This is a genomic window from Secundilactobacillus angelensis, assembly GCF_012641075.1.
GTDB lineage: Bacteria > Bacillota > Bacilli > Lactobacillales > Lactobacillaceae > Secundilactobacillus > Secundilactobacillus angelensis.
This window is the reverse complement of record NZ_JAAXLJ010000006.1, coordinates 1-115,343: the sequence shown is the minus strand read 5'-3', so window position 1 is coordinate 115,343 and position 115,343 is coordinate 1. Positions and strand designations below refer to the sequence as shown.

The following is a 115,343-nucleotide window of genomic DNA, read 5'->3' as shown; positions in this document are numbered from 1 at the left end:
CGCCGTGGTACCAGCTGGTTATCAACTGGCGAAGGATCAAGCTGGTTCCGGCGAGGTGACCATTGGCACTGGTACGGACGCTACCGTGGTGGTTCATTTGGTCAAAGAAGCTACTAATCCGGGTGGTGGTGATACTGGTGGCACGCCAACCACACCTGAGAATGGCGGTTCAACCGATACCCCAGAAGGTGGCAGTACCACGGAAACACCTAGTGGGGACACGACCACGCAACCGACTGAGGATAACACTACCAGCACCGATGCTGGCGGCGATACCGTTAAGAATGGTAATGGTGGACAGTCCACAGGCACCAATACGCCAGGCCAGAGTCCGCAAACCGGACAGTCTGCTGGCACTTCTGACGAAGTGAACAGTAGCGAACCAGCCAAAGCATTGGCGGCCACTACGAAGACGGATACATCAGCTACTCAAACTAAGTTGCCGCAAACCAACGAAACGGACGAATCCGCGGCTGCTGGTCTAGGATTACTCAGCATGAGCGTATTGCTGGGCGCACTAGGATTGAAGAAGCGCAAACGTGATTAAATTTTAACGGGTTAGATTAAAGACTATAAATTGGCAAATATCGCTGATTTATAGCCTTTTTATGATGGTCATTTACAGCTGTAATCCTTCGATATTTACTGAGCAATCTCACCAGATTAAATTGACTTTTTACTCGTAGAATGGGACTATTGGTATGTTTATGAGTTATACAGCATAACATCATTGGGGGGACCAACATGTTAAATGGTATGGAGAGAACAATGCGTTACAAAATGTATAAAGCAAAGAAACAATGGCTGTTTGCAGGGATGGGTACTTTGATGCTCACCGGCGTTTTGCTGGCGGGTGGGAGTGTCACTGCTCAAGCGGATACTGTGACTGCGGTAGATACAACACAGCAGAGTGAGGCTGCAGCGCCAACAACCGGTGCGGCTGATAGTTCAGCCACCACTGATCCTGATACTGCGCAGCAGGCGTTGACAATTTATTTGGACGCTAAGAATGGCGCCTATACTCAGGCTGTCAATGATTATCAGCAAGCCGCCAGCTCAGTTGATGCGGCCAAAACGGCTTATGATACGAAAAAGGCTGATTACGAAACTGATTTAAGTAACTATAAAACCGAAGCTGCAACACAAGCGCCGACGTATGAAACCGTCGATCCAGCCACTAGTACGGCGTTGAAAACTGACTATGATAAGGTTGATGCTGAATACACTGATTTGGTTGGTCAGCAAGCGACAATTGCTACCGCGGCGACAACCGCCAATGATCATTTACAGTCAGCCGAAGATCAACTGACGACCTTGCACGACGCGTTGCCAGACAGTGTAAAAACCGCTGGCGATGACGTTAACGCGTACAATGCTACCACCAACACGGTAGCTGCTCAGTTGGTTGCTGATTCCACTACCGCTGCCTACGCCGCGGCGTTGACGGCAAGTCCGGCTGGGTTGACCACGATGATCAAGGATGCAACTACTTTGGCCGATCAATCCTCCGCTAAGGTATTGGTGACACCGGATACCACCACAGATGGGACGGTTGCCGCGACGTTATATGGGAAGACCTATACCGATCAAAACGGTGATGGTCAGATTACCTTTGAAGATGATATTTTGCCCGTGGCTAAGGCGGATTTAACGGCGGATCTGAATAAGGCTCAAAGCGGTCAAACCGACTTTTCCGGCTCATATCCAGAAGTGGTTGCGTTATTTAATTATATGAAACAAGTGGGTGACACAGCGCTGCCATACCAGGATGATGGCACCGTTGGCCGGATTGAATCCGCGCTGGCTAATACTGCCTCTGGTTACCTGAGTCCGAATGGCTCGGCAGTGGCTAAAACGGTGAGTTCAACCTATGCTGCCAAATTATTAAGCACCATTGAGGGAACTAAGACTCAGGTGGAAAATACCGTCAAGACGATTTACGCTGGTACCGGCGTGCCATTTGACCAAACAACCTTCGATGCCGCTTTTAATCAGACACTCAAAGAGCAAGCGCAACAGATTTATCAATCGCAAACCGACCAACTGCTGAGTATTGGTCAGACGCTGCTGGACGCATTCAAAGCGGCAGACGCAGCCAACGACGTGGTTTGGCAGACGTCTCCTGGTGTTTACTATGCCACGAAGGATCTCAGCGGTCGTTTGCAGACCGTTATGGATTCAGTTCAGCAACAAGTCACTGAGGGCACGACCGCACTGGCTAACGTGCCGGCGACGGATCATTTCTTAACCATGGCTTATCAAAATGGTGACCCGACCACCGGCTTCACCCAGACGATTAATAGTCTCTGGAAGACGCTGTACGATCAGATCGACAGTTATGGTATGTCGCTGTCACCGTTGATGAAAACATCCATGACTTCGGCGGCTCAAAGTGATCCCAATACCCAAAAGGACGCTGCTGGCAATACGGTTTATTCGCCTAAATTCATTCAAGAGCACGCGGCAATCTTCAACGCTGCCACGGCTTTGGCGAACGCCGTGACGACCTTGGATCAACAATCCGCTGTCATCACAAATGATTTCCAGGGTGTTTTGCAAAAATTACTGACGATTCCAGGGAACTTTGATTCGACGTTGCTGGACTTCAGTCAACTCACACCAATTACGCCGTTGACGCCAGAAGAAAGTCAGTTAGAAGCACCGACACCAGTGACTTTAACGGATGTGCAGGTCATCTTGACTTACGTTGACGATGACAATGATGGTGCAACGGTAATGACCACGACGGAATCGATTACCGGTAACGCTGATGGTTCCGTCACGTGGACGGCTACGCAGCCGGGCGGATACGATTTCGCAACTGACCAGAAAACTTCTGGTAGCGTTGAAATTGTCGGCGAGAAGCCGATTGAGGTCACAATTCACGTGGTTCACCGGATAGTGACGACCAAGAAGGTCCAGAAAGTTACCGTGAAATTTGTACCAGCCACCACAGACGTTGATATTTCGCAATTGCCAGAAAAGGATGTTCAGACGATTAACTGGACGCTCAACCACGATTTGGTAACTGATACTTGGACTGCCACACCAAATAAGGCAGCTACCAAGGAAGTGGACGCACCGATTATTCAAGGCACTCGAATGGGTGATAGCGGCGACGACGTTTTCTTCTATGTGCCGGATAAGACGTCTGTTGCCGGAGTGAATGCTGCAGCAACAGCGGGTAAGACTGATCCAACAGATACCATTCAAAACGTTACGCGGGCGATTACCTATTATCAGGCGAAAGTTGCACCTGGAATGACATCCGCAACTAAGACATCCGTTCCTAATACCGCACCTAGTGCAGAAATCTATCCCGTTGAATATATCGATGTGGATACCGGTGAAGTGGTTGGTCACGGTGCGGTTACCGGGAATTTAGGCAACATTGTTAAGGGCACGGCACCCGCTGGTTATGTTCTGGTGGGCAATGCACCCGTGACCCAAACGATTACTAAGAATACTGGTGTAATCGTCTTTCCAGTGACTGCGAAGAATGCTGGTGGCAGTGAAGTATCGACACCATTGAATACGGAAACTAGTGACTTGCCAACTGTAACAGCAGGTGGTGGCAAAGATGTATCCATGGCGACGGATGATAGTCAAGCGACTGCTGACGCTAGTACCACGAGCGATGATCGTTCAGTTGGTAGTAACAGTGAAGACCGTGACGGACAAGCCGTTGAAGCTGATCCTTCAGCTGAAACCACCAATGTTGATAGCAGTGACAGCCATGTTGTTGCACCCGTAAATGGTGATACAACGACTCACGGTACCGCTCATGCGACTGGCGTTGATGGCAACGATCAAAATCATGTGCAAGATGGTCATGTGGCGCAAACGACATTGCCGCAGACCAACGAAACGGATGAATCCGCAGCTGTTGGTCTTGGCGTACTCAGTTTAAGTATGCTGCTGGGTGCACTGGGGCTGAAGAAGCGGAAACAAGATTAGTAGTGACAGCAAAAAGCATCCCAATCAAATCGGATTGGGATGCTTTTTGCTGTCAGTTCTCAAACAATATATTTAAAGGCATTAGAATCTTTGTGAAAGGATACAATTGTTGTTGAAATCACTAGAGTTGTCAGGTATTATTAATATTCAATGCAAATTTATACTAATATAATAGCGTCTTATATATGACTATGTAGAGCTTTGTGGGATGGGTGCTATGTACTTTGTGATGTATTGAATTAGAAGGAGTCAATTTTTATTGTGAATTCAAACTTAAAAGGCAGTATATCAACTTTTCAAAGGATGTCATTTAGGGGTAGTCCAAATACTGATCGACGATAAAAGCTGAATAATTTGGGAGTGTTTCAGGTGGTAAAAAAGATTCAAGGTGCAGATGGGAAAATATATAGGCAGGTGAGTACACCTTCTGAGGTTGGATTAGGACGGAAAAGAACACCCGAGTTAATTTTAGGTATTATTGGCTTAGTTTTATCTGTCATTTCGCTGGTTTCAGGTTTTGGCATAGCTTCAGTAGCTGATTCTTTAGGCGGTGGTGGATCTTATACAATCGAGATTTTATTTGGCATTTTAATTTCGATTGTAGATTTCATTCTATTATTCTTTATTAACAAACAGCATAACGTAATTAGTATCGCAATAATCGTTCTTGGTGTCGTGCTCTTATTCTCATGTGGTAATTTTGGAATTATTGGTGGTATTTTCTTTATCATTACCGGAATTGTTGCTCTAATCAGAAAGTAGGAAAATTTAATGGCTAAAAAACAATTTGTCGATAAAGACGGTAATAAGTTCGTAGAAGTAACTCCTTGGTATAAAAAATGGTGGATTTGGGTCCTTGCAGTTGTTGTTATTTTGCTCATGATTGGATTTTTGGGTGGCTCCAACAATAATTCAGCCTCAAAATCTGATCGTGCACCGAAAGCAACAGCACATAATACGACTGATAACGAAAAAGGTAGCAATGAACAAGCTGCTAGTGACAAAGCAACTGCTTCATCAGTGACAGTTGATGATGAACAATATTCTATTTCGGGTAAGAAAGTTTATAGTGTAGATTATTCCAATTCAAGTTGGTCTCCAGCCAAAGTCACCGTAGATAAAGTAACGGTTTATAAGTTGACTAAACCACATAAATATGAATCTGCTAATGATGGGACCTTTAAGACTAACGGATATGTTCGTTTGCACTTTATCATCTCACCTACGAGAGATATTGATGTTTATCCAACACAGGGGACCGCAATTTATGATAATGGCGAACAACATGGAGCTGACTCTATGGAAAGCTGGGATGGTGAAGTTGCAAAAGGTGTCACTAAGTCTGGCAATGTAACCTTGCCTATTCAGAAATTAGAAAATGCAAATTCATTGAAGTCAGTAAGATTTAAATTTGATGCTGATTATGATACCGATGATGATGAAGATGAAAATTCTGATCACACATATGATTTCACTATCAACCTACAAAATTAATTCAGGCATATAAAAGGACATCTCAATCACAGCTGATTGAGATGTCCTTTTGTCGTATTAACGGTAGTAAGTGCCGCTGGCAACGCCATTGGTATAATCTTTAACGTAGATTTTATGTGAGCTAGGACGAGTGACTTTGTACTTCCAAGCCAAACCGCCCTTAGGAGCATTATTATAGACACGGCCGGTAATGTAGTAGGCGTGATGGCCGATGTACTTGTATTTCAGCTTGTAGGTCGTTTGCGCGCCGGGACCGATTGCGGGTGCGTAATATAGTGACTTCGTTCTGAAACTAAGCTTGGCATGTGCCCGCACACCAGAAAGCTTGACTGTTTTAGCACTATGCCATTTAGTATGCCTCAAAATTGGTGGCAAACCACTGCGATATTTCGCGGCGCTGGCAGACGTGCTAGACAACCCCAGAGCGCCAACCAGACTGGCGCTGAAGGCAAGTGTGAGTAGAATTGATTTTTTCATAAATGATACCTCCCCTGATAATATTTATCGTACACCAACCTTATTTAAGGATAAAGTCATTATTAATCAGGAATGGTAAAATACCGAGGTAAAAAATATATATAGTTTACATGTACATGGGCATCAGGTATAATATAAATTAAAATAGTCCAAAAGGGTAAAATATGATTAGAAGTTTTGCGGATAAAGAAACAGATAGAGTGTATCACCAGCGGTTCTCAAAAAAATTACCACAATCAATTCAAAGAGTTGCTCTGCGTAAGCTAATGATGATAGATAGTGCAGAAAATATTAATGATTTACGTATTCCACCTGCGAACCATTTGGAGCAGCTGATTGGAGATAGGCGCGGCGAGTATAGCATCAAGATTAATTCACAGTATCGGATCATCTTTGAAGTAGAAAACCAAAACGATTTTATAAACGTTGAAATTATAGATTACCATTAAAGTTTGGAGGAAGATAACATGACAAAAATTCCAACTCCTAAGATGAGCGAAATTTTACAAGAAGAATTCATGACGCCACTTAAACTATCTGCGTATGCCTTGGCAAAACACATCAATGTACCAACTTCGCGGATTCAGGATATTTTACATGACCGGCGTGAAATTACCGTCGATACATCAGTAAGGCTTGGTCGTTTTTTCGGAGTGTCAGATCGCTATTTCTTAAATCTACAAAATGATATCGATCTTCGTAATGCTGTTCAAAAGAAAGAGCAGGAGTATGGGAAGATCGAGCGTTATCAGGTAAATTAAGATTTCATTTCAAAAGAACTGGCTGTTAGCAAGCAAATCTAACGGCCGGTTTTTGTTTATAAATAACTCAGACGGAAGACTTTCGCAGGTCGACCTGGATGATTTTCAGCCGCGGTGCCAACAACTTCAAAAATATGACGATGATTTTTTTTGAAATTAGAGTTATCGATATCTTCCAATTTGATATGTTTGAAGATTGCAAATACCTGGCGAGCCTGTTTCAACGTAAAAGTTGCGCCTAAAATCAGCAGGATGTTCGGTTGATAATCCAGCTTGTTGGTAATGCGATCACACGCTGTTTTGAGAATCCAGTTGTGATCGAATGCCAGTGTGGATTTGGGATCCGTCATGTGTTCGGGTAACGTTGCGTAGTAGTCGGTTTCTTGATTAATTGTTGTGGTTAGAAACTTAAACTTACCGTTAGTGAAGGCACTCTGCTCACCAGCCGAGCGCATGCTAAACCAGCGGGCATCAGTAGCACCATATCCCGGTGTTAAATCAGGCATTTCAGGTAAGAAAGTCATGTAGGCCAGCGACAGTGTTCGTTTTCCCGGTGTTCGTTCAGGGTGGGTGAAGGTGGCTAATTGTTCCGTATGAAAGCTGGATAACTTCAAACCGATTTTTTCGCGAACTAAACGTAGGGCGGCTTCATCAGCACTTTCTTCGCTGCGCATAACCGTTTCTGGAAGCGCCCAAAAATGCGAGAAGGGCTGCTCCGACCGTCTGACAAGCAATAAATTAACTTGGTGGTTATCACGGTCGAAACTCCAAATAATGTTAGTGATGTTAATTTCAAATTGAGTTGCCATTTTGAGCCCCTTTCGCATGATGCTGTTACTTATATTTTACTGTAAACGGGAACGAAATGCAGTATTAAACAGAAATTAGGAATGGTAACCATTTCGGAACTGGCTGGCACCATGCTTTTCGCAATGAAATCAGATGCCTTTTTGATAGTATCTATTAATTGTTAAACGCTACCATTCGCGGTAAAATAATAGCCGTTAATCACTAGGTAGCTCTTTGAGTTACACGAGGAGGGGAACATTATTAATACGCAAAGTCGAGCTTACCGCATTTCAATTTTATCCTTGTTTCTTGCAATCGTTTTTATTCAGAACGTGGTGCCTTTTTTAGGCTACATTCCGGTGGGGCCGTTTAGTATCGTGATCATTCAGGTGACCGTGGTGATTGCTGCTGTCTTACTTGGACCAAAGAATGGTGCCTGGGTGGGCTTGACCTGGGGCTTGATCAACTGGATTCGAGCCTTTGTTTGGCCAACTAGTCCAATGGCCATTTACGTTCTAGTCAACCCGTTAGTTTCCGTGCTACCAAGGCTCTTGGTGGGCCTTATCAGCGGCTGGGTGTTGCTGAAGCTGGTCCGAGATGTGCATGACGCTAAAGTTTGGCAACTGTCACTTGCAGGGATCGTCGGTTCACTCGTCAATACTGTTTTGGTGCTAGGCTTCATGGCCGGTATGTACTACATGGGCTGGCTGCCATTGGATAAGCTGAATGTATCAGCCTTCATGCCGTGGCTGCTTGGAATCATGGCAACCAACGGGATTCCGGAAGCCATCATGTCCGCTGTGCTGGTACCCCTGATCAGCAAACCACTACTAAGATATGTAAAATAATAATTCAATGAGACCGTTTACCCAAATCTAGCCCCCGTAATTCATTTCTGCTATACTTAAGGTTCTAAGAAAGAAGCGGAGGAAAAAATTATGAAGATCGTGGTATTAGCGGGTGGTCGCTCAACGGAACGCAACGTGTCCCTGTCTTCTAGTGCTAAAGTAGCTAATGCACTGCGGCGTAAGGGTTATGAAGTTGCGCTTGTCGATCTATTTTTAGGTTTGCCAAACGCCGACGAACAGTCGATGGCAAACTTGTTTACGAGTCAGGAACAGGATATTGATCTCAACATTTCCGATGAGATTATGACCGATGATGTGATCAATGCTTTGCGGCCTGATGGGTCGACACAGTTGTTTGGTCCTAATGTGCTCAATATTTTAGCGATGGCAGATATTGTTTGGATTGGCCTGCATGGTGGTGATGGCGAGAATGGTAAGGTTCAAGCCGTTCTGGACCTAAACAACATACCGTATACCGGTAGTGGTGCTTTGGCTTCCGGAATCACCATGGATAAGAGTGTCTCTAAGGAAATCATGCTCTATAACGGTATTCAGACTGCTAAATTCGTGAATATACGTAAGGAAGATTCTGGCACGGTGGTGTTACCTTTTGGCTTTCCGGTAGTGATTAAACCAGCTAATGGCGGCTCAAGTGTTGGCATGTACATTGCGAAGAATGATGACGAATTTAAGCAGGATCTTAAGCAAGCCTTCGAATTTGACGATGAAATCTTAGTTGAGGAATACATCGACGGTCGCGAGTTTTCCATGGCAGTGGTCAATGGCAAGGCGCTCTCAGCGATTGAGATCATTGTGACGGATGGCTGGTATGATTTTGAACACAAGTTTGTCACGGGTAATACGACTAAGTTTGTGACACCACCAGATATTCCAGACGATGTTCATGAAGAGATGAAGTCAATTGCGTTGAAGACTTTCAAAGCGTTGGGCTTAAGCAATTATGGCCGGATCGATTTCTTCTGGAACGAAAACGGAGTATACGTGATTGAAGCAAACTCATTACCTGGTATGACGCCACTTTCACTGATGCCTCAAGAGGCTGAAGCAGACGGCGTGCGGTATGATGACTTGTGTGATCAGATTGTCCAAGGTCAGGTCAAGCATTTAGGCATACAAGCATAAAATAAAAAAACCAGTTGGTAGCTAATCGAGCTACCAACTGGTTTTTGTTTTTATCTACCCGCAATCGTTTGGCCTTCCAAAGTGACGCGGTCACGGCCACGTTCCTTAGAGAGGTACAAACTACGATCTGCTAATTTATAAATATCATGAGCGTTGTATTGATCCTTATTACTGTTGGCTTGACCTACCGAGACGGTAACCTTGATCAAGCCGTTGCCTACCTTGAAACTCAGCTGGCTGACACGACGACGAACTTCATTGGCCAAATCTGATGCGAATTCATGGTTTGAACAGTCTGCTTGTACAATTAAGCAGAACTCTTCACCACCGATTCGGTAGGCGGTAGTTTGGTAGGGTGTGTTAGCAGCAAAATGCGCCAATTCTTGGGCTACTGACTTCAACACGGTGTTACCCACTAGGTGGCCAAAGTGATCATTTACCTGCTTGAAACGGTCGATATCGAATTCGAAAACCGCGTAAGGATCACCATTGACTTGAAAATGTTGATAGGCTTGAGTTAAATCTTCGTCGAACTTACTAAAATTGTTTAGTTGCGTCAAGCCGTCCATTTTTGCTAATTTGGCAGTTGCTCTGGTTCTTGTTAATAGCCGGTTGGACGACAACGTGTATTCAATGCCAACGACACTGAGGATAGCTAACGCCGTAATTTGTCGGATCCAGAAATAAGGATCCGTGGGCATCCCAAAGATGCTGACAATCAAACCGATGGACACCAACCCCATGAGTTCTATTCCCATGTACATCAAAACGGGATGCTTGATCCACTTGTATCCCCTGTGGTAACTGACAAAGATGACACTTACAAAAGCAATCGCCCAGATAATGGTGTACGTGGAAAGGTTAAGCGTGTCATAACTGAAAACGTAAGCCAGCATCATGACAACTTGCATCATGGCTTGCCAGCGTAATTTGAAATAGACGTTGAGCAAAAACGAGTTAACGATGAGCATGTTTAGAAATGCCCAGTGGAAACCAAAAGCGCTTGGCGCCACTGCGGAATTAAGCCAGGATTCACCCCAGAGGTAGGCAAAATATACGGTACACAGGACGGTTTCAACTGCCGGTCGGAAACGATTGATCCATGAGTTAGACAGCTGTTCTAGCCACATCAGGAACGAGATTGAGCCACTTAACACGATCACGTTTGTAAGCATGGATAGGATAAATGATGCCCAAATAACGGATGACTTCATGGCTATTGCTCCTTTTTAGATAACTTATAGATAAGTTACTTCCATAATAACAGAACTGCTCACCGTTTCAAATATCACAGTGGTTACCCCGATAGTTGTAAAGATAATGATGAGTACCAGGAGTTTCAATGGCACTAAAAAACACCTGACGCTGCTGAAATAGCTATGGTCAGGTGCTTTTAGATGATTTGCGATTAAACTTCGTCATTATCGGATTCAGGATCCGTTTCTGGTGCAGCTTTGATTAATTTCAACTTTTTCTTATTGATCACAACACGGTCATGATACTTATCCAAGATTTCCGTATCATCGCTCTTAAAAGTGATCATAAAGGAATTTTGGTACGCTTTATCGATGAACCCGGTAAAGTCTTGGCCTTCCAGTGTAAAACTAACTTGATCGCCAATTTTCATTGAACTCATCTCCCAAAATTAAACATTCATATAAGTTACTCGAAATTTGCTGATTTGTCAATGAAATCAGCTCCTTTTAATGGAAAATTTCAATTTAGTTCCTTTTTGTAAGGGTTTACTATTGAAGATTCGCTTATCAGTCGATATAATAAGGTTTGTAGCATAGGACTATTTTATTTGAGTTATCGGTGGGTGTTCTTTTTCCGGTAGCTCGCTAGACTGTATGTTTATGTGCATTTCATAACGAGTCTAGTCATCAAAGTCAGGGGGGGTATCATGTTAAATGCTGGTTTAACCGTGTTAGGTTTATCGCGGTTTCAGTTTGCCATGACGACAGTTTTTCACTTTTTCTTCGTACCATTTTCAATTGGTTTAGCATTTGTTGTCGCTGTCATGGAAACGATTTACGTCGTCAAGAAAGACGACACTTACAAGAAGATGGCTCAATTTTGGGGTAAAATCTTCCTGTACAGTTTTGCTGTTGGTGTCGTGACTGGTATCATTCAGGAATTCCAATTCGGGATGAACTGGTCTGAGTATTCACGGTTTATGGGTGATATCTTTGGTGCACCATTAGCCATTGAAGCGTTAGCTGCCTTCTTCTTGGAGTCAACGTTTATTGGCCTTTGGATGTTTACCTGGGAACGCTTCAAGCCTTGGGTACATGCACTGTTTATTTGGTTGGTTATGATTGGGTCGTCGCTTTCAGCGGTTTGGATCCTTGCTGCCAACAGTTTCATGCAAAATCCCGTGGGCTTCGCTATTAATAAGTCCACTGGTCGGGTGGTCATGACCAGCTTTAGTGCCGTTGTCACAAACCCACAGTTGTGGTTGGAATTACCGCACGTTTTGATGGGTGCCGGCATTACCGCTTCATTTGTTGTTGCCGGTTGTGCAGCATGGCGTCTATTAAAGAAGGATCATGTGGACTTCTACCGGAAGTCATTAAATGTTGCCTTAGTGATTGGTTTAATCGCCAGTCTAGGCTCCATTGCTTCTGGTGACTTCCAGACCCGTTACTTGATTCACCAGCAACCAATGAAGTTTGCTGCAATGGAAGGTCTGTACAAGAATTCCACTGATAAGGGTAATTGGGCAGTCTTTAGCTCTTTCAATACTAAGCAGCACAAGACCACGTCATCATTAGAAGTGCCATACGTTTTGAACATCTTAAGCTACCACAAGTTATCTGGTACGGTTAAGGGTCAAAACGCAATTAATAAAGAAATGCACGCAACATATGATAAGAAATTTGGTCAAAACATGAATTACTATGTTCCAACTAAGACTCTGTTCTGGAGCTTCCGTCTAATGGCTGTCTCTGGTGGATTGTTCGCCTTAGTTGCCATCGTCGGTTTGTTCTTCAACCGGAAGAAGTCTGAACAAATTATGAAGCAACGCTGGTTCCTCTACATCATGGGACTAATGCTGTGGCTACCATTCTTGGCCAACACAGCTGGTTGGTTCATTACTGAATTTGGTCGATATCCATGGGTCGTTTATGGTTTGCTCACCATCGCTGATGCCGTTTCACCAACGTCTACTGTGGGTGGGTTGATCTTTACGAATATCGTTTATTTCTTGCTGTTTGCGGGATTAGGACTTGTCATGATCGTGTTATCGCACCGAACCTTAAAGGGCGGTCCAGATGCTGTTCAAATGAACGGGTACTCATCTGAGGATGATACCGGCAAAGTCGAAGATCCTTATGGAACGGAGGCGTTTAACCATGACTAGTGCTCAAATTCTCTGGTTTTTACTGATTGGTGTACTGTTCAGTGGTTTCTTCTTCCTTGAAGGCTTTGACTTCGGGATCGGAATGGCCGTTAGATTCTTCGGTCGCAATGCTGCTGAACGTGATACGATTATTCAAACAATTGGACCTCACTGGGATGGCAATGAAGTTTGGCTGATTACTGCCGGCGGTGCCATGTTCGCATCGTTCCCAATGTGGTATGCATCTTTATTTTCAGGTTATTACATCGTGTTATTCCTGATATTGGTTGCCTTGATTTTCCGTGGTGTCTCATTTGAATTCCGGGCTAACATGAAGACGGAAACCTGGCGTCATTTCTGGGAATGGGCATCTTCAATTGGCAGTTTCTGCGCCGCATTCTTGTTTGGTATGATGTTTACCAGCATGATTGAAGGGGTACCAATGGATGCCAAGGGTAATATCTTTGGTTCCTTCACCACTTACGTCAACTGGTTCTCATTAGTCGGCGGTGTTGCAGTTTCACTTATGTGCCTGATTCACGGTTTGAACTTCTTACAGCTCAAGACATCAGGGACTTTACGTGATCGTGCACAGTCATGGAACAAGATTTTATACCCCGTTTTGATTGTGGGTGAAGTTTTGTTTGTTGTACTGCTGTACATCAGTACTGATTTCTTTGCGAAGAAACCAGTTGCCACTTGGTCAATTTTAATTGTGTTAGTGCTGTTAACACTGATTGCATGGTGGGGTGTTTTGAAAGCCCATAACTGGACTGCCTTCATCTCCAGTGGCCTGTCATTGATCAGCATCGTGGTTTTGATCTTCAACGGGTTATTCCCACGGGTCATGATTGCCACAAACAGTGCGCACTCAATTCTGATCAAAGATGCTTCAAGTTCGCCATATACGTTACACATTATGACAATTGTTGCTTTCTCAATCTTGCCAATCGTTCTGGTATACTTCATTTGGAGTTACTGGGTCTTCTACAAACGGCTTAAGAGTCCTAAAGCAGCTTAATTGATGAACTGAATACGCAGATCCCCGAGATCAATTAAGGTCTTGGGGATTTTATTTTCGAAAAAATTAGCTTTCACGCAATTAATTCACTTACAAATTGTAGTACCTGAAAGCGGTTAATGCTAAACTATACTTTGTATAGTATTGGAGGGAGTAATTTGATAGATAGGCGTTTATTTAAAATTCCGGGGATTACACCCCGAGTGATTTTGATCGCGGTTCTGACCCTGATCCAAGCTGTCATGATCGTGATTCAAGCACGGGCACTCTCAATTGCTGTGGTTCGATTGTGGGAATTAAAACCACTGGCGACTATTGTGATGCCGACCGTCGTGTTTGCAGTGAGCTTTTTATGCCGTCATTTGTTGACTGTGGCACAGAACCGATCGTTTTATCCGTTTGTTGAAAAAACGACGGGCGACATGCGCGAACAGCTGATGGATAAACTTTTTCGGCTTGGACCCAGTCTGGTTGAACAGACCGGTACGGGTAACATTGTGACCATGGCCCTTGAAGGCATCGACAAGGTTCAGACGTACCTGATGTTGATCATCATTAAAATTATGGACATGGGGATCACACCATGGATTATTTTGCTCTACATTGCTTTCATGCAATGGAAAGAAGCCGTCTTTTTGCTGATCATTTATCCGGTTATTATTTTATTCATGATCATTCTCGGCCTGGCGGCTCAGAGCAAGGCTGACCGACAGTATGCTGGCTATCAGCGGTTATCTAACAACTTCGTGGATACGCTGCGTGGATTGGGAACGTTAAAGCAGCTCGGCTTATCAAAGCGTTATGCTAACAACGTTTATTCCGTCAGTGAAGATTACCGAAAAGAGACCATGGCAACGTTACGGATCGCCATGACGTCAACTTTTGCGCTAGACTTCTTTACGACACTTTCCGTGGCCGTTGTTGCCGTTTTTCTCGGGTTTGATTTAATGGACGGTAAAATCATGTTGCTGCCGGCACTGACCATTTTGACACTGGCTCCGGACTACTTTTTGCCAGTGCGTAATTTTGCAAATGATTATCATGCGACTTTGAACGGGAAAAATGCCTTACAATCGGTTTTAGATGTGCTGGAGACACCGGAAACTAAGGACCGCAACGAAGTGAAACAACTTTCGTGGCAGGCTGATTCTTCAATTCAATTTGACGATGTTTCCTTAACTTATCCAGACGTTGATCAACCGACGCTGTCTCATATCTCGTTTGACGTTCACGGTTATCAAAAGGTGGGGATCATCGGGGCGTCGGGTTCCGGAAAATCGACCTTGATCAACTTGATTGGTGGCTTTTTAACCCCAGATGAACCCGGACACGTGAGCTTGAACGGCAAAATTCTGCCACACCTGAGTCAAGAGGCTTGGCAGCATAACAGTTTCTATATTCCGCAATCACCATACTTGTTTCATGCAACACTTCGCGAGAATGTTTGCTTTTACCAACCAGATGCTGATGATCAAACCATTAAGGCGGCTTGCGATAAGGCTGGTTTATCTGATTGGATCGCTGAGATGCCCGATGGTCTAGACACAATGATTGGTGAAGGCTCTCGTGGTGTCAGTGGTGGTCAAGCTCAGCGGATTGCTTTAGCTCGGGCTTTTCTTGATGATAGCCGGAAGGTATTACTGTTTGATGAACCCACGGCGCATCTGGATATCGAAACCGAAGCTGCGTTGAAAGAAGATATGCTGCCCGTGTTTGATAACCGATTGGTGTTCTTTGCAACTCACCGTTTGCACTGGATCAACCAAATGGATTATGTCTTAGTGATGGATCATGGTCAGCTGGTTGAACAGGGGACACCTGCAGAATTAGCCAAGCACGACGGCCCATACAGTAAGCTACGTGCGGAAATGGGGGGATTACATGCACTCGATTAAAGAGACTTTTGCTCACGATACCTGGGTCATGCCATACCTGCGTAAGTATAAGTGGCTGTTAACGCTGGTTCTGTTTCTTGGGATGATGACGTTTCTTTCTGCCGCGGCTTTGATGTTTAACTCTGGTTACTTGATCAGTGAGGCGGCTCGTCGACCTGATTCAATTATCTATATTTACGTGCCAGTGGTTTTGGCGCGGGGCTTTGGGATTGCCCGACCCGTGTTCCGTTATTCTGAACGGTTAACGTCGCATAACTGGGTCTTACGGATTGTTTCCGACTTTCGTAAGAAGTTATACCAGGCCGTTGAGGTAAAGGCTTCAGCGATTAAGCAAACCCACCAAACAGGTGATATTTTAAGTATTTTAGCAGAAGATATCGATCACATTGAAAATCTGTATCTGCGAACGGTTTTCCCAATTGTTATCGGCTGGCTGCTTTACCTGCTGATCATCATTGGAGTCGGGGTGTTTAGCTGGCCAGTTGCGTTGTTAATGGCGCTTCTGCTGGGAATGATCGTCATGGTCATGCCAATGCTTTCCGTGGCGGTTAATGGCGCTCGAGAATTTAAACAAAAGCAGATTCAGTCAAATTCCTACACCAATTTAACGGATGAAGTTCTCGGACTCACAGATTGGGTGGTTTCTGGTCGTTATGATGACTTTATGACCTTACAGACAAAGCCAATCAAGAGTATTGCGGCACTGCGGAAAAAGGACCACTTTTTCCAGTGGTGGCGAGGATTTGGTATTCAGATCTTCTTCTTACTAGCAGTTGTGACGCTATTAATTTGGTCCGGTGTAACCTTTACCGCCACTAAGGGGATGGCCAACTGGATCGCGGCTTTTGCGTTAACCCTCTTTCCAATTGTTGAGCCATTCTTGGAAGTCAGCCAAGGTGCTAGTGAGTGGCCAATCTATCGTCAATCCATCGACCGGGTCAATCAGCTGTCTAATGATCAGCCAAAAGAGACTGCTCAGTCAGCATTGACGGCGCCAGTTTCTGAAATTAACGTTGATCACGTCACCTTCAGCTATCCGGGTGATGACAAAGTGATCTTGAAAGATTTGTCACTGAACATCAAGCGGGGAGAAAAAATTGCGCTGTTAGGGCCCAGTGGTACCGGTAAGAGCACGTTGCTCAAATTGTTGTTAGGTGATCAAACACCAACTGTGGGATCAGTGACCATCAATGGCACTCCCGTTAGCGAATTGCAAAAACAGCGGGCACAAATTTTTGGTGTGCTGGATCAACAGCCGTACTTGTTTGACACCAGTGTGATGAATAACATTCGGTTGGGTAATTTGGACGCTACGGATGACCAAGTGAAAGCCGCTGTTGAAGCTGTCGAACTGAAACCATTGATTGAATCATTACCAGATGGGTACGATACTGAAGTACAAGAATCAGGGACGCGTTTCTCTGGTGGTGAACGGCAACGGCTGTCACTGGCGCGAATCCTGTTGCAGGATGCACCTGTGATCGTACTGGATGAGCCAACGGTCAGTTTGGATCCGATTACTGAACGTCAGTTGCTCGACACGGTGTTCAAGGTGCTTCATGACAAGACGATTATCTGGGTCACTCACCATTTGGCCGGCATCGACCACGTGGATCAAGTTCGTTTCTTGGAAGATGGCGTCTTTGATATGCAGGGGACACCACAGGCACTCTACCGAGATGAACCAAGGTTTAGAAAATTGTATGCACTGGACGCAGGGGAAAATAACTAGTGTGTCACGTAAATAACGCCAATTCCGGCAAACTTTTGTCGGAATTGGCGTTATTTACGTTTGTTTTACAAGAGCTGGTCAATAAATTGACGCAGTTGATCACTTGCATGACCAGTTGGGAAACCAGTTAAGAGCCCGTCAACGTGTGCTTTTAGTTGAATGAAATGGTTATCACTCTCTTTACGGGAGAGTTGTTGTTGGAGTGATTTGACATCATTAACCGTCACCTGTTGGCGTTTTTCCAACAGCAGTTGGACCTCTGAATCCCCCAACGCCATGATGACGGGTAACGGGTACTCGCCGTTTTGTAAACTAGTTAGTAGCTGTTTGGGCTGGTTAAAAGTGAGTTCGACGTCTTGTTTAACTTGATAAGCCATACCGATAGCGGCACCCAATTCTGCACTGAGATTAATCAGGTTAGCGTCCGCACCGGCAGCTTTAGCACCCTGCTGAGCACTGAAGCGAAAAGCCTCGGCGGTTCGCTGATTGGCCTCGTCGAAGTAATCAGAAACCGTTTCGGTGAAATCAAAGTGGTGCTGGACTTGGGATAGATGACCAGACAAAATACGTTGCATGGCGTTTAAGTGGTCCGAAAATTCGGTGGCCGACGGATTAGTCTTCAGAATCTCTTCAAAGTACTGAGTCAGTAGATAATCGCCAGCATAGATGGCGTTGCGCTGCGGTTTTTCGTGGTCGATATGAGCAACTTTCAGCTTATCGTCAGAAACTTGACCGTGAAATTTTACGGCCAGATGCAATAATTCTTGAGCGCTGGCACCGGCTAACAGCAGGTCGGAATCGTAGTGCGGATCTAGCTGGGCAAAAAGATAGAAGGTTCCTGGTCGGAGAAACTTGCCACCCGACTGAAGAAGTTTTAGTATTTTAATATGTATGGGCTGATTAGGCAAGTCAATGGTCTTAAGCAGGTACTGTTGCAGTTGTTTGAGTTCTGCTTGGACGTCGGGAACTGCTGCCCAAAATGATAAATTCATCGGTGTACTCCTTTTAAAAGCATTAATCTAAAGATACAAATCTCACGCTGCAATGTCAATTCTAGTGTCATTATTTTTTGGAGGTCGTTATGTCAGTTAAAGTTTTTTTGGAACTTGTGGAGGCTAAAGCAAAGATCGCTTCAGTATGGCCGTTTTTCATGGGGCTCTTCTTTTCGTACTACGTTTTCGGTCAGGTCAACTGGCCCTTGGCGATTACTTTTTTCGTGGCCATGCTGCTGTTTAATATGTCAGTGGACGCACATGATAACTACTCAGATTACCGTCGCGCCACGGATGAAGCGGCTGAGTGGAAGAAAAAGACCAATATTATTGGTGTCCATCATTTATCGGTCAAACTGATTCGTAACCTGATCATCTTAATGGCTGGCAGCGCGACTATTTTAGGTATCCTGCTGGTGATTGAAACCAGTTGGCCGCTGTTGTTGATGGGGATGTTTTGTTTCTTGGTCGGCTATTGTTACTCGGCTGGTCCGCGGCCGATTTCTACGACACCTTTTGGGGAAGCTGCTTCAGGGCTGACCATGGGCTTTGTGATTACGCTCATTTCAGTCTATATCAACACGTATCCCGTTCAGCCACTGACTTGGTCTCTAGGCCTCAAAGTGTTACTGATTTCAGGTATTGCGGTATTTGCGATTGCCAACATTATGCTGGCAAACAATCTCTGCGATGCTGAAGAAGACAAAACTCTCAACCGGAAAACTATTGTGTACTACTTTGGCAAGCCAGTTATGCTGAAGGTGTTCGTGGGTGATTACGTGGCGGGTTACCTCTGCTTGATTGTTAGCGTCATTCTGGGTTACTTACCAATTATGAGCCTGCTGGTCCTGCTGAGTATGCCGCTTGTTTCACGCAACACCAAAGCCTTTCTAGTGAAGCAAGTCAAAAAAGAAACCTTCAAATACGCCGTTCAAAATTCGTTAATGATGGCATTATTCTGCATCATTTTTATTGGGATCGGCACAATTTTAGGCTGGTAAAACTGCTTTGATATTGGCAAAACAGTGATTTATCGGGTACACTAATCATAAGTTAAAAATCGTGATCTGGACGTTATTTAGGAGGAAGTTATCGTGAAGCTACTTGAAGATCGAATCAAACGCGACGGCACTGTCTTACCTGGTGAAGTGTTGAAAGTGGATAACTTTTTGAACCATCAAGTTGATCCCAAACTCATGTATGAGATTGGTGCAGAATTTAAACGGCTGTTTGAAGATGCTGGCGTTACTCGCATTCTGACTGTTGAATCATCTGGTATTGCACCGGCGCTGATGGCTGGCCTGCAGTTGAACGTGCCAGTCGTGTTTGCCCGCAAACACCGATCGTTGACGCTGACTGATAATTTATATACTGCAACGGTTTATTCATATACTAAGCAAGTTAATAACGATATTAGTATTGATAAGCGCTTCATTGATTCGGACGATAAAATCTTGATTATCGACGACTTTCTTGCGAACGGTCAGGCCGTCCAGGGCATGTTGGAAATCTGTAAAGCTGCTCAAGTGAAAGTTGCCGGCGTTGGCGTCGTGATTGAAAAACGGTTCCAGAAGGGTCATCAGATGGTTCTTGATCAGGGGATTCATTTGGAGGCGCTGGCAAGTATTGCGTCACTGGATAATAATCAAGTCAGCTTTGCGGATTCCGAGACAAACTAAGTTAATCGACTGTTATTGATTGTCACTGTGCGATTGGAGGCGAGGCCATGATTTGGACCCTGGTTATCATTTTTGTCATTAGCTTCGTATATATTACGTTGAACACGCTCCGATTCATGCTCACCATGAAGGGTTATCGTAACTTGGCACCGATATTAAGTGTGGTTGAAATTACCGTCTACGTTTTAGGTTTGGCGATGGTTTTGAATCGACTGGATAACGTGCTGAACATTATCGCTTATGCCTTGGGCTATGGTGTTGGTGTTCGGGTGGGAATCATCATTGAAGATAAGCTGGCACTGGGCTACATTATGGCCACCGTCATTTTACCCAGCACGGATAGTGAATTGCCTAAGATTCTGCGGTCAAGTGGTTTTGGTGTGACTCAAAGCCATGCAGAAGGGCTAGAGGGTGACCGATTGGTTTTAGATATTTTAACGCCAAGAAATCAGGAACGGAAACTCTATGGCATCGTTAACGACCGTGAACCCAAGGCATTCATCATCACTTACGAACCCAAATATATTTCTGGTGGTTTCTGGGTCAAACGGGTCCGACGCCGTTTTCGGCAGTAACCGGAGAACTAAGTATTTTTAAAGATTCGTCAAATGACTAGTACAATATGTAACTAAAGCTATAATAAAATTAAAAGAGAAACTTTTATCGATAAGAAGGTAGTGAACAAATTTGGACAATCATGTTTTGTATCCAGGAGGTACCATTGGCGTTATTGGTGATAGTACCGATGGCCCAATGATCGTGTCAGCAGCACGTCAAGCCGGTTTTAAGGTGGGCGCATTTGGCCCCGATGAAACCAGTGAAATGCTGCAACTAGCTGATTTTAAGATTGTCGGTGACCTTTCCGACCACGCCCGTTTGACTGATTTTGCTGAACGGTGTGATCTGGTCACCTACGATTCTCAACATCTTAGTCCGGACGTCCTATCCGTTATTCAAGAATCAACCGCTTTACCACAGGGCTCAGACTTTCAAACAATGATGCAAGACCGACTACTGGAGCGCGCGTTCTATGAACAACTGAACGTCAACATCCCACCATACGCTACCATTGTTAGCCTTGATGACGTCTATCAATCGATCAACTCGATTGGCTATCCAAGTATTTTGAAGCCGATTCAAAAAGATTTGGTTCACGGTGAAGAGATGACCATTCGCACTCAGACTGATATCGCGCAAGCAGCTGGTTTGATGGATTGGGGAACTTACATCCTTGAATCCACCGTTGATTACTCCCGGGAGTTTACCGTGACCGTTGTTCGAGGCGCAACTGGTGAGACTAGTCTGTTCCCAGCCGTTGAGATCAAACGGCAAAACGGTCAGATGACGTGGGCGTATCTGCCAGTTGCGATTGATCCTGCCGTTCAGACTGAGATGGACCGGATTTGCAACGAAATTGTCGCTAACGTCAAGTACGTGGGCGTGTTTGAAGTTGATTTTATGATCAATGATAACGGTTCGATCTACGTTAAGCAGATCGTGCCAACCTTTGGTGAGGCTGGCCGGATTTTTGATCGGGCAACTACTGTCAGTCAATTTGAACAACATATTCGGGCAATTGCCGGGATGCCGTTAAGCGATGTGCAAATCCTGAAACCGACTGTTATGGCGGCTTTCACACAGAATCAGGCAAACGCGATTCGGACTCAATGGACCCTGAAGCCCAACTGGCACTTTTCTTTCTATCGTCAGGGCCATCAAGACGTTGATAAGCAGAAATTGGCGGGGCACATTCTCGTTCAGGGCGATGATGTCAACAAGTTGATGGAGCAGTTAGAAGATACTGAAATCTGGACACCAGGTTCAGAAGTTGAATAACAAGTGGGTACTCTAACCAGGGTACCTTTTTTAATGCGAACGTATGTTTAAATTTTCGCATAAAAGTATTGCTTTATGAATCAAGATAGGCGACAATTTTAATAGTGATTTTTATACGAAACGTTCCGGGCTGAGTCATTAGTACGGATAGCAAGGGTTAATAGGAGAGGAATAATAACGTGGCTGAATCTGCATTGTTAGCAAAACTGAATAAGGAACAACGAGAAGCTGTTGAGCATACTGAGGGGCCGCTGTTGATTATGGCTGGTGCCGGTAGTGGTAAGACACGGGTACTGACTCACCGAATCGCCTACCTGATTGAAAAGGGTATCATGCCCTGGCACGTTCTGGCAATCACCTTCACCAATAAGGCGGCCAAAGAAATGCGTGAACGAATCGTGAACTTGTTGGGACCAGAAGGCAACGATGTCTGGGCCTCGACTTTCCATGCACTGTGTGTGCGAATTTTACGCCGTCACGCGGATAAGATTGGTTATAATCGGGCGTTTACCATTGCGGATACTGGTGACCAACGAACATTAATGAAGCGGGTTTTAGCTGACATGAACGTGGATACAAAACAGTTCGATCCACGAGCAATTTTGGGCAAAATCTCTAACGCTAAAAACGAACTCAAAACGCCTAAACAACTCGCTCAAGAAGCTGGCAATCCCATGGATGAGGTGACCGCTAGAGCCTACGATGCTTATCAAAACGGTTTGCAGCGTAATCAGGCCATGGATTTTGACGATTTGATCATGTTGACGATTGAACTATTTAAACAGCATAAGGACGTGCTGGCGGAATATCAAAAGAAGTTCCAATATATTCACGTGGACGAATATCAAGATACTAATGACGCTCAATACACGCTGGTCAACTTACTTGCCAAGGAACATCACAATCTCTGTGTGGTGGGTGATTCCGACCAAAGTATTTACGGTTGGCGTGGTGCTAACATCGAAAATATCATGAATTTTGAAAAGGATTATCCGGATGCCCACGTGGTCATGCTGGAGCAGAATTACCGCTCTACCAAGACAATTCTGGATGCTGCCAATCAAGTCATCAAAAACAACGGTTATCGAAAGGACAAGAACCTTTGGACCGAAAATAATCAGGGTGAGAAGATCCATTATTACCGTGGTCAAAGCGAAAACGATGAGGCGCGGTATGTCGTTTCACAGATTCAAGATCTCATGCATGAACAGCATTACCAATATGGTGATTTTGCCATTTTGTACCGGACTAACGCGCAGTCACGGGTAATGGAAGAGACGCTGGTTAAGGCTAACGTACCGTACACCATTGTTGGTGGGCATAAGTTCTACGATCGAAAAGAGATTAAGGACATGCTGGCTTATTTAACGCTGGTTGCTAACGGCGCTGATACCATCAGTTTGGAACGGGTAATCAACGAGCCCAAGCGTGGGATTGGTACTGGCTCACTGAATAAGTTGCGAACCTTTGCTCAAGACAACGGTTGGTCCGAATTGGAAGCGGCAATGAACGTTGATGTTGCCAATGATATTTCGAGCCGTGCCCGCGGTGCAATTGGTGGCTTTGCAACTACCATTCAAAAATTACAGGCCGTTGCTGCCGACAGTACGGTGACAGAATTGACCGAACAAATTTTAGATACTACCGGCTATAAAGCAGCCCTCCAAGCTTCAAGAAGTTTGGAGTCTGAAACCCGTTTAGAAAACATCCAAGAATTTCTTTCAGTTACGCAGAAGTTTGATGAGTCGTACGATGCTGAAGATAGTGATTCCGGTGATCGAATCGTGGACTTTTTGGCGGATCTAGCACTGGTTTCTGACCAAGATGATGTGGAAGAGGAACCCGCTCAAGTGACGTTGATGACCTTGCATGCTGCTAAGGGACTGGAATTTCCAGTGGTCTTTCTGATTGGTATGGAAGAAGGTATTTTCCCACTAAGTCGTGCAATGGAGGATCATGATCAGCTGGAAGAAGAACGCCGGCTAGCTTACGTGGGCATTACCCGTGCTAAGCAGCGACTGTTTATCACCAACGCGTTTTCACGGATGCTGTATGGTCGACCACAACGGAACCCTCAATCGCGGTTCATTGAAGAAGTCGAACCGGAACTGCTGCAAATGGATAATCAAACCACACCTGGTGAAAGTAGTGCGACTTCATTACGGACACCGTTTGATCGTCGTACCGCTTCAGCAGTCACACCGACTTATCATCAGAAGAAATCTAGCGCGGTTTCCATTAACAGTGGAACCGGTGCTGATAAACAAGCCTGGCGCACCGGTGATAAGGTCACGCATAAAAAGTGGGGAACTGGTACCGTAGTGAAGATCAACGGTACTGGCGAAGATATGGAACTAGATATTGCTTTCCCACAAGAAGGTGTCAAACGGCTATTAGCTGCCTTTGCACCAATTAAAAAGGTTGAAGAATAACGGGGTGTTGAAATGGAACCATCAGTTGATTCGCTAACAAAAGCAGAAGCGGAAGCGTTAGCTGCTCAGCTTCGTCCACAGTTACGTGCGTGGGGAGAAGCCTACTACAGTGAGGACGCACCAACCGTAGAGGACTCAGTTTATGATCAAAAATACGCGCAGCTAGTTGCCATTGAAACCAAGTATCCGGATTTAGTAACCCCAGATTCACCAACTCAAAATGTTGGTGGGGCGGTTTCTACCGAATTCACCAAAGTAACGCACGACATTCCCATGTTGTCTTTAGGTGACGTTTTTTCAAAAGAAGAATTAGCGGATTTCGTGACTCACATTACCGAAAACGCAGCGGGGACTTACAACTGCGAGTTAAAAATTGACGGGTTGGCAATCTCATTGCGCTACGTTGACGGTAAGCTAGTTCAGGGTTCAACACGGGGAAATGGTCAAATTGGCGAGGATATTACTGCCAATTTAAAGACGATTCCTTCAATTCCCACTGAGCTGACACGGCCACTCACGATTGAAGTCCGTGGGGAATGTTACATGCCGAAGCAGTCCTTTATCGAGCTGAATCAACGACGAGACGCGGAAGGCAAGTCGGTTTTTGCTAATCCCCGCAACGCGGCTGCAGGTAGTCTGCGACAGCAAAATACCAAGGTGACTGCTGAACGAAAACTGAGTACCTTTATGTATAATGTTGCGGATTACGAACCATTGAAGACCCGTACGCAAAGTGGCTTGATCGATGAATTAGCTGAACTTGGTTTTACCACCAACCCGAATTACCGGGTGGCCAGCAACATGGATGAGATTGACGCCTACATTGATGAATACACGCAGCAGCGTGACAATTTATCATATGGCATTGATGGTATTGTGGTAAAGGTTAACGCGTTACCTGTTCAGCGAGCTATGGGTGCCACTGTTAAAGTCCCACGGTGGGCAATCGCCTATAAGTTTCCGCCTGAAGAGGCCCAAACCGTCGTCCGCGATATTGAGTGGACAGTTGGCCGAACTGGTGTGGTGACACCAACGGCAATCATGGACCCCGTACAATTGGCGGGTACCACTGTTGCCCGAGCCACACTGCATAATCCTGATTATCTGCAAGAAAAAGACATTCGTATTAACGATACGGTGATGCTGCATAAAGCGGGCGACATCATTCCGGAAATTTCCAATTACATCTCTAGCAAGCGCCTTGCTGATAGTGAACCGTACGTTATTCCGACACAGTGTCCTTCGTGTGGCTCGACGCTGGTGCATTTGGATGACGAGGTGGCACTACGCTGCATTAACCCACGCTGTCCAAAACAATTAACTGAGCAGATGACTCATTTTGCATCACGGAACGCCATGAATATTGACGGCCTTGGTCCACGGATCATCAGTCAGCTATTTGATAAGAAATACGTCTCAGATGTTGCTGATTTATACGGTCTGACTTTCGATCAGTTAGTCACTTTGGATAAATTTGGGGAAAAATCTGCTAATAATTTATTAAATGCACTGGATAACAGTCGCAATAATTCGCTAGAACGCTTATTATTTGGATTAGGGATTCGTCACGTGGGTAATAAAGCGGCTCGTTTGATCGCTGCTCACTTCAGTACCATGGCCAACGTCATGGCAGCCAGCCAAGAAGAAATTGCTCAAATTGACTCGGTTGGTGATACGATTGCAGACAGTTTGGTGACGTACTTCAGCAATGATGGCGCCATTGAGTTGATTCATGAATTAGAAGAACGCGGCGTCAATATGACCTACACTTCGGGCAATGACCAAGAGGTAGCCGCTAATGGTTTCTTCGCTGGTAAACGAGTTGTTTTAACCGGCAAGTTAACCAGCATGACTCGGGGCGAAGCAGGTGATTGGCTGGAGGCTCAGGGCGCTGATGTGACCAGTAGCGTGTCAAAAAAGACGGATCTTGTAATCGCGGGAACGGATGCTGGTAGTAAGTTAACCAAGGCTGAAGCTCTCGACGTACCAGTTTGGAACGAGGAACGGTTTGCAGCCGAGATGGCGTCTCAAACTGAAGATGGAGGAAAGAAGTAATGAAACGATTTAAAGCCTTATTTGTGATGGCAATTTGCGGACTCTTCTTAAGTGCCTGCGGTAATTTAGGCAGTTCTAGTGGAACTAGCGGTGGTAGTACTAGCAGCAATAAGGGGACCCAACTGACTGGTGAAGCAGCTGCTGGCGATTACCAAAGCGTCATTAAAAACGGTCGTTACGTCACCAGTAAGTCTCGTGGCGTCAACGTCTCTCAAAATGATAACCAGTTTAACCTGAAGAGTTTTGAAAGTGGCTTGTTAACCGTTTCGAAGAAGGTTTATTCGCCAAGTAAGTACATTTTTGAAGAGGGTCAATACTTGAACACGAGTACCGTCCAAAAGTGGCTGGGCCGAAAATCCAAGGCCAACCCAGACGGCTTGAACCCTGTTAATAATGGTAAAACTGCTCCAAATACCCGGAACCCAATTTATTTGCAGCAAATGGAAGAACAGGATTTCATGAAGCAAAGTGGTAAGAAGTTAACCTTGTCTGGTATTACGATCGGTCTTGGGCTGAATTCCGTTGATTCTTACCAGAAGAAGAATTTCGGTTCCACTTACGAAACCAAGATTAGTAAAGCCGAAGCCAGTCGTGAAGGCCGGATTATTGCTAACCAAGTGTTAGCACGGATGCGTCAGAAACCTGGTTTGAAAAACGTGCCCATCACGATTGCACTTTATCGCCAAGCACCCAGTGACAGTCTAGTCGGCGGTACTTTCTTCTCCTACTCAAGTAATAAGGGTGGGGTGACCAAAGTCAATTCCTGGAAGTCAATTAGTGAACAAAATTACGTGTACCCAGCTACGACTTCAAACGCTTCCAGTGGTAATTCTGGGAGTGGCAACTCTAATGATGAAAGTTCCTTTGAAAACTTTAAGAACCAAATTCAAAACTACTTTCCTAATTTGAGTGGTGTCACTGCTCAGGCACATTACACCAACAAGCAGTTGACTGGAATGAACGTTAGCATCACCACGCAATTCTATAGTGAAACTGAAATTATCAGCTTTACGCAGTATCTGCAACAAGCCGCTCAGAAATACTTACCGTCTAATGCGCCAATTGACATTACGGTCAGTTCCACGGAAGGGGTTCAGAGTTTCTTGAGCCGTGATAATGGGGCAAAGAAGTTTACTTCACACGTCTTTAACAGTTATTGATATAATTAAGTCTCAACTCCAAATAGCACTGGTTTGAACTCAGAAAACCAGTGCTATTTTAGGTTAGATTGTGGTAGTATATTTGTTGTGTAGCGTAAATTACGCAGAATTCTTGTGAAAGAGGGAAACTTGATGGCAAGTCGAATTGATCAAGACCAGGTACAACACGTTGCCTCGTTAGCAAAGTTAAGTTTGAATGACGACCAACTGAAGTACTTTACCACCCAATTAGATGAAATTATTGGGTTATTTGAAACCTTAAACGAAGTCGATACTGACGGCATTGAACCAACTTCAAGCGTTAGTGATCAGATCAACGTCATGAGAGAAGACGTTGCCGACAATTGGGGCCAGCGTGATGCTTTATTAGCTAACGCTCCTGAATCTGAAAAGGGCTATATTAGAGTACCAACGATTATTGATGAAAGTGAGGATGAGTAGAAACGATGAACTATTTCGAAAAAGATCTCACATCACTGCATGATGATTTGGTTGCTAAGCGAATCAGCGTAACTGATTTGGTTCAGGCAACCTTTGATAACATTGCAGCTACTGACCCTGATTTAAACGCCTTTTTGGCCTTGAATAAGGATGCAGCATTGAAGAAAGCTGCCGAAATGGATGAAAAGGGCATTGATGCTGATAACATCCTGGCTGGTATTCCACTGGCAATTAAGGACAACATTGTCACGAAGGGGTTGACCACAACAGCAGCTTCCAAGATGCTAGAAAACTTCGTCCCAATTTATGATGCTACTGTTGTTAGCACTTTGAACGAAAAGGGCATTATTAACGTTGGAAAAACCAACATGGATGAATTTGCCATGGGTGGTTCAACTGAAAATTCTGCTTTAAAAACCACTAAAAACGCTTGGGACTACACCCGCGTACCCGGTGGTTCATCAGGTGGTTCCGCTGCAGCCGTTGCTTCTGGCGAAGTAATTGCCGCATTTGGTTCTGATACTGGTGGTTCGATTCGTCAACCATCTTCATTTAACGGCATCGTTGGAATGAAACCAACGTATGGTCGAATTTCTCGTTGGGGCCTGATTGCTTTCGCATCAAGCCTTGATGAAATTGGCCCAATGACTCGGACAGTTAAGGATAACGCCATTTTGCTATCCGCTGTTGCCGGTCATGACGACCATGATCTGACGACTTCAACTAAAGAAGTGCCCGATTTTGCTGCTGAACTGAATGATCAGACTAGTGTTAAGGGCATGAAAATCGGTTTACCTAAGGAATTCTTAGGTGAAGGTGTTGATTCAGAAGTTAAGGACGCGATTCTAGCTGCTGCTGATAAGTACCGTGAACTGGGTGCAACGGTTGACGAAGTCTCTCTGCCGCATAACAAGTACGGCGTTGCCGCTTACTATATTATTGCTAGTTCAGAAGCTTCATCTAACTTGCAACGGTTTGATGGCATTCGCTACGGTCACCGTTCTGATGACGTTAAGAATCTTGAAGATGTATACGTGAACTCCCGTACTGAAGGCTTTGGTGACGAAGTTAAGCGTCGGATCATGCTGGGGACATTCTCATTGTCTGCTGGTTTCTACGATGCGTACTTCAAGAAGGCTGCGCAAGTTCGGACGTTGATCATTAACGACTTCCAAGCTGTGTTGAAGGATCATGACTTTATCATGGGACCAGTTGCCCCAACACCAGCTTTCAAGATTGGTGAAGAGATTTCTAACCCAATGACGATGTATATGAACGATATTTTGACGATCCCTGTTAACCTTGCTGGATTGCCAGGAATGTCGATTCCAGCTGGTTTTGCTAAGGGCATGCCGGTTGGGATGCAATTAATTGGCCGACCATTTGACGAATCAACGCTTTATAAAGCCGGTTACGTCTTTGAACAAGCCACTGATTTTCATAAACAAACACCTAAGCAAGGGGGCAAAAACTAATGAATTTTAAAACAACTATCGGGCTTGAAGTCCACGTTGAATTAAAAACCAATTCCAAGATTTTTAGTCCGTCTCCCGTTGAGTTTGGTGACGATCCTAACGCTAATACCAACGTGATTGATTGGGGCTATCCTGGAGTTTTGCCAACCACCAACAAGGGTGTTGTGAAGTCCGGTATTATGGCCGCTTTAGCGCTCCATGCGCAAGTTGAACCACATACTCACTTCGACCGGAAGAACTACTTCTATCCTGATAATCCTAAAGCTTACCAAATTACCCAATCTGATAAGCCAATTGCTCATGATGGTTGGATTGAAATTGATGTTGACGGTGAAAAGAAGCGGATTGGGATTGCAGAAATGCATATCGAAGAAGATGCCGGTAAGAACACCCATGAACGTGACTATTCATACGTTGACTTGAACCGTCAAGGAACCCCGTTGATTGAAATTGTGTCAAAACCTGAAATTGCATCTCCTGATGAGGCTTATGCCTATTTGGAAGCATTGCGTCAACGGATTCAATTTACCGGGATTTCTGACGTGAAAATGGAAGAAGGTTCCATGCGTGTCGATGTCAACATCTCCATTCGGCCAGAGGGTCAAAAGAAATTTGGGACAAAGACTGAGCTGAAGAACTTAAACTCGTTTAACTATGTCCGTAAGGGCCTGGCATTCGAGGAACAACGCCAACAACGCGTTTTGATGTCTGGTGGTCAGATTCAACAAGAGACGCGTCGTTTCGATGAGACCACTGGCCAAACTATCTTGATGCGTGTCAAGGAAGGATCCGATGATTATCGTTACTTCCCTGAACCAGATTTGCCAGCGCTGAACATCAGTGATGAGTGGGTTAATGAGATTGGTGCTGAAATGCCTGAGATGCCTGGGAGCCGTCGTTTGCGTTACGTCAACGAACTTGGCTTAACGGATTACGATGCCATGGTTGTGACTCAAACCAAGGAAATGGCTGATTTCTTCGACGAAACGGTTAAGCTGGGTGCTGATCCTAAGTCGGCTGCCAATTATCTTCAAGGAGACGTTAACGCCTTCTTGAACGAACAGCACGCTGATTTGCAGGATACTCAGCTGACCCCAGCTAACTTAGCTGGTATGATCAACTTGATCACGGATGGCACCATCTCATCTAAGATGGCGAAGAAAGTCTTCAAAGCAATCACTCAAGGTAAAGAACCAAAGGCTTTCGTTGAAGAAAAGGGTCTGGTTCAACTATCTGATCCAGCTCAATTACAACCAATCATTGATGCTGTATTGGCTGACAATCAACAATCAGTTGATGACTTCAACAACGGTAAAGACCGTGCAGTGGGTTACTTAGTTGGCCAAATTATGAAGCAGACACACGGTAAGGCTAACCCTCAAGTGGTTAACAAGTTGCTGATTGCTTCGCTTAAAAAGTAAACGTGAGTTGCTTAATATTGGAGGGAAACACTTATGCGGAAACGTGCGCGAGTGATATATAATCCTTCTTCGGGTCGAGAGGCTTTAAAGAAGGATATGATCGATATTTTAGGAGTTTTTGAACAAGCGGGGTACGAAACTAGCGCATTTGCTACTACTCCAGCTCCTAATTCGGCACGTGATGAAGCCGAACGAGTCAGTCGTGAAGGCTTTGATCTAGTTGTGGCAGCTGGTGGCGATGGTACGATTAACGAGGTTGTCAACGGTATTGCTGGTCTGAAGAAACGCCCGAAAATGGCCATCATTCCAGCAGGAACTACTAACGATTACGCTCGTGCACTGCGTATTCCGCGTGAGGATCCTCTAGCGGCTGCTAAGGTCGTGTTGAAGGACCAAACCATTAAGATGGACATCGGCTTGGCAGGGGAGAAATACTTTGTTAACATTGCCGGCGGTGGTCGTTTAACTGAGTTAACCTACGAAGTGCCGTCCAATTTAAAAACTTTATTTGGTTACTTGGCCTATATCGTCAAGGGTGCGGAGTTGCTTCCACGGATCCGGCCGTTCAAGGTAGATCTAAAATACGACGGCGAAGAATACGATGGCGAAGCTTCCATGTTCTTCTTAGCATTGACCAATTCTGTTGGCGGCTTTGAACAAATCGTTCCCGATGCGTCGCTAAACGACGGTAAGTTCACCATGATCATCGTCAAAACCAGTAACTTAGCCGAAATTTTGTACCTGTTGACCTTAGTGTTAAACGGGGGCAAGCACATCAATGATCCGCGGATCATTTATCGTAAAGTGCGCAAGGTTGAAGCTAAACCCAAAGGTGATTCTAAAATCATGATCAACTTGGATGGCGAATATGGCGGTGATGCGCCAATGACTTTCGTTAACTTAAAGCAACACATCGAAACCTATGCTAATCTGGATGATATTCCGGATGCTCAGGTTGAGACTGAAACCCCTGAAGTACTTGAAGCTGAGCGTAAATTCTTGGCGGGTGTTCAAGAACTGCCGGCGGATGAAGAACCAAAGAAATAGTGATTTAGGTATGAATTGGGAGGGTTTTGCTGTATGATACATAAGGCAGCAAAACCTTTCTTTTGGTTAAAACAAGGAGATTTTAATGAAAATACAAGCACCAGTAGCAAAAAATGAAACGTATACGGGCACGGTTATGGACCTGACCTATGAAGGTAACGGCGTGGTTAAAATCGACAACTATTCGTTGTTTATCGCCAATGCATTACCAGGTGAAGAAATTAAATTTGTTGTGACGAAAGTCGGAAAAAGCTTTGGCTTTGGTCGGGTTTTGGAACACGTAACGACTTCACCAGACCGGGCTGAAATCGATGCGAAGGACCGCAAACTCGCACAAGCGGGGATTGCACCTTTACAGCACATGGTTTACCCGGCTCAGCTGCGTTTTAAGCAGCACCAAATCGAATCATTATTGGCCAAGAATAAGCTTGACCTGAGTGTTTCTGAAACCATTGGCATGGAGACCCCATATCACTATCGTAACAAGGCTCAAATCCCAGTCCGAATGGTAAACGGCCAACTGGAAACTGGTTTTTATCGCCAACATTCCCATGACTTAGTGCCACTGACTGATTTCTATATTCAAGATCCTAGAATTGATAAAGCAATCGTGATTGTTCGGGATATTTTGCGGGCTGAAGGGATTCCGGCTTATGACGAACGCACCCATAAAGGGATCATCCGTAACGTGATGGTTCGTCAAAGTTATTACGAAAAAGAAATGATGGTTGGTTTGATCACCAACAGTCATACCCTACCTCGTTCAAAGGAAATCGTGGCGCAAATTTCAGAGCAACTCCCTGAGGTTACCAGTATTATTCAAAACGTGAACAACCGGCCAACCAACGTGATTCTTGGACCAATCACCAATGTCTTATATGGTGAGCCAGTGATTCATGATTCCCTATTAGGCAACCGGTTTGAAATTTCGGCTCAGTCCTTCTACCAAGTTAACCCGGTACAAACTGAAAAGTTGTATCAGTTAGCTATTGATCGGGCAGGCTTAACTGGCCAGGAAACTGTGATTGATGCCTACTGTGGTATCGGGACGATTTCCTTAGCTATGGCACGCCACGCTAAAGAAGTATACGGCGTTGAAGTGGTTTCAACCGCTGTTGAGGATGCCAAGAAGAATGCCAAGCTGAATGAATTGACTAACTTGCATTTCGAAACCAATAAAGCCGAATACCAGATGGCAGAGTGGCAAAAGCAGGGCTTAAAGCCCGATGTCATCGTTGTTGATCCACCACGTAAGGGCTTAGATGAAACGTTGATTCACAGTGCTGCAGCAATGCAGCCTAAGAAAGTGGTTTACGTGAGTTGCAACCCGTCTACCTTGGTACGTGATATTCAGCGTTTTGCTGAAGAGGGTTACCACGTGACTGAACCAATCCAGCCAGTAGACCAATTTCCACAGACGCCACATATCGAGTCTGTCACTTTACTGGAAAAAGATTAAAATTTATTTAATATTGAAAGAACCAACCAAGATTAGTCTTAGTTGGTTCTTTTTCTTATGGACAGAACTTGATTACTCACCATGTTTTAATCTATAATCAATTCAACGTTACCACACACAAACGGGGGATCTCGGATGTTAGACAATCTATTGAACGTTATTAAAACTGAAGGCGTCAGTGAGCAGCTGTATCATGGCCTGGTCGGGCTAGAAATTGAAGAAAACCGGGTGGATAAAACGGGACAGTTGAGTCGTGAACCGCATCCTCGAATGTTGGGTTCACGAAGTTTTCATCCTTATTTACAGACGGATTTCGCTGAATCTCAGGCAGAATTAATTACCGATCCTAATCCTAATATTGGTGGTGTCTTGGATCAATTAGACACATTGCAGACCGTTTTTTATCGTTCCCTACAAGGTGGCGATCGAATCTGGCCTTTGAGTATGCCACCAAGAATTACGGCGGAAGATGCAGCTTTTATTCAGTCTCATTTTGAGCGACCCGCCTATGCTGACTACCGTGATTATCTGACTAACAAGTACGGTGTTTCCCCAAAAATTATGACGGGTGTGCATCTGAACTATAGTATCCCAGACCCGGTCATCAACCGACTATATGCCCATTATGAGAATGAGTATGATCAGGTGATTGATTTCCGAAATGCTTTGTATTTCCGAACGGCGCAAAATCTGGTGTTGAATCGCTGGCTAATGACGTATCTATTTGGGGCGTCACCGGTTGCCGAAGCAGGCTTTTTTGACCAGCAGCCGGAAAGCTTGTTACATCCGGTCAGAAGTATTCGGAATAGTCATTATGGGTATGGTAATTTACCAGAGGATGGCATTGATGCCACCATTTATCAATCGTTGCCATACTTTGTGACGCGTTTGAATAAATTAATTAAAGATAAAAAATTATACAGTCAAGCGGAGTTTTATGGTCCTGTTCGGTTGCGCGGTGTTGATGAATTGAATGAATTAAAAACCAAGGGTGTTCGGTATCTTGAATTTCGTTGTCTCGATTCAACACCATTTCGGTCAAATGGTATTAGCCGTCACGCACTATATTTGATGAAACTATTATTTATCTATGCACTGGTAACACCCGTGGATGATGACCAAATCGTGGACCGGTTAAGACAGGCTGACTTGGATAATGAACGAGTGGCGCTGGAAGAACCTTCTCAAGCGACCTTTAAGGCCGCTGAGGGACAGGCGTTCTTTAATCAATTACATCAGTTAGCGGTTGAGCTGAAAGCCCACACTGAGCTAATCAACGCTGTCGACGATTTTGCTGAAATCGTCAGTCACCCCGAATTGACACCATCTGCCAAATTGGAGAAACATTTAGATGACAATGGCAGTTTAATGTCCTTTGGTATTCAGCGAGCCTCAGAATGGAAAGCACAGCGGGTCGGCACTGACCAATTACTGCCAAGAATGTCGCGGTTGAACGTCCATGCGCAGGAGCTCATTTTTCGAGCAATTCAGCTGGGTATTCGTTACTACGCCGTTCGTGATGAAAATGGTGCCATCATGTTGATGTTGACGTTTAACTCTATTACACAGGTGGTGGAAGCTGATCGCGTACCTGATGAACCAGCAACGGAATATTTGAAGCGGATGTTCCCAGACCTGCCGATTCCGGAAACTGATCATGATGAAGCAATTTAGATATTCAAATTTAAGAGGATGAAGAAGCTAACTGGCTTCCTCATCCTCTTTGGTTTAGTCGCTAATTATTCTCAACACGTGACAAGGGTTTCCCACCGCTACCACGTGATCAGGGATATCCTTAGTCACCACGCTACCGGCACCGATTACCGTCCCTTCACCAATCGTCACGCCAGGTAAAATAATGACGCCTCCGCCAATCCAGCACCCGTGCTTGATGTGAACGGGCAGGGACCGAGTGCGGACAAAATGCTGTTCGGGATGTTCATCCCATTGGTCATTTAGGCGTTGTGACAGTGGCACTGGATGAGTACCCGTGTAAATTTGGACGTTGGGTGCAATCATGGTTTCACCATCAAGCGTAATCGTGCCAGAATCCATGAATGAGCAATTCATATTAATGGAGATTTTATCACCCAAATGAATGTTGCGCGCAAAGTCACACAGAAAAGGTGTTCCCACCGTCACTTGCTTACCAATGCTGCCAAGTGACTGTTCCAGCAGTTGCCGTCGCTTGTCCGCTGCATCGTACGGTGTTTGGTTATAAGCCATCAAGAAATGATTTGCCTCATCCTTGTATTGCTTAAAAATCGGATCATGTGCATCGTATAGTTCACCATTTTGCTGTTTTTCCAATTCAGTTGCCATTATCATCACATCTGCCAATCGTTAAATCAAATTTATAAACCGCTTTCAGTTTAGCACTGACCAAAATCGTTCTCAACCTTCTGGATCAACCCAAAATAAAAGCCCTCATATCGAGGGCTTTGCAGATTATTTATTCCGTTTTATTACGCTTGCGTTGGTGATAATAGTAAACTGGAATACCGATTCCCGTTAGGATAAGTCCAGTAACCGCCAATCCCGTTTGTGTCCAAATCGTAATGATCAAAATGAACAGCCCGCCAAGAATGGCAATGATTGGAATAATCGGATACCCAGGCACGCGGTAGGGCCGACGCAATTTAGGTTCTCGTTTACGTAGAATGAATAATGCGATGAACAAGAGAATGTTAAAAATCCACATGACAAAGACCAGCATATCGGTCAGGGTATCAAATGAGCCCATGAACATCATGATGATTGCAATCCCTAGCTCAGCTAAGCCAGCGAAGTAGGGCACGTATGTCTTGCGTGAGATTTTACGTAATTGCTTGCTAAAGGGCAGTGAATCTTCAGCAGCCATTGCAAGCGGTACGCGCATCCCCGTTAAGGTGTAGCCATTGATTGCACCATAGACGGAAACTAAGATTCCCATGGTAACCAGTTTACCGCCGAAGGGTCCAAAAATCATTTCAGCTGATTCTGATGCCGTGTTAAGGTTACCCGCGATTTGGCTAACTGGCATGCTCTTCAGGAAGACGAAGTTGATCAAGGCGTAAATGATGGTAATGAAGACGAGTCCTAAAACGATTGCCCGTGGCAAATCTTTTTCTGGATGTTTCATTTCTCCAGCGACGTTACCAATACTGATCCAGCCGTCATAAGCAAACATGGTAGCGAGCAAGCCACTGCTAAACGCTGTCCAAAAGTTAAGGTGAGGACCAGCGGTAATGGGGACTAGCGAAACCGCGACATGAGCCTTCGAGAATAATCCAAAGATTGCGATGATAAAAATTGGAATCAGTTTAAAAATTAGCGTAATTGATTGAAGTGCGCCACCGACTCGAGCACCTAAAAAGTTGATGAGAGTGATACTTAGACCACATGCAATGGCAATCGGTAGGTGCCAAACTAGTGGTAAGCTGAATAGATTGAGAACCTGTGTGGAAAAGATAATCGACAGCGCGGCAATATTAGCGGGGTAGTATACCAAGATTAACGCCCAGCCCATCAAAAAGCCAGGCAGTTTACCATAGGTGTATTCAATATATTTGATTGCGCCACCAGTTCGTGGAATCGCCGCGGCTAATTCCGCAACGGTAAGTCCAGCACAGATGGTAAGTAAGCCACCTAATATCCAGGCAGCCAAGGTCATACTGGCTGATCCGGTGACTTCGACAACACTCGCGACTTTGAAGAAGACACCGGCACCAATAACTGTTCCCATCACAGTTGATAGGGCGGTAAATAAACCGATCTCACGTTTTAATTTTGGTTCACTCAAGATAATTTCCGTCCTTCCCAATTCAATAGCAATCAATTATAGCAAAGAAAAACCCCGGTGACAACGCACCGGGGAAGGGTTTCACATTAGAAATTAATGATAATTATTAGTGGAAAAACATGTTAAGAATCATAACCATGCAAATCCCGACAACTGAGATAACCGTTTCAAGCACCGTCCAAATCGAAAGTGTTTGCTTAACGGTCAAATCAAAGTATTCTCGGAACATCCAGAACCCAGCATCGTTAACGTGTGAAGCGGCTAATGAACCGGCACCAATGGCAAGAACCATCAAAGCAGGGTCCACGCCCGCTGCAGACATCAGTGGTGCAACGATCCCAGCAGCTGTTAAAGCGGCAACGGTAGCTGAACCTAAAGCAACACGTAGGACAACGGCAACTAACCAACCAAGGATCAGAGGACTGATACTTGAGTTAGTAAAGATCTTGGCAACTTCATTACCAACACCACCGTCGATCAAGACTTGCTTGAAGGCACCACCACCACCGATAACTAACAGCAGCATAGCAATTGACTTAACGGCGTTTTCAACGGTTTCCATGATGTCTTTGGTTGCTCGTTTACGAGCCCAGCCCATTGACCACATTGCAAACAGCAATGAAATCAACATTGCGATAGCTGGGTCACCGATGAAGGCAACGATTTGATCTAGCATCGTTGGGTTCTTAGTCGGAGTGGCACCGCCGTCAACGGTCATCTTATAGATGGTCGTGATCGCCATCAAGATAACAGGGAATAGTGAAGTCAAAACGGATACACCAAAGCTTGGTTCTTCATCCGGCGCCATTTCTTTAACTTCACCCAAAGAACTTAAGTTACCTTTTTGCTTGAAAGCAGATGGCGCAAACTTCTCGGCTAACTTCGTGAAAAGCGGACCCGCAATGTATGCAGCGGGAACAGCAACAATAATACCGAAGAGTAAGACTTTAACCATCACTGGCACCCAAAGCTGCGGCAATGGCAGTTGGTGCTGGGTGAGGTGGCAGAAATCCGTGGGTAACTGACAATGCAGCTGCCATTGGAATCCCAAGGTACAAAATTGGCACTTCGGCTTCAACGGCAATTGCAAATACGATAGGAACCAACAGAACCATACCAACTTCGAAGAATAACGCAATCCCAATAATGAATGACGCGAGCATAATAGCTAATTGAAGTCGTTTTCTACCAAATTTGTTGATTAAAGTCGTAGCAATCTTGTGGGCACCACCGGCATCGGCGACTAACCGGCCTAACATGGCCCCAAAGCCAAATACCAAGGATAACTCACCCAATTGACTGCCAATACCAGTTTCAATACTGGTGGCAATCTTAGTGAGTGGCATGCCAAGGAGAATGGCGGTTAAAACAGAAGTTAAAATTAGGGAGACGAAAGTGTTCATTTTGAATTGAATGATCAAAACTAACAGGAATAGAATCCCAATTACTAACGCTAGTATTTCCATAGTTAGAAAACCCTTTCAGAATAATCTAAGAAGCGTCAACGAGAGACGTTTCACAGTGACGGACAATTGGAAACCCTTTTTAAATTTTTAAAGTTGGATCCCATTAATTAAAGCTCGTTGTCAGACTTTGCTTTCTTAGCATCCTGACTACGTTGGAAATCAGCAATGGCCTTGTATTCGGTTTGTAATTGCCGACTTAAACGGATGTAAATTGGTACCAGTGCCCGATAAGCTTCAAAAGTATCTGGGTTAGGGTGGTGAACATTAGTGACACCAACGAATTGCTTGACCTCGCTAAGGTCATCGATTAAACCTAAGCTGTACATCCCAAGGACAGCAGCACCTAAAGCGGTACCCTCAACACTTTCAGGAATCGTGACATCCTGCTCGAAAATATCGGCTAGCATCTGGCGCCAAAGCGCTGATCGCGCGAAGCCACCGGTTGCTTGAATGCTGACGGGCTTACCAACGACTTCTTCTAGTGCAATCAGCACGGTGTAGAGGTTGTAAACAATCCCTTCCAGAGCAGCGCGAACCATGTGAGCACGGGTGTGATTCCGGGTCAAACCGAAGAATGAACCACGAGCGTTGGCATCCCAGATAGGTGCCCGTTCGCCCCCAAGGAATGGGTGGAAAATCAAGCCGTCTGAACCGGCAGGAATCTTTGAAGCAATTTCCGTCAGTAAATCGTAGCTGTCGATTTTCATTTGTTCCGCAGTGATCTTTTCGGGTGCGAATAACTGATCACGTACCCAGCGAAAGACGATACCACCGTTATTGACTGGCCCGCCAACAACCCACTTGTTTGGTGCGAGGTAGTAACAAAATACCCGGCCTTTAGGGTCAATCTTAGGCTTATCGGTAACTACCCGAACAGCACCAGAAGTACCAATGGTAACGGCTACGACACCAGGATCAATGGCGTTGACCCCAAGGTTAGCCAGAGGGCCATCCGAAGCACCCATGACAAACGGGGTATTAGGGTCGATGCCAATCACTCTGGCGTAGTCTTCATTCATGCCCGTAACAGTATCAGTTGTATCAACCAATTCTGGTAGTTGGTCACGTGTTACGCCAGCAAGTTCAAGTGCTTGGTCGTCCCAATCCATCTTGAAGATGTTGAACATCCCAGTAGCGTTAGCAATGGAATAGTCTTCCTTTAAAACCCCGAATAACTTATAGATGACGTATTCCTTGATTCCGACGAACCAGCGAGCTTTGTTAAATAAGTCCTGGTGGTCATTGCGAAGCCAGATAAGCTTCGTGAAGGGAGTCATTGGGTGAATGGGGGTCCCAGTCTTTTCGTAGATCTGCTTGCCAACACCGTTTTCTCGTAACTGGTCCGCGTACTTGACAGCCCGATTATCCGCCCAAGTAATGGCACGGGTCATTGGCTTATGATTTTCGTCTAATAGAATCAAACTATGCATGGCAGCTGAGAAGGAGACACCCTTCAGTTCGCCAGCACTTAAGTTTGCCTTGCGTAAAACCGTCGTTAAACCATCCACAATTGCTGAAAAGATCTCATCCGGATCTTCTTCCGCCATATCGGGAACGTCTTGGTAAAGCGGATACAAATTGTTGGAGTAGCCTTGTACCTTGCCGACATTGTCGAACAGCACAGTTTTGACGCTGGTTGTTCCTATATCAACACCGATCATATAGTCCATTTTTCTATGACTCCCTTTCTGATTAGAACTTGCAATGTGAGTGTAAATGACTTTTAAACCGTTTACAAGAATAAGCATCTCGAATAAGTTCTTTTTAAATGAATCAACTCGTCTATTATATGAAAAAAGATTTCACAATTCAAGGGATGATTAGAAAATTATTTACAAATCAGATAGTAATGGCTAGAATACATGGTGTATAGTGTACGAGAAGGCCGTACCAATTCGCGATATGAGATGGTAAAATAAGTTTAAAGACTAGTGAATGCAGGTTTAGGCTGTATAACGTATAAGCGTTGTCATATCAGTGATAAAGAATAATTTAAATGGTAGATTTGCACCTAGGAGGCAGTCAATTTGGCACAATCAGCGATCAGCAGCATCAGATCCTACTATCCCAATTTAAGTAAACTACATCAAAAAATTGCGGATTATATTTTTGCACAGCCGCAATTAGTAAGTGATTTAACCATCAATGAATTGGCTGAAAAAGTTGGGGTCTCCACCGCCTCAATTTCCCGCTTTGCAAAGGCGGTAGGTTATTCTAGTTTCCGTGAATTCAGTCTTGACCTAGCTAACGTTTCGTCGGATGTTAACCAGAGCAGTATGTTTAAAAAAGTTAAGCCGGATGACACACCAAAGGTCATGGCTGAAAAAACCTTTCAGGCAATGATCGACGCGTTGATTTCCACCCGGTCATTACTTCATGATGATGAGTTGGAAGAGATTACGGATCATATTCTAAAGTGCCATCAGTTAGCGTTCTTTGGGCTGGGCGGTTCGTCGGTTGCTGCATTAGATGGATACCATAAATTTTTAAGAACTTCTATTAATAGTGAGTATTATCCTGATTTCGACGTTCAGCTCATGCAAGCCGCCAAAATGAATGAAAACGATTGTGCCATCATGATTTCACATTCGGGCGAGAACCAGCAGACGCTGACCGTTTTAAAACAACTTCATAACAATCACGTGCCAGTGGTTGCCATTACTAGCTACGGTCGTTCTTCTTTGGCGCAGCGAGCAGATATGGTGCTACTGTCTTTGGCTGACCAAATGTCGACTACATCCGATAGCATGTACACACTGATTGCCCAGTTGGCTATGATTGATAGTTTATTTACAATTGTTGCGGTTAAGCTGTCCAATAAGACGGAGGCCGTCATGAGTCGGGTTAAAGAAGCCATTGATCAGACGAGAACTTGAGTTTTGGTAATGATGTCTGCGATTTTCCAAAAGCATGGTAAAATAAGTGTGACTAAGGGACAAGGGATGAGCAGGCGTGAGACGACGACAGATTGAACCAATTTATACCAATACTTATAAGCAGCTGCGCAACCGTTCTCGGCGATTACGCTTTTTTGGGATCTTATTCATCCTGATCCTAGTCATTGGTGGCTGGGTTGGCTATCAGCATTATCGGGATCAGCAACTGAGTAAGTACCCGGTACGTGGTGTTTCACTCAGTCAGGCCAACGGTTTCGTAGACTTTCAGCAGCTGCATCATCAAGGCTATCAGTTTGCCTATTTAAGGGCGACTTCTGGTGCGACTTACGCGGATGATCAATTCCAGAGCAACTATGATCGGTCGCAGGGAAGTGATCTGGAAATCGGTGTTTATCACGTTTATAGCTATACCACGTCTCCCAGTGCTCAGCTGAAAAATTTTGATCAAACGGTGAACCAACGGAAAGGGCAGCTGCCGATTGCAGTTCAAGTGACAACTTACGGGAATTACGACACCGGGTACCTGAAGCAATCTGGACCACAACAAAAACTGCAACGCTTTATTTCACTACTGCATCAGAGGTATGGTAAACAAGTTATTATTTGGTGTTCACCAACCGTGTGGCGGGCGATTGCACAATCGTCATTGGAGCGGTACGATACCTGGTTGCAAACTTCAAATGTCAGTCACCAGGATGATCGAGTCGCGTTTATTGAGTACAACCAGAAAGCAACGGTCAAATTAAACGGCCAGTCGCAAACGGTTGGCGGGTCCGTTTATAATGGTTCACAGCATCAGTGGAATTCGTGGATCACGCGTTAGTTAAAAATAAAACCAGTCTGATTACCCATTCATATTGGATAGTCAGACTGGTTTTTAACTTAGTTATTCGCGTTAGCAACGATGTAGTAAATCACATCATCAGCTTCGTCAAATAGTTTAACTGGTGTATCACCATCCGCTGTAATAGTGATGTGATACCCATAATGGTCTAATAAGACCAACGTATCCGCCGTTAACGAAACGACTTTGCAAGGAATCGTGCGATGATCGATACTGATGGTTAAATCGGGACCGATGACCAGTGAATGAGTGCGGGCCGTTTCTGAATGGCGCAGTTTCCAAGAGCCAATGAAAATCATTGGTGAATGATCAGCCTTTGCAGCCGAACGCTTAGTTGTTCGTTGAGAAGACCGTAGAAAACTGTGCAATTTTGTTCGGCTTGATTGGATAAAGTCTTTTGCATTCATGACGTGGCCTCCTCACTCTTATTCTGACCTAATTTTAACATGTATATTAACTAATTCCTTGTTCTTTAACTTAATTTTAAAAATAAACTAGTCTGTGCATTATCATTTGAGTTAGGAACTGCTATCATGGAGTTAAAGCAGAAAGAGAGGCGTTTTTAATGATAAACTTTGGGATTATCGGTACTAACTGGGTGACTCAACAATTCGTGGAGGCAGCTCAAACTTCTGGATTGTACCAGCTAACCGGAGTCTATTCGAGACACCAGGACACTGCAACCGAGTTTAGTCAAAAAAATGGTAGCGCTGCAACGTATACCGACCTTAAAACGTTCTTTAACCAGGGTGATTTTACTACAGTCTACATTGCATCACCAAACAGTTTGCACTTTGAACAGGCCCAACAAGCCATTCAAGCGGGCAAGAATATTATCGTTGAAAAGCCAGCTTTTGAAAATCAAGCTCAAATGGAACGGATTCAAGAATTGCTGAAGCAGCACCCAGAGCTGCATTACTTCGAGGCTGCCAGAAACATTCATACACCGAACTTTCACGCCATTGAAGCGCAGGTAAAGAAAATGCCAGTGATTCAGGGTGCCAATTTAACTTACATGAAGTACAGTTCACGCTATGATCAAGTCCTCCAGGGTAAGGAACCAAACGTCTTCTCATTGAAGTTTGCGGGTGGTGCTTTGCAGGATTTAGGAGTTTACCCACTGTATGATGCCATCACGTTATTTGGGATGCCTAGCGAATTCAACTATTTCCCCGAATTTATTCAGACCGGGGTGGATGGTAAGGGTGTAGCAATTTTACAGTATGGTGAATTCAACGTCACACTGAACTTTGGTAAAACTACCAATTCGTATATGTCATCTGAGGTTTATGGCTTGAAAGATACCATCGAGATCGATGATGCCGGAGAAATCGGTGAGGTCAACTACTTTGATGCGGATGGTCATAAAAATTTACTTAGCCAACCCGTCACCGAAAACCCAATGTTGCCTGAAGTGCGTGATTTTGCGCGGGTACTCAACCACCCAGATAATGCACAGAATCAAGCGGACTATGACCGTTGGCTGAATTTGAGTGTTCTGGTGAATAAAATGCTGTTTAATTTACGCCAGTCAGGAAAAATTGTCTTTTACGATGAACGTGACAACTAATCAGAAATGGGGCAGTTCAATATGATTCCACAATTTAAAAATCAATTCGAAAAATTAGGTTTTGATGAATTATCGCCAATTCAATCAGCCGTATATGAACCCTTAAAAAACGGTGATAGTGTCCTTGGATTGGCGCCAACTGGCTCTGGAAAGACTTTGGGATTTGTTGTCCCAGTTTTGGAACGATTGGCAGCTGGTCAGGGCATTCAAGCCATGATTGTTGCACCATCACAAGAATTAGCAATGCAGCTGACTCATGTCACCCGCAGTTTTGCGACGTTGCTTAATATGCAAGTTACCTCAATTACGGGCGGTGCTAACGTTAAGCGACAATTGGAACAGTTAAAAAAGCATCCTGAGATCGTGATTGGAACTCCCGGACGGATTCTTAACCTGATTGAAGACCGCAAGTTGAAGACTCACGATGTGCAGACGGTCATTGTCGACGAAGCTGACGACCTCCTTGAAGGGGAGACCTTTGATACGGTCAGAACGATTCTGCAAAACGTCCCATCAGAAGTTCAATTAGGCTTCTTCTCTGCTACTGAAACCCCAATCTTATCAGAATTAGAGAAGTGGTTTGGTATACCCGTTACCCGGGTGGATGTTCGAGATATTGACCATACCCAGGGTGAGGTTCGCCATGGTTTACTAGAGGTCTCTAACTTAAAAAAGGCTGGCATGTTGGGTAAGCTGACATCGGTTAAGCAGTTTAAAGCGTTGGTCTTCTTTAACCACGTTGGGGCATTGCAACAGACCAAGAGTTGGCTGACCCATCACCACGTACCCGTGGCCACATTGTCGGCTAATCAACGCCAGACTGAGCGACAAAAGGCACTGACCGATTTTCGGTTGGGACGAGTTAAACTGCTCTTGTCGACGGATGTGGCTGCCCGTGGCTTAGATATCGCTAAGTTACCAGCAGTGGTTAATTTTGATTTGCCGGACACAGCGACGATCTATACCCACCGAGTTGGCAGAACGGGTCGAATGGGTGAACCCGGACAAGTGGTCAACTTTGGTGACGACCACGATTTAAGGGACTTAAAACGGACTTTAAAAGATACCGACTACGAGTTAGTGCCAGTGTATTACCAGGATCATCGGCTTGGAACTAAGCGGCCAGAGCAACTTGAACAACAGTCCGTGGACGCGGATCAAGTTTTTGAACCAGAAGCTAAGGTTGCTGGTGAAGTTCGGACGGATCCAACAGCGATCCAGCCGGCGAGTCGCAAGCCAAGAGTTAAGGCTTCGCTGCCAGAACCAACGAAGAAAAAGAAGGGGCACAACAAACATTCTAAACGCAAGGGTATGCGGCATAAGCGTGAGGAATAAGCGGATTAGGTTATATAAAAATAGTCTGATTTTCAGTCGTTTTGATTGAAAATCAGACTATTTTATTTTACCGATTTGGTTCGTTAACGCCGTATGACCTCACTTAGAATATTTAGCTAGCTTAAACGTTGGTGTAATGATGGTTTAAAATGTGTTAGAAACAATTTCGGTATATTATTGGGTTTTATTTTAGAATCCATGATGGCAAGTACCACTCAGCTTTTTCAGTCTCAATTATTTCTAATTTTCTATTATGTGAGAGTAATATTTGAGCATAATCGGGTAGTTAATATCAGCCAAATGAGATGAGAGGTAATGTAGTGACTTCATTTCAAAAATTTAATAAGATGCACATGTATGATGCGAACTATGAACTTCGGCTTTAATTCGAGCGTTGACCTTTTCTAATCAATTAGAACTGTTGACGCTCAGTTCTGTTAAGATCGTTGAGGGGGATATAGGCTAAGTCTGTAGATACTGGCAACTTAGCTAACCATTACTTCTTATTTTGTAAAACTCGCAATTTTAATTATTCTGTCAAATTTTACCTAGACAAGTTAAATTAGTTGGTATAGTTGTGCGTCACCCGTGTTTGTATTTTTACATGCACATTGACATGGCTGATTTGCTTTTTATTTGGATCTAGCCAATATCTCTTGTGTACGTTTTAAACGGATTTCAAAATTCCTTTTTGCATCTCCTGGATTTGATATATATATTTGCGCCTGTATTCCGAGTTTCAGTATGCGGATTTCGTCCTCGTATCTTTTTTGACTATGATAGAGGACAGCCATCCGAGAGAATACCACAGGAAATTTATCACCGCGTGTAATCATCGACTCACCCAATGTAATTGCATCCTTAATTTTTCGTTCTGACCAGAGCATATCTAATTCTTTCTGTAACGGGGTGAATGCATCATACATTTTATCAAAATCATCAGATTGGTTTAACTGATTTGAGTTATCTATATTTCTTCTCAATAAAGATTTAATCAAGTTTGTTAGATTCATGATTATTGTACATAATCTTTAATTACAGCGTATGTGTTGAAGGATTTGTCAGTCATAATTTCGAATTGATTGGTTTGTCCTTTAGACCAATTATCAGTGTAAGCAGCAATTGTATCAACTACAGTCCCATTACTAGCTTTGAGTTGCACCTTAATACCAAATGATTTGAATGAATAATTAGTATTATTTTTAACGTCAGCATCATATGTTTTAAAGCCGCCATCGTCTTTAGTTTTTTTAAACTTAATAGTTTTAATCAAGCCATCTATTGCCTGCTGTTTAGCGTTGTTTGACATAACTTTGTCACCATTACGAGTGAGTTCAGCCAAACTTTCCTCATGTTCTTGATCAACTTTTAGCTTATATTGCTTGTTAATTTTTAGAATGGCTTCAGTTCGTTTATCATAGGCTTTATTCCATTTTGTGACGAAGCTGTTGTCATTATAATATTTAAGTGTATTTTTTTGTTCTTTTACAGCGTTAATGTAGGCAAGTGCCTCTTCATGTAACTTATCATTCTTGAAGTTTTTGTTTTTATAAGATTTTACTGTGTCATATTCTTTAGTTAGTGCTTCGCTATATTCTTCCTTCGTTGGATTATTTGGATCCTTTGCCCGGTCTGTGGTTGTCCACCGGCTGTCGAGTCCATTTTCCATAGAATTGATAAAATCTTTGTCATAGGTTTTATCTTCTGAACTTTTACTCCCACAAGCCGAAAGAGTAAGAACTGCCAAAAGAGTCACTCCTACGGTGGCTACTTTTCTCATAATGTTATCCTCCCCAAAAGGGTATATTCCAGCTTTTTACGTCTTCAGTATCTGGACGATATCTTAAACTACGATTTTGGTTCAGGTAATGTTTTGTCTCTGAATTAAATGGACGTCAAGTTGAAAATTGACACGTCGTCGTTTAATATTTTTGTTATCAAAAAAAACGAGACTAACTTGTGAATTTGCTGAAATAACCAGCTATCATTTTGAATACGGTGTTTTTTATAGTGATTATCCGAACAAATGCGAGAGAATTTTTTATGTTTTTCATCGTTTTAAGCCAAAAATAAAAATCCTTCTATATCAACGATTAAGAAGGATTCAGAGTGAGTCGGATATTGAAAATATGACCCCACCCGGACTCGAACCGGGATCAGCCGCTTAGGAGGCGGGTGCCCTATCCAGTTGTGCTATGGGGCCAAAAAAGCACACTAGATATTTTCTCATGGATTGCAGACGTTGTAAAGACTAACCGTTAGTCGGTTCAGCAATAACCAGCACGTTGGTTAAAGCGTTACGAACAACCGCAGCAGTTGTTGAACCAACCAGCAGCCGGTCGATGGCATCGGTACCAGATTTACCCATCACAATCAGGTCAACATCATGCGTTCCGGGGTACTCAACGCCAATGACTTGTTTAGGACTGCCGTGAAGAACTTCTGTTTTGGCTGTTATGCCAGCATCTTCAGCAATCTTTTTGCCTTCTTCTAAGATGGCTGTTGCGCGATCATTCAGCTCTTTATAATACCCGCCAGTGTTAGCAATACCAGTGCCAGTGACGGTGTAAATTAGTCGTTTATCATCGGCAACATTGACAATGGTTAATTCAGCATTGAACTGTTTAACCAGTTTTAGGGCTTCAGACAGCGCTAATTTTGAATTATGACTGCCATCAAGTGGCACAACGATGTGATTATACATATTATCAGCTCTCTTCCAATTAGTATTCGCTCACCACCATTGTGAAACATTTTGAAAGTGGTTTCAAGTATTTTATATGATTGCAAAAAAACGTATCTTAGCGCAATGGTACAGTGTCATATCACCATGTAAAAAGGGTGTCAGATTGAATGAAGTTGGCGTCAAACCGCTTTCTCAGTCTTCTGATTTGTGATATAGTTTTTTTGACAGAAAAACGAGGGATATATATTGGATAAATTAGACTTTTTTAAACACCACATCGAAAATCCACTGATTGATATCATGAATACGCGGGCTCAGGATAATAATTTTGAGCGGCAATGGCTTCAATTGTATATTCCCAACCGGGATTTACAGTATGCCATTTCCCAATTATCAACACTGAGTTTAAAGTTATTGCAGCAGGTTGTTGCTTTAGCACCAGTTTCCGAGGACCAATTAGTGGAAGCGATGGATTTGAGTTTTGGCGTCATCGCTAAGAATATGAACAAGCTTTCACGGTTAGGGTTTGTGTCGAAGTCAGCTCCAGAACAACGCAAGGCCGTTTATCAGCCAACCAAGATTGGCATTAAGGCAGTGAATGTTCAAAATCAGCTGAGTGAATTGTTAGATAAGCAGCACGCAGAGTTGGTTGAGCGCTATACACCTGAACAGTTACAGTTGATTGCGACATTTTTACAGGATTTAAAGCATAGTCATTAAGGGTAAACAAAAACAACCTTCAAGATCAGTTTTAAGCTGATTTTGAAGGTTGTTTTTGTTGATGTAAAGTCATTTTTTGAAAATAATCCATTTGGAAAAGAAATAATTGATGACCACGACAACAACGTTATCAATAATCTTAACGATCAGTGCGTTGCCGGAGAGCAGTGAAACACCAACAAACATGATTAATTCATCGACACCCAATGATAATAGTCGAAAGAAGAAAAAGGTTAAAGTTTCCCAGAAAAAGACTTTCCAGGCCATTGACTTGGAGTTGAAGACCCAAAGCTTATTAGTAATGAACGCAAAAATGACGGAGATTAACCAAGCTAGCGCGGTGGCTAACTGGTAGTTCATATACAGGTTTAGCCAGGCAAAAGCCCCGATGTTGATTAGGGTGGTCAGACCGCCAAAGAATAAGTAGCTGATGACGGCTTGGTATTTTTTAAATAAGTTCCATAGGGTATGCATATTAAATTCCTTGCTCTACTTTTTTTCTTGGACAATGTATTTTGGCCGATGCTTGGTTTCTAGGTAAATCTTACCAATGTACTCACCTAAAATACCAAGGCTAAACAGCTGAATACCGCCAAGAAAGAGAATAATTGAAACGATTGAAGCCCAGCCAGCAACTGCATGGCCCACCGTTAAAGCGCGGACGATGACAAAAATAAAACCGCAGATTGCAACCATGCAGGAAAGGCCACCAATCCACGTGGCGATTTTCAGTGGTGCATCTGAAAAGTCTACGATCCCATCAATCGCATAGTTGAGCAGTTGCATGAATGACCAGTGCGATTTACCGGCCGCCCGGGGCTGACTTTCGTACTTAAGGTAGGTGGTTTTGTAGCCAACCCAAGCAAAGATGCCCTTTGAAAAACGGTTATATTCAGGCAAAGAGGTGATTGTATCGACCATTTTGCGGGTCATTAAACGATAGTCTCGGGCGTTAGGTTCGATTCGAACTTGTGATACGGCATCAATCACGTTATAGAAACGGGCTGATAAGAAGGCGCGAATCCGGCCTTGACCGCGGCGTTGCTTTTGAATAGTGCCAACGCAGTCATAGCCGTCATTTTCAATCAAATCAATCATTTTCGGTAATAATTCTGGTGGATCTTGTAAGTCAACGTCCATGACGGCAACCAGATCACCAGTTGAGGCGTCTAGTCCGCAGGCAAGGGCGGATTCTTTACCGAAGTTACGGGAAAACGAGAGGTAGTGAACGGTTTCGGGATGCTGCTCTTGTAAATCCTTTAATATTGACAATGTTTTATCGCTGGAGCCGTCGTCAACGAACAGGTATTCCGGCTGATAGCGTTCAGTTTTTTTGTTAATTGAATCAAATACTTTTACTACAGCATCATAAAAAATATTGATCGATTCTTCCTCATTGTAACAAGGTACGATCAGGCTGAGGGTACGCATAAATAGATAACCTTCCCTTCTTAGGCTTAAGTCCTATAATAGGACAAATAGAATTAAGAACAAAGTTAAAATTGATTAAGTTTTGTAAACGGTTTGTTTCAAAAGTGAAAAATTAATCAGAATTGTATCTCCTGAACAAGGGTTCTGGTACAATTATAGGCGTTGATTCATTATCAGATTAATCGCAAAGAAATGACAATTCATAACCTGGGAGTATTTAAAATGACTAAACCAATTAAAGTAATGACAGTGTTCGGTACCCGGCCAGAAGCCATTAAAATGGCACCGATCGTCTTAAGAATGCAACGCGATACAGACCATTTTACACCTATTACAGTTGTGACGGCCCAGCACCGGGAAATGTTGGACCAAGTTTTAGACATTTTTAAAATTAAACCGGATTATGACCTGAATATTATGAAACCCAACCAAACATTGGCACAGATCACTAGTCGGGTATTGATTCACTTGGATAGCGTGATCGACGAAGCTCAGCCTGATATTATCCTGGTTCACGGCGACACCACTACGACTTTTGCCGCCAGTGTTAGTGCCTTTTACCACCAAATTCCACTGGGACACGTGGAAGCAGGACTACGGACCTGGGACAAGTATTCGCCATATCCAGAGGAAATGAACCGTCAGCTCACCGATATCTTAAGTGATTACTACTTTGCGCCAACATCTCTGAGCCGGGAAAACTTGCTCAAGCAGAACCATCCCGACGAACGGATTTTTATTACTGGCAATACCGCAATTGACGCGCTTCAACAAACGGTGGATAAAAATTACCACCACGCTGTTTTGGATCAAATCGACGATCAGCACCGGATCATTTTGCTGACCATGCACCGCCGTGAAAACCAAGGCGAGCCCATGAAACGAGTGTTTGATGCCATTCGCAAAGTTGTTGCCGCACACTCCGACGTTGAACTCGTTTACCCGGTGCACCTGAGCCCAGCAGTACAAAAGGTTGCTCAGGCTGAACTTGGTGATGTCGACCGAATCCACTTAATTGAACCGCTGGACGTGGTTGACTTCCATAATTTAGCTGCTCGCAGCTATCTGATCATGACGGATTCCGGCGGGGTACAAGAAGAAGCACCTTCATTGGGTAAGCCCGTACTGGTATTAAGAGACGAAACTGAACGGCCAGAAGGCGTTAAGGCTGGGACGTTAAAACTAGTGGGGACGGACCCAACGGTGGTGACGGAGGCAATGGAAACGCTGCTGACGGATGAACAGGCATACCGTCGAATGGCTGATGCCAAAAATCCATACGGTGATGGTCATGCTTCAGAACGTATTTTAAAGGCGATTCAAGACCACCAATCGCAACTGTGAGGTTAAATCATGCAAACTGGATTTAAAGAATTTGTCAAGCAGCTTATTCATCGTTTTTCCCAAGCCAATATCAATGATTCGGCGGCGGTACTGTCGTACTATATGCTGCTTGCTATTTTCCCCATCATGCTGATTGCCGGGAACTTGATTTCGTTTTTGCACTTTGATACGAACGGGGTATTGAGGTATATTGAGCCGGTTTTACCGGACGCTGTCTACCAAACATTGGCGCCGATTATTCGTTCCTTTTTGGAGCAGGGGAGTACTGGAACCCTGTCGTTAGGAATCATTGTGACTATTTGGTCGGCCGGTCGTGCCGTTTCAGCCTTTCAGCGCAGTATTAACTTAGCCTATGGTATCGAACAGCCAAACGCGATTATTAGCCGTTTCTTTTCGTTTATTTTGATTATTCTCGTGATTATTTCAATCATAGCGATTGCCGTTCTGTTTAGTTTAAGCGAATGGCTAGGGAGATATCTTAAACCATGGCTGAATATCTCCAATCAGTTTACTGACTTCATTGGCAGCTTAAGATGGCCGATTTCGTTTCTGATTATCTTCTTACTAAGTGGTCTGTTGTACATGGTAGTGCCCTCAGCCAAGGTCAAGTTCCGCTACGTCTGGATCGGCGCTTTTGTCACCACAGTTGGCTGGTTAGTGCTTGCCCAGGGATTTTCGATTTATATTCGCTATTTTACCCGGAACATTACCGGTTATCAGACTCTGGGAACGTTCATCATTTTATTGATTTGGATGAATATTTCTGGTTTCATTCTGTTGGCGGGTGGGGTTATCAACGCTACCGTTCAAGAATGGCGTCAGGGTGAGATTGAAGAGTTAGATATCATGCAAAACATTGTCAATCAAGCAAAGGTGACTCACCAAAAAAGGCAAACAAAAAGAAGGTCGGCTTCCGCTGGGAAAAAGAAGCGACCTTCAAGTAAGAAGCACTAATTATTTAGCTTTATCAACTAACTTTTGGGCGAATTCATCTAACGTTTTGATGTCGTCGTCTTCGGGTTCCAAGTTAATTTTGACATTGTCAGCACCCTGAGTTGCGCCAGCAGCTGCGAGCTTTTTACCGTATGCATCTACCGCAACACAGAAGTCGTCACCGTAGAAGGTGTCACCAGAACCGGCAACGCCATAGACTTTCCCAGAAAGGTCAACGTCCTCCAAGTCATCGTAAAAGTCCATGCCTTCTTCAGGCAGTTCGCCTTCGTCGTAGGTGTACGGACAAACCACGCAGATGTCGACATCTTCAAAAGAATCAGCGTCTGTTTGAGAAATTTCAGACTCCGTGACATCAACGCCTAGTTGTTCTAATTTTTCAGTAATAATATCGGCAATATCTTCGTTATTTCCAGTGATGGTTGCAAACACAACACGTGCAGTTGCCATTCAAGTCGCCCCTATTCTTAAAATATGAATTACCTTCAGTATAGCAAACCAGCGAGAGAGTGTGAAATATCATGGCAGAAGATTCTTCAAAAAAATTACAAATTACTAAGATTGAAGCTCAGAAACGAGCAGGCCGTTATAACATCTATGTGAACGGTCATTACGCCTTTCCTGTCAGCGAGGATGTGCTCATTCGCTACCGATTATTGAAGGGGACAGAACTGACAGAAGATATGGTTGCTACGCTGCAATCGGCAGATAATGTCTCAAAAGCCTATGAGCTGGCACTAAATTACTTATCGTATCAGCAACGTACGGAGAAAGAACTCAGTGATTATTTAGTCAAAAAGGAGCTTCCTGAAACCACGATTGCACCCGTAATGGCAAGGTTGATCGATGAAAAACTACTCGACGATGAGCATTACTCTCATAGCTATGTCCGGACAATGAAACGGACTAGTGATAAGGGTCCCAGTGTGATCCGCCGTCAGTTAAAACAGCGCGGCGTTAAGGATGAACTGATTGACAACGCACTGGCTGAAGATTACCAACCAGACGAGCAGCTTGAACGATTGAATGAGTTAGTCGAGAAGTTGAAGCGGCAATATCAACGCCTAACGCCGAAGATTCAACGTCAAAAAGTACAGCAACGTCTGGTTGAAAAGGGGTTCTCTTTTGATTTAGTTGGCCAAGTGCTAGCTGAATTTACTTTTGAAATGGATAGTGACACTGAGTTGGACTTACTGGCAACTCAAGCTGAAAAACTGTGGCGACGTTATCATGCTAAACCAGCTAGAGAACGGCAGTTGAAAATTCGGCAGGCACTATACCGAAAAGGGTTCGATGGCGATTTAATTTCAAAGTGGCTGGAACAAAAGATGGAAGAAGACGGTTAATAGGTTAACCATTGTTTTGCGTAATCGGGTTTGCTATAATGAAAGGCGAATTTAATTATCATACCCGACACTTTGGAAAGTAGGGTTTAATATGGCGCGCGAAGCTAGAGGACCTAAGGAAGGCGACTTCATTACGATCAAAAGCTATAAGCACGACGGCAGTTTGCATCGAACTTGGCGCGATACGATGGTACTTAAGACAAGCGAAAATGCCCTGATTGGCTGCAATGACCACACACTGGTGATTGAAGACGATGGGCGGCGATGGGTCACTCGTGAACCAGCAATTGTTTACTTTCATAAACACTATTGGTTTAATGTTGTCGCAATGATTCGGGATAATGGGGTCTCATACTACTGCAACCTGGCGACACCCTATGTCTTAGACAAAGAAGCATTAAAGTATATAGATTATGATTTGGACGTCAAGGTTTTTCCTGATGGTGAAAAACGATTGCTTGATATTGACGAGTACGAGGCTTTTAGTCGTCGTTGGCAGTATCCGCCTGAAATTGACAAAATCTTGAAGGCGAATGTTTTGATTTTGGTCGACTGGATCAATAATCGCAAGGGTCCGTTCTCGAAGGAATATGTTGATCTATGGTACTCACGCTATCTCGAGCTTTCCCGTCACAAGTAATGGGGTTGCTTAAATAAAAGCGAGGTTGGCAATATGAGCCGACCTCGCTTTTTGCGTGATAGAATAATGATAAATAATATAGAAGAAAGGGGGCAATGGCATGTTCAATCAAATGCAGCGGTCAAAATTATTTTTCTGGTCACTAGAAATTCTGGTTGTGGCGACGCTGATCTGGGTCTGCACCAAGTTGGGTTTTCTCTTTGCTCCCATTGGCACCTTTTTTCGGACGGTTTTCATGCCGATCCTATTAGCTGGGATCCTCTTTTATATGCTCAATCCAATCGTTAAGCTACTGCAAAAGGTGAGGATTGGGCATTTCCGCTTGAACCGGACCTGGTCGACGGCGGTTGTATTTCTTGCGCTATTTGGCATTTTAGCTGGTGGCTTATTCTGGTTGGTGCCGAGACTGATTCAACAGGTGGCGACCTTGGTTAACAATGTGCCTCACATTGTGCGCATGGTTCAGGGCATGCTGAATGATTTTAACCAGCATCTCAGTCATTATGAATGGTTGAAAAACGTTGATTTTCAGTCCTACGCTTCTCAGCTGGAGCATGGGCTTTCTAATTATGCCAAGACCTTTATGACGGGTCTGACCAACAGTGTGGGTACCGTGATCGGCATGGCCACAAGTGTGACGATAGTCGCGGTAACGGTCCCAGTCATGTTATTTTACATGTTGAAAGATGGTCAAAAGCTAATGCCAGCACTGCGACGGATGTTGCCTCCCAAACACGCTGATCAGACCATGGATATTCTGGCACAGATGAGCGCGACGCTATCACATTACATCGGTGGACAGGTGATTGAGTGTTTGTTTGTTATGACCTTTACTTCGATTGGTTTTACCTTGGTGGGATTAAAATATGGCTTACTACTAGGCATTTTTGCTGGGATGTGCAACATCATCCCATACGTGGGACCCTATATTGGCGTTTTACCAGCTGTGATCGTTGCCATTGGAACTGGCTTAGTAGAAGTGATTTCAGTATTGATCGTGACCGTCGTTGTTCAGCAGATCGATGGTAACTTCGTCTATCCTAACGTGATTGGACGGACACTTAAGATTCACCCGTTGACGATCATTGTTATTTTGATGGTTGCCGGTAATATTTCCGGGCTGATGGGGATGATTTTAGGCGTCCCACTCTACGCCGTGGTCAAGGTGATCGTGGAGAATATTTACCATATTTGGCAGCTGCAATCTGAGCAGCGAGAAGAAAAGCAATCCAAGCCACCATCACAAACGTGAAGGATTAATTAAATCAGGCAATAATTCGCTATTGGGCGGTTTTGTTGTGTTAGAATTTATGATATTATAGTCGAGTTAGGAAACAGTGGCTTTAAATTAAAAGTTAAGCAGGAGATTTAAATGAAAAAAGTAATTACGTACGGCACCTTTGATTTATTACACAAGGGACACGTCCGACTCTTGAAGCGGGCAGCAGCTCTCGGTGATCATTTAACCGTTTGTTTATCATCAGATGAATTTAACGCAATCAAGGGTAAAAAGGCCTATACATCATATGAAGATCGTAAATATATTCTAGAAGCTATCCGGTACGTGGATGAAGTGATTCCCGAAAAGAACTGGGATCAAAAAATCAAAGATGTTCAAGAAAACAACATTGATATCTTTGTCATGGGCGATGACTGGAAGGGTAAGTTTGATTTCTTAAAGGATTATTGCGAAGTCATCTACTTGCCTCGGACAGAGGGTATTTCAACCACTAAGATCAAGGAAGATTTAGGCCTTAAAGCCGGACTTGACTGGAAAGAATAATCAGTTGAATGTAACGACAAATATCCCCAGTTGCGACTAGGGATATTTTATTGCAATTTAAAGTGAGGTTAAATCGTCATGAAACAAGCAATTTTTTGGGTCACTTCTCTGGCCGGTTTAAGAAAGCTGACCTTTAAACAAAAGGTGAAATCGTTGATGAACGACCAGATTCAAATCACAATTGTGTTAGCAATGGTTCATTTTGATCAGTACGCTAGTGCTCAGCGCATACTGCAGGGCTTATTTCAACGAAGCCGGTTGGATCAACTTAACGTTGTGTCGTTGGCAGATTTGGTGGCTGACAAATCAGGTATCGAAGTCGCTGCTGGTGAACAATTTAGCGCCGATTTTGAATCGCTTCCTACACACCGTTTTGATTCAGAAGAGACCACGGTTCGCTATATTAATGATGGTGAAATTGTGGCGGAAGTCAGTGAGGATGTTAACCAAAATCCACTGCTGAAAACCCGTTTCGTCAACCAACAGCCCGTTCAATCAGCTGCTTACCAGGCCGGTGAACAATTTGGTATCTTGAGCTATGCTGACGGTCAATTATCACAGGCATTGCTTTTGAACCAGCAGGGACAGTTAGTGACCCGGTTTATTCGGCATACTCAGCCTGTTAACTTGGCGTACACCATGGGACGGACATCCAAATTAACCTTTACTGATATGGTTTCTGAAACTGATACGGACCAACACGTGATTTATCAGAGTTCAGAGGTTCAATCCTATTACGAAGTGATCAGCTACCAAAACTACGATCGTTTCGATAGTGTCTATTCCTACTACGCAAGTTTGTTGGAGAATGTGGTGACTGCTGATTCCGGTTTGTTTATTGATCTCAATGATAATCCGAGATTAACGCCATACCTGCCACAGCAGTTGATCTTTAATTACTAAGGAGAGTCGGTACTTGTGCGTGCAATATTATCAGGGTTACACCAAAAAAAGAAAAAACAAGAACTAGAATTTGAATTAATCGATGTTCCCGGCTCTTTTGACAATTTAAGAGTCATGTTTCTGGAAAAAAGTAGTTTAGCTTCGGTAACGGTACCCGTTCAAAAAGTGTTTGATAACAACTTGCTTCGGATTCAAATCGATCCTGATCAGCTACAGTTTGAAGCTTTTGGGCAAAGTGAGTTTGCTTGGCAATTGTTCTTGGCCTTTAGTACGGCAGATGAACAGGTGATTTTACAGGTTGAATCCGAGTACTTAAGTGACCGACACCAATTATCATTGACCAGTTACTACCAAGTCAATTCCGATGCTGAAGGGATGGCTGTCTTTAACATTCATACCCAGCAGCCAAAAGACGAGTTTACGATCAACTCTGTCAACTTAACGGATAACGCGCTCAGCATTACGGGATACAACCGCATTAATGGACAGGCCATTAAGAATCAAAAAATCATTTTAAAAACCAGAGAATCTGGTGGTAAATTAGCCTACCCAACTTCGGCCGGCACACTCAAGACCTTGTTCACTGCGAATATTCCGCTGACTGATTTACCCACTAACTCTATCGAAGACATTTTTGTTCAGTATATGGTGGGGACTCATGAAGTTGAACAGCGTATCATTTTGACCCGCTCACTTGAAGGCCAGATGACACAAGCTGTTTTACCCGGCGGTCGCATGGTGTTGATTGAAAAGAACATCAATAACGGGATTGTGATCAAAGAGTTCCCAGCGCCTTCATTGGGCGAAAAGATTGCCGCTTTGCCACAGAAGCTGCAGACAGTGGTCAACCTTGGGCGAACAGTTCAAGATAAAGTCAATTTGCAACGGATGCGTTGGTTATTCAAGTCCGGTCATCGACCTTACGAACAGCCGACAATCGTCTTTGAAAGCTTTGGCGGCCGCCAAGTGAGCGATAGTCCATACGCTATTTATCGACTATTCACCGAGCTTTACCCAGGGTTTACGTTTGTCTGGTCCATCGACCGGTCATTAAAGAAGTTCTGTAAGCAAAACCAAATTCCGTTTGTGGTTCGTCGGACTGCTAAATGGGTTCGAACGCTAGAAAAGAGTTCTTACTGGATTAGTAACGCCCGTTTCCCTGCCTGGGTCAAAAAGCCGTCTTACGTGACTTATATTCAAACTTGGCATGGGACGCCATTGAAGAAACTCGGTTTGGACATTGAAAATGTGTCCATGCCAGGGACCACCACGACTAAGTATCACGACAACTTCGTGAAGGAAGCAAATCGTTGGGATGCTTTGATTTCGCCTAACGATTATTCAACCCAGATTTTCCGTTCTGCTTTCGGGTTTAACAACCAGATTTTAAAGGTTGGGTATCCCCGTAATGATGAATTGATCAATACTAATCCCGATGATATCAAGGCTTTGAAGGAACAAATGGGAATTCCAACGGATAAGAAAGTTGTCTTGTATGCGCCAACGTACCGGGATAATCAGTTTGCGGAAAAGGGTAAGTACACGTTTGAGTTACCATTTAGTTTGGATGATTTTAAGAAGCAGTTTGGTGAAGACACCGTACTGATTTTGCGGATGCACTACTTAATTGCTAACGCCATGGATATTAGTGACTACACGGACTTTGTCTACGATTTCTCCAGTCATCCTAACATTTCTGACCTGTACTTGGTTTCAGATATGCTGATTACTGATTATTCTTCGGTGTTCTTCGATTACGCTTACCTAAAGCGGCCAATTCTCTTCTACCCGTATGATTATCATTTGTATAAAGACGAACTTCGTGGTTTCTACCTCGATTACGAGAAGGATCTTCCCGGACAAATTGCTAATAACGAGAGTGAGTTACTCTCCGGTATTGCCGATTGTCTCAAACATCCCGACATGAGTGACGACACCAAGTTTATGAAATTCTATAACCGCTTTTGTTCGATTGATGACGGCTTAAGTTCTCTGAAAGTTGTTAACTACGTTGTTCATCAGATTGAAAAGAACGGTTAATGTCAATTCTGGAAAGGAATAGTGCTATGACATTATCACAAGACGTCGCAAACCGACGCACGTTTGCCATCATCTCTCACCCCGATGCGGGTAAGACGACCATTACTGAGCAGCTCTTGTTGTTTGGTGGTGTTGTACGTCAAGCTGGGACGGTCAAGGCTAAGAAGAGCGGCAGTTTTGCTAAGTCTGACTGGATGGAGATCGAACAAAAACGTGGTATCTCCGTTACGAGTTCTGTGATGCAGTTTGACTATGAGGGCAAGCGCATCAACATTTTGGATACCCCTGGACACGAAGACTTTTCTGAAGATACGTACCGGACATTGATGGCGGTGGATTCTGCGGTCATGGTGATTGATTCTGCCAAGGGGATCGAACCCCAAACTAAAAAACTGTTCAAGATTTGTAAAATGCGGGGAATTCCAATTTTTACCTTTATGAACAAGTTAGATCGTGATTCTCGCGACCCAATGGATTTGATCTCTGAGCTAGAAGAAGTCCTTGGTATTGAAGGCTACCCAATGAACTGGCCGATTGGGATGGGTAAAGAATTAAAGGGCCTGTATGACCGTTTTGATAACCGGGTGGCTTTATTTCACCCGAAAGAAGACGGCACCACTTATTTGCCACTTGATGAAGACGGTGATATTGACGATGCTGAACCATTGAAATCCAATTCTTGGTATGAAGATGCCCGGGAAAATATGGAATTGATTGAGGATGCTGGTAATCAGTTTGACGAAGCCAAAATTGCCAGTGGTGATCAGACACCGGTGTTCTTCGGTTCAGCCTTAGCTAATTTCGGGGTAAAAACCTTCCTGGAAACTTACCTGAAGTTTGCCCCTCAACCAGCTGCACATCGAACTGAAGAAGGCGACGACGTGGAGCCAACTGATGACAAATTTTCAGGCTTCGTTTTTAAGATTCAAGCTAATATGGATCCTAAACATCGTGATCGAATTGCTTTCGTGCGAATTTGCTCAGGCTTGTTCCAACGGGGAATGGACGTGACGCTTGGTCGCACTGGCAAAACAATGCGTCTTTCAAACGTGACACAGTTCATGGCTGATACCCGTGAAAACGTCGAAACAGCGGTAGCCGGCGATATCATTGGGCTTTACGATACTGGTAACTACCAAATCGGTGATACGGTTTATACTGGCAAGAAACAACTGCAGTTTGAAAAATTACCACAGTTTACCCCGGAACTGTTTGTGCGTGTCACGGCTAAAAACGTGATGAAGCAAAAATCCTTCCACAAAGGTATTCAACAACTGGTTCAAGAGGGTGCCATTCAGCTGTATACCTCGTACACAACTGGTGACTACATTTTGGGTGCAGTTGGTCAACTTCAGTTTGAAGTGTTCCAGTTTCGAATGAAGAACGAATATAATTCTGACGTTGTGATGGAACCGATGGGCCATAAGATTGCCCGTTGGATTGATCCAGAACAATTGGATGAACACATGTCATCTAGTCGGAACCTACTGGTGAAAGATTTGGCCGGAGAGCCGTTGTTCTTATTCGAAAATCAATTTGCTGAACGCTGGTTTGCTGACAAATATCCAGACGTTAAATTGACTTCGAAGCTGTAACAATAAACTGAATAAATTGAAAAATCCTGATAACCGGTCGATTGACTGGTTATCAGGATTTTTTGGTTACATGATCTGAATAGTTAAGCTTTTACCGTAGTTAATTTTTCCTGTGCCGCTTGACCAAGAATGTTCAAGTAATTGAACGGACGATCGAAGTTAGGTTGGAATAGCATATCAACCATGGCGAGATCGTCGATGGTGTTGTGGTTTTGGATGCAAACGGACAATAAGTTCGCAGATTGTGAAATATCGTATTTGCTCATCAACGCGCCTCCGAGAATCTCACGGGTGTCAGGGTTGAAGACTAAAGACATGGTAACAGGGAGGGTCGTTGGCATGAATTCAGGTCGATAATTATCCGTGATGATGACTTGTTCAGCACTAATTCCTTGTTCCTTGGCTGCCTCGTATGTTAGCCCAGTTGAGCAAAGCGAGATGTCATAGAGGGCTAAACCAGATGATGATTGGGTGCCCATGTATTTTACGGTTGGTTTAGCGATGTTCTTACCAACTAAGATCCCTTGGCGCACAGCGTTGGTTGCTAAGGGGATGTAGGCGTTCTTACCAGTTGGGTTGTAGTGCACAGCTGCGCTATCGCCAGCAGCAAAAATATCTGGATCACTGGTTTGCATGTAGTCATTAGTAATGATGGCGCCATTCTTAGCCATCTCAACTTTACCAGCTAATAAATCCGTATTAGGTCTGAACCCAATGCACAACACAGCTAAATCAACGTTGATGGCTTCTTTATCAGTTGTGATTGTGACGCCATCATCAGTAGTTTCGAAACTTTCAACTTTTTGGTTGAGTGCCAGTTGAACGTTGTGGGCGCGGTATTCGTCTTCGATTTTATCCGTAAAAGCACTATCAAAATATTTTGGCATCACGCGGTCTTGCGCATCAATCAAAGTTACCTCATGACCCTTGAGGGAGTAGGCTTCAGCTAATTCAGCACCAATGTAGCCGGCACCGATGACGGCGATTCGCTTGGCGTTTCCCGCGCGGTGGAATAGTTCTTGAGCGTGGGCCCAGTTCTTGCATAGCAGGACTTTATCACTATTAATACCTGGAATTGGTGGGATAACGGGCCATGATCCTGAAGTCATCACTAATTTATCATAACTAGTAGTCGTGATGTCATGGTTTTCTAGGTCTTCGACGGTAATCGTATGTGCTTGGTTATCGATTGCTGTAACGTTATGTTTCATCAAAACTGTTGCCCCGAGTTTTGATAATTCGTCTGGACTTGAGTAGAAAAGTCCTTGTGGATCTTTCACATTACCGCCTAAATAAAGCGCGATTCCACAAGATAGAAATGAAATGACGTCGTTTTTTTCGTAGACCGTTACCTCAGCATCAGGGTTTTCAGCCAAAATTTGTTTCGTTGCAAAAGTACCTGCATGGGTACATCCAATCACTGCGACCTTCATAAAAACGTCCTCCTAGGTTAAAAACATTTAATTAAGTATAATTGTTCACAACTGTATTTTACACGAGTTAAACCGATTGTCAATAGATTCACAAACAAAAAGAAATCGCTTACAGTATTTTCGAATGTTAAAATTGCGATATACTAATAGCAGACAAAAATTAAAGGAGAAATTCAATGACACATCTTTCAGCTTGTACTTCAGTTTTAGTCGGTAAAAACGCGTCAATTGACGGTTCTGTGATGATTGCTCGTAATGACGATACGTTTTTGCCATTGACCCCACAGCGATTTTACATGCATCAGCCAACGGAGAATAAGGGTAAAATTTTACGTTCCACTCAAAATGGTTTTGAGGCACCACTTCCTGATAACGCCGTTCGTTATCAAGCGACTCCAAATGTCGAGGTGGAGAAAGTTGGTCTCTACGAAGAAAGTGGCATTAACGCTTACAACGTTGCCATGAGTGCCACTGAAAGTGTGTATGGCAATCCTAACGCCCTAGCTTATGATCCGTTAGTCGCTGACGGCATGGCGGAAGACACCATGCAGACGATGGTTCTACCAGTGATTACCAGCGCTCGCAATGGTGTCAAAGTACTAGGTGACTTGGTGAAACAATATGGTTCACCAGAGGGTAATGGCGTCTTGTTTGCCGATAAGGATGAAGCTTGGTATATGGAAATTGTGACCGGTCATCATTGGGTCGCCCAACGAATCCCGGATGATGCATTCGTCATCACCGCTAATCAAGTGGCCATTCAATCAGTGGATTTTGATGATCCGGATAATTTTATGTATTCTGAGGGAATTCAAGATTTCGTGACTGAACATCATTTAAACCCAGATCAATCCGGCTGGAACTTCCGTCATATTTTTGGAACCAGTACGGAAAAAGACCGCCACTACAACACGCCACGGGTTTGGTATGGTCAACGTTATCTGATGCCAGACGTTGAACAATCACCAACATCTTCAGAACTACCATTTATTTGCCACGCTAAACGAAAAATCAGCGTTGCCGACATTAGTTTTATTCTTGGGTCACATTACAATGAAACTGACTATGATCCATTAGGCAATGGGCCAGCAGATTTGAAGACGAAATTCCGGCCAATCTCCATGAACCGGACACAAAACTCTCACGTTTTACAACTGAGAAATAACGTTCCAGAAGCCCAGTCAGCTATCATGTGGCTGTGCTTTGGCGTGCCGGCTTTCAGTCCTTACGTACCATTCTTCGCTAATGCCACTGACACCGATCCTTCCTACGTGAACACACCGGTACACGCTGACCAAGAGAGTGCCTACTGGATGTACCGTAAGTTGTCAGTATTGGTCGAATCACGGTATTCAGAGTTCGTTCAGGATGACCGCGATTATCTGACGGCCAGCCAGGAATTATTCATGCGACACTTAGCCAAAACCGATGAAGTTGCAGCTAAGCTTACAGGTGAAGAACTCACCACTTACTTGACACAACAAAACTATCTGATTGTTTCGGAAATGAAATCTAGAACAACTAAGCTCATGAACGATTTGTTTGAGCATGGTTTGGAATTATCTAAGCTGACGTTTAATATGGACGTTAATTTGTAAAGCAACAATCTAAACACCTCTTCTACATTAAGGGAAGGGGTGTTTTTGTCAGCAAACTCACGAAAAATTCTAATACTAATCATAATTAATTCATGGTATCTCTGTGGGGCTTTCGATACACTAAAGATAGGGTAAAACGGGTAGCTCCCACAGAAAGGACTGCTGACTATGACAATGACGAATGCTGAGCGGAACCGTCAGCAATTGGAAACGGTTCTTAAAACCAATTTAACCAGCGGACTCACGACTGCCGAGGTGAAACGACGGCAAGCTGAAGGCCGGAACGTCTTGCAGGAGGAAAAACCGCCAACTTTACTTCAAAAAATCTGGCGGCATTTGTCTGATGTGGCCTCACTTGTGCTGTTATTTGCCGTGGCGTTATCCACTTATCTCGCCATTTGGGCTAATGGCGGCTGGACAAAGACCGTGGTAATCGGCAGTATTTTGATCATCAACGTTCTCATTGGGATGTACCAAGAGCATAGTGCCGAAAAATCCTTAGCAGCACTCAAAAAGATGAATATTCATGAAGTCACGGTGATTCGTGACGGCCACTCACAAATCATTGATGCGGCAGATTTGGTAGTGGGCGACGTGATTTCACTGTCAGGCGGCAATCAGATACCAGCTGATGGTCGTCTAGTCGCCGCGACTGATCTGCGAATTGATGAAGCCGTGTTGACTGGCGAAAGTGAACCTGTCAAGAAGAACGCTGAACCAGTTGCCAAAGCAGCTGAAATCGGTGATCGGGTAAACGAAGTCTTTTCAGGGACAGGGGTGACCCAGGGAACTGGTCAGATGGTGGTGACCGCCATTGGAATGGAAACTGAAATCGGTAGTATCGCTGGCATGCTGAACAGAACAAAGGCAAGAGCTACCCCGTTGCAGAAACGATTAAATCAGCTTTCTGGCCGACTAAGTGCGGTGGCTGTAGTAGGTGGCGTCATCATTACGATCCTGGGTCTCTTTTTTCAGGGTGACACGCTGACGGATGCGTTGATGATTGGCGTTTCACTGGCAGTGGCGGCAGTCCCAGAAACGTTACCAATCATCGTGACAATCAGTTTGTCACATGGCGTTGGTGTTATGGCTAAGCAGCATGCCATTATGCGACGCGTGGATGCGGTTGAAACGATTGGTGGGGTGAACGTGATTGCTTCGGACAAGACTGGCACTCTGACTCAAAACCAGATGACCGTGACTCAGGTTTGGTCGGTCTTCGATTCAAAACCAATCGTAGTAGGTGACGAACAGTTACATGACCAAACTAAAACGCTAATGCAGCTGATGGGCTTAGCTACCAATGTAACTCGGACGCAAGTCAATGGTGAATGGGTGGAAATTGGCGATTCCACAGAATTAGCAATTGTTCGCTGGTTGGCGGCTGAAGGGGTGACCAGAGCCGACTTTGAGCAGGAAGCACCACGAATAGCTGAAGACCCGTTTAATTCCACTAAGAAGACCATGGCAACACTTCATCAATTGCCGGACGGTCGAGCGCTGCTCATCATGAAAGGGGCCATCGATCATCTGCCGATTGAACAATCCACCAGCGAACAAGCAAGAACAAAGCGAGTTCATGATCAGTTTGCTCACGAGGCACTTCGAGTCTTGGCGGTGGGGTATAAATATTTTGATAGTATTCCTGAAGAACCGATTGAAAATTTGGAGCACGATTTAATTTTTGCAGGGCTCATTGGGATGATCGATCCACCTAGAGAGACGGCCATTGCTGCAGTTAAACAGGCTGCAGCAGCGGGTATCCGAACCGTGATGATTACTGGAGACCATCTCGAGACAGCGAAGGCGATCGCCAAACAAATTGGCATTTTACGGTCGGGCGACCAAGTTGTTACTGGGGCGGTGTTACGGAACCTGAGCGATCAAGAATTGGCAGCACAAATCGAAAAGATTAGTGTTTACGCTCGGGTTTCACCGGAAGATAAGATTCGAATCGTGAAGGCTTGGCAGCAACAAGGTGCCACGGTGGCGATGACCGGCGACGGTGTCAATGATGCCCCGGCATTGAAAGCCGCCGACGTGGGTGTTGCAATGGGGATTACCGGTACCGAGGTGTCTAAGAACGCCAGTGACATGATTTTAACGGATGATAATTTCGAAACCATCGTTGCGGCGGTCTCAACGGGTCGGGCGGTTTACCAAAATATTTTAAAGGCGGTAGAATTTTTGATTGGTGTGAACTTCGCTCAGATTTTCCTGATGATTTTTGCGGTTGGAATCGGCTGGGGCGCACCGCTGATTGCCGAACAATTGCTGTTGATCAACGTTTTAGCTGATGGTATTCCAGGATTCTATCTCAGTCGTGAACCGGCAGAATCCCGGAATATGAAACGAGTGCCAATCAGCAGAAAAACGAGTATTTTTGCGGATGGATTAGGTCAGCGGGTTGCCGTTCGAACCACGACCTTCATCATTTTAACGCTGGGTATTTACAGTTTAGGTCGTTTCGTACTAGCCAACAATGATCCGGCAATCGGCATGACTATGCTGTTCTTCACCCTAGCTCTGGGATCGATGATTGATATCTACCCCATCAAGCAGCGGTCACCGTTATCTTGGCAAGGCATCCGCCACAATTCAGCGTTAAATGCAGGGGTGGTGCTGGCAGCTACGGTGGTTGTGAGCACGGCTGCTTTTCCGTGGCTGCGAGAGGCCTTTCAGCTATCGACGTTATCACTTACGAATTGGTTGGTAATTCTCGTCGCCATCTTCATTCCAAGTTGCGTACTTGAAATCAATAAGCGGTTGAAATTGCTGTCGTTTAGACGACCAGTGATGTTAGATGAAGAATAAGAGCCTGTTACACGATTCGGCAGATTCCAGAATTTAAGACGAATACACCCCATCCCAATGGTTTTATCGGGATGGGGTGTATTCGTCTTAAGTGGCCGGAATCTGAGTTGTGTAACACATTCTAGTTAATTGAATTGAACATACTGCGCTAAAACGACCGTATTATCAGCCATTCGATACCATTTTATATCGTTATCATCCGTGAATTCACCGGTGAGTTGAACTGGGCTGCCGTCCGCAACCAACTTGACCGCCTGGCCATTAGGCTGATCGTAAGTATGCAGAGAGTGACCTGTGACAAAGTCGATTTTGGCCGCTTGATTCATAGGCTCATACACCACTGCGGGCCGTTGACCAATTTGTGGACGAGCTGGCTGATCCGTTTGCGTCACTTTCTTACCGTTTACCCATTGCGGACCACCTAAATTAAACCAAGTTTCGCCGTTTCTGGTATTGACTCGTACGAAGGCTCGCCAAACAGAGTTCTTCGGGAATTCGTAGTCGTAAGGCTGACCGTCAGGCTGGTCCAAGATTTGGGTGCTATCAAGCAATTTGACAAAGATGTTGATGCGTTGCACAGCTGTCCAATTATTGCGACGCAAAAGCACCACAATTGTTTGAACCTCTTCGGTAAAATGCCCGGTTAATGGCCGGCTAGCTTTAACTAAGTGATAGTCATCAACTTCGCTTTTACCAAAGGCAAAGGGTGCATTAACTGCCCCAGTTTGAATGACAGGTGGGGCGATCATTTCACTAGTATCATAATCGATGGCGTACATGATGGCTGGATGGCCCATCTTTTTAGTGAATTGTAGTGTCATGATGCGATAAGAATTCGTGAACACCGTTGTAAAGCCAATAATATGAAATAACACGTAATTGGCAATTTGACGTGGTTTAAAATGAATCTTTTCGCCGATTTGGCCGTTTAACCACTGTGGTTTGGCTAGTGAATGATTCTGATCATCCAAGTAAAGTACCAGCATAACGGCTGAACCAGATTGAGTGGGAGTCGAGTTTTCTTCGGCTGAAGCGATAGGGGCAGAGTCGTTGTGGCTTTGCTGATGATTGGATGCTGGTTCAACAGGTGGTACTGGGTTGTGCATTGGTTTAAAAATAGAGCTGTTTGCGGGCATACTTTTTCTTCGGCGAGAAGGGGTACTTGGTCGATTTTTAGTCATTAGGTCACGTAGTCGATTAAAAAAGAGCATACTGATTTCCCCCTCCTAGTTTTATTGATAAGACTAGTATACCCCAACTTGTCCGCGGTCGAAAAGATTTCAGCAGATATTAGACGCCAAAAAAGACCTGAACATCTCAATGATGTTCAGGTCTAAAAGCAATCAATTACTTCTTAGCTTCGGATTCATTTGCTGCTGGTGCAGCAGACGCTTCTTCAGCTAGCGTAATTTCACCATTTTCAATTTTAGCAACTAAGTTCTTGACGTCGCTGTGCTCCAAGTAGAAGTCGGCAATTCGATCCTCTATTTGTTCTTGAATCACACGCCGTAGTGGCCGAGCACCCATGGCTGGATCGTAACCCAATTCCACAAGTTTCGATTCAACTGGCTCAGTAACGTGAACGTGCAGACCTTGGTTGGCGAGCATGCCGTTCACATCGTTAATCATGAGGTCAACGATCTTCATCAAGTTCTCCTTAGTCAGGGAGTTGAATTCGATGATGTCGTCAAAACGGTTCAAGAATTCAGGCTTGAAGTAGTTGGTCAGCTGATCAAGAACGGAGTGCGTCTTGCCAGAGACTTCAGCACCAAACCCAACACTCGCTTCAGCATCACCTGAACCAGCGTTAGACGTCATGATGATAATCGTATCCTTAAAGGAAACGGTACGTCCTTGTGAGTCGGTCAAACGGCCATCATCCAGGATCTGCAGGAACATGTGCATCACGTCTGGGTGGGCTTTTTCAACTTCGTCTAAGAGAATTAGACTGTATGGATGACGACGAACTTGCTCAGTGAGTTGACCAGCTTCTTCATAGCCAACATAGCCAGGAGGTGAACCAATCAATTTAGCCACTGAATGTGGCTCCATGTATTCCGACATGTCAAACCGAATCATGGCCTCAGTTGAACCGAATAGTTCACGAGCTAATTGCTTAGCTAATTCAGTCTTACCAACACCAGTAGGGCCTACAAACAGGAATGATCCAATTGGCCGGCCAGTACCGTTGAGCCCGATTCGGTTACGACGGATGGCACGGGAGACTTTATCAACGGCATCGTCTTGACCAATCACGTGAGCTTTCAAAGACTTACCCAAGTCACGAAGTTGCTGCTGTTCCTTGTTTTGAAGTTCACCAACCGGGATACCAGTCTTCTCTTCAACAATCTGTTGCATATCTTCCTCGGTAACTTGTGGTTCATCATCCGAAGAAGGGGTCGCCGTCTGAGATTTCTTCGCATCCTCAAGTTTAGTCACTTGATCACGATAGTAAGCGGCTTTTTCGTAATCTTCTTGTTTTAAAGCAGCTTGTTTTTGATCTTCGGCGGCCTTGATCTTGTCGTCGATGGTCTTGGGATCAACAACGTTGATGGTTAAGTTCTTTTTGGAACCAGATTCATCAAGTAAATCAATGGCTTTGTCAGGTAAGAACCGATCTTGAATGTAACGATCTGATAATTTGACCGCTGCGTTTAGAGCACCATCCGTATAGTGAACGTGGTGATAATCCTCATACTTCTTTTGGATTCCCTTCAAAATCTGAACGGCTTCCTCAGGAGACGGTTCGTTTACTGTAACGGGTTGTAGCCGACGAGCTAGGGCTTGATCCTTTTCAATATCACGGTATTCATTTAAAGTTGTCGCACCAACTAGCTGAAATTCGCCACGGGCCAATGCAGGCTTCAAGACGTTACCAGCATCCATACCGCCTTCAGCATTACCAGCGCCGACGATTTCATGGATTTCATCAATAAACAAGATAATGTTAGGATTATCGGTAACTTCCTTCATCAATTGCTGCATCCGTTGTTCAAATTGACCACGGATACCAGTTCCTTGAACGAGGGAAACGACGTCAAACCGGATAATTTTCTTATTTTGTAATTTTTGTGGAACATCGCCAGAGACGATCTTTTGAGCCAAGCCTTCAACTACCGCTGTTTTACCAACACCGGCTTCCCCAATTAAAACGGGGTTGTTTTTCGTCCGGCGGTTCAAAATTTCAATCACTCTAGAAATTTCACGGTCTCGGCCAATCACGGGGTCAATCTTACCTTCACTTGCTAATTGGGTAAGGTCCAACCCGTATTGTCCTAATAGACCGCCGTTGCCGTTACCATTTTGACCGCCGCCATTGCGGGGACCGCTTGGCTGGGTCGGTGGCGTTTGTTGTTGATAGCCCTGAGGATTACCGTTAGGGTTTCCGCCCTGCATAGCGCGGAAAATATCATCCAGGTTACCAAAACCAAATGGATCTTGTGCCATTTGTGCACCTCCATTTCCAGGATTAGAGTTATTCTGCTGATTTTTAAGAAGTTGATAGCAGTTTTGACAAAGGTCAACTTGCTGTCTTTGACCATTCACATTCAGGTATAAATGAATCGTCGCTTCACGTTGATGACAATTCTGACACAGCATATCTTGACTCCTCTCTTATTAAAGTAGGTAAGTCATTCGTTGATCATTTGTTTGACCAATCTTGACCTTTAATCATATTATACAATACTCAAGTGTTTACGCAAGACATTTGCTCGCACTTTTGGGATAAAATTAGCACGAGGGTCACTCGAGTGCTAACTCAAGTTATGTTTTACTTCATTTCGGGAAATGTTGCAAGCAGTTTGACTGAATGAATGGTTTTTTCCTTTTTTATAACGTCGAATTTCGAAATTTAGGAAGACTGACTTGAATGGCCAAGTTATGGTAAAATATGTTGAATTCTATTTGTGTGTTGTGGGGGGTGACAGGCTTGGCTGAAGACTATGCCAATTTGATGGCGCAACTAAAATCAGGTGAGCTGGATGAGTTTACCGTTGAACCAGTTGACTTCATGGCGTTTCAAACGGCTTATATGCAATTTGAGTCCCGTAAGCGGATTGTGGGCAAAGCGGATAAAAATGGGAAGATCATTTATCATTATGACCATGACCAGACACAGTAAATAAACGATGTAAGCGGTTGATTATTTATTAGAACTGCTTGTATTTTGTTTGATTAATTGATATTCTTAGACTAAAGGTGTTTTTCTATTTATTTCATAAATGCTGTACTTATGAAACTAATGAAAAGTAGCCCAATTTGTTTTAGCAGATAAAGGAGATTGATATATTATGGAAAAACGCAACTTTCGGATTACTGCAGAAGCCGGCATTCATGCTCGTCCTGCAACCTTATTAGTACAAGCTGCCAGCAAGTTTAATGCCGACATTAACTTGGAGTATGATGGCAAGTCCATTAACTTAAAGTCAATTATGGGTGTGATGTCATTAGGTGTTGGTCAAAACACTGATGTTACCATCTCTGCTGATGGCGATGATGAGACTGAAGCACTTGAAGAAGTCGCTAAGACTATGAAGGCTGAAGGCTTAACTGACTAAGCAGGTCTGTCTCTGCAATTATATTAAAGATCAATCACTGGTAACACAGTTTTTGATGATGATATGCTAATTAATGGTTCACTTTTAGGGTGAACTAATGATATTAAAGACGGTTCACTAGAGGTATTCGACTTTCTAGTGTACCGTCTTTATTTTATCATTAAGAAACGGCAAAGGGGCTTGCACCACACACGGTGATAAGTTATCGTTATTGATTGAATAAAGGGATTAAGGTCACACTGGTTGTCATGGCCAGAATGGTTTTGTGTGTCTTGCAATCAGTACTTCTAACCAATATAATTATTATCAATGAGAACACGTAATTAATGATAGGGGGGATTTGTCGTGAACATTGGGTTATTTACTGACACATACTTCCCTCAAGTAAGTGGTGTAGCGACTTCAATTAAAACACTGCGGCATGAGTTGGAAAAACAGGGCCATCAAGTGTATATCTTTACAACGACTGACCCGCACGTGGAAAAAGACGTCTATGAACGTAACATCTTTCGTTTCCCTAGTGTGCCATTCGTTTCGTTTACCGATCGGCGAATAGCCTTCCGGGGTCTTTTGCATGCCTACCAGCTAGCCAAGGAATTGAATTTGGATATTGTCCACACCCAGACGGAATTTTCTATGGGCCTCATCGGCAAGTTTGTTGCTCGAGCCATGAAGATTCCTTGCATTCATACGTACCACACCATGTACGAAGACTATTTGCACTACGTTGCCAACGGTAAGATTTTGAAACCAGTGCACGTGAAGCAGATGACCTTGGCTTTTTGCAGCCATTTAGACGGTGTTGTTGCCCCAAGTGAACGCGTTATTGATACCTTGAGTGGTTACGGTGTCAAAGCACCGATTAGGGTAATTCCAACGGGGATCGATCTGGAACAGTATGAGCCGGATGAAAACGAACTCAATGTCCGGGAAAAGTACCATGTTCCAACTGACGCGCCAATGATGCTATCACTAAGCCGTGTTGCGTATGAGAAGAATATTAAAGAAATTATTGATGGGTTCACCACCATTTTAAAGCGTATTCCCAATGCGTACTTAATGATTGTTGGTGACGGTCCTGCTAAGGCTGACCTTGAGCAGCAAAGCCATGACCTCGGTTTAGATGACCAGGTCATTTTTACCGGTGAAATCAATAATAATGAAGTTTCTGCATTTTACCATGCCACTAACTTATTCGTTTCGGCATCGGATTCGGAATCTCAAGGGCTAACCTACATTGAAGCGCTGGCTTCCGATAAGAAAATCGTGGTTAAAAGCAGTCCATACACGGATGAGTTGTTGCAGGATGCCGAATTAGGTGCAACCTTCAAAACGCACGATGAAATGATTGAGAAGATGGTTTATTATCTCAAACATGATCAAATACAAGATCATACCGTGCTGAATCAAACTCTAAAACAGGTTTCAAGTGAAACGTTCGGTGAACAAATCGTTGAATTTTATCGTGATGCCCAGCTTAACTATGAAGCGACTCACGAGGATTCTGCGGATGTTAGCAATTAAGCACTAAGAAACGGAGCTATGGATGTTAAAAATTACAATGTTTTCGGCGGCAGATTCAGTAAAGGGTCAAGGTGTGGGGAGTGTCTACACGGAGCTGGTTCGACTGTTAAAGACGCGTGAATCTGACCAAATTGAACTTAGAATTAATCAATATGGGCGTAGTGACATTAGTCATTATCATACGGTTAACTTTCCATATTACTTGTCGACTTTTATGCCTGGACGGGGGCGTAAGGTCGGCTTTGTACATTTTTTACCTGAAACCCTGGAAGGGAGTCTAAAGCTGCCTAAACTTGCTAAGGCGGTTTTCTATCGATATGTGATTGCTTTTTATAAACGCATGGACCAATTAGTCGTCGTTAATCCATCCTTTATTTCCAAGTTGGAGGCATACGGCATTAGTAAGGATAAGGTGACTTATATTCCAAACTTTGTCAGCTCCGAAGAGTTCCATCCGGCTAGTGATCAACAAAAGCAAGCACTGCGGCAGCAATATGGTTATCCGGATGCATTCACCATTTTAGGATCCGGTCAAGTTCAAGTTCGAAAAGGTGTTTTTGATTTTATTGAACTCGCCAAACGACACCCTAAGATCCAGTTTATTTGGACGGGTGGTTTTTCATTTGGCCGGATTACGGACGGGTATGAAGAATTAAAGCGGGTGGTTGACAATCCGCCTGCCAACTTGAGCTTTCCAGGCATTATTGATCGTGATAAGTTGGTTGACTACTACAACATGGCAGATTTATTTTTACTGCCGTCTTATAATGAGTTATTTCCAATGTCCGTGTTAGAGGCGTTTAGTACCCATACACCGGTGCTATTACGTGATTTAGACTTGTATCATGCCATCATTGAAGGCGAATATGCTGCAGCTCAAGATGTGGAAGAAATGGACCAGATCATTTCTGATCTCAGTTCAAACTCAGAAGCATTGCTGGCGCTTAAAAAGCAAGCTGAACGGGGTGCAGACTACTACTCAGAGGAACGACTAGCCAAGATTTGGCTTCAGTTCTACACTGAACAAGCTAAAAGAGGAAAATAAGTATGTCGAGACGCAACAAAATTGTATTGTTCCTAATTATTCTGCTGGGAGTTTCAATCTTCGGTTACTCTTTACGCGACATTAAGCTAAACATCCTAATTCGCGACTTTACGACCATTAACCAGGGCTGGTTGCTGGTTGCGGTTGCCTGTATGCTGTTCTACTTTTTGCTGGAAGGATTAGTGGTTAAGGTCTTTGCAGACGAACGATTGGGACACTACTCCTTTAAGAGTGCGCTGCGAATTCCGTTGATTGAGCAGTTGTTTAATGGCATCACGCCGTTTTCATCGGGCGGCCAGCCAGCACAGCTGATTGCGATGCTGCAAAGTGGTATCGATGGTGGCCGGGCAAGCTCAATCTTGTTGATGAAATTCATTGTTTACCAAGCGATGATCGTCATCAACTTCCTGATAGCACTGGTGATTGGGTTTCATTATATGGTCAGCAAAATGAGTTATTTATCATTGTTCGTCGTGTTTGGCTTCGTCATTCACTTTGCGGTGATTATTAGTTTGTTTTTAGTGATGTTTTGGCCGCAGTTTACCAAGAAAGCCATGCGGGTTGTGATGATTCCGGTTCGTTGGTTTACAAGTAAGAAAAAGGTCAATGATTGGATCATCAGATTAGATACCAAAATTGATTTGTTTTACGAAGAAAGTGTTCAGTTGATTGGTCAGTGGAAACTATTGCTGAAAGTGATTATGATTACTTTTTTCCAACTCATGTTTTACTATTTGGTCCCATATTTCATCATGCTTTCACTCGGTTACACTCAGGCTAATATTGTCATGATTACCTCGCTACACGTTTTGATCGTGATGGTGATTTCCATTTTCCCAATTCCCGGTGGGTCAGGCGGTGCTGAGTACGCCTTTACGGTACTGTTTAGTTCGTACATCACGAATTCGAGTAAGCTTGTGCTAGCCATGCTGCTTTGGCGATTACTGACTTATTACTTGGGCATCCTGGCGGGGATTTTGGCGCTAGCGGTAAAGCCAGATAAAATCCAATTAAAATCCTGAGCGCAAACCCTAAATACTGAATGATATAACCTCATCATCAGTTGCGTCATTTGAACTGAGATGGGGTTATATTTTTATAAATTGCCAAGTATTAAAATTTAATTAGTATTTTTATGTTATTTGCTCGGTCAAGTTACTACGGCTAAAACAAATGGTCAAGCGTCAAATATTTCTAAGCAAGCTAATGGACAAAACGAGTTGCCACAAACCAATGAAAAGGTCACGCCCGTGGGAGCGACAATTGGTCTTGGTCTACTCGTAATATTAGCTGCGTTTGGCTTCAAACGGAAGAAACGTGATGATGAATAGTTCCTTATTAACTTAAACAATTAAAAACGACTTATCGACGTTTTCATTTGGTGTCGGCAAGTCGTTTTTCTGTTGCCGATGTCGGTTTGTTCACTTGTGATGGCACCTTGCCTGTTGGCTGTTATTCATGTTACAATCTCATAAGCAAACATACGTTTACGTAAATTATAGAACTGGAGCTATCATCATTATGTATGAGTATTTATATGGAAAAGTTGTCGATATTCAACCTGCCTACGTCGTGTTGGATGTTAACGGAGTTGGCTATCTGATTCGGGTGGCTAATCCGTTTAAGTTTGAAGTCGGTGACGAGTTAACTAAAATATATATTCATCAAACCATTAGCGATACGGCTCAAACATTATATGGCTTCAGTTCGTTAAAAGAAAAGCAACTCTTTGAGAAGCTTCTGGCGGTATCTGGTATTGGCGCCAAGAGTGCACTAGCTATCTTGGCAAACGGTGACCAGCAAGCTATTGTGGAAGCAATCAGTCAAAATAACGTGACTTATCTAACCAAATTTCCTGGAATCGGCAAAAAGACTGCCCAACAAATTGTGTTGGATTTGAAAGATAAGCTAGCGGATTTTTCAACTAACAGCTTATTTGAACAACCCAAGAACGTGATTTCGGCAACGGATAATGCCGCTTTAGCCGATGCTCTGGAGGCTTTAACCGCGCTTGGGTATAAAGATCGAGACATTAAGCGAGTTGAAAAGGGACTGAAGAGCGAACCCGAACAATCTACGGACGCTTATTTAAGTGCTGCACTGAAACTATTAACGAAGTAATCACAATGATAAAGTCAAGGGGGCGAGCAGATGACTGAAGATAACCGAATAGTTGACGGAGATAAACAAGACGATGCCGAAACGTCTATCGAACAGTCACTCCGGCCCAGCAGTTTATCAACGTATATCGGTCAAACAGCTTTAAAACGGGAGCTAAGTGTCTATATTCGGGCGGCAAAAAAGCGTGAAGAAGCACTGGATCACGTTCTTTTGTATGGCCCTCCTGGATTAGGTAAGACGACCTTAGCCATGATTATCGCTAGCGAGATGCAAGTGGGAATTAAAACCACCAGTGGCCCGGCGATTGAAAAGACTGGCGATTTGGTGGCGCTATTAAACGAGCTCAACCCCGGGGACGTTTTATTCATTGATGAAATCCACCGGCTGCCAAAAGTGGTGGAAGAGATGTTGTATTCTGCAATGGAGGATTTCTTCATTGATATCGTGGTGGGTCAGGGACCAACTGCCCACCCAATCCATTTTCCATTACCGCCATTTACGTTGATTGGGGCTACCACCCGGGCTGGTTTATTATCGGCGCCGTTGCGGGATCGCTTCGGAATCGTCGGGCACATGGCCTATTATAGCTCCGACGAACTGGAACAAATCGTTAAGCGGTCTGCTAAAATTTTAAACTCACCGATTCAAGAAGAGGGGGCTCATGAAATTGCCCTTCGATCCCGTGGTACCCCTCGAATCGCTAATCGATTGTTGAAACGAATTCGTGATTTCGCCGAGGTTTCAGAACATCACGATTCGATTGACCGGACGATTGTTCAGCACGCTTTGCAAATGCTGCAGGTGGATGATGAGGGCTTAGATCAGACCGATATTAAGTTACTGGAAACGATGATCCGGTTTTATAACGGTGGCCCTGTTGGTTTAAACACCCTGGCCGCTAATATCGGCGAAGAAACTGATACCGTGGCAGAAATGTATGAGCCATTTCTCCTGCAAAAGGGCTTTATCAAACGAACTGCCCGTGGGCGGATGGCAACACCATTGGCGTATGAACATTTAGGAATAACGCCTGATAACAAGTGAAAGGACCTTCATAATGACACTGACGACTGAAGATTTTGACTACGATTTACCACACGAACTGATTGCTCAGACTCCGATTGAAAAACGGGATGCTTCTCGGCTACTGGTTTTAGATCATAAAACCGGTGAGATGGCCGACAAACATTTTTATGATATTCTGGATTATTTGAATCCTGGCGATGCCATAGTGATGAACAATTCTCGCGTCATGCCTGCCCGAATCTATGGCATTAAACCAGATACTGGCGGTCACGTTGAAACCCTACTCTTGCATAATACCAAGGGTGATGAATGGGAAACTTTGATGAAGCCGGCCAAGAAGATGAAGGTTGGGTCCACTCTTAGTTTTGGCGATGGTCTGCTAACGGCGACCGTGACAGAGGAATTGGAACATGGCGGTCGAATGATTGAATTTCATTACGAAGGTATCTTCATGGAAATTCTCGACAAGCTAGGTGAGATGCCATTACCGCCGTACATTAAAGAAAAGCTGGATGATCCTGAACGGTATCAAACTGTCTATGCAAAGACTCCGGGATCGGCAGCGGCACCTACTGCTGGGTTGCATTGGACGAAGGAACTCCTTCAAAAGGTGCAGGATAAAGGCGTTAAACTAGTTTATTTAACACTTCACGTGGGCTTGGGAACTTTCAGACCGGTGGACGAGAAGAATATCGAAGACCACAAGATGCATTCGGAGTTCTACCAACTGTCAGAAGAGTCGGCTAAAACGCTCAACGAAGTTCGTAAAAATGGCGGACGCATCATTGCCACTGGTACGACATCTATCAGAACGTTGGAAACGATCGGAACTAAGTTTAATGGCGAGATCAAAGCTGATTCTGGTTGGACAGATATCTTCATTAAACCCGGTTACCGATGGCAAGTTGTTGATGCGTTTATCACTAACTTCCACTTACCTAAGTCAACGCTGGTAATGTTGGTAGCAGCCTTTACTGGCAGAGATAATATTTTAAATGCTTATCAACACGCTATCGACGAACGTTATCGCTTCTTTAGTTTTGGCGATGCAATGTTTATTAAATAGTCATTGATCGACGACCTTTTGCTGGCAGCACCAGCAAGGGGCCGTTGTTGGTTAAAATACGGAGGAACATACATGGAACCAGCGATTAAATATCGCCTCATAAAAACCGAAAAAGATACTGGTGCTCGACTGGGCGAACTCATTACACCACATGGCACCTTTCCCACGCCAATGTTCATGCCTGTTGGGACGCAAGCGACTGTTAAATCACTAGCGCCTGAGGAATTAGACGAAATGGGTGCTGGCGTCATATTAGCAAATACTTACCACCTTTGGCTTCAGCCAGGCGAAGATTTAGTCAAAGAAGCTGGCGGCTTACACAGGTTTATGAACTGGCAAAAGCCAATCTTAACTGATTCGGGTGGCTTTCAGGTTTTCTCTTTGGCAGAGAACCGTAACATCACAGAAGAGGGTGTTCACTTTAAGAACCCGGCCAATGGCGACCGGATGTTTTTATCACCCGAAAAAGCAATGCAGATTGAAAACGACCTGGGGCCTGATATTATGATGAGTCTAGACGAGTGCCCACCGTTTTTTGAGAGTTATGATTACATCAAGCACTCGGTTGAACGAACATCACGGTGGGCAGAGCGTGGGTTGAAAGCGCACGCTAATCCTGATTGGCAAGGCTTATTTGGTATTGTTCAGGGAGCGGGTTATGAAGATTTACGGCGTCAATCAGCTCATGATTTAGTCAGCATGGATTTTCCTGGCTATTCCATCGGCGGATTGTCAGTGGGCGAGTCCAAAGCGGAAATGAATCGGGTCTTAGATTTTACAGCACCGATGCTGCCAACCAATAAACCCCGTTATTTGATGGGCGTTGGCTCTCCTGATTCCCTGATCGACGGGGTAATGCGCGGTATTGATATGTTTGACTGCGTACTGCCAACACGAATCGCTCGCCGTGGAACCTGCATGACTAGTCACGGTCGCTTGACGGTTAAAAATGCCAAGTACGCCCGTGATTTTTCACCAATCGATGACCAATGTGATTGTTATACTTGTCGTAACTATACCCGGGCTTATATCCGTCATCTCTTCAAGGCGGATGAAAGTTTCGGTTTGAGGTTGACGAGCTATCATAATTTATATTTTTTGTTGCACCTCATGCAAAAAGTTCGTGAAGCCATCATGGCGGATAATTTACTGGATTTCAGGGCTAATTTCTTCGAAGAGTATGGTTACAATCAGCCAAATCCAAAAAATTTCTGATATTTGATAGACTGATAGACAAATTTTTGTTAAATTATACAGTAGACAAAGGTGGGTGAAAGAATTTGAACGTTTTAGCAAGCTCTAATGCTGGGGGTTACTCCAGCATGTTGTTGATTGTGGTGATGATCGTTGCAATGTACTTCTTAATGATCCGGCCACAACGCAAACAACAAAAGAAGCATCAAGACACGTTGAGCCAACTGAAAAAGGGCGATCACGTGGTTACGATTGGCCGACTTCACGGTGTGATCGATGAGATCAACAATGAAGCTAAGACAGTGACACTTGATTGTGATGGTATTTATTTGGTCTTTGACCTCAACGCCATTGCATCAGTGACTCAGCGTTCTGCTGCTAGTGAAGTTACTAGTGCAGCAGCCGCCGAACAAAAACCAGCCGAACCAGCTGAAGAAGAAAAAACTGAGACGCCTGAAGCAACTCCTTCAGACGAACCAGCTGATGATTCAACAGATGATACTAAAGCTGACAAGTAGCTCTAATCTCCCTTTGTTTAGGGAGATTTTTTAATTTAAGGAGGGGGGCGTTTTTTTGGATAATCCAGTGCATGTTGACGACAGCAGACAAATTTTGCATGTCGATATGGATGCCTTCTACGCCTCCATTGAACAACGAGACACACCCACCTATAAGAAACAACCCTTGGTGATTTCCCGTGATCCTCGCCAGACTGGTGGTCGAGGCGTCGTGACAACCGCCAACTATGTGGCTAGAAAGTACGGTGTGCATTCGGCGATGCCGGCACAGCAGGCATTAAAGTTATGTCCACAAGCTGTTTTTGTCCCGCCTAATTTTCACCATTATCGTGCAATTTCGGATCAAATTCACCGTATCTTTCATGAGTATACCGACATTATTGAAACGGTTGCGTTTGATGAAGCTTATCTAGACGTGACTAAAAACAAGCTCGATATTGACGACCCAGTAGAATTGGCGGTCCAACTACAAGCTGAAATCTGGGATCAAACACATTTGACCAGTTCGATTGGTATTTCGTACAGTAAATTCCTGGCGAAAGAGGCTTCCGATTATCGTAAACCAGTGGGGATCACAATCATCCATGCTGAGGACGCCCATGACTTCTTGATGCATCTGCCCATTGAACGATTCCGCGGTGTTGGCAAGAAGACGGTGCCTAAGATGCATGACCTGAATATTCATACTGGTCAAGACTTATTTGCTTGGGATGAGCTTGATTTGATTAACAAATTTGGTCGATTTGGTGAAATTTTATACCAGCGGGTTCGAGGTTCCGATAATCGGCCTGTGGAGTACCAACGAGAACGCAAGTCAATTGGAAATGAAACGACGTACTGGCCTTTTTTAACCACTCGCAGTGAAGTTGACACTCAGCTGGAAAAACTGGCAGGAATGTTAGCTGAAACTGTTAAAAAGCAGCAGATGCACGGGCGTACACTGGTGTTAAAGGTCCGCTATGGCGATTTCAAGACGAAAACTAAACGGATCACTCAGCCGGATTTTCTGGAAAATGCCCCGCAATTGTATGCGCAAACGGCCAAAGAGATCATGAACACCCTGCCGGAAAATCCAGAGGGGGTGCGCCTATTGGGAATAACGCTGACTGGCTTAGCACCAATCACGTTTGAAAATATTGCGTTAGATTTGTTTGAAAACGAGCAGCGCCGGAAGTTCCACGATAATTCACAGGACTTCTAAAGCTGCGTTATGATTAACTGATCTAATTTTTGAATGGTTGTCAAGGCTCCTTGCTTTAAGCTGCCAGACAACTTATACTGTAGAAACGACTAAGCGAGTTGAAAGGTGATACTCAGCATGACATTACAAGAAACACAAACGAAAATTTTAAATGCAATCAAACAACATCAAACAATTATTATTCATCGACATCAACGGCCTGATCCGGATGCCATCGGTTCTCAAATGGGCCTGGCAGAAATTCTAAAGGCCAGTTTTCCGACTAAAAAAGTTTATGCGGTCGGTAAGCAGTATCCGGGCTTTGACTGGTTAGGTAAGACCGACACTATTGAAGATGACGTCTATAAAGACGCTTTAGTGATGGTGTTAGACACCGCTAACCAGCCACGAATCGATGATGACCGTTATAATAACGGTGACCAATTGATTAAAATTGATCATCATCCTAACGATGATCAGTTTGGTGACCCAATGTGGGTTTCCCCAGAAGCCTCGAGCACTTCTGAGCTGGTGTTTGATTTTTACCTGGCGATGAAGGCCGAATTGCAGTGCACGGCTGAAGCAGCTAGAGTACTTTACGCTGGAATTGTCGGCGATACGGGTCGATTCATGTATCCTTCAACCTCCACGCACACGATGAAGGTTGCTGGTGAATTGATGCAATTTGATTTTTCAGCCAGTGATGTTAATCAGAAGGAAGACGAAATTTCAATTCCGCTCGCACGCTTGTCAGCTTATGTATACGAAAACCTAACGATTTTACCTAGTGGTGCCGCGTACATTAAGCTCAGTGATGAGGTTTTGGAACCCTTCAAGCTGGGGGATGAATCTACCAGTTCAGTTGTACCGTTACCGGGACGGCTGAAGGAAGTTTCAGCGTGGGCCATTTTTGTAGAATCAAAGGACCATACTTTCCGGATTCGGCTGCGGTCTAAGGGTCCAGCTATCAACGAGTTAGCTAAGCGGCATGGTGGTGGTGGACACGCACTTGCCAGCGGTGCTGTGGCTCACGATGATGATGAGATCAAGCAAGTCGTCAAAGAACTAGACACCCTATTGTCAAAACAAGGAGAATAACATGAGTCAAACCTTTGAAGAGTTCGGTTTAAAGTCCTTTTTAAACGAGGCTGTAGAAGAACTCGGTTTTACAGAACCAACACCGGTTCAAGAAAAATTAATTCCTGTCGTCCGCGCTGGGAAGAGCGTTGTTGGTCAGTCGGAAACGGGGAGTGGGAAAACCCACGCCTTTTTACTGCCGATTTTTAATGCTTTAGACCCTGAGTCTCATGAGGTCCAAGCGGTGATCACGACACCCAGTCGTGAATTAGCTTACCAAATCTACGGTGATGCTAAGCAATTGGCAAAACATAGTCCAGAGCCAATTCGTATTGGTAACTATGTTGGTGGGACGGATAAAAAACGCCAAATTGAAAAGCTAGAACGTGAACAACCTGAGTTAGTCATTGGGACACCAGGAAGAATTCGTGATTTGATTAAAAACGGTGCCTTAGATGTGCATACAGCAACTCAATTTGTTGTTGATGAGGCCGATATGACCCTAGATTTGGGGTTCTTAGCCGACGTTGACCAAATTGCTGCACGGATGCCTGAACATCTGCAAATGATGGTCTTTTCAGCAACAATTCCGGCGAAATTACGGCCATTCCTGAGAAAGTACATGGAAAATCCAGTGGTGGAAGAGATTCCAGTGAAGTCGGTTATTAGTCCAACTATTGATAACTGGTTACTGCCAACCAAGGGACACTCAAAGAACGAGTTGATTTATCAATTGTTAACCATGGGTGAACCTTATTTGGCTCTGGTCTTTGCGAACACCAAACAACGGGTGGTGGAAATTGCCGACTATCTCAAAGCTCAGGGGCTTAAAGTCGCCGTGATTCACGGTGACGTACCAGCCCGGCAGCGGAAACGAGTCATGCGTGAAATTCAGAATCTAGATTTCCAATTTGTGGTTGCCACCGATTTAGCTGCTAGAGGAATTGATATCGATGGGGTTTCTCACGTCATTAACGATGGCATTCCAGACGATTTGGATTACTTCATTCACCGGGTCGGCCGGACTGGTCGGAAAGGCTTGCCAGGGATTGCAATCACCTTCTACACCCCAGATGAAGAAGAAAAGATTCAGGAACTGGAAGACATGGGGATTACCTTTAGGCCAAAACAAATTTCAAATGGTGAAGTGGTTGATTCTTTTGACCGTAACCGGCGTAAGAAGCGGGGACCACGAGCGCCCAAAATTTCTGGATCCATGGCTGGTCGAATTCAAAAAGAAAAGAAGACTGTTAAGCCAGGCTACAAAAAGAAGATCAAAAAAGCGATTTCCAAGGAACAGTGGTTTGAAAACCGGATTCAGCAACGGCAGAATAACCGTAAAGTTCGGAAGAATAAAAAGGCTTCATCGCAGCGTTATAAATAAGACAGAGTAGTTGCGTAGATTTTGGAAAAAATGTATACTAATACCCGTGTTAAGAGCAAGGACATGCTTAGCGGCCGGATTTTTAAGAAACGTTTTGGTTGATGTGAAAAACGATTCCCATGCTAAGTGCTCCCTTGCCAATAATTGAATAACCGTTGCTCAGCGCATTGAGCCTAAAGAGGTAAACGATCAAACATCGTTGCAAGTAAAGTGGTACCGCGTCTATGGCGTCTTTACTAGCAGCGGTGTTTTATTATTTTAAAAGGAGAAAGAGAATGAAAAATTTAAGCAGTAGTGAGATTCGGCAAATGTACCTGGATTTCTTCAAGTCTAAGGGACACACCATCATGCCTAGTGCATCATTAGTGCCAGTTGACGATCCAACTTTACTTTGGATCAACTCTGGTGTTGCTACCATGAAGAACTATTTTAATGGTTCAGTGGTTCCTAAGAACCCACGAATGACCAGTTCGCAAAAGAGTATTCGAACCAATGATATTGAAAACGTTGGCCGAACTGCCCGGCATCACACCTTATTTGAAATGCTTGGGAATTTTTCCGTTGGTGATTATTTCAAGGACGAAGCCATTGAATGGGCTTGGGAATTGTTAACCTCCGACAAATGGTTTGGCTGGGATCCAGACAAACTGTATATGACCGTCTATCCGAAAGATGATGCCGCTAAAAAACGCTGGGAAGAAGTCGGCGTCGCCCCTGATCATATCGTTGAACAAGAAGATAACTTCTGGGATATTGGTGAAGGTCCTTCGGGTCCAGATAGTGAAATCTTCTATGATCGCGGTCAGTCGTTTAATAATTTAGCTGATGACGATCCCGAAAACTACCCTGGTGGTGAAAATGAACGCTACTTGGAAATTTGGAACATCGTATTCTCACAATTCAATCACGAACCAGATGGCTCATACAAGCCATTACCACGGAAGAACATTGATACTGGGATGGGGCTTGAACGAGTAGTCTCTGTTTTCCAAAATGCTAAAACCAACTTTGAAACCGACTTATTTTTACCAATGATCCATGCCACTGAATCCTATAGTGATGGTAAAAAGTACGGTCAGGATCCTAAATTGGATGTTTCCTTCAAGGTGATTGCTGATCACTCTCGGGCCATCACCTTTGCAATCGGTGACGGTGCGTTACCATCCAACGAAGGTCGCGGATATGTGATTCGACGGTTGATTCGTCGGGCAGTTGTCAACGGCCAAAAACTGGGTATCCAAGGGGCCTTTCTCTACAAGCTTGTTCCAGTTGTGGGTGAAGCCATGAAAGCTTATTACCCAGAAGTGCTGCAAAATAGCGATTATATCGCCCAAGTAGTTAAGTCTGAAGAGGACCGCTTTAACGAAACGTTAAATGATGGGTTAAACTTGCTGAACTCTCTAATTGAAGAAACCAAGAAAAACGGTCAATCCGAGATTGATGGTGCTGAAGCCTTCAAACTTTACGATACTTACGGTTTTCCAGTTGAGCTGACCCGTGAATACGCTTTTGACGAGAACATCAAAGTGGACGAAGAGGGCTTCAAGGCTGAAATGAAGAAACAGCGTGATCGTGCTAGAAAAGCACGTAACGCCGATAATTCAATGGGCGTTCAATCCGACGTATTAGTTGGTGTTAAGTCACCAAGCGAATACGTGGGTTATACTCAATTAGAAGTTGAGAATGCAAAAATCACCGATATCGTTGCTGATGGTGCATTGACCGATGCGACTGAAGGCGAAGTGGCTCAGGTTATTTTTGATAAGACGCCGTTCTACGCTGAAATGGGTGGCCAAGTTGCGGACAAAGGTAACGTTCTGGATGAAAATGGTAATTTGATTGCCACTGTGGAAGACGTTCAACATGCGCCAAATGGCCAGAACATTCATACTTTGAAGTTACATCGCGGCATTAAAGTTGGCGACCAAATGACGCTTAAAGTGGATGCTCATTTCCACAGCAAGGTTGAAAAGAACCACACCGCAACCCATCTGCTGGATCAAGCTCTGAGAAACGTGTTTGGCGAGCATACGCAACAAGCTGGTTCGCTTGTTGAACCGAACTATTTACGGTTTGATTTTACCCACTTTGGTCAAGTGACTGAAGAAGACTTGGCAAAGGTTGAAGCCATTGTGAACGAGAAAATATTCGAAGAAATTCCCGTAACCACTACGGTGACTGACCAAGCAACCGGTAAGAAAATGGGAGCCATCGCGCTATTTAGTGACAAGTATGGTGACCAAGTTCGAGTCGTTTCAATCGGTGACTTCTCCATCGAATTTTGTGGTGGGACACACGTCAAGAATACCAACGAATTAGGCCTGTTTAAGATTACTTCCGAAACGGGTATCGGTGCTGGTACTCGTCGGATCGAAGCCGTTACTGCTGGTGAAGCCTATGAGTATCTTGAAAAGCACGATCAGCTGTTAACTAATGCGGCAGCCACTTTGAAATCACAAAAGGTTGAAGATGTGCCTTCCAAAATTCAGCAATTACAAGAAGACCTGAAGAACATGTCCAATAAAGCAGATGGTTTAGAAGCAAAACTTGCGAGTCAACAGGCAGGTGCCATCTTTGACAACGTTCAGGATGTGAATGGTAAAAAGTTAATTACTGGTGTCGTTCAGGTCTCTTCGATGGATCAGTTACGGCAGTTAGCTGATACTTGGCGCCAAAAGAGCCTATCTGATGTGCTGGTTCTAGGCGCTGAAGTGGGTGAGAAGGCTAACCTGATCGTCGCTGTGAGTGACGATACCATCAAGGCTGGTGTTAAAGCCGGTGATATGATCAAAGCCATTTCACCACAAATTAACGGTGGTGGCGGTGGCCGGCCAAACCTTGCTCAGGCCGGTGGTAAGAAACCAGCCGGATTGCAGGACGCCATGACTGAAGCAGCGAAATGGCTGTCAAATTTAAACTAACGTGTTAAACTTTATTTACTAGGTTGAAAAAGCGTTCAATTGCAGTCAATATATTTCATTCCAATTACAACGCTCCACAACCATTGTCGTTCTTAACTATATTAGGTAGAATAAGAACAAATAGCATTGGTGGAGGTGTGATCATGAGTACGTTAGATAAAACCATGTATTTTGATTTTGGCGATAAAAAGCCGAAAGATGTTCATGAAACATTGGTAACAGTGTACCAGGCGTTAGAGGAGAAGGGGTATAACCCAATCAATCAAATCGTCGGGTACCTGCTATCCGGTGATCCGGCATACATTCCTCGGATCAACGACGCGCGGAATTTAATTCGTAAACATGAGCGCGACGAAATCATTGAAGAATTGGTTCGCTTCTACCTGAATGAGAATGGGACGACAACTAAGTGATAAGATTAATGGGATTAGATGTAGGTTCAAGAACTGTCGGGGTTGCTGTGAGTGATATGCTCGGGTGGACTGCGCAGGGTGTTGAGATCATTCGAATCAATGAAGATGAAAAACAGTTTGGCATTGAACGAGTGAAGGAACTGGTCAAGCAGTATGAAGTGACCGGTTTCGTCTTAGGCTTACCGAAGAATATGAATAATACACTGGGACCAAGAGCCCAGGCTTCTCAAGATTACGGCGAACTATTGAAGCAAACTTTTGATTTACCAGTTGATTTTGAGGATGAACGGTTAACGACCGTCGAGGCTGAACGGATGCTAGTGGAACAGGCGGATACTTCGCGAAAAAAGCGGAAGAAAGTCATTGATAAGCTGGCAGCCAGCTTGATTCTTCAGAACTATTTGGATCGCAAAGGCCCTTTAACAAAAGAAAAGTGAGGCAGACTAACATGAGTGAAAACAATGAAGAACAACAAATTACAATGGTAGACGAAGACGGTAATGAAGAACTTTACAACGTCCTGTTTACTTTCAAGTCACCAGATTACAACAAATCTTACATCTTACTATATCCAGCTGGTAAAGCAGATGATGAAGAAGTCGATATTCAGGCTTATCAACTAGCCGATGGTGATGATCCTGCAGACCCACAAGGTGGCGATTTATTGCCAATTGAAAATGACGATGAGTGGGATATGGTTGAATCAATGCTGAACACCTTCTTAAACGGTGGCGGTACGGATGCTTCCGATCAAGACTGGGGAACGCCAGATCCTAAATAGATGATTATTAATTGGATGGTGATGAAGGATTAATTTCCGTTACCATCGTCGTTCATTTAGCCGCTGGTCCGCGTGGGTCAGCGGCTAAATGAGTTTATATGGGACTGATGGAGGTGAACAATTTGGATAACGAAAAAGAATCGCAACCAGCTCGCAGACGGTTTAAGGCCATCATTGATGGGAAAAGCTACACAATTGTGGGTAACCAAACTGAGGCTCACATGCAGGCGGTTAGTGACCTGATGAATAAACAACTTGCTCAGCTAAAAAAGCTGGCTCCCGATATGAGTGGGGAAGAAGCTTCCATCTTGTTAGCTTTTAATGCGATATCTGATCAATTAGAAAAAGCAGAAGCTAGCGATCAAGTTAAAAAACGAAGTGATGATGCAACTAGTTCTTCCGGGTCCCTGCTCTAAAGGTGCAGAGCTTTAGTCAGTACAAGATCCACAACAGCATTTGAGTTATGGGAGTAAAAGATGAATAACAAAATTTATAAGACCATGGCCTACGACCAAATTAAACAGCAGTTAAGGCAATACTTGGTTTCTGCTGCGGGTGAGGTCGAGTTAAAAAATCTGGCACCAAGCAGTAATTTAGGTTGGGTTCAGGAACAAATTGATGAAACCAAAGATGGCGCGGATATCTATCGGCTGGAAAGCGGTATTCCGATTCCCAAACTGGCAGATGTCAGCCCACATTTAAAGCGGTTGGCCATTGATGGGACACTAAGCGGAACGGAACTCGCACAAATCAGCCAAGTCTTAAAAACCGTTCAGACGGTGATTCGTTTCTTTGATGATTTAAAGCAACGTCCCGTTGAACTCCGTCGCCTATATGAAGTGGCCGGGCGGTTAGTCCATTTACCAGATGTCAGTAAGCGGTTAAGTGTGTCGTTAGAGGATAATGGCCGCTTGACCGATGAAGCTTCACCAGAATTACGGCGAATTCGTCGACAAATCAATAATTTTGAGGGTGCGATCCGGGACCAGATGGCTGGGTTTACCCGTGGCAAAAACGCCAAGTACCTCAGCGATACTTTGGTGACCATTCGCGATGACCGCTATGTGCTGCCCGTTAAGGCGGAGTACAAACAACATTTTGGCGGCATCGTTCATGATCAAAGTGCCAGTGGTCAAACGTTGTATATTGAACCCGAATCAGTTGTTAGCAAGAATAATCAGCTACGGGAATCTCAAATTGCTGAACGGCAGGAAGAACGACGAATTTTACTGGAACTATCAAACTTATTGCGACCTTATCAGACAGATATTCAGGATAACGCAATGTTACTGGGCCATCTGGATTTTGTGAATGCTAAGGCCCGATATGCACATGATATGAAAGCGACTGAACCAATTTTATCAATTGAAAATCAGATTGCGTTGCGTCAGGCCCGCCACCCGTTAATTGACCCTAAAAAGGTGGTCCCAAACGATATTACGATTGGGAAAGACTACAAGGCGATTATTGTTACTGGACCCAATACTGGTGGTAAAACCATTACGTTGAAGACGGTTGGGCTCACCCAATTGATGGCTCAGTCAGGCCTTTTTATTACAGCAGATGAGCATTCTCAAGTTGGCTTATTCGACGAAGTGTTTGCTGATATCGGTGATGAACAGTCCATTGAACAGAATTTAAGTACTTTTTCGTCTCATATTGAAAATGTTGTGTCCATTCTAGGTGCTGCCAGTGATCACAGTTTGATTCTGGTTGATGAGCTTGGAGCTGGGACTGATCCTCAAGAAGGGGCAGCACTAGCGATGGCAATCTTAGATGAAATTGGTGCGATGGGCAGTGAAGTTATTGCTACGACTCACTATCCTGAGTTGAAGGCGTACGGTTATAATCGGCCGGAAACCATTAATGCCAGCATGGAATTTGATAATGAAACCTTGAGACCAACGTACCGGTTATTAATTGGTATTCCTGGGCGTAGTAATGCATTGGAAATTGCGACGAGACTTGGGTTGAAATCAACGATTATTGATGAGGCTCGAAGTTTAACCGATGACGATAGCCAAGATTTAAACAACATGATTGCGGACTTGACCGCTCAAAAACGGCAAGCTGATTTAGATGCGCAAGCAGCGGCCAAGACGTTAGCGGAAGCACAGCAGCTTGAAAAAGACCTCAAGGATAAGTTTGATGGTTATCTCAAGCAGAAAGATCAGCTAATGGATCAAGCTAAAGACGACGCCAATAAGTTGGTTGAAAAGACCCGCTTACGTGCGGATGAAATCATTAAAGATATCCGTAAGAAGCAGCTTAAAGCTGGTAAAACAGTCATTAAAGAAGATCAGTTGATCGACGCCAAGGGTAAAATCAATGCTTTACAGCAGGATCAACGGCTGAAAAAAAACCGGGTCTTAAACCGCGAAAAGAAACGTCATCACTTTAAGGTTGGCGATGAAGTGGTCGTTCGTTCTTATGGTCAGCGTGGTGTCATTATGGATAAAATCGATAACCATCATTTTGAAGTTCAAATGGGCATCTTAAAGATGAAAATCGAGGATACTGATTTGGAACGAGCAGCACCAGAAAAAAAGGAACCGAAGCCACGAGCCACTATCCAACGGACTCGTTCCAACGGTGTCTCACCAACTCTGGACTTACGGGGGCATCGTTATGAAGAAGCCATGGCAGAAGTGGACCGGTTTATTGATTCGGCACTGCTGGCTGGCTATCCATCGGTAACGATTATTCATGGTAAGGGTACTGGTGCCCTGCGAAAGGGTGTCACCGAATACTTGCAATCTAACTCGCGAGTTAAGTCGTTTGGCTTCTCACCAGCAAATGCGGGTGGCGATGGGTCCACGATTGTTAAGTTATAAACGCTAAATACTTGTGCTTTTTTGAAAATCTGATAGACTTACTAATTGTAAACAAATAAAGGAGGGATCGTTTTATGGCTGTTGCAGAAACGACAGATAAAACTTTTGAAAACGATACATCGAAGGGTGTTACATTAACTGATTTCTGGGCAACTTGGTGTGGTCCTTGTCGCATGCAATCACCTGTAGTTGAACAATTATCCAGTGAAATGGACGGTCAGGTCACATTCAACAAGATGGATGTTGACGCTAACCCAGACACACCTCAAAAATTCGGTATTATGAGTATCCCAACCCTTCTTGTCAAAAAGGATGGCCAAGTAGTGGATACGATTGTTGGCTATCACAGCAAGGATCAACTCAAACAATTGCTGACACAGTACGTAGAAGCTTAATTGGGTTTATAACCTAATAAAAATGGTCTCATTATCAGTTCTTTCAACTGGTAGTGAGACCATTTTTATTGGATAAATGAAACGCGGCTTTAAAAGTTAGTCAATGATTTTCATTGGGTTGAGTTCCTGTGGATCTGAAACGGCGTCTTTTGGATCTAAATGAACCACTAATTGGATGCCATCTGCCCGCTTAGGCTTTTCACCCATTTCTGTTTCGGCGACGAAACCAACCATTTGTTGAGCAGTTTGAGCTAGAAAGCCAGCTTCCAATGAGAAGGTAGCATCTGGCTGTAAGGCGAGGCGACTGGTGACTGGCTTACCGCTGAGGGTAAACAGCCACTCTTTTCCGGATTGCTTTTGAAGCATGAGATCACCCAGTTCAGCTTGCTGGAAAAAGTGAACTAAGTCGTCAATATTGCCTAAAGTAAATCTTCTAGCGAGTTGCTTACCTTCCCAATATGCAATGCTGCCAGCATCGGCGCCCAGAAGATCGTTTAAAACCACGTCTCGAAAAAGGGCTTTGCCGAACAATGGGGCGGCTTCGGGGTCTGTGAGATAGTGTGCGTAAATCTGATTATTCATGAGGTGTTCTCCATTCACTTTTCTATTACGTTAACATTACAATGGAATGTGCTTAAATTGCAAGATAATTAACGGAACTTAAAAAAAACTGAGATTTCTTGCTTCCCTAGTTAAAAAGGATAATAATATAGTTTCAAGAACAATTTGAAAGGGAGATTGTGATGACATCTCAACCGATTGGTTTTTTAGATTCCGGTGTTGGCGGTCTAACCGTTATTAAAGAAGCACTCAAACAACTTCCAAACGAATCAATTGTCTTCTTAGGCGACCAGGCGCGTCTACCCTATGGACCGCGCCCAACTGAAGAAGTAGCCCACTTTGTCCAACAGATTGCGGGCTTTTTGTTAGACCAGGACATCAAGGCTCTGGTACTAGCATGTAATACAGCAACAGCCGCAGCATTACCCATTTTGCAAGCTAAACTATCGATTCCGGTAGTTGGCGTCATTGATTCTGGCAGCCAGACCGCAGTTAAGGTCTCAAGTGGTCAGCACATTGGTGTCATTGCCACCGAAGGAACGATTAAGAGTCATGCTTACCAGCGAGCGATTAGCAACATAGCGCCAAATGCATCGATTGAGGGTCTAGCTTGCCCTGAATTCGTGACTGTAGTGGAGGCGGGTCAATATCATGACCCGTCAACACGTGAGCTAGTTGCTGATCAGCTACAGTATTTTAAATCGCATCCAGTGGATACCCTGATTTTAGGGTGTACCCATTTTCCGTTGTTAACGAATGCAATTCGTTTAGCGATGGGTGCAGATGTCACGTTAGTGGATTCTGGTGTGGAAACTGTCAGGGTGGTTAAACAGTTACTTACTGATCAGAATTTGTTGAACACTAGTGGCCATTTTGAACAACCAAAGTTTTATACCACCGGTGACGTTGCAGGATTTAGTGCCATTGCGAAAGACTGGCTTCAGCTAGCCCAGTTAGACGTGAGCCATGTTCCAGTTGAAGAATTGGTGCAGTATGGAGATTTGAAACCAAAGGAGCCTAGCCATGAAGCATGACACATTAGTGATTGCCACTCGTAACCAGGGGAAAGCACGGGAATTTTCCGAGATGCTTGCACCAAAAGGGATTACGATTAAAACTTTAGCGGATTTTCCCGATGTTGGTGATATTCAAGAAACGGGTTCAACGTTTGAAGAAAATGCCACCATTAAAGCCAAGACCATTGCTGATCGCACTCAACTACCAGTTTTAGCGGACGACTCAGGGCTGGAAGTGGCTGCGTTGAATGGTGATCCTGGAATCTATTCAGCGCGATACGCGGGTGATCACGATGATGCTGCTAATAATGCTAAACTATTAGCCAACTTAAAGGATGTTCCGACAGATAAACGACAAGCCACTTTTCATACGACATTAGTGCTACTCAAACCTAATGGGGTAAAACTGGTGGTAGACGGCGAGGTTCATGGCAAAATTTTGAACGCGCCCCGTGGTGAAAACGGTTTCGGCTATGATCCCCTGTTTTACATTTCCTCGAAGGGTAAGACTATGGCAGAAATGAGCGATCATGAGAAAAACGCCATTAGCCATCGCGGAAGAGCTACTCAAAAGATGATGACTCAATTTGATCAGTGGTGGGAGGCTTAGCATGAAACTTTTGGCAATCAGTGATAATCACGGTGATCGTCAAATCTTACAAACGGTTTTTGATGCTTACGGTGACCAAGTCGATGGTATTTTTCACTGTGGTGATTCGGAAATGACCAGAGATGATCCCCTTTTTGACGGCGTTCAGGTCGTTAAGGGAAATAATGATTTCGGGATTGATTTCCCAAATGAAGTGCAGTGCGTGATCGATGGCACCAAAATCTTGATGACACACGGTCACCTGTATCAGGTTGGCATGAGTCTGACTCAATTAGACCTTAGAGCACGAGAAATCGGTGCCACAGTGGTGCTGTTTGGGCACACCCATCAGTTAGCTGCTGAAATGTCACAGGGTCGGTTATACGTTAATCCGGGTAGCATTTCCCTGCCACGGGGTCAATATGCATCGATTGGTGGAACTTTTGCCATCATCAACGTTTCCTCAGATCAGATGACTGTTGATTTTTATAATCGCGATTTGAAGCAGATCAACCAGCTCCATCAGCAATTTGAACGCTAGAAAGGTTGAGTGAGTTCGACAAATGATTGATGAACCGATTAAAAAAATGATCATGGAAGACCATGACAATTTGATTATTCCAGCGAATCTGGTTGCTAATGTCATGGTTAAAAATGACTGCTATCACGCCTTCTTGGTGCTTACAAAAGTTGGTTATTCGAAGGTGCCAGTTCTAGATAACGACCAACATCTCTGCGGGTTGGTCTCACTTTCGATGATTACCGAACATATGCTAGATACGGACCACGTGGCGTCTGAAAACTTGCGTCAGCTAACAGTGGCTGATGTCATGCAGACGGATTTCCGGTCGATTGAAGACCCTACTGATTTAGAGGAAATCATGCATTTGCTGATTGATGATAACTTCGTGCCAGTGGTTTCGGATGAAAAAACCTTCACTGGTATTATTACGCGCCGTGAACTTTTAAAACGGGTGAATTACTTAGCCCATAATTTTTCTGAACAGTACAACGTTTCGCCTTTGCTGAAGTCCATAGAAAATAACGGCTAAGGCAGTTGCTTTATGACAACTAAGCGTTTTAACGAGTAACGGCGAGTATCCCCGATTTGGGGTGCCCGCCGTTACTTGTTTTGTATTTTAAATGAGGTTTTAGCTTATTTTTTATCATTATGATAGGTTGTTGGAAGTTCAATATTTGCATCATTGATTGCCTTTAAATAGGCGGACAGCAATTTGTGCTGGACGGCGAATTGCTCACCGGGTTGCGTAAACGTCACGACTTGAATCACGACTTGGCCGTTTGACAGAGGAACCGTTCCAATATTTGCAGGTACTTGAGTGATAGTTGGAAATTGTGAGGGAACCGTTTTATTGACAGTTTCAATAATCTGATTGATTTGGTCAATGGGCGAATCCGGAAATATGGGGATTTGAACCATGGCGCGCATTTCGTGTCGCGATTTGTTGCTGACGATGGTAATGTTACGGTTAGGAATAAAATTCAGTGTACCATCAGCGCTAATGACTTGTGTCGTTCGAATACCAACAGCGGAAACGGTCCCTTCAACTTCGCCGATTTTAACCGAGTCACCAACGTTGATTTGATCTTCCATCAAGATAAAGGCGCCTGTTACAATATCGGAAACGAACCCCTGGGCCCCCAGACCTAACGCTAAACTGAAGATCCCAGCCCCAGCGATTAAAGTTCCAACTGGGACGCCCATGAACGAGAGCAGGGCGTAAATCCAAAAGAAAATTACCGTATACTGAAAGATATTTAAGACCAGGGTAAAGATTGTGTCGATGCGATTGGCTGATTCTGCAACGAATTTATTTTTTTTATAACGTTTGAATAAGTGACGAATAATTTTTTTACCGATCCAGTCAACCAGTAGCAGCCCAATGGTCACCAGCAAAAGCTGAAAAAGTGTTGTGGCCATATTTTCGCCAATCTGTTGCCAATTAAAATGTTGAATGAACCGCGTGAGGTGACTACTCAATATCATGTTATCCGCTCCTTGAAATAGTATCATCAATTAGTGTAACAGATTGAGCAACAAAAAAGCAGTTGTTACGGTGGGTTTTATATTGCGTCAGAGTAGCCGCAATGCTATTCTTAAGCTAACAGTAAAAAGTAAGGAGGGGTATTTTGACAGCAGGACAAGTGGCAGGCCTAATCGCCGCCATCGCATTTTTAATTTTAGTGTTCTTTATCGGTGCCTTTTTAATGAAGATGACGCGCACACTCGGTGAGGTTAACAAAAGTGTGAAAACGATGACTGAAGATTTGGATGTCATCAGTAAGCACGCGGAAGATATTTTGGCAAATGCCAATACGTTGTTAGACGACGTGAATCATAAAGTTGCGACGATTGACCCAGTCTTTAAGGCAGCTGCTGATTTGGGTACCAGTGTTTCTGAATTAAATTCAGCCACACATCACTTAACGGGTAAGGTAAAATCAACGGCCAAGAGAACGGCGACTACCAGTTTATTTGCCAAACTGGGTGAGTCAGTTGTTAACGCTTATCGTGGTCGAAAAAATAAAGATTGATCATTGAAGGGAGTTTTCACTTATGGGAAAAAAGTTTGGCTTTTTAGTTGGTTTAGCTGCTGGAGCTGCCGCTGCGCATGTGGCATACCGTCGCTTGAGCGATGAGGATAAGGAACAACTTAAAGCAGACCTTCAAGAAAAGATGGATATCGCAAAGGATCGAGCTGTCGACTATGCGTTTTATGCTAGTGACGCTTGGGATGACTTTAAGGAAACTTTCTCCGATCAAACTCAAACTGTTAGCGATCGGGTGAAGCAGGCTGCTAATCAGTTTGGTGATACTTCTCTCAAGCCCAATACGGGAGACGACGATTCATTGCGAGATGAATTGGCAGATGTTTCCACTTCGGCTGATGACGATTCGGATGATATCGTATTGAATAGTGAAGATACCTTTGGCGGTGCAGACGTTGCGGATGAATCAAAAACATCAACAGACGACCCAGAGTCACCAGATGATAGTGACGAAACAAAACAAGATTAGGTATTATATTTATCTAAAAAACAGCTTAGCGTCGAATTCCGATGCTAAGCTGTTTTTTGAATTTGATTTAATTATTCACCAACATAGGTGAGTTGTTTTGAAGTATGCGTGAAAGGTTCACAGCCATTGTCCGTAATATGAACACAATCCTCAATCCGGACACCAGCAACACCTGGGATATAAATACCTGGTTCGATTGAAAAGCACATTCCGGGCTGAAGTAGCATGTCGTTACCTGCCATAATGGACGGAAATTCGTGTTCACTCATGCCCATGCCGTGACCAAGTCGGTGAATGAAGTATTCCCCATAACCGGCTTTTGAAATAATGTCTCGAGCAACTTTGTCTAATTCTGCGGCAGTGATGCCAGGCTTTGCAGCAGCCTGTGCTGTTAATTGGGCTTCTAGACAAACCTGATAAATATCTAGCTGCTTCTCGGTTGGTTTCCCTAGCGCAACGGTTCTGGAAGCATCTGAGATGTAGCCGTCCCAAATTGTACCAAGGTCAAACAAAATGAGTTCGTTATTTTCAAACTTGGTAGCGTTGGTGGCACCATGTGGTTCTGCAGCGTGGGCACCAGCTTGCACGAGGGTATCAAAACTCATTTGCATGATACCTTCCTTCATCAGAGCGTACTGTAATTCAGCCACAACTTGTTGCTCGGTTCGCCCGGCTTTTACTGCAGCAAAGCCTTTTTGAAAAGCGAAATCTGCCCATTTACCCGCAATAGCTAACTTTTCAATTTCGTCGGGAGTTTTGATCACCCGTAATTGATTAATGAAAGGGGTGATATCAAGGCTGAATTGGGCGTCAGTAAAGACTTGTTGCAATCGTTCAAGTCGGTCCACTGAAAGTTGATTTTTTTCCAACGCAATTTCGGTTGGATGGTTAACACGTTTTTTCACGTCGTCTGCAATCATCTGCCATGGATTTTCATGATCTAAGTAACCGTATACAGGAAAGGAAAAGCCAGTGTCTTTTATGGCTTCAACTTCTAGTGCGGGTGCAAACATGAACGGATCTTGGTCAGGAAAAACGACTAGGGCCAATACTCGTTCAATCGGATCACTGTAGAAGCCGGTTAAATACTGGATGGTGTGCGGATCACTGATGTATGTAAAATCAGCGTGTTGCTTTTCAGTCCATTCCTGAACTTGTTGTAGTTTTGACACAATAATCACCTCGAATTAGGATGAAGTCATTATATCATGTTTCCGTCAATCTGAATTTGATCGGGGAGTTGTTCAAGTGAATTTTAGCGGGGACGGTAGTGGCAAGCCAGGCCTTGTATCTAAAACGGTAGAAGTTGGATAAGAGTCTGAAAAAGGAGAAAATTTTATAAATATTCTTGGCGGGTATTACTTTTTATGAGGTCACTTTTTACGGCTTAGGGAAACTTTTATAACCTAGGTTTTACAAGGCTTTTCAGAAATTAATTGAGAAGTCAATGATTGACAAATCTAGTTTTTTTCGATAATTGATGTGAGTGGAACCAGTACGGCAGCCTTGAAAAGTCTGAATGAAGAGTGTATTATCAAATTGAAAACGTTTTCAATTTGATTTCTGAAAAGATATCTGATATTCTAGTCGAGATATTGAAAATCAATGAAAACAAATTAAATCAATAAAGAAAGGGCTATCGCAATGGATAAACAGACTGTAACAATATATGATGTCGCCCGTGAAGCCGATGTGTCGATGGCCACTGTATCAAGAGTGGTTAACGGGAACCCAAACGTCAAACCGGCAACACGGAAAAAAGTGTTGGACGTCATTGAACGATTGGACTATCGGCCAAACGCCGTCGCTCGGGGGCTAGCCAGTAAAAAGACAACTACTGTTGGTGTCATTATTCCTGACGTTACCAACGTATACTTTTCGGCTCTGGCACGAGGCATCGACGATATTGCCATGATGTATAAATACAACATCATTTTGACTAATTCTGACGAAAACGGCCGGAAAGAGGTTCAGGTGCTTAATACTTTAATGGCCAAGCAAGTTGATGGTATCGTTTTCATGGGAAACGATATCAGTGATGAAGTTCGCAAGGAATTCGAACGGTCAAAGACACCGATCGTTCTCGCTGGCTGTGTTGATGATCAAGACCAAATGCCTAGTGTAAACATCGATTACACCGCTGCCGTTGAAGAAGCAACGAAGAACTTGATTGATCACGGTAACGAGCGCGTTGCGTTTGTTTCTGGTAGCTTGGACTACCCAATCAATCGTGACTACCGTTTGAAGGGTTATAAGCAAGCTTTGAAAAAGGCTGGCGTCCGTTATGATGACAAGTTGGTATTTGAGACCGACTATTCATACAAAGCAGGGCAGCTTTTGCAACCGGCTTTACAATCAGTTAACGCTACCGCTGCGGTGATTGGTGATGATGAGTTAGCTGCTGGCGTGATGAACGGTATCACTGATGCCGGGATGAGCGTTCCAGATGATTTTGAAATCATTACCAGCAATGACACTAAATTGACCGAAATGGTTCGGCCAAAGATGTCGTCTATTACCCAACCACTATACGATATTGGTGCCGTTGCAATGCGGTTACTGACTAAACTGATGAACAACGAACCAGTGGATAATAAGACTGTCTTATTACCTTATGGCTTAATGAAACGCGCATCAACTCACTAGTCATTTATGGTTAACAAATGAGCAGACTCAACACTATTTTCTGGTAGAAGACGGTGTGGTCTGCTTTTTTTAATTTGAACATTGGGGGGAGTATCTTATGAAACTCAGAGCAGGGCTATTATCAGTTGCAACAGTGGTAATCACCGTTATTATAATCACCCTGACGGCCATTGTGGGACGACTCACAGCAGCCCTTGTGCCGGCGGTTACTCAAATGGGCGTGCAACTGATTACGGAGGTACTCGCTTTTGGTTGCTGGTGGGGATTTAACCGCTGGTATCCAAAAGCAAAGGTCAGCTGGTGGCACGCCGGTGTTCGTCATCAATGGGTGTTAGTGGTACCAGTGGTCATTGTTTTATTGGGTGATGCGACATTACACCCTGAATTTCAGATCACGGTCAGCCACATTTTGATGGCAATTTTACTTGGTTTTTCAGTTGGTTTATTTGAAGAATATGTTTTCCGGGGTGTGCTGGTTAGCGCAATGCGGCAGCGTTATCAAATTGGCCCAGTACTCACCGCTGTTGTAAGTGGTCTCATGTTCAGCTTAGTTCACCTGATTAATGCTTCTGGTGGCAGTTTGACCATGACTTTGGTTCAGATGCTTGAAGCAGTTGGTTTAGGCTTCTTTTTTGCAGCAGTGTACCTAGTGACGAACAGTCTGTGGCTGCCGATCATTGGACATGGTTTAATTGATGGGTTTGATATACTAGCTTTTGGGACGTTAGACAATACTGCTGGAATGAATGTTTGGACCAGCCTGCTATACGCTGTTGTGTTTAGTTTTGCAGCCTACTGGCTGTTGAAGACAAAACGGTTCGCAGTGCAAATTTCCGCCAATGGGTCATCTCAAATTGATTTCGCACGTCAGCCGCATGAGGTTCGTCCAGTTATTCAACGCCAGTCCGTATCGGCGATAAAAACACTAGTTGCCATTGCGATTCCAGTGCTTGAGCTGGGTTTAGGTGCTGTAGTGGCAGAGGTCACTACCGATAAGTGGATTCGAATCATTTTAGTGGATCTGATTTTTCTAATTGGTTTGTGCACTGCAATTTATGTATATCATGACGTGTTAAGTGATCATTGGCACCGGTTTAAGCATCATTTGGGCAGCGGACTATTAGTTGCAATTTGCGGTGTCATAGCTGCATACATGTTATTAAGTGCTGTTCGACAAGGGTTAACATTAGTTGGTCTTGCCAGTTCTGGTTCATCGACAATCATGAGCATCCAAACAGCGGGGCTGGCATTAGTGGCCAGTTTAACCACGTTGATGGCACCATTTGCCGAGGAAATTGTCTTCAGACACGCCTTGTTTTATCAATGGCGAGGCCGGGGGGCATTCACTTGGCTGATGCTGATTGTTTCCTCGATTGCATTTGGTTTGGTGCACTGGAATAATTTTCATGGTGAGATTGTTCAGATGATTCCCTACATGTTTGTCGGCGCGTTATTTGGCTTAATCTATTATTTTTCCAGAAATATTTGGCAGGTCATTTTGACCCATTTCTTATTTGATATCATTCAAGTGATTGCCGTTATAGCAATGTTTATTTTAGCCATCGTACAAGCAGGCTAGAAAATTTTACCGGTTTCATTGCTGACCGGTTGTATTGAAATTCACCGCGTGATATTATAATAAGGTCTGTGTAAACGAATATAATTAAGAAAAGAGGAGTCGTGAAATGTCAGGACATTCAAAATGGCATAACATCCAAGGGCGTAAAAACGCCCAAGATGCTAAGCGTGGAAAAATCTTCCAAAAAATATCACGTGACTTATATCAAGCCGCTAAAGCAGGTGATCCTGATCCAGCAAACAACCCTCAACTTCGTTTGGTGATGGATAAGGCTCGTGCTGCTAACATGCCTAAGGATAACGTTCAACGCGCTATCGATAAGGCTTCTGGTGTTGGTGGAGCGAAGTTCGAAGAAATCACTTATGAAGGCTACGGTCCTGGTGGGACTGCTATCATGGTGGCCGCTTTGACCGATAACAAGAACCGGACAGCCGCTGCCGTTCGTTCTGCCTTTACCCATCATGGTGGATCTTTAGGCGCTGCTGGTTCAGTTTCTTACATGTTTGATCGTAAGGGCTACATCGTTATCTTACGTGATGGCCTCGATGCCGATGAAGACACGGTTTTGATGGATGCACTTGACGCTGGTGCTGATGACATGAAGACCAGCGATGATCAATTTGAAATTTTCTCAGATCCTTCGAGTTTGACAGCAGTTCGTGATGCGCTGCAACAAAAGTACAACTTGGACACTGCCGAAGTTCGGATGTTCCCTGAGAACACAACTGAAGTACCGGAAGACAAAGTTTCTCAATACCAAGGTTTAATTGACGAACTTGAGTCAAACGATGATGTTTCTGATGTCTATGAAGCAGCAACTTTGCCTGAAGGCGTTGAATAACCATATTAGATTGTAAAGCTGTTCCCAAATAGGGAGCAGCTTTTTTTATTGAGAGTGTGATACAACTCGGTAGATTCCAGAATTTAACGCAAAAAAACGTATTCCGTCGAACTTTGTCGGAATACGTTTTTTTGGGTTAAATGGCCGGAATCTGAGTTGTGGTACATATTTAGACTAGATTAAAGTATTGAACAAAAGCAAAATTTAAATTGTCTTTAAGTCAAGAAACCAAATGAAATTTTTATCAATATGGACTTATGCCACAGCTGTTTTTTATTGCGCTCAAACTCTCCTCATTGACTTGGCGTAGTTAGCCATAGGAGGGACGTTATGATAGAAGAATTAGGTGAAACGCTGCTGAGTGCCGCCATGGCATCAGGCAGTTCTGATCTGCACATTCAACCTGTTGGCGATAATTACAAGGTGTTTGAACATCACGGAGATGGTTTAAGCGTCGTTAAGAAATTGTCAATGAGCGAGGGACAGCAATTGATTGCCCACTTTAAATACCGTGCGAACATGGCAATCACGGAAACAAGGCGGCCACAGCTAGGTGCGTTAACCTTGGAGGTTGATGGCCAGCTGATTCATTTAAGATTATCCAGTGTCGGCAATTTTATCAATCAAGAGTCCATTGTTATCAGATTGTTGCTACCCCTGAAGGAACAGCGATTAGCTTTTTTAGTATCATCACAGCTGATACAACTCAGGCAGTGGTGCGACCAACGCGGATTGGTACTTTTTGCTGGTCCTACAGGCTCTGGAAAGACAAGTACGATTTACCACTTAGCTAAAGAGCTAAGTCGGACTTTATCCGTGCTTGCCATCGAAGATCCTACGGAAATCGTCGCACCTGACTTTTTACAGTTGCAGGTCAATCCGGCGGCAGAAATGAGTTATCAGGCTCTGATCAAGGTCGCGTTACGGCATCGGCCGGAAGTGTTGATCGTAGGCGAAATTCGGGATCGTGAAACAGCTAAAGCAGCTGTGGATGCAGCTTTGAGTGGGCACTTAGTACTGAGCAGTGTTCATGCTCAAACTGCCAAGGGAACGGTCACTCGTTTGAACCAGCTAGGGATTGATTCGGCTGCGCTCAACCAAGCGGTGACCGGTGTTGCCTATCAGCGCTTGCTGCCAACAGCCAATGGTGATTTGGCAGCACTACTCGATCTAGCGGATGGGCCAGTTGAAAATTGGCAGCATACACTTGGGATGACACCACAGTGGGAGGAGAATTTAGCGGATGCAAGAAGAAACGGTCAAATTACAGCAAAAGTTTGTCAGCGATTTAAAGCCGGGTAAGCCTTGGTCAATCAGTACTCAGTCAGAAATTTTTCGGACAATTAGTGACCTTTTACTCGTGGGCTTTTCTGTGCGTCATGCGGTTCAATTCTGTGAAGTACTGTACCGACATCAGATGACCGATTTACGCTGGATCAATGAACAACTTCACGCAGGGTATACGGTTAGTCAAACCTTCGAACCCTTTGTGGATGATCAGATTGGTTTGCAATTACGCCTGGCAGAGGAACACGGTCAGTTAACACAAAGTTTAGGACAAGTGAGCCGGCTGCTTCAGACTGCCTATCAACGGCATCAAAAAATTAAGCGGCTATTGCAATATCCGCTGATACTGGTCGTCATACTAGGTGTCATCATTACGGGTATGAAACTGGTCATTTTACCCCAAATTGAGATGTTAGCCGCAACCAACCAGCCCCATACAAAGAATTGGTGGTGGAGCCTAGCTATCGTACCAATGATATTGATCAGTATTTGTGTATACCAGGGGATTAGGCAACAACCAATTTTAAAGCGGGTGGAACAGACCGCACAAATTCCGATTATTGGACCGATTGTCAAAGCATATTATGGCTACTATTTTCTCGCAACACTCACCATTATGTTTGAAGGTGGCTTGGGCTTTCAAGAAATCCTATTAACACTGCGCCAAGCCAAGACAACGACACTGCTTTATCAATTAGGCGGCAAGTTAGAAACCGCCTTAGCAGCAGGTCAACCATTACCCAAGGTGATCATGCAATTTCACTTCTTACCTCATGAGTTAGAGATGTTATTTCAAAGTGGGAAACCACAGACTGATCTGGTAAAGGAACTTAAAGCGTTAACGGAGCTGTATTATCAGCGGTTAACTGATCGATTAGAAACCATGATGACCTGGATTCAACCACTATCGTTTGTATTAATTGGTGGCGTTATTATTGGTGCTTATGCTAGTTTGTTTTTGCCGATGTATCACACAATTGGAGGACTGTAATGAAACGAAAAAAGAACGCGTTTACTTTGATAGAAATGACAATAGTTCTCTTCATAATAGGGCTGTTAATTCTGATAATTGCACCAAATATTAGTCATCAAAAAGACCGGGCGAACACGGTCCATACTGGTGCTATGACAACGGTAGTTCAAACACAGTTGGATACGTATTTAGATTCAACTGACAAGAAGACTGCCAGTTTGGGTGAACTTCAAAAAGCGGGGTATCTCACTGCCAAGCAAGTCAAAATTGCGGTCAAAGAAGGGATCAAAATCAATGGCGACGAAGTTAAGGCCGGCTCGTGAGGGTTTTACAATGATTGAGATGTTGATTACCTTAGTGATCATTAGCAGTTTGTTGATTCTAATCATGGTTGGTGGACAAAGGTTCTCGCGGAACTCACTTCAGACTGAACGGGCATTCTGGAGCAGTTTTGATAGTTATTGGAAGCAAGCACTCTATGAAGCACAATATCACGGTCAAGAAACTCAGATCAGCATTAAAGAAGGTCACCCGGTTGTTTTTCGAACCTCCAATGATAAGCAGACAGATGAAAAGACGTTGGCTGTTCCCAAGAGTTTACACCCAGAGCGGTCAGAGAAATTATTGATTCGTTCGGATGCAACAATTTCACCACAAACGGTCACGTTTTTATCGGATATTGATCATCGAAAATACCGACTGGTCATTCAAATGGGTTGGGGGGTCTATCATGTTGATCGAGAAGCAGCATAAGGCCGCCTTTGTTCTAAGTGATGCCTTAATTGGATTAGTGCTCATTAGTACGGGGCTGATTCTCTATGGACAAGCACAAGTCTCCATGTCCAGCCAGTTAGAACAGCGTCAGGAACGCGTTGTCGAACTTCGTCACCAGTTTGAGGACCAATTCAAACAACCAAAGCAGGTGGCAAAATGAGAGCCGGTTTTACACTGATTGAAACGTCTATTGCTTTGGTCGTGACGGCGCTTGCGGTATTAAGTCTTCAATTTGGCTTTCAGATGTTGAACGTTCATTCTCAGCAACGATATGACGAACAGCTTGCTTGGTATCAGATGTTGGCGGAGCTTGAAGGCAAGAAATATCGGTTTACTTTGGGAAAGGTTTATCTGCAAAAGGCTGAACTTGTTCCAAACGCAGACGACGAGCGGATTTTCTATTTAAAAGGCCACAACGGTAACTTGATGCTGACAACGGACAAGGGTGGCTATATGCCACTTTTTAAAGGCATGTCCTACTATGAATTTGACGTTGACCATGGCCATTTAAAAATAAACGCGAAAACGAAATTCCAACAATTTACAGCCACGACATCGATTGGGGGTAAACATGACTAGTCGGCAAGGTTTCGTGACCATCATGGCGCTGTTTTTCTTAATCCTGTTGAGTGGTATTTTACTTTTTCAATTGGAGGGTTATCATCGGCAAATGGAAGCTTATAACGTTTTGATTCAGCATTATGAGCAAAAACTACGAACTAAATCATTGAAGTGAGAGTTAAATTTTCCCTGTTCGCTTGAATTACCGGACGAATATTTGTAAACTTATATTTGTGTGGAGAAACCAGTAAGACAGGAGGTTGACAATTCTGGCTATTAAAGAAACCGAGGCGTTTTTTAAAGTACTTGATGAATCTAGCGAGCTACTTAAAGAGGCGCTTGCAACGTCTTACTTAGACGCCTTTATTGAATCTGGTGATAATCTAATCGACGGTCACGTTCAGGTGGAAGATGGTCGGCCTGATGAAACGGTTGTTCAACAGCTTCGAGGCTTGTATGATTCTGTTGATCTCAACGAAATGAATTCAGAAACCGTGCGTCAAGGTATTCAGCTGGCAATGCTGAAGGCCATGCGCGAGGATGATATTCAAGGTAATCATCAACTGACGCCTGATAGTATTGGTATGGTCATGGGCTACATTGTGATTCGACTCGTTGAAAAGCAAAATCATCTGTCGATCCTTGACCCAGCCGTGGGAACCGCCAATTTATTGACAACGATCATGAATCAACTAAAGGATGCCACTCACGAACAAGTGACAGCAATTGGCATTGATAATGATGATTCATTGCTGTCAGTGGCTGATATCAGTACCACTTTGCAGAAAGCAGCCGTCACATTGATGCACCAAGATGCATTGGGCGAGTTGCAGATTCCTGAAGCTGATCTAGTTGTATCTGATTTGCCAATTGGGTATTATCCACTTGATGAAAAGGTCACCAACTTTAAGACGCACGCCCAGTCAGGGCATTCGTTTGTACACCATCTATTATTGGAACAAGCAATGCGCTACGTAAAACCGGGTGGTTACGGTGTCTTTTTAGTTCCAAGTCAGTTGTTTTCAACCACTGAATCGAAGGGGCTGTTATCTTGGCTCCAAGAGGCTGCTTATCTGCAAGGCTTGCTTGCGTTGCCGAAAGACCTCTTTACGGCTGAGCAATCAGCAAAATCAATTCTGCTGTTGCAACGACATGGTAAAGATGTCAAACAGGCTGATAAGGTAATGATCGGAGAATTTCCGTCATTTAAAGATCAAGCAGCATTTTCAAAGTTCATTGCAGAACTAGTCGACTGGGAACTCAATGATTTACTAAAGCGTTAACATAAGGAGATTATGACATGGGAAAAACACTTGCCGTCAATGCAGGAAGTTCAACATTAAAGTTCAAATTATTCGAAGTACCTTCAGAAAAAGTCATCACTAGTGGCGTTATCGAACGAATCGGTTTAAAGGATTCAATCGTTACCATCAAGTATGGCGATGGTCAGAAGTTTGAAAACGTTCAAGACGTTAATGATCACGAACAAGCAATCAACCTGATGCTGGACAAACTGATTGATTTGAAAATCATTGCTAACTATAACGAAATTACCGGTGTTGGTCACCGGGTCGTTGCTGGTGGTGAATTCTTTACTGATTCAGTCCTAGTTGACGATGATGTTTTAAAGAAGATTGAAGATTTAGCTGAATATGCACCTTTGCATAACCCAGCTGAAGCTATGGGTATCCGGGCATTCAGAAAGATTTTACCCGATGTTCCCAATGTGGCAGTTTTTGATACCTCATTCCACACAACGATGCCAAAGACTAATTACATGTACGCCATTCCATACGAGTACTACGAGAAATACGGTGCTCGTAAGTATGGTGCACACGGAACCAGTCACCGCTATGTTGCCAGTCGTGCAGCTGCCATGCTCGGTAAGCCGTTGGAAGATTTGAAGCTGATCACCTTGCATATTGGTGCTGGTGCTTCAATCACTGCCGTTAAGAATGGTAAGTCGTTTGATACTTCTATGGGCTTCACACCTTTAGCAGGTATCATGATGGCTACGCGTTCAGGTGACATTGACGTTTCGTTAGTGACCTTCTTGATGGAAAAGTTAAACATTAAGGATCCTAACGACATGATTAATATCTTGAACAAGAAATCCGGTTTACTGGGTGTGTCAGAATACTCAGCAGATATGCGTGACCTTGAAAAGGTTCAAGATGATAACGACAAGGCTCACCTTGCTCGTGACATGTACATCAACCGGATTGTTCGCTACATTGGCCAATATATCGCTGAAATGAACGGTGTTGACGCCATTGTCTTTACTGCCGGTGTTGGTGAAAACGATATTCCTATTCGTCAAGAAGTTGCTGACAAATTAAGCTACTTTGGTATTGCAGTCGACCCAGAAAAGAATCATATTCGTGGTGTTGAACGTGATTTGTCTACAGCCGATGCGAAAGTCAAGACATTGTTAATCCCGACGGATGAAGAATTAATGATTGTTCGTGACGTTGAACGACTAACTAAATAATCATCGTAAAAAATCGGGCTTGGTTCTTTTGGAATCGAGTCTGATTTTTGCTTACAAGTGAATTGACTTATTTTAACTTTGTTCAATCAAAACTCACTAACGTGCACTTTGCTCACTTATAGGTGAACAAACATCATGAAAGCAATAAAATGCTTAACGGCGCGGTTAAGTGACAGATATCAAGCAAAAATATGATGACAGGTGGTTGTAACCTGAAAGCAGCCGTTTTTGACGTGTATAATTGTTTCTCATGAAGGAGTGAAGAGACTATGTCGAAAACGCAAACTGTCCCAAAACGATCAAGAGGCCTGAAAAACCGTCATGTTCAAATGATTGCCCTTGGTGGCACGATTGGAACGGGATTATTCTTGGGTGCTGGTCAATCAATCCATTTGACCGGGCCGTCGATTTTGCTGGCTTATTTGATAGCTGGAATTGCATGTTTCTTACTGATGCGCGCGCTTGGCGAACTCTTACTGACGGATTTGAGTGCCCATTCTTTCATTGATTTTATTCGAAAATATCTAGGTGAACGTTGGAGCTTTATTGCCGGATGGACCTATTGGGTCTGTTGGTTGAGCATTGCAATGGCCGATTTAACTGCTTCGGGGTTATACATGAAATTTTGGTTCCCAAACTTACCTCAGTGGGCGACGGGGCTGACTTTTTTATTGATACTTGTTTTAATCAATGCTGTTACAGTGGAGGCTTTTGGCGAAACTGAGTTCTGGTTCGCCATTGTTAAAGTTGCTGCAATTATTGCTTTAATCGTGATTGGCGTTATATTGGTCGTCATTCAGTTTAAAACACCAGTGGGCCATGCGTCAGTGATGAATTTAGCTCATGGCAGTTTCTTTGCCCATGGTGCGAAGGGCTTTTTACTGTCATTTCAAATGGTTCTCTTTGGCTTTATTGGTATCGAAATGGTGGGTATGACGGCTTCCGAGACTAATGATCCCAAAACAATTATTCCCAAGGCCATCAATGAAATTCCTATGCGGGTGATTCTTTTTTACTTGGGGTCCCTAATGGCATTAATGTGCATTTATCCGTGGCACTACATTTCACCTAATCAAAGCCCTTTTGTGGAGGTGTTTGCTGCAATTGGAATTAAATCCGCCGCTGCAATCATTAATTTTGTGGTGTTGACCGCCGCAGCTTCAGCATGTAATAGTGCCTTATTTACAACCGGCAGAATGCTTTTTTCACTTTCATACGGCGGTAAAACGAATTTGTCAAAACGGTTAACAAAATTATCGCGAGCGCAGGTGCCCGTTCACGCAATGCTTCTTTCGGCCTTGATTATCGCAGTTGTGGTGTTATTGAACTTCTTTATTCCTGGCAAGGTCTTCACCCTGATTTCCAGTATCGCCACAACTTGTTTTCTATTCATCTGGGGATCAATCATTTTGGCACATATAAAATACAGACGTACAGCATCGGCAGAAGAACAGAAGAAAGTTACCTTTAAGATGCCATTTGCACCATATTCAGATTATTTTGTCTTACTCTTCCTGACAATGGTTGCCGTTATTTTGGTGTTTAGGTTTGAGACGCTGGTTGCTTTGATTGGGTCCGTACTTTGGCTATTTGGTCTCTGGTTGTTTAAAAGTGGTATGGATCGAGCTGAAGTGGGAAAGTTACACCATGAAAATAACTAAAAGCTGTCGCAATGAGCGACGGCTTTTTTGGTAACCGAAAGTCGTTGTTTCCGTTGAAGATCCAACCCAGTTACTTTCCCATCCAAGGGGTAACATGGTAAACTGAGAACATAGTATTTTTAAATCAAATTCTGATTGGACAAAGAAGGGGTAAACGTGCAACTGTATTTCACTGCAGATACACATTTTTTTCATAAAGATTTACTCGGTAATTCGGACTTTGCTCCCAGACCATTTAAATCCGTCGAAGAAATGAATCAAACCATCATTGACCATTGGAATGCACGGGTGACACCAGAAGATACGGTGTATCATTTAGGTGATATTGCACTGTATTTCATTCGACCGGAGCGGGCATCCCAAGCTGCGGTGCTGGAGGTATTGAATCAGTTGAATGGCCATTTGGTACTGATTAAAGGGAATCACGATAATCGAGCGCTATTCAAATTTCTAGCTCAGCATAACTATACTTATGGTGGCAAACCGAAATTTGAATTTCACGATGTCGGTGCCATTATTAAAGTGAACCACCGACAGTATTACATGACGCATTACCCAATGATGATGGGAATCGTCAAACAGATTATTAATTTACATGGCCACATTCACCATTATTCAGTGAACATTAAAGAGGACATTAACGTCGGTATTGATACGCCCGAAACTGATTATTTGAAGGAAAAGCCACCATTTGGAACGCCATTTTCCATGGCCGAAATTGAAGAAATGGTGGCCGGAAAATATAACGATTTTCAGAAGAGAAGATAACTGAGCAGAGGAGCTGGGGTATGACTGAAAAAATTACAATTTTGCACACCAACGACCTGCATTCACACTTTGAAAATTGGCCAAAGATTCGGCGTTACCTGATTGAGGAACGGCAACGTTTCGAGGCAGCCGGCCACCAAGTATTCACTTTTGATATTGGGGATGCAATGGATCGCGCACACCCCTTAACTGAGGCGACAAACGGTCAAGCAAATGTGGACTTGATGAACCAGATCAACTATGACGGGGTAACCATTGGCAATAATGAAGGCCTAGGAAACTCTAGAGAACAGCTTGTTCACATGTATGATCACGCCAATTTTGACGTTATTTTGGGCAATATTCTTAACACGCCAAAAAAGACTCAGCCGAAATGGGCAATCCCTGGTAAGGTTATCTCCACAAAGGCAGGAACCCGTGTGTTGGTACTGGGGTTAACCGCACCGTATACTTTAACTTATCCCTTGCTTGGATGGCAGCCAATTTCAGTTGAACGAATGCTGCCATATTTGCTGAAGCAATTTGAGGGACAGTACGATTGCACTATTTTATTGTCACACCTAGGATTAGACGTAGATCGATCGATTGCCAAGCGCTTTCCTGAAATTAACGTGATCCTTGGCGCGCACACTCACCATTTATTGCCGCACGGTGAACGTGATCATGCTGCTTTGCTCGGTGCCGCGGGGAAGTACGGCGAGTATGTCGGTACCATTCAACTTGAACTGACAGATCATAAGATCGTGGCATCATCAGCTTCTGTTGTGAAAACGGCCAATCTTCAGGCAGCCACCAGTGACCGACAAGAAATTGACGGGTATGAAGAACGTGGCGAACAGCTGCTGGACAATCAGAAAGTCGCCGATTTGCCAGTAGCCATGGAAAAGAACTGGGAGGGTCATTCGCGGCTTGTCAGTGAGGGACTAGCTGCTTTGGAAGACTATGCTGGTACGGATGCTGCCATCTTAAACGGTGGGCTTTTTATGCAAGATTTGCCAGCTGGAATTATTTCACGCAATCATCTTCATAAAACGTTGCCACACGCCATGCACGTGATGAGAGTGACGTTAAGTGGTGACAACTTATGGCGGCTGATTCGAGAAATGGAAAAGAACCGTCGCTTTTTGTCCCGTTTTCCAATTAAAGGCATGGGATTTCGCGGCAAGGTGTTCGGTGCGCTCAATTACTCTGGTATTACATATAATGAGCGTGATGGGTCAGTTCTTTTTCGAGGTGAGACGTTATCACCCCTGAGGACGTATACGGTTGCGATGCCAGACCACTATTTATTCATTCCTTTTTTCCCTACAATTTCGATTGTCGGAAAAAACCAAATTTTATATGGTAAACTTTTAAGAACGGTACTAGGCGACTATCTCGCAAAGCAATATCCAATCAGAAAGGAGGCAAATCATGGATAAGAAATCTTTACAAACTTTAATTGACGACGCTCGCGCAAGCCGTGAGCCAGGCGGTGTGATTGTGGCGGTTGATGAAACTCATTTCCAGATTAATGAACACCCATATGAGCTAATGGTTAATTATCGTGATGCTTTTGACCGGGTCGAGTTAAGCGATCGGTTCAATACGTATTTTTCACGTTATGATTATTTAGTTGGTGACTGGGGTTTCGGTCAATTACGTCTGCGCGGCTTTTATGATGATAAGCGAAACGTTGCCGGTGAATTGAAAATCGGTGCCTTACAGGACTATTTGGATGAAGCCTGCAACACTGGCTGTCCGTATTTTGTGATGCACAATGAAGATGCTAAAGTGATCACCCCTAAGCGCAGTCCACGGCCACGAGAAAATAGTCATCGCGGTCCCAGTCGTAATCAGAATAATGGCGGTAAGCAACAAAATCGTAATCGAACTGCCAACCGTAATCAAAATCAAAAACAGAACGAACAAAAGTCACAACGGGTTAACTCAAGTCAACGCCAGCAGGCTAAACATCATAGTCATAGTAACAATGGTAATGGTCAGCAAAAAGCCTATACGGTAGAAAAAGTTAAACCCGTCAAGAAAACGCCAGTCAGCCAACGCCGTGGAACAGTTAAGACGGTTGGCCACAGTCAGCACCGTAAATTTACAATTCGAGAAAAAGAGGATTAAGGTTTAATGCAAAAACATTACGATGGCTACTTTATCGATTTAGATGGCACCGTTTATGCTGGTAAGCGTAGGATTCCCGCTGCTAAACGGTTCGTTGAGCGATTGCAAAGGGCCAATAAAGATTTTTTGTTTGTCACCAATAACACGACGAAGCTACCAGTTGATGTCGTTGAAAATTTAGCCACCAATCATGACATTCACGTAAATCCTAAGAACGTTTATACTGCTGGTCTAGCCACTGCTGACTACGTGGCTAGTATTGCGACAGAAGGGCAGAAAAAAGTCTATATCATTGGCGAAATTGGGCTGATACAGGCCTTTTTAGATAAGGGTTTTGAGCTGAATGAACGCCAGCCTGATTTCGTTGTGGTTGGTCTTGACTCGGATGTTACTTATCACAAATTTGAAATTGCGACGCTGGCGATTCGTGGGGGCGCAAAGTTTATTGGGACCAATCCTGATTCTAATATTCCTAATGAACGGGGAATGCTACCAGGCGCTGGCTCACTAGTTGAAATGGTTGCGTACACCACGCAGCAGCGACCAATTTATATTGGTAAGCCGGAAACAATTATTATGGCTAATGCACTCAAGCGGATTGGATTGAAAAAGTCTCAAGTTGTGATGGTGGGCGACAATTACAAGACTGATATTACAGCTGGAATTCGATTCGGAATGGATACCTTGCTCGTTTATACGGGGCTGTCGACTCGAAGTCAGGTTGCTCATCAAGATATTGCGCCAACTTATGAAATTGATAGTCTAGACGATTGGTCGGTCGAGGATGAATAAAGACAGAGTGAAAGTGGCATTACAGTGGTTCTCGTTATTTTTAGCAATTATAACGTTAGTCATTTTTTTGACGATCAATAGTGTATGGCTATATTGGTTGAACGTTAAAGTTGGACGCTTATCTCATATTGTAGAGTTATCTACTAGTCGAATTATGGAGAATTATTTGCAATTGCTAGCTTATCTCCAATTACCATGGGTGACTAAACTGGATATGATGGATTTTCCAACCTCGCCTAGTGGCCTTCAGCACTTTATTGATGTTAAGCATCTATTTCTGGTGAACAACAGCGTATTGATCATCACGATTTGGCCGGCAGTTCGTTTTCTGCGGACACTTTCGGTAAAAAAGATGCTCTGGAAACTCATTCGGCCATTCCAGACGGCAGCTCTTGTTCCGGTCCTGGCCGGGTTGTTGATGTTGGTGAACTTTAATCAGTTTTTCGTTGATTTCCACAAAATTCTGTTTCGTAATTCCGACTGGTTATTTGACCCACGTTTTGATCCTGTCATTCTTGTGTTACCAGAAACCTTCTTCTCACAATGTTTCATACTAGCGTTTGGCTTGTTTGAGCTGATTATGCTGTGGGGAGTCTGGCGCGGCAAACGCACCTTTTTAGACAAATAAAAAACTCTAGCGTGGTTATCGTAACCAGCTAGAGTTTTTTCGTGTCATACCATTAATCTTTACTAACCTGACTTCGACTTTTAAGTAAACCGATAAAGGCGGGGATCATTGATACGATGATGATGCCAAGTACGACCAGTGAAAAGTGAGCCTTAACAAAGTCAATATTGCCAAAGAAGTAACCGCCACCGCAGCAGAGTAGTACCCAGGTCAAACAGGCGGGGATGTTGTAGCGCAGGAATGAGTGGTACCCATAGTCTGAAGTCGCCGCCACAAACGGTACGAACGTTCTGATAATTGGCATAAATCTTGCTAAGAAAATTGCAATTTTACCATGACGTTCAAAGAATTTTCTGGCAGATGCTAAATTTTCTTCTTTTATAAAACGACTAAAGAATGGGTGATGAGTGATTGCGATACCTGCTCGACGCCCGATAAAGAAATTGGTTGAGTCACCACCAATAGAAGCCACTAGAAAAATTACAGCAAACAGACCGATACTGAGATGGTAATCCGGATTGGCTGCCAAGGCAGCGGCTGCGAAGAGGAGTGAATCACCAGGCAAGAACGGTAAAATCACCGCACCAGTTTCGACAAAAATAATTAGAAAAAGTATCCCATATGACCAGCCACCAAATGTGTTTACGATGGTAATCATGTGACTGTCAATGTGGAGCACGAAATCAATCAATTGACCCATAATTTTGAAGGTTTCCTTTCACTTTTAAGTTGATGACATTGTATCAGAGAATATTCGACGATAAAAGACTTTCTCACGGATTTAAGCGAATCATAACCATAACACCCTAACATTATTTGAATCGTTTAGTCGGCTTAATGGGCGTACACTTATGCTTTATTGTCTGTCTGACATGCTTTTCGAGTATGAGGGTGTCGTGACTCAAGGCTTGCTTTTCGTCATTTTTCATGGATAATAGATATGAAAGAAAACTGGAGGTTATTAATGTGAATTATCCACAGTTACAACCCGATAAGGCTGACGGCCCCCGGGCTACGATTCATACGTCAATGGGCGATGTTGTGATTCAATTGTTTCCTGAACAAGCGCCTAAAGCCGTTGAGAATTTTGTGACATTGGCTAAGAAAAAGTATTACGATGAAGTTATTTTCCATCGCGTTATTAATGATTTTATGATTCAAGGTGGAGATCCAACCGGTACTGGTATGGGTGGATCAAGTATTTGGGATGAGCCTTTTGAAGACGAATTTTCTAAGGAACTCTATAATCTTCGGGGTGCCGTTTCCATGGCTAATAGCGGCCCGAATACTAATGGTAGTCAGTTCTTTATTGTTCAAAATAAACATTTGTCGGAACAGCTAACTCAGCAAATGCAGGATGCTCACTTTCCCGAAGAAATTGTCAAAGCTTATCAGAATGGCGGTACCCCATGGCTGGACTTTCGTCACACCGTGTTTGGTCAGGTAGTTGCGGGTATGGATGTCGTCGATCAGATGGCTGTAGTTAAGACGGATGACACTGATAAGCCGTTAGTAGACATTGTCATAGAATCAGTTTCGATTGATGATTAAGTAAGGCGACAATTTAACCTGAGGTGCATGATCCTCAGGTTTTTGTTTGAGTAATAGTATGGAAGGAGGCGTTGAATAATGCGTATTGGTGACCACGTTCATGGTACGGTGACTGGTATTCAGCCGTACGGAGCCTTTGTCGATCTTGGCAATGAAGTACAGGGCTTGATTCATATATCTGAATGTCACTACGGTTTCGTTAAAGACATCCACGACTATTTATCGGTTGGTGACGAGATTGATGTTGTTGTTTTGGACATTGACGAATTTACGGGAAAAATTTCTCTTTCGTTGCGTTGTCTGGAAGAAACTCAAGTCCCACTAGCACCAACTGCACCACAAAACGAGAATCAGCATAAACACTATTGGACCAGTAAAAATTTTCACGAGGGGTTTAAGCCGATTCAGAAGAGAAGACAGGCTTGGGCACAGGAAGCAATACGGGAGTTTGTTGGAAAATAAATTGAGTAATTTCGTTATTTGTCCTTGACCCGATAGCTAATAGCTGGTATTATTTTATCTGTTGTTAAAGAACACAATATTAATTCTGTGAATTTATATTCAGACATTTAATATTCAATCGTTCTGGTATTCAACAGTTATTCAGATAATTGAGTTGTTTATGTGAATGAATAAAGATACAAAAAATCGTTGACATTGATTTACAACTTGGTTATACTGATTAAGTCGAGTAATAATGTAGACCTTTGAAAACTGAACAAAGTTTTGTTTCACAAATGTGCAGGGTATATCAGCTTCGGCTGATATCAAATGTAATTTGCGAAGTCAATTTCGCTA

Annotated in this window: 110 protein-coding genes, 1 tRNA gene and 1 pseudogene (1 of these 112 running past the window's edge); 88 read left to right on the top strand and 24 right to left on the bottom strand. The window is 43.9% G+C overall.

The features are described from left to right. The 4 genes from HC026_RS05095 to HC026_RS05080 all read left to right on the top strand — a co-directional run. Positions 1 to 547: the end of a KxYKxGKxW signal peptide domain-containing protein gene (locus HC026_RS05095; protein WP_168924954.1), read on the top strand. Its footprint begins 2,030 nt before the window's first position; the window shows 547 of its 2,577 coding nt (coding positions 2,031–2,577); its start codon lies off the left edge, out of view; its stop codon occupies positions 545 to 547. Positions 548 to 744: 197 nt separating this feature from the next. Continuing rightward, positions 745 to 3,957: a KxYKxGKxW signal peptide domain-containing protein gene (locus HC026_RS05090; RefSeq protein WP_168924953.1), complete on the top strand. Its 3,213-nt coding sequence runs from the start codon at positions 745 to 747 to the stop codon at positions 3,955 to 3,957. A 369-nt stretch (positions 3,958 to 4,326) separates the two neighbouring features. Further along, a complete protein-coding gene (locus HC026_RS05085; protein WP_168924911.1) occupies positions 4,327 to 4,719 on the top strand; it encodes a hypothetical protein in 393 nt (130 codons plus the stop codon). 9 nt (positions 4,720 to 4,728) lie between these two features. Then, positions 4,729 to 5,451, top strand: a complete 723-nt coding sequence (locus HC026_RS05080; RefSeq protein ID WP_168924910.1) for a hypothetical protein — start codon at positions 4,729 to 4,731, stop codon at positions 5,449 to 5,451. A 57-nt stretch (positions 5,452 to 5,508) separates the two neighbouring features. Here the strand turns inward: HC026_RS05080 and HC026_RS05075 are convergent, their stop codons facing one another. Further along, on the bottom strand, positions 5,509 to 5,928 hold the full coding sequence (locus HC026_RS05075; RefSeq protein WP_168924909.1) for a hypothetical protein: 420 nt from the start codon (positions 5,926 to 5,928) through the stop codon (positions 5,509 to 5,511). Positions 5,929 to 6,092: 164 nt separating this feature from the next. On the opposite strand from HC026_RS05075, the gene HC026_RS05070 reads away from it, so the two are divergent. Both HC026_RS05070 and HC026_RS05065 read left to right on the top strand, forming a co-directional pair. After that, positions 6,093 to 6,377, top strand: coding sequence for a type II toxin-antitoxin system RelE/ParE family toxin (locus HC026_RS05070; protein ID WP_168924908.1), 285 nt, complete (start codon positions 6,093 to 6,095; stop codon positions 6,375 to 6,377). Between the two features lie 18 nt (positions 6,378 to 6,395). Continuing rightward, complete coding sequence (locus HC026_RS05065; protein WP_168924907.1) at positions 6,396 to 6,689, top strand: HigA family addiction module antitoxin; 294 nt, start codon at positions 6,396 to 6,398, stop codon at positions 6,687 to 6,689. A 56-nt stretch (positions 6,690 to 6,745) separates the two neighbouring features. On the opposite strand, the gene HC026_RS05060 is transcribed toward HC026_RS05065, so the two are convergent. Beyond that, the gene (locus tag HC026_RS05060; RefSeq protein WP_232843639.1) at positions 6,746 to 7,498 is read right to left on the bottom strand and encodes an NUDIX hydrolase; all 753 of its coding nucleotides are present in this window, start codon (positions 7,496 to 7,498) and stop codon (positions 6,746 to 6,748) included. A 282-nt stretch (positions 7,499 to 7,780) separates the two neighbouring features. Here HC026_RS05060 and HC026_RS05055 point away from each other — a divergent pair, with 282 nt between their 5' ends. Then, a complete protein-coding gene (locus HC026_RS05055) occupies positions 7,781 to 8,326 on the top strand; it encodes an ECF transporter S component (RefSeq protein WP_211089413.1) in 546 nt (181 codons plus the stop codon). Positions 8,327 to 8,416: 90 nt separating this feature from the next. Beyond that, a complete protein-coding gene (locus HC026_RS05050; protein WP_168924905.1) occupies positions 8,417 to 9,469 on the top strand; it encodes a D-alanine--D-alanine ligase family protein in 1,053 nt (350 codons plus the stop codon). 50 nt (positions 9,470 to 9,519) lie between these two features. Here the strand turns inward: HC026_RS05050 and HC026_RS05045 are convergent, their stop codons facing one another. Together HC026_RS05045 and HC026_RS05040 are read right to left on the bottom strand one after the other, a co-directional pair. Continuing rightward, entirely contained in the window at positions 9,520 to 10,683 is a 1,164-nt protein-coding gene (locus HC026_RS05045) for a GGDEF domain-containing protein (protein ID WP_168924904.1), read from the bottom strand. Between the two features lie 194 nt (positions 10,684 to 10,877). Continuing rightward, positions 10,878 to 11,096 (bottom strand): DUF2187 domain-containing protein, encoded by a 219-nt coding sequence (locus HC026_RS05040; protein ID WP_211089412.1) that lies wholly within the window; start codon positions 11,094 to 11,096, stop codon positions 10,878 to 10,880. 276 nt (positions 11,097 to 11,372) lie between these two features. On the opposite strand from HC026_RS05040, the gene HC026_RS05035 reads away from it, so the two are divergent. The 4 genes from HC026_RS05035 (at position 11,373) to cydC (ending at position 17,460) form a co-directional block, all read left to right on the top strand. After that, entirely contained in the window at positions 11,373 to 12,833 is a 1,461-nt protein-coding gene (locus tag HC026_RS05035; RefSeq protein WP_168924902.1) for a cytochrome ubiquinol oxidase subunit I, read from the top strand. Continuing rightward, positions 12,826 to 13,833, top strand: coding sequence for a cytochrome d ubiquinol oxidase subunit II (gene cydB / locus HC026_RS05030; protein ID WP_168924901.1), 1,008 nt, complete (start codon positions 12,826 to 12,828; stop codon positions 13,831 to 13,833). The genes HC026_RS05035 and cydB overlap by 8 nt, the downstream gene beginning before the upstream one ends. Positions 13,834 to 13,991: 158 nt before the next feature. Further along, a complete protein-coding gene (cydD, locus tag HC026_RS05025; protein WP_168924900.1) occupies positions 13,992 to 15,728 on the top strand; it encodes a thiol reductant ABC exporter subunit CydD in 1,737 nt (578 codons plus the stop codon). Continuing rightward, on the top strand, positions 15,715 to 17,460 hold the full coding sequence (gene cydC / locus HC026_RS05020) for a thiol reductant ABC exporter subunit CydC (RefSeq protein ID WP_168924899.1): 1,746 nt from the start codon (positions 15,715 to 15,717) through the stop codon (positions 17,458 to 17,460). Before cydD ends, cydC begins: the two co-directional genes overlap by 14 nt. Positions 17,461 to 17,525: 65 nt before the next feature. Here cydC and HC026_RS05015 read toward each other — a convergent pair whose 3' ends face one another. Then, positions 17,526 to 18,452, bottom strand: coding sequence for a polyprenyl synthetase family protein (locus tag HC026_RS05015; protein ID WP_168924898.1), 927 nt, complete (start codon positions 18,450 to 18,452; stop codon positions 17,526 to 17,528). A gap of 89 nt (positions 18,453 to 18,541) precedes the next feature. Between HC026_RS05015 and HC026_RS05010 the strand changes: the two genes are divergently transcribed. From HC026_RS05010 to HC026_RS04950, 13 genes are all read left to right on the top strand, one after another. Beyond that, a complete protein-coding gene (locus HC026_RS05010) occupies positions 18,542 to 19,453 on the top strand; it encodes a prenyltransferase (RefSeq protein ID WP_168924897.1) in 912 nt (303 codons plus the stop codon). 93 nt (positions 19,454 to 19,546) lie between these two features. Further along, positions 19,547 to 20,131, top strand: coding sequence for a xanthine phosphoribosyltransferase (locus HC026_RS05005; protein ID WP_168924896.1), 585 nt, complete (start codon positions 19,547 to 19,549; stop codon positions 20,129 to 20,131). Between the two features lie 47 nt (positions 20,132 to 20,178). Next, positions 20,179 to 20,706, top strand: coding sequence for a DUF2179 domain-containing protein (locus HC026_RS05000; RefSeq protein ID WP_168924895.1), 528 nt, complete (start codon positions 20,179 to 20,181; stop codon positions 20,704 to 20,706). A 112-nt stretch (positions 20,707 to 20,818) separates the two neighbouring features. Then, entirely contained in the window at positions 20,819 to 21,967 is a 1,149-nt protein-coding gene (locus HC026_RS04995) for an ATP-grasp domain-containing protein (RefSeq protein ID WP_211089411.1), read from the top strand. A gap of 179 nt (positions 21,968 to 22,146) precedes the next feature. After that, positions 22,147 to 24,399, top strand: coding sequence for a DNA helicase PcrA (gene pcrA / locus HC026_RS04990; RefSeq protein WP_168924894.1), 2,253 nt, complete (start codon positions 22,147 to 22,149; stop codon positions 24,397 to 24,399). A 12-nt stretch (positions 24,400 to 24,411) separates the two neighbouring features. Further along, positions 24,412 to 26,454, top strand: a complete 2,043-nt coding sequence (ligA, locus tag HC026_RS04985; RefSeq protein ID WP_168924893.1) for an NAD-dependent DNA ligase LigA — start codon at positions 24,412 to 24,414, stop codon at positions 26,452 to 26,454. Beyond that, on the top strand, positions 26,454 to 27,614 hold the full coding sequence (locus tag HC026_RS04980; protein ID WP_168924892.1) for a CamS family sex pheromone protein: 1,161 nt from the start codon (positions 26,454 to 26,456) through the stop codon (positions 27,612 to 27,614). Before ligA ends, HC026_RS04980 begins: the two co-directional genes overlap by 1 nt. A 132-nt stretch (positions 27,615 to 27,746) precedes the next feature. After that, positions 27,747 to 28,055, top strand: coding sequence for an Asp-tRNA(Asn)/Glu-tRNA(Gln) amidotransferase subunit GatC (gene gatC, locus HC026_RS04975; RefSeq protein WP_168924891.1), 309 nt, complete (start codon positions 27,747 to 27,749; stop codon positions 28,053 to 28,055). Positions 28,056 to 28,060: 5 nt separating this feature from the next. Beyond that, on the top strand, positions 28,061 to 29,530 hold the full coding sequence (gene gatA, locus HC026_RS04970; RefSeq protein WP_168924890.1) for an Asp-tRNA(Asn)/Glu-tRNA(Gln) amidotransferase subunit GatA: 1,470 nt from the start codon (positions 28,061 to 28,063) through the stop codon (positions 29,528 to 29,530). Next, complete coding sequence (gene gatB, locus HC026_RS04965; RefSeq protein WP_168924889.1) at positions 29,530 to 30,951, top strand: Asp-tRNA(Asn)/Glu-tRNA(Gln) amidotransferase subunit GatB; 1,422 nt, start codon at positions 29,530 to 29,532, stop codon at positions 30,949 to 30,951. The genes gatA and gatB overlap by 1 nt, the downstream gene beginning before the upstream one ends. A gap of 33 nt (positions 30,952 to 30,984) precedes the next feature. Beyond that, positions 30,985 to 31,998 (top strand): diacylglycerol kinase, encoded by a 1,014-nt coding sequence (locus tag HC026_RS04960; protein WP_168924888.1) that lies wholly within the window; start codon positions 30,985 to 30,987, stop codon positions 31,996 to 31,998. Between the two features lie 85 nt (positions 31,999 to 32,083). Continuing rightward, the gene (gene rlmD, locus HC026_RS04955) at positions 32,084 to 33,457 is read left to right on the top strand and encodes a 23S rRNA (uracil(1939)-C(5))-methyltransferase RlmD (protein ID WP_168924887.1); all 1,374 of its coding nucleotides are present in this window, start codon (positions 32,084 to 32,086) and stop codon (positions 33,455 to 33,457) included. Between the two features lie 135 nt (positions 33,458 to 33,592). Next, positions 33,593 to 35,131, top strand: a complete 1,539-nt coding sequence (locus HC026_RS04950; protein ID WP_168924886.1) for a gamma-glutamylcysteine synthetase — start codon at positions 33,593 to 33,595, stop codon at positions 35,129 to 35,131. A 54-nt stretch (positions 35,132 to 35,185) separates the two neighbouring features. Here HC026_RS04950 and HC026_RS04945 read toward each other — a convergent pair whose 3' ends face one another. From HC026_RS04945 to gntK, 4 genes and pseudogenes are all read right to left on the bottom strand, one after another. After that, complete coding sequence (locus HC026_RS04945) at positions 35,186 to 35,779, bottom strand: sugar O-acetyltransferase (protein ID WP_168924885.1); 594 nt, start codon at positions 35,777 to 35,779, stop codon at positions 35,186 to 35,188. 130 nt (positions 35,780 to 35,909) lie between these two features. Next, a complete protein-coding gene (locus tag HC026_RS04940) occupies positions 35,910 to 37,238 on the bottom strand; it encodes an APC family permease (RefSeq protein ID WP_168924884.1) in 1,329 nt (442 codons plus the stop codon). A 106-nt stretch (positions 37,239 to 37,344) separates the two neighbouring features. After that, positions 37,345 to 38,704, bottom strand: a pseudogene (locus HC026_RS04935) (gluconate:H+ symporter). Positions 38,705 to 38,811: 107 nt separating this feature from the next. Continuing rightward, on the bottom strand, positions 38,812 to 40,374 hold the full coding sequence (gene gntK / locus HC026_RS04930; protein ID WP_168924883.1) for a gluconokinase: 1,563 nt from the start codon (positions 40,372 to 40,374) through the stop codon (positions 38,812 to 38,814). Positions 40,375 to 40,731: 357 nt separating this feature from the next. Here gntK and HC026_RS04925 point away from each other — a divergent pair, with 357 nt between their 5' ends. Together HC026_RS04925 and HC026_RS04920 are read left to right on the top strand one after the other, a co-directional pair. After that, positions 40,732 to 41,580: a MurR/RpiR family transcriptional regulator gene (locus HC026_RS04925; RefSeq protein ID WP_168924882.1), complete on the top strand. Its 849-nt coding sequence runs from the start codon at positions 40,732 to 40,734 to the stop codon at positions 41,578 to 41,580. A gap of 76 nt (positions 41,581 to 41,656) precedes the next feature. Further along, a complete protein-coding gene (locus HC026_RS04920) occupies positions 41,657 to 42,424 on the top strand; it encodes a GH25 family lysozyme (protein ID WP_168924881.1) in 768 nt (255 codons plus the stop codon). A gap of 59 nt (positions 42,425 to 42,483) precedes the next feature. On the opposite strand, the gene HC026_RS04915 is transcribed toward HC026_RS04920, so the two are convergent. Beyond that, positions 42,484 to 42,852, bottom strand: a complete 369-nt coding sequence (locus tag HC026_RS04915) for a DUF4828 domain-containing protein (RefSeq protein WP_168924880.1) — start codon at positions 42,850 to 42,852, stop codon at positions 42,484 to 42,486. Between the two features lie 158 nt (positions 42,853 to 43,010). Here HC026_RS04915 and HC026_RS04910 point away from each other — a divergent pair, with 158 nt between their 5' ends. Then, on the top strand, positions 43,011 to 44,015 hold the full coding sequence (locus HC026_RS04910; protein WP_168924879.1) for a Gfo/Idh/MocA family protein: 1,005 nt from the start codon (positions 43,011 to 43,013) through the stop codon (positions 44,013 to 44,015). Between the two features lie 21 nt (positions 44,016 to 44,036). Next, a complete protein-coding gene (locus tag HC026_RS04905) occupies positions 44,037 to 45,350 on the top strand; it encodes a DEAD/DEAH box helicase (RefSeq protein ID WP_168924878.1) in 1,314 nt (437 codons plus the stop codon). Between the two features lie 632 nt (positions 45,351 to 45,982). Here the strand turns inward: HC026_RS04905 and HC026_RS04900 are convergent. From HC026_RS04900 to HC026_RS04885, 4 genes are all read right to left on the bottom strand, one after another. Then, on the bottom strand, positions 45,983 to 46,348 hold the full coding sequence (locus HC026_RS04900; protein WP_168924877.1) for a hypothetical protein: 366 nt from the start codon (positions 46,346 to 46,348) through the stop codon (positions 45,983 to 45,985). Between the two features lie 17 nt (positions 46,349 to 46,365). After that, positions 46,366 to 47,130, bottom strand: coding sequence for an FxLYD domain-containing protein (locus HC026_RS04895; RefSeq protein WP_168924876.1), 765 nt, complete (start codon positions 47,128 to 47,130; stop codon positions 46,366 to 46,368). 350 nt (positions 47,131 to 47,480) lie between these two features. Next, positions 47,481 to 47,553, bottom strand: a tRNA-Arg gene (locus HC026_RS04890). 48 nt (positions 47,554 to 47,601) lie between these two features. After that, complete coding sequence (locus HC026_RS04885; protein WP_168924875.1) at positions 47,602 to 48,054, bottom strand: universal stress protein; 453 nt, start codon at positions 48,052 to 48,054, stop codon at positions 47,602 to 47,604. A gap of 228 nt (positions 48,055 to 48,282) precedes the next feature. Here HC026_RS04885 and HC026_RS04880 point away from each other — a divergent pair, with 228 nt between their 5' ends. Beyond that, positions 48,283 to 48,756, top strand: coding sequence for a hypothetical protein (locus tag HC026_RS04880; RefSeq protein ID WP_168924874.1), 474 nt, complete (start codon positions 48,283 to 48,285; stop codon positions 48,754 to 48,756). 69 nt (positions 48,757 to 48,825) lie between these two features. Here HC026_RS04880 and HC026_RS04875 read toward each other — a convergent pair whose 3' ends face one another. Then, positions 48,826 to 49,230 (bottom strand): GtrA family protein, encoded by a 405-nt coding sequence (locus tag HC026_RS04875; RefSeq protein WP_168924873.1) that lies wholly within the window; start codon positions 49,228 to 49,230, stop codon positions 48,826 to 48,828. A 15-nt stretch (positions 49,231 to 49,245) separates the two neighbouring features. Then, the gene (locus HC026_RS04870; protein WP_168924872.1) at positions 49,246 to 50,187 is read right to left on the bottom strand and encodes a glycosyltransferase family 2 protein; all 942 of its coding nucleotides are present in this window, start codon (positions 50,185 to 50,187) and stop codon (positions 49,246 to 49,248) included. A 222-nt stretch (positions 50,188 to 50,409) separates the two neighbouring features. Between HC026_RS04870 and wecB the strand changes: the two genes are divergently transcribed. Next, positions 50,410 to 51,531: a non-hydrolyzing UDP-N-acetylglucosamine 2-epimerase gene (gene wecB, locus HC026_RS04865; protein ID WP_168924871.1), complete on the top strand. Its 1,122-nt coding sequence runs from the start codon at positions 50,410 to 50,412 to the stop codon at positions 51,529 to 51,531. Positions 51,532 to 51,540: 9 nt separating this feature from the next. Continuing rightward, positions 51,541 to 52,485 carry a YihY/virulence factor BrkB family protein gene (locus HC026_RS04860; protein ID WP_168924870.1) on the top strand — a complete coding sequence of 315 codons (945 nt, stop codon included), beginning with the start codon at positions 51,541 to 51,543 and terminating at the stop codon, positions 52,483 to 52,485. On the opposite strand, the gene HC026_RS04855 is transcribed toward HC026_RS04860, so the two are convergent. After that, the gene (locus tag HC026_RS04855) at positions 52,486 to 52,932 is read right to left on the bottom strand and encodes a flavodoxin (RefSeq protein WP_168924869.1); all 447 of its coding nucleotides are present in this window, start codon (positions 52,930 to 52,932) and stop codon (positions 52,486 to 52,488) included. Positions 52,933 to 53,003: 71 nt separating this feature from the next. Between HC026_RS04855 and recX the strand changes: the two genes are divergently transcribed. The 7 genes from recX (at position 53,004) to HC026_RS04820 (ending at position 60,789) form a co-directional block, all read left to right on the top strand. Then, entirely contained in the window at positions 53,004 to 53,828 is an 825-nt protein-coding gene (gene recX / locus HC026_RS04850) for a recombination regulator RecX (RefSeq protein WP_168924868.1), read from the top strand. Positions 53,829 to 53,919: 91 nt separating this feature from the next. Then, positions 53,920 to 54,468: a nucleoside tri-diphosphate phosphatase gene (ntdP, locus tag HC026_RS04845; protein ID WP_168924867.1), complete on the top strand. Its 549-nt coding sequence runs from the start codon at positions 53,920 to 53,922 to the stop codon at positions 54,466 to 54,468. Between the two features lie 100 nt (positions 54,469 to 54,568). Then, positions 54,569 to 55,720 carry an AI-2E family transporter gene (locus HC026_RS04840; RefSeq protein ID WP_168924866.1) on the top strand — a complete coding sequence of 384 codons (1,152 nt, stop codon included), beginning with the start codon at positions 54,569 to 54,571 and terminating at the stop codon, positions 55,718 to 55,720. 120 nt (positions 55,721 to 55,840) lie between these two features. After that, a complete protein-coding gene (gene tagD / locus HC026_RS04835; RefSeq protein ID WP_168924865.1) occupies positions 55,841 to 56,251 on the top strand; it encodes a glycerol-3-phosphate cytidylyltransferase in 411 nt (136 codons plus the stop codon). 78 nt (positions 56,252 to 56,329) lie between these two features. After that, positions 56,330 to 57,154, top strand: a complete 825-nt coding sequence (locus HC026_RS04830; protein ID WP_168924864.1) for a hypothetical protein — start codon at positions 56,330 to 56,332, stop codon at positions 57,152 to 57,154. Between the two features lie 15 nt (positions 57,155 to 57,169). Then, on the top strand, positions 57,170 to 59,194 hold the full coding sequence (locus tag HC026_RS04825; RefSeq protein WP_168924863.1) for a CDP-glycerol glycerophosphotransferase family protein: 2,025 nt from the start codon (positions 57,170 to 57,172) through the stop codon (positions 59,192 to 59,194). Between the two features lie 26 nt (positions 59,195 to 59,220). Beyond that, on the top strand, positions 59,221 to 60,789 hold the full coding sequence (locus tag HC026_RS04820) for a peptide chain release factor 3 (protein ID WP_168924862.1): 1,569 nt from the start codon (positions 59,221 to 59,223) through the stop codon (positions 60,787 to 60,789). Positions 60,790 to 60,872: 83 nt separating this feature from the next. Here the strand turns inward: HC026_RS04820 and HC026_RS04815 are convergent, their stop codons facing one another. Further along, positions 60,873 to 62,222, bottom strand: a complete 1,350-nt coding sequence (locus tag HC026_RS04815) for an FAD-dependent oxidoreductase (RefSeq protein ID WP_168924861.1) — start codon at positions 62,220 to 62,222, stop codon at positions 60,873 to 60,875. A gap of 176 nt (positions 62,223 to 62,398) precedes the next feature. Between HC026_RS04815 and HC026_RS04810 the strand changes: the two genes are divergently transcribed. Together HC026_RS04810 and HC026_RS04805 are read left to right on the top strand one after the other, a co-directional pair. Further along, complete coding sequence (locus HC026_RS04810; protein WP_168924860.1) at positions 62,399 to 63,820, top strand: C69 family dipeptidase; 1,422 nt, start codon at positions 62,399 to 62,401, stop codon at positions 63,818 to 63,820. Between the two features lie 174 nt (positions 63,821 to 63,994). After that, positions 63,995 to 66,634 carry a cation-translocating P-type ATPase gene (locus HC026_RS04805; protein WP_168924950.1) on the top strand — a complete coding sequence of 880 codons (2,640 nt, stop codon included), beginning with the start codon at positions 63,995 to 63,997 and terminating at the stop codon, positions 66,632 to 66,634. A gap of 125 nt (positions 66,635 to 66,759) precedes the next feature. On the opposite strand, the gene HC026_RS04800 is transcribed toward HC026_RS04805, so the two are convergent. Together HC026_RS04800 and HC026_RS04795 are read right to left on the bottom strand one after the other, a co-directional pair. After that, positions 66,760 to 67,845: a MucBP domain-containing protein gene (locus HC026_RS04800; protein ID WP_168924859.1), complete on the bottom strand. Its 1,086-nt coding sequence runs from the start codon at positions 67,843 to 67,845 to the stop codon at positions 66,760 to 66,762. A gap of 136 nt (positions 67,846 to 67,981) precedes the next feature. Then, positions 67,982 to 70,234 (bottom strand): ATP-dependent Clp protease ATP-binding subunit, encoded by a 2,253-nt coding sequence (locus tag HC026_RS04795; RefSeq protein ID WP_168924858.1) that lies wholly within the window; start codon positions 70,232 to 70,234, stop codon positions 67,982 to 67,984. A gap of 331 nt (positions 70,235 to 70,565) precedes the next feature. Between HC026_RS04795 and HC026_RS04790 the strand changes: the two genes are divergently transcribed. The 21 genes from HC026_RS04790 to trxA all read left to right on the top strand — a co-directional run bounded on the left by HC026_RS04790 (position 70,566) and on the right by trxA (position 90,672). Then, positions 70,566 to 70,757, top strand: coding sequence for a hypothetical protein (locus tag HC026_RS04790; RefSeq protein WP_168924857.1), 192 nt, complete (start codon positions 70,566 to 70,568; stop codon positions 70,755 to 70,757). A 169-nt stretch (positions 70,758 to 70,926) separates the two neighbouring features. Continuing rightward, positions 70,927 to 71,193, top strand: a complete 267-nt coding sequence (locus tag HC026_RS04785; RefSeq protein ID WP_168924856.1) for a phosphocarrier protein HPr — start codon at positions 70,927 to 70,929, stop codon at positions 71,191 to 71,193. Between the two features lie 345 nt (positions 71,194 to 71,538). Further along, positions 71,539 to 72,717: a glycosyltransferase family 4 protein gene (locus tag HC026_RS04780; RefSeq protein ID WP_168924855.1), complete on the top strand. Its 1,179-nt coding sequence runs from the start codon at positions 71,539 to 71,541 to the stop codon at positions 72,715 to 72,717. A 22-nt stretch (positions 72,718 to 72,739) separates the two neighbouring features. Further along, positions 72,740 to 73,762, top strand: coding sequence for a glycosyltransferase family 4 protein (locus HC026_RS04775; protein ID WP_168924854.1), 1,023 nt, complete (start codon positions 72,740 to 72,742; stop codon positions 73,760 to 73,762). Positions 73,763 to 73,764: 2 nt separating this feature from the next. Continuing rightward, positions 73,765 to 74,784, top strand: coding sequence for a lysylphosphatidylglycerol synthase transmembrane domain-containing protein (locus HC026_RS04770; protein WP_168924853.1), 1,020 nt, complete (start codon positions 73,765 to 73,767; stop codon positions 74,782 to 74,784). 120 nt (positions 74,785 to 74,904) lie between these two features. Further along, on the top strand, positions 74,905 to 75,093 hold the full coding sequence (locus tag HC026_RS04765; protein ID WP_168924852.1) for an LPXTG cell wall anchor domain-containing protein: 189 nt from the start codon (positions 74,905 to 74,907) through the stop codon (positions 75,091 to 75,093). 190 nt (positions 75,094 to 75,283) lie between these two features. Beyond that, positions 75,284 to 75,883 carry a Holliday junction branch migration protein RuvA gene (gene ruvA, locus HC026_RS04760; RefSeq protein ID WP_168924851.1) on the top strand — a complete coding sequence of 200 codons (600 nt, stop codon included), beginning with the start codon at positions 75,284 to 75,286 and terminating at the stop codon, positions 75,881 to 75,883. A gap of 30 nt (positions 75,884 to 75,913) precedes the next feature. Further along, positions 75,914 to 76,927 carry a Holliday junction branch migration DNA helicase RuvB gene (gene ruvB / locus HC026_RS04755; RefSeq protein WP_168924850.1) on the top strand — a complete coding sequence of 338 codons (1,014 nt, stop codon included), beginning with the start codon at positions 75,914 to 75,916 and terminating at the stop codon, positions 76,925 to 76,927. A gap of 13 nt (positions 76,928 to 76,940) precedes the next feature. Next, entirely contained in the window at positions 76,941 to 77,975 is a 1,035-nt protein-coding gene (gene queA, locus HC026_RS04750) for a tRNA preQ1(34) S-adenosylmethionine ribosyltransferase-isomerase QueA (RefSeq protein ID WP_168924849.1), read from the top strand. A gap of 72 nt (positions 77,976 to 78,047) precedes the next feature. Then, complete coding sequence (gene tgt / locus HC026_RS04745) at positions 78,048 to 79,190, top strand: tRNA guanosine(34) transglycosylase Tgt (protein ID WP_168924848.1); 1,143 nt, start codon at positions 78,048 to 78,050, stop codon at positions 79,188 to 79,190. A gap of 107 nt (positions 79,191 to 79,297) precedes the next feature. Further along, positions 79,298 to 79,687, top strand: coding sequence for a preprotein translocase subunit YajC (yajC, locus tag HC026_RS04740; protein WP_168924949.1), 390 nt, complete (start codon positions 79,298 to 79,300; stop codon positions 79,685 to 79,687). A 55-nt stretch (positions 79,688 to 79,742) separates the two neighbouring features. After that, positions 79,743 to 80,888: a DNA polymerase IV gene (gene dinB / locus HC026_RS04735; protein WP_168924847.1), complete on the top strand. Its 1,146-nt coding sequence runs from the start codon at positions 79,743 to 79,745 to the stop codon at positions 80,886 to 80,888. Positions 80,889 to 81,005: 117 nt separating this feature from the next. Beyond that, positions 81,006 to 81,965, top strand: coding sequence for a DHH family phosphoesterase (locus HC026_RS04730; RefSeq protein WP_168924846.1), 960 nt, complete (start codon positions 81,006 to 81,008; stop codon positions 81,963 to 81,965). A 1-nt stretch (position 81,966) separates the two neighbouring features. Beyond that, entirely contained in the window at positions 81,967 to 83,328 is a 1,362-nt protein-coding gene (locus HC026_RS04725) for a DEAD/DEAH box helicase (RefSeq protein WP_168924845.1), read from the top strand. A 275-nt stretch (positions 83,329 to 83,603) separates the two neighbouring features. After that, the gene (alaS, locus tag HC026_RS04720) at positions 83,604 to 86,249 is read left to right on the top strand and encodes an alanine--tRNA ligase (protein WP_168924844.1); all 2,646 of its coding nucleotides are present in this window, start codon (positions 83,604 to 83,606) and stop codon (positions 86,247 to 86,249) included. A 143-nt stretch (positions 86,250 to 86,392) separates the two neighbouring features. Further along, the gene (locus HC026_RS04715; RefSeq protein WP_054655958.1) at positions 86,393 to 86,662 is read left to right on the top strand and encodes an IreB family regulatory phosphoprotein; all 270 of its coding nucleotides are present in this window, start codon (positions 86,393 to 86,395) and stop codon (positions 86,660 to 86,662) included. Further along, a complete protein-coding gene (gene ruvX, locus HC026_RS04710; protein ID WP_168924843.1) occupies positions 86,659 to 87,099 on the top strand; it encodes a Holliday junction resolvase RuvX in 441 nt (146 codons plus the stop codon). The genes HC026_RS04715 and ruvX overlap by 4 nt, the downstream gene beginning before the upstream one ends. 11 nt (positions 87,100 to 87,110) lie before the next feature. Continuing rightward, positions 87,111 to 87,443, top strand: a complete 333-nt coding sequence (locus tag HC026_RS04705) for a DUF1292 domain-containing protein (RefSeq protein ID WP_168924842.1) — start codon at positions 87,111 to 87,113, stop codon at positions 87,441 to 87,443. A 122-nt stretch (positions 87,444 to 87,565) separates the two neighbouring features. Then, positions 87,566 to 87,859, top strand: coding sequence for a cell division protein ZapA (locus tag HC026_RS04700; protein ID WP_232843636.1), 294 nt, complete (start codon positions 87,566 to 87,568; stop codon positions 87,857 to 87,859). Between the two features lie 60 nt (positions 87,860 to 87,919). Further along, complete coding sequence (locus HC026_RS04695; RefSeq protein WP_168924841.1) at positions 87,920 to 90,277, top strand: endonuclease MutS2; 2,358 nt, start codon at positions 87,920 to 87,922, stop codon at positions 90,275 to 90,277. A gap of 74 nt (positions 90,278 to 90,351) precedes the next feature. Continuing rightward, complete coding sequence (gene trxA / locus HC026_RS04690; RefSeq protein WP_168924840.1) at positions 90,352 to 90,672, top strand: thioredoxin; 321 nt, start codon at positions 90,352 to 90,354, stop codon at positions 90,670 to 90,672. 96 nt (positions 90,673 to 90,768) lie between these two features. Here the strand turns inward: trxA and HC026_RS04685 are convergent, their stop codons facing one another. Beyond that, a complete protein-coding gene (locus HC026_RS04685; protein ID WP_168924839.1) occupies positions 90,769 to 91,254 on the bottom strand; it encodes a DUF2507 domain-containing protein in 486 nt (161 codons plus the stop codon). Between the two features lie 161 nt (positions 91,255 to 91,415). On the opposite strand from HC026_RS04685, the gene racE reads away from it, so the two are divergent. Genes racE through cbpB form a run of 4 tightly spaced genes read left to right on the top strand, consistent with a single transcriptional unit; the run spans position 91,416 to position 93,890 of the window. Further along, positions 91,416 to 92,267: a glutamate racemase gene (racE, locus tag HC026_RS04680; RefSeq protein WP_168924838.1), complete on the top strand. Its 852-nt coding sequence runs from the start codon at positions 91,416 to 91,418 to the stop codon at positions 92,265 to 92,267. Continuing rightward, positions 92,257 to 92,859, top strand: a complete 603-nt coding sequence (locus HC026_RS04675) for an XTP/dITP diphosphatase (RefSeq protein ID WP_168924837.1) — start codon at positions 92,257 to 92,259, stop codon at positions 92,857 to 92,859. The genes racE and HC026_RS04675 overlap by 11 nt, the downstream gene beginning before the upstream one ends. 1 nt (position 92,860) lies before the next feature. Continuing rightward, a complete protein-coding gene (locus HC026_RS04670; protein ID WP_168924836.1) occupies positions 92,861 to 93,379 on the top strand; it encodes a metallophosphoesterase in 519 nt (172 codons plus the stop codon). Between the two features lie 22 nt (positions 93,380 to 93,401). Then, complete coding sequence (cbpB, locus tag HC026_RS04665) at positions 93,402 to 93,890, top strand: cyclic-di-AMP-binding protein CbpB (RefSeq protein ID WP_168924835.1); 489 nt, start codon at positions 93,402 to 93,404, stop codon at positions 93,888 to 93,890. Between the two features lie 104 nt (positions 93,891 to 93,994). Here the strand turns inward: cbpB and HC026_RS04660 are convergent, their stop codons facing one another. Continuing rightward, positions 93,995 to 94,846 (bottom strand): mechanosensitive ion channel family protein, encoded by an 852-nt coding sequence (locus tag HC026_RS04660; RefSeq protein WP_232843635.1) that lies wholly within the window; start codon positions 94,844 to 94,846, stop codon positions 93,995 to 93,997. Between the two features lie 143 nt (positions 94,847 to 94,989). On the opposite strand from HC026_RS04660, the gene HC026_RS04655 reads away from it, so the two are divergent. Both HC026_RS04655 and HC026_RS04650 read left to right on the top strand, forming a co-directional pair. Then, positions 94,990 to 95,394 carry a DUF948 domain-containing protein gene (locus tag HC026_RS04655; protein ID WP_168924834.1) on the top strand — a complete coding sequence of 135 codons (405 nt, stop codon included), beginning with the start codon at positions 94,990 to 94,992 and terminating at the stop codon, positions 95,392 to 95,394. Between the two features lie 22 nt (positions 95,395 to 95,416). Next, entirely contained in the window at positions 95,417 to 95,878 is a 462-nt protein-coding gene (locus HC026_RS04650) for a YtxH domain-containing protein (protein WP_168924833.1), read from the top strand. A 71-nt stretch (positions 95,879 to 95,949) separates the two neighbouring features. On the opposite strand, the gene HC026_RS04645 is transcribed toward HC026_RS04650, so the two are convergent. Then, complete coding sequence (locus tag HC026_RS04645) at positions 95,950 to 97,050, bottom strand: M24 family metallopeptidase (RefSeq protein ID WP_168924832.1); 1,101 nt, start codon at positions 97,048 to 97,050, stop codon at positions 95,950 to 95,952. 472 nt (positions 97,051 to 97,522) lie between these two features. Between HC026_RS04645 and ccpA the strand changes: the two genes are divergently transcribed. From ccpA to HC026_RS04555, 18 genes are all read left to right on the top strand, one after another. Further along, positions 97,523 to 98,524: a catabolite control protein A gene (ccpA, locus tag HC026_RS04640; RefSeq protein WP_168924831.1), complete on the top strand. Its 1,002-nt coding sequence runs from the start codon at positions 97,523 to 97,525 to the stop codon at positions 98,522 to 98,524. Positions 98,525 to 98,621: 97 nt separating this feature from the next. After that, entirely contained in the window at positions 98,622 to 100,103 is a 1,482-nt protein-coding gene (locus tag HC026_RS04635; protein WP_168924830.1) for a CPBP family intramembrane glutamic endopeptidase, read from the top strand. 106 nt (positions 100,104 to 100,209) lie between these two features. Beyond that, on the top strand, positions 100,210 to 100,944 hold the full coding sequence (locus tag HC026_RS04630; protein WP_168924829.1) for a YebC/PmpR family DNA-binding transcriptional regulator: 735 nt from the start codon (positions 100,210 to 100,212) through the stop codon (positions 100,942 to 100,944). Between the two features lie 330 nt (positions 100,945 to 101,274). Further along, a complete protein-coding gene (gene comGA, locus HC026_RS04625; RefSeq protein ID WP_168924828.1) occupies positions 101,275 to 102,246 on the top strand; it encodes a competence type IV pilus ATPase ComGA in 972 nt (323 codons plus the stop codon). After that, positions 102,188 to 103,222 (top strand): type II secretion system F family protein, encoded by a 1,035-nt coding sequence (locus HC026_RS04620; protein WP_168924827.1) that lies wholly within the window; start codon positions 102,188 to 102,190, stop codon positions 103,220 to 103,222. The genes comGA and HC026_RS04620 overlap by 59 nt, the downstream gene beginning before the upstream one ends. Beyond that, the gene (locus tag HC026_RS04615; protein WP_168924826.1) at positions 103,222 to 103,527 is read left to right on the top strand and encodes a prepilin-type N-terminal cleavage/methylation domain-containing protein; all 306 of its coding nucleotides are present in this window, start codon (positions 103,222 to 103,224) and stop codon (positions 103,525 to 103,527) included. Before HC026_RS04620 ends, HC026_RS04615 begins: the two co-directional genes overlap by 1 nt. Beyond that, positions 103,499 to 103,957, top strand: coding sequence for a prepilin-type N-terminal cleavage/methylation domain-containing protein (locus HC026_RS04610; protein WP_269814107.1), 459 nt, complete (start codon positions 103,499 to 103,501; stop codon positions 103,955 to 103,957). Before HC026_RS04615 ends, HC026_RS04610 begins: the two co-directional genes overlap by 29 nt. Further along, complete coding sequence (locus HC026_RS04605) at positions 103,935 to 104,138, top strand: hypothetical protein (RefSeq protein ID WP_168924824.1); 204 nt, start codon at positions 103,935 to 103,937, stop codon at positions 104,136 to 104,138. The genes HC026_RS04610 and HC026_RS04605 overlap by 23 nt, the downstream gene beginning before the upstream one ends. Continuing rightward, a complete protein-coding gene (locus HC026_RS04600; RefSeq protein ID WP_168924946.1) occupies positions 104,135 to 104,557 on the top strand; it encodes a competence type IV pilus minor pilin ComGF in 423 nt (140 codons plus the stop codon). Before HC026_RS04605 ends, HC026_RS04600 begins: the two co-directional genes overlap by 4 nt. Continuing rightward, positions 104,550 to 104,714 (top strand): hypothetical protein, encoded by a 165-nt coding sequence (locus tag HC026_RS04595; RefSeq protein WP_168924823.1) that lies wholly within the window; start codon positions 104,550 to 104,552, stop codon positions 104,712 to 104,714. The genes HC026_RS04600 and HC026_RS04595 overlap by 8 nt, the downstream gene beginning before the upstream one ends. An 85-nt stretch (positions 104,715 to 104,799) precedes the next feature. After that, positions 104,800 to 105,822 (top strand): class I SAM-dependent methyltransferase, encoded by a 1,023-nt coding sequence (locus tag HC026_RS04590; RefSeq protein WP_211089409.1) that lies wholly within the window; start codon positions 104,800 to 104,802, stop codon positions 105,820 to 105,822. Between the two features lie 17 nt (positions 105,823 to 105,839). Further along, positions 105,840 to 107,030: an acetate/propionate family kinase gene (locus HC026_RS04585; RefSeq protein WP_168924822.1), complete on the top strand. Its 1,191-nt coding sequence runs from the start codon at positions 105,840 to 105,842 to the stop codon at positions 107,028 to 107,030. Positions 107,031 to 107,299: 269 nt separating this feature from the next. Next, positions 107,300 to 108,691 carry an amino acid permease gene (locus HC026_RS04580; protein ID WP_168924821.1) on the top strand — a complete coding sequence of 464 codons (1,392 nt, stop codon included), beginning with the start codon at positions 107,300 to 107,302 and terminating at the stop codon, positions 108,689 to 108,691. Between the two features lie 156 nt (positions 108,692 to 108,847). Further along, positions 108,848 to 109,459, top strand: coding sequence for a metallophosphoesterase (locus HC026_RS04575; RefSeq protein ID WP_240891026.1), 612 nt, complete (start codon positions 108,848 to 108,850; stop codon positions 109,457 to 109,459). A 20-nt stretch (positions 109,460 to 109,479) separates the two neighbouring features. Next, a complete protein-coding gene (locus tag HC026_RS04570; protein WP_168924820.1) occupies positions 109,480 to 110,880 on the top strand; it encodes a bifunctional metallophosphatase/5'-nucleotidase in 1,401 nt (466 codons plus the stop codon). After that, positions 110,873 to 111,574, top strand: a complete 702-nt coding sequence (locus tag HC026_RS04565; RefSeq protein ID WP_168924819.1) for a YutD family protein — start codon at positions 110,873 to 110,875, stop codon at positions 111,572 to 111,574. Before HC026_RS04570 ends, HC026_RS04565 begins: the two co-directional genes overlap by 8 nt. A gap of 6 nt (positions 111,575 to 111,580) precedes the next feature. Next, positions 111,581 to 112,366, top strand: coding sequence for a TIGR01457 family HAD-type hydrolase (locus tag HC026_RS04560; protein WP_168924818.1), 786 nt, complete (start codon positions 111,581 to 111,583; stop codon positions 112,364 to 112,366). 7 nt (positions 112,367 to 112,373) lie between these two features. After that, positions 112,374 to 112,994, top strand: a complete 621-nt coding sequence (locus HC026_RS04555) for a TIGR01906 family membrane protein (RefSeq protein WP_240891028.1) — start codon at positions 112,374 to 112,376, stop codon at positions 112,992 to 112,994. Positions 112,995 to 113,046: 52 nt separating this feature from the next. Here the strand turns inward: HC026_RS04555 and HC026_RS04550 are convergent, their stop codons facing one another. Beyond that, on the bottom strand, positions 113,047 to 113,694 hold the full coding sequence (locus tag HC026_RS04550) for a VTT domain-containing protein (RefSeq protein ID WP_168924816.1): 648 nt from the start codon (positions 113,692 to 113,694) through the stop codon (positions 113,047 to 113,049). A 266-nt stretch (positions 113,695 to 113,960) separates the two neighbouring features. On the opposite strand from HC026_RS04550, the gene HC026_RS04545 reads away from it, so the two are divergent. Beyond that, positions 113,961 to 114,545 carry a peptidylprolyl isomerase gene (locus HC026_RS04545; protein ID WP_332871174.1) on the top strand — a complete coding sequence of 195 codons (585 nt, stop codon included), beginning with the start codon at positions 113,961 to 113,963 and terminating at the stop codon, positions 114,543 to 114,545. Between the two features lie 78 nt (positions 114,546 to 114,623). Further along, complete coding sequence (locus HC026_RS04540) at positions 114,624 to 115,007, top strand: CvfD/Ygs/GSP13 family RNA-binding post-transcriptional regulator (RefSeq protein ID WP_168924814.1); 384 nt, start codon at positions 114,624 to 114,626, stop codon at positions 115,005 to 115,007. Positions 115,008 to 115,343 lie beyond the last annotated feature (336 nt).

Bases quoted from the DNA above. Each gene is read 5' to 3' on its own strand.
- HC026_RS05090 (WP_168924953.1), top strand. From the start codon at position 745: ATGTTAAATGGTATGGAGAGAACAATGCGTTACAAAATGTATAAAGCA.
- HC026_RS05080 (WP_168924910.1), top strand. From the start codon at position 4,729: ATGGCTAAAAAACAATTTGTCGATAAAGACGGTAATAAGTTCGTAGAA.
- HC026_RS05075 (WP_168924909.1), bottom strand. From the start codon at position 5,928: ATGAAAAAATCAATTCTACTCACACTTGCCTTCAGCGCCAGTCTGGTT.
- HC026_RS05070 (WP_168924908.1), top strand. From the start codon at position 6,093: ATGATTAGAAGTTTTGCGGATAAAGAAACAGATAGAGTGTATCACCAG.
- HC026_RS05065 (WP_168924907.1), top strand. From the start codon at position 6,396: ATGACAAAAATTCCAACTCCTAAGATGAGCGAAATTTTACAAGAAGAA.
- HC026_RS05060 (WP_232843639.1), bottom strand. From the start codon at position 7,498: ATGGCAACTCAATTTGAAATTAACATCACTAACATTATTTGGAGTTTC.
- HC026_RS05050 (WP_168924905.1), top strand. From the start codon at position 8,417: ATGAAGATCGTGGTATTAGCGGGTGGTCGCTCAACGGAACGCAACGTG.
- HC026_RS05045 (WP_168924904.1), bottom strand. From the start codon at position 10,683: ATGAAGTCATCCGTTATTTGGGCATCATTTATCCTATCCATGCTTACA.
- HC026_RS05040 (WP_211089412.1), bottom strand. From the start codon at position 11,096: ATGAAAATTGGCGATCAAGTTAGTTTTACACTGGAAGGCCAAGACTTT.
- HC026_RS05035 (WP_168924902.1), top strand. From the start codon at position 11,373: ATGTTAAATGCTGGTTTAACCGTGTTAGGTTTATCGCGGTTTCAGTTT.
- cydB (WP_168924901.1), top strand. From the start codon at position 12,826: ATGACTAGTGCTCAAATTCTCTGGTTTTTACTGATTGGTGTACTGTTC.
- cydC (WP_168924899.1), top strand. From the start codon at position 15,715: ATGCACTCGATTAAAGAGACTTTTGCTCACGATACCTGGGTCATGCCA.
- HC026_RS05015 (WP_168924898.1), bottom strand. From the start codon at position 18,452: ATGAATTTATCATTTTGGGCAGCAGTTCCCGACGTCCAAGCAGAACTC.
- HC026_RS05010 (WP_168924897.1), top strand. From the start codon at position 18,542: ATGTCAGTTAAAGTTTTTTTGGAACTTGTGGAGGCTAAAGCAAAGATC.
- HC026_RS05000 (WP_168924895.1), top strand. From the start codon at position 20,179: ATGATTTGGACCCTGGTTATCATTTTTGTCATTAGCTTCGTATATATT.
- ligA (WP_168924893.1), top strand. From the start codon at position 24,412: ATGGAACCATCAGTTGATTCGCTAACAAAAGCAGAAGCGGAAGCGTTA.
- HC026_RS04980 (WP_168924892.1), top strand. From the start codon at position 26,454: ATGAAACGATTTAAAGCCTTATTTGTGATGGCAATTTGCGGACTCTTC.
- gatC (WP_168924891.1), top strand. From the start codon at position 27,747: ATGGCAAGTCGAATTGATCAAGACCAGGTACAACACGTTGCCTCGTTA.
- gatA (WP_168924890.1), top strand. From the start codon at position 28,061: ATGAACTATTTCGAAAAAGATCTCACATCACTGCATGATGATTTGGTT.
- gatB (WP_168924889.1), top strand. From the start codon at position 29,530: ATGAATTTTAAAACAACTATCGGGCTTGAAGTCCACGTTGAATTAAAA.
- HC026_RS04960 (WP_168924888.1), top strand. From the start codon at position 30,985: ATGCGGAAACGTGCGCGAGTGATATATAATCCTTCTTCGGGTCGAGAG.
- rlmD (WP_168924887.1), top strand. From the start codon at position 32,084: ATGAAAATACAAGCACCAGTAGCAAAAAATGAAACGTATACGGGCACG.
- HC026_RS04950 (WP_168924886.1), top strand. From the start codon at position 33,593: ATGTTAGACAATCTATTGAACGTTATTAAAACTGAAGGCGTCAGTGAG.
- HC026_RS04945 (WP_168924885.1), bottom strand. From the start codon at position 35,779: ATGGCAACTGAATTGGAAAAACAGCAAAATGGTGAACTATACGATGCA.
- gntK (WP_168924883.1), bottom strand. From the start codon at position 40,374: ATGGACTATATGATCGGTGTTGATATAGGAACAACCAGCGTCAAAACT.
- HC026_RS04915 (WP_168924880.1), bottom strand. From the start codon at position 42,852: ATGAATGCAAAAGACTTTATCCAATCAAGCCGAACAAAATTGCACAGT.
- HC026_RS04910 (WP_168924879.1), top strand. From the start codon at position 43,011: ATGATAAACTTTGGGATTATCGGTACTAACTGGGTGACTCAACAATTC.
- HC026_RS04905 (WP_168924878.1), top strand. From the start codon at position 44,037: ATGATTCCACAATTTAAAAATCAATTCGAAAAATTAGGTTTTGATGAA.
- HC026_RS04895 (WP_168924876.1), bottom strand. From the start codon at position 47,130: ATGAGAAAAGTAGCCACCGTAGGAGTGACTCTTTTGGCAGTTCTTACT.
- HC026_RS04885 (WP_168924875.1), bottom strand. From the start codon at position 48,054: ATGTATAATCACATCGTTGTGCCACTTGATGGCAGTCATAATTCAAAA.
- HC026_RS04875 (WP_168924873.1), bottom strand. From the start codon at position 49,230: ATGCATACCCTATGGAACTTATTTAAAAAATACCAAGCCGTCATCAGC.
- HC026_RS04870 (WP_168924872.1), bottom strand. From the start codon at position 50,187: ATGCGTACCCTCAGCCTGATCGTACCTTGTTACAATGAGGAAGAATCG.
- wecB (WP_168924871.1), top strand. From the start codon at position 50,410: ATGACTAAACCAATTAAAGTAATGACAGTGTTCGGTACCCGGCCAGAA.
- HC026_RS04860 (WP_168924870.1), top strand. From the start codon at position 51,541: ATGCAAACTGGATTTAAAGAATTTGTCAAGCAGCTTATTCATCGTTTT.
- HC026_RS04855 (WP_168924869.1), bottom strand. From the start codon at position 52,932: ATGGCAACTGCACGTGTTGTGTTTGCAACCATCACTGGAAATAACGAA.
- recX (WP_168924868.1), top strand. From the start codon at position 53,004: ATGGCAGAAGATTCTTCAAAAAAATTACAAATTACTAAGATTGAAGCT.
- ntdP (WP_168924867.1), top strand. From the start codon at position 53,920: ATGGCGCGCGAAGCTAGAGGACCTAAGGAAGGCGACTTCATTACGATC.
- HC026_RS04840 (WP_168924866.1), top strand. From the start codon at position 54,569: ATGTTCAATCAAATGCAGCGGTCAAAATTATTTTTCTGGTCACTAGAA.
- tagD (WP_168924865.1), top strand. From the start codon at position 55,841: ATGAAAAAAGTAATTACGTACGGCACCTTTGATTTATTACACAAGGGA.
- HC026_RS04830 (WP_168924864.1), top strand. From the start codon at position 56,330: ATGAAACAAGCAATTTTTTGGGTCACTTCTCTGGCCGGTTTAAGAAAG.
- HC026_RS04820 (WP_168924862.1), top strand. From the start codon at position 59,221: ATGACATTATCACAAGACGTCGCAAACCGACGCACGTTTGCCATCATC.
- HC026_RS04815 (WP_168924861.1), bottom strand. From the start codon at position 62,222: ATGAAGGTCGCAGTGATTGGATGTACCCATGCAGGTACTTTTGCAACG.
- HC026_RS04810 (WP_168924860.1), top strand. From the start codon at position 62,399: ATGACACATCTTTCAGCTTGTACTTCAGTTTTAGTCGGTAAAAACGCG.
- HC026_RS04805 (WP_168924950.1), top strand. From the start codon at position 63,995: ATGACGAATGCTGAGCGGAACCGTCAGCAATTGGAAACGGTTCTTAAA.
- HC026_RS04800 (WP_168924859.1), bottom strand. From the start codon at position 67,845: ATGCTCTTTTTTAATCGACTACGTGACCTAATGACTAAAAATCGACCA.
- HC026_RS04795 (WP_168924858.1), bottom strand. From the start codon at position 70,234: ATGCTGTGTCAGAATTGTCATCAACGTGAAGCGACGATTCATTTATAC.
- HC026_RS04785 (WP_168924856.1), top strand. From the start codon at position 70,927: ATGGAAAAACGCAACTTTCGGATTACTGCAGAAGCCGGCATTCATGCT.
- HC026_RS04775 (WP_168924854.1), top strand. From the start codon at position 72,740: ATGTTAAAAATTACAATGTTTTCGGCGGCAGATTCAGTAAAGGGTCAA.
- HC026_RS04770 (WP_168924853.1), top strand. From the start codon at position 73,765: ATGTCGAGACGCAACAAAATTGTATTGTTCCTAATTATTCTGCTGGGA.
- ruvA (WP_168924851.1), top strand. From the start codon at position 75,284: ATGTATGAGTATTTATATGGAAAAGTTGTCGATATTCAACCTGCCTAC.
- ruvB (WP_168924850.1), top strand. From the start codon at position 75,914: ATGACTGAAGATAACCGAATAGTTGACGGAGATAAACAAGACGATGCC.
- queA (WP_168924849.1), top strand. From the start codon at position 76,941: ATGACACTGACGACTGAAGATTTTGACTACGATTTACCACACGAACTG.
- tgt (WP_168924848.1), top strand. From the start codon at position 78,048: ATGGAACCAGCGATTAAATATCGCCTCATAAAAACCGAAAAAGATACT.
- yajC (WP_168924949.1), top strand. From the start codon at position 79,298: ATGTTGTTGATTGTGGTGATGATCGTTGCAATGTACTTCTTAATGATC.
- HC026_RS04730 (WP_168924846.1), top strand. From the start codon at position 81,006: ATGACATTACAAGAAACACAAACGAAAATTTTAAATGCAATCAAACAA.
- HC026_RS04725 (WP_168924845.1), top strand. From the start codon at position 81,967: ATGAGTCAAACCTTTGAAGAGTTCGGTTTAAAGTCCTTTTTAAACGAG.
- alaS (WP_168924844.1), top strand. From the start codon at position 83,604: ATGAAAAATTTAAGCAGTAGTGAGATTCGGCAAATGTACCTGGATTTC.
- HC026_RS04715 (WP_054655958.1), top strand. From the start codon at position 86,393: ATGAGTACGTTAGATAAAACCATGTATTTTGATTTTGGCGATAAAAAG.
- HC026_RS04705 (WP_168924842.1), top strand. From the start codon at position 87,111: ATGAGTGAAAACAATGAAGAACAACAAATTACAATGGTAGACGAAGAC.
- HC026_RS04695 (WP_168924841.1), top strand. From the start codon at position 87,920: ATGAATAACAAAATTTATAAGACCATGGCCTACGACCAAATTAAACAG.
- trxA (WP_168924840.1), top strand. From the start codon at position 90,352: ATGGCTGTTGCAGAAACGACAGATAAAACTTTTGAAAACGATACATCG.
- HC026_RS04685 (WP_168924839.1), bottom strand. From the start codon at position 91,254: ATGAATAATCAGATTTACGCACACTATCTCACAGACCCCGAAGCCGCC.
- racE (WP_168924838.1), top strand. From the start codon at position 91,416: ATGACATCTCAACCGATTGGTTTTTTAGATTCCGGTGTTGGCGGTCTA.
- HC026_RS04675 (WP_168924837.1), top strand. From the start codon at position 92,257: ATGAAGCATGACACATTAGTGATTGCCACTCGTAACCAGGGGAAAGCA.
- HC026_RS04670 (WP_168924836.1), top strand. From the start codon at position 92,861: ATGAAACTTTTGGCAATCAGTGATAATCACGGTGATCGTCAAATCTTA.
- cbpB (WP_168924835.1), top strand. From the start codon at position 93,402: ATGATTGATGAACCGATTAAAAAAATGATCATGGAAGACCATGACAAT.
- HC026_RS04660 (WP_232843635.1), bottom strand. From the start codon at position 94,846: ATGATATTGAGTAGTCACCTCACGCGGTTCATTCAACATTTTAATTGG.
- HC026_RS04650 (WP_168924833.1), top strand. From the start codon at position 95,417: ATGGGAAAAAAGTTTGGCTTTTTAGTTGGTTTAGCTGCTGGAGCTGCC.
- ccpA (WP_168924831.1), top strand. From the start codon at position 97,523: ATGGATAAACAGACTGTAACAATATATGATGTCGCCCGTGAAGCCGAT.
- HC026_RS04635 (WP_168924830.1), top strand. From the start codon at position 98,622: ATGAAACTCAGAGCAGGGCTATTATCAGTTGCAACAGTGGTAATCACC.
- HC026_RS04630 (WP_168924829.1), top strand. From the start codon at position 100,210: ATGTCAGGACATTCAAAATGGCATAACATCCAAGGGCGTAAAAACGCC.
- comGA (WP_168924828.1), top strand. From the start codon at position 101,275: ATGATAGAAGAATTAGGTGAAACGCTGCTGAGTGCCGCCATGGCATCA.
- HC026_RS04620 (WP_168924827.1), top strand. From the start codon at position 102,188: ATGCAAGAAGAAACGGTCAAATTACAGCAAAAGTTTGTCAGCGATTTA.
- HC026_RS04615 (WP_168924826.1), top strand. From the start codon at position 103,222: ATGAAACGAAAAAAGAACGCGTTTACTTTGATAGAAATGACAATAGTT.
- HC026_RS04610 (WP_269814107.1), top strand. From the start codon at position 103,499: ATGGCGACGAAGTTAAGGCCGGCTCGTGAGGGTTTTACAATGATTGAG.
- HC026_RS04605 (WP_168924824.1), top strand. From the start codon at position 103,935: ATGTTGATCGAGAAGCAGCATAAGGCCGCCTTTGTTCTAAGTGATGCC.
- HC026_RS04600 (WP_168924946.1), top strand. From the start codon at position 104,135: ATGAGAGCCGGTTTTACACTGATTGAAACGTCTATTGCTTTGGTCGTG.
- HC026_RS04595 (WP_168924823.1), top strand. From the start codon at position 104,550: ATGACTAGTCGGCAAGGTTTCGTGACCATCATGGCGCTGTTTTTCTTA.
- HC026_RS04585 (WP_168924822.1), top strand. From the start codon at position 105,840: ATGGGAAAAACACTTGCCGTCAATGCAGGAAGTTCAACATTAAAGTTC.
- HC026_RS04580 (WP_168924821.1), top strand. From the start codon at position 107,300: ATGTCGAAAACGCAAACTGTCCCAAAACGATCAAGAGGCCTGAAAAAC.
- HC026_RS04570 (WP_168924820.1), top strand. From the start codon at position 109,480: ATGACTGAAAAAATTACAATTTTGCACACCAACGACCTGCATTCACAC.
- HC026_RS04565 (WP_168924819.1), top strand. From the start codon at position 110,873: ATGGATAAGAAATCTTTACAAACTTTAATTGACGACGCTCGCGCAAGC.
- HC026_RS04560 (WP_168924818.1), top strand. From the start codon at position 111,581: ATGCAAAAACATTACGATGGCTACTTTATCGATTTAGATGGCACCGTT.
- HC026_RS04550 (WP_168924816.1), bottom strand. From the start codon at position 113,694: ATGGGTCAATTGATTGATTTCGTGCTCCACATTGACAGTCACATGATT.
- HC026_RS04540 (WP_168924814.1), top strand. From the start codon at position 114,624: ATGCGTATTGGTGACCACGTTCATGGTACGGTGACTGGTATTCAGCCG.